This window comes from Wenzhouxiangella limi, assembly GCF_010499265.1.
GTDB lineage: Bacteria > Pseudomonadota > Gammaproteobacteria > Xanthomonadales > Wenzhouxiangellaceae > Wenzhouxiangella > Wenzhouxiangella limi.
Map to the genome: position 1 here is coordinate 166,080 of NZ_JAAGSC010000039.1, position 115,343 is coordinate 281,422.

Consider the following 115,343-nt stretch of genomic DNA (forward strand, 5'->3'; position numbering starts at 1 on the left):
ACCGACCTCCAGGCCGCGGATCGGGCGCTGATCGCGGTTGGCCGCGATCACGGTGGCCCGAAACGCCGACAGGTCATCGTCGAAATTGTCCGGGGAATGGAAGCGATAGAAGCTGGTGGCCGGTGGGACGTGCCACTGGTACTGGGCGATGCCGTACTCGTTGCGCATGCGCTGATAGAGGTCGGCATGGCGCTCGGCCAGCGTCGCCCGATCGCGTTCGGCAAAGGCGGCAACGGCCTGATCGTCAGTGAGCAGGGACTCGATCGCCAGCGACAGCCGCGACAGTTCGCCGGAAAGCAGGTTGCTGAATTCCTGGTTGGCGGTATCGGCCAGCGCTTCGACCTCGAGCGCGAGCAGCCGGTTCGCCTCGCGGATCTGAAAAAAGCTGTTGGTGGCGGCGAGGACGACGATACCGACGGTGACCGCGAGAATGATCTTGAACTTGAGTGATGCCGCTTTCATGGCTCCCTGAACCCTTGCTTGTGAACGCCGTCACGAAGCATACACCGGGCTGCGGCTGTTTTGCCAGATGGCTGATCGAGAAATCAGGCGCGGGGTGTCACAGGGTCACGACCTGGTTCTTGCCCGCCGCCTTGGCCTGGTACAAGGCCTGGTCGGCGCGTTCGAGCAGGCTCTGGCGGGTGTCGCCCGCGCGAAAATCGGTCACGCCGATGCTGACGGTCAGGTGAAGATAGTCCTCCCGATCGTCGACCGGCAGCGAGAAGCGGGTACCCGCCACCGCCTGCCGCAGGTTACCGGCGCGTTTGCCCGCTGCGCGCAGGGAGGCGCCCGGCATCACGGCGACGAACTCCTCGCCGCCGAAGCGGGCGACGAAATCGTCTTCGCGCAGGATGTCCACGCATGCCCCGGCCATGGCCGAAATGACCTGGTCACCAACCAGGTGACCGTGCTGATCGTTGACGACCTTGAAGTTGTCGATATCGAGCATCAGTACCGAAAATGACTTTCGCCGGATGCGGTTACCGTCGATCAGCGAAGTCAGGTATTCATCCATCGCGCGCCGATTGAAGATGCCGGTCAGCGGATCGCGGCGATTTTCGTCGCGGGTCTTTTCGAGTTCGTCGCGCAGCACCTCGACCTGGCCGCTGAGGCTGTTGAGCTGCTGTGATTCGGCCTGCTTTTTCTGCTCGACCATGCTCTTGAGCTGGCGCACTTCCTCGGCCAGCGAGGTCTTGATCTTGCGCAGGTCGTCGAGGGCGATGATGCGCTCGAAGTTGGTGCCCTGGTCGAGAATCTGCTGGTGATAAGCGGCGTTCTCCCGGTTCAGCAAAGCCATGGCGTTCGACAGCAGGGTGATGACCTTGCGCAGCTCGGCTTCGCGCTCGAGCAGGTAGGTGTTCTGGCGCTCGATGAAGGCCTCGAAGCGCTGGGACCGTTTGTTCATCGCCCGCCGCATCTGGTCACCGGTTTCCAGCCCCGGCAACTGCTCGCTGAACTCGGTCACCTGGCTGCGAAAATCCGCGCTTTTGAGTTCGTCGAGTTCCAGCGCGAAGTTCTTCAGCAGCACCAGCAGTGTCTGGATGGCCGACTGGCAGGCGGTTTCGCGATCGCCGAGGGCGGCCAGGCGCTTTTCAAGTTCGGCGGGATCGGGTCTGTCTTCAGGTGAGCGCTTGCTGCGGAAAAACATCATCGATCTCCGGGTCGAGTTATGCGGTTTTGTTAACGAAGATTCTACAGCCGGGCAAAGCCGGTAAAGCCCATGAACGCCAGCGCCATCAGTCCGGCGGTGATCAGGCCGATTGGCGCGCCGCGGAAACTGGCCGGGACATCGGCCAGCTCGATGCGCTCGCGGGCCGCGGCCAGCGCGATCAGCACGCCGCCAAAGCCGAGTGCCGCGCCGAAGCCGTACAGGGCTGACTCCACCAGGCTGTGCTGCTCGCGAAGATTGAGCAGGGCCACCCCGAGCACCGCGCAGTTGCTGGTGATCAGCGGCAGGTAAATGCCCAGCACCCGGTGCAGCAGCGGGGCGGCGTGGCGCATGAACAACTCGGTCAGCTGCACCAGCGCGGCGATGACGACGATGAAGCTGACCGTGGACAGATACATCAGCTCCAGCGGCTCGAGCACCCAGCGGGTGAGCAGGTAGCTGGCCACCGCCGCGAGGGTCAGCACGAAGGCCGTGGCCAGCGCCATGCCGACGGCCGACTCGATCGACGACGACACGCCCAGAAACGGACAAAGCCCGAGGAATTTGACCAGCACGAAATTGTTGACCAGCGCGGCCGAGAAGACGATCAGCAGCAGGTCCATGCACGCGTTCGCCTAGCTGATCTTCATGCCGGGCTCGGCACCGCTGTCGGGCGACAGCAGCCAGGGCCTGCCGCCGTCGTGGCTGGCGGCCAGCACCATGCCCTCCGAGATCCCGAAGCGCATCTTGCGCGGGGCCAGGTTGGCGACCATCACGGTCAGTCGCCCGACCAGGTCGGCCGGGTCGTAGTGGCCGCGGATGCCGGCGAAGACCTGGCGCTTCGGCCCGCCCAGGTCCAGCTCCAGGCGCAGCAGTTTGTCGGCGCCCTCGACGAGTTCGGCGTTGACGATGCGGGCGACGCGCAAATCGACGGCGGCGAAAGCGGGGAAGGCGATTTCCTCGGCCAGCTTAAGCTCGCGCGGTGGCGAAGCGGCTGACGATTCGGCGGCTTCAAGATTTTCCCGGCTGGCCGCGATGACCCGCTCGACCTGTTCATCCTCGACCCGCTTGAGCAACGGCTTGAAGGGTTCGATGCGATGGTCGAGCAGCGGCTGCCCGATGCTGTCGAAGTCCTTGAGCGAGGTCGCAAGAAAGGTCTCGGCGGCTGCCGCCGTGGCCGGAATAACCGGTGCCAGCCAGGTCATCATCACCTTGAACAGGTTGATGCCCTGGGTGCAGACCGCCAGCACCTCTTTCTCGCGCCCGCCCTCTTTGGCCATGACCCAGGGCTTGTGTTCATCGATGTAGCGGTTGGCGTCGTCGGCCAGGCGCATGATCCGGCGCACCGCCATCTGGAAATTGCGCTGCTCGAAGTCGGCCGCGATGGCCTCGTGTTCGTCGACGAAGCGCTGATACAGCGCGGGATCCGGCAGTTCAGCCGCCAGCCGGCCCTGGCCGAACTTGTGGATAAAGCCGGCCGAACGACTGGCGATGTTGACCAGCTTGCCGACCAGGTCGGCGTTGACCCGGGCGCGGAAGTCTTCGAAGTTCAGGTCGATATCGGCCAGGCCGGTGCCGAGCTTGGCGGCAAAGTAATAGCGCAGGTAGTCCGGGTGCAGCTCGTCGAGCCAGGTGCGGGCCTTGATGAAAGTGCCCCTGGATTTCGACATCTTGGCGCCGTTGACGGTGAGAAAACCGTGGGCGTAAACACCGGTCGGGCGACGGATGCCGGCGGCTTCGAGCATGGCCGGCCAGAACAGGCAGTGGAAGTAGATGATGTCCTTGCCGATGAAGTGGTGCATCTCGGTATCGGTGTCGGGCTTGAGCCAGTCCTCTAGATCCAGGCCTTCGCGTTCGCAGATCTCGGAAAAACTGCCCAGGTAGCCGACCGGCGCGTCCAGCCAGACGTAGAAGTACTTGTCGGTCTCGCCGGGGATAAGAAAGCCGAAGTAGGGCGCGTCCCGGGTTACATCCCAGTCGCGCAGGCGATCGCCGAACCACTCCTGGAGCTTGTTGGCGACCTCGTCCTGCAGCGTGCCGGAGCGCACCCAGTCCTTGAGGCTGTCGCGGAACTGATCCAGGGTGACGAAATAGTGGTCGGTCTTTTTCATCACCGGGGTTGCGCCGGAGACCATCGAGCGCGGCTCGACCAGTTCGGTCGGCTCGTAGGTCGCCCCGCAGGACTCGCAGGAGTCGCCGTACTGGTCGGCGGCGCCGCACTTCGGGCAGTGGCCGCGGATGAAGCGGTCGGGCAGAAACATCGCCCGCTCGGGGTCGAAGAACTGCTCGATGGTGCGCGTGGTCACCGCACCGCTGTTGACCAGTCCCTGCCAGACGCGCTCGACCATGACCCGGTTGGGCTCGCTGTGGGTGGACGAGAAGTTGTCGTGCGACAGGCCGAAATCGAGAAAGTCGCGCTCGTGCTCGGCGCGCATCGCCTCGACCAGGTCTTGCGGCGCCAGACCCTGTTTGTCCGCGTGCAGCATGATCGGCGTGCCGTGGGCGTCATCGGCCCAGGCAAACCAGACCTCGTGGCCGCGCGCGCGCTGGAACCGGGCCCAGATGTCGGTCTGGATATATTCGAGCATGTGCCCGAGGTGGATCGAGCCGTTGGCGTAGGGCAGGGCGGCGGTGACAAGGATGCGGCGCTTCGCGGTCATGGGGTCTTCGGTTGAGGTGGATGCGGCGGTTCGAGGCAAAATTATCGCACGGCCCCGCCGGCAGGCGTTGGCGCTTGGTACCATACCGGACCAGATTCGTCCGGTTAGGCCGGCATCGGTTCCAACAGCCCATTTGATAGGAATTTAGCGTCCATGTCCGAAGATCTGCAGTCTCGCCTCAAGCACTTGGTGTCGGCCATTCACGACCCCCACACGGGACAGCCGCTGGGCGATGCCGTTCGCGCGCTGGCCGTGGTCGACGGCAAGGTCGCCGCCGACATCGTGCTGAGTTACCCGGCCGCCGGCTGGGCGGACCGTTTGGCGCGGGTTGTGCACGATACCCTGGAGGCCGACGAGGACGTCGAGGCGGTCAAGGTCGACGTCGGTTTTCAGGTCATGGAACACGCCGTCCAGGAGGGCTTGACCCCGGTGCAGGGCGTGCGCAACGTCCTGGCCGTATCTTCGGGCAAAGGCGGGGTGGGCAAGTCCACCGTCGCCGCCAATCTTGCTTTGGCGCTGCAGGCCGAGGGCGCGCGGGTGGGTATCCTCGATGCCGATATCTACGGTCCCAGCCAGCCGCGCATGCTCGGTCTCGAGGGCGGACCACGCACCACCGACGGGCAGAAGATCATCCCCATGGCGGCGCACGGGCTGCAGGCGATGTCGATCGGCGTGCTGGTCAAGCAGGACCAGGCCATGATCTGGCGTGGCCCCATGGCCATCCAGGCCCTGCAGCAGATGTTTGAGCACAGCCTGTGGGAGGATCTCGACTACCTGATCGTCGACCTGCCGCCGGGCACCGGCGATATCCAGCTGAGTCTGTCGCAGAAGATCCCCGTGGCCGGCGCCATCGCCGTGACCACGCCGCAGGAAGTCGCCGTGGACGACGTGCGCCGCGCGGCGCTGATGTTCTCCAAGGTCAGGATTCCGGTGCTGGGCGTGCTGGAAAACATGAGCACGCATATCTGCTCCAACTGCGGATTCGAGGAGGCGGTGTTCGGCAGCGGCGGTGGCGAGCGGATCGCCGCCGAGCTCGGGCTGCCGATGCTTGGTCAGGTGCCGCTCAATGCCGGGCTCGGGCGTTCGACCGACCAGGGCGCGCCGATTGTTGTTTCGGAGCCTGACCACCCGACCAGCCAGCGCTTTCGCGAGATCGCGCGCCGGACGGCCGCACTTTTGTCGGTGCAGGCGCGCAACACCGCGGTTCGCATGCCCAGCATCAAGATCGTCGAGTAGGGTTTCTAAGCCCGCGGCAGGGTGACGCCGCGCTGACCCATGTACTTGCCGGCGCGATCGGCGTATGAGGTTTCGCACGGCTCGTCGGATTCCAGGAACAGGAACTGGGCCACGCCCTCGTTGGCGTAAATGCGCGCCGGCAGCGGCGTGGTGTTGGAAAATTCCAGGGTGACGTGGCCCTCCCACTCCGGCTCCAGCGGGGTGACGTTGACGATGATGCCGCAGCGCGCGTAGGTGGATTTGCCCAGGCAGATGGTCAGCACGTTGCGCGGAATCCGGAAGTACTCGACCGTGCGCGCCAGCGCGAAAGAGTTGGGCGGGATGATGCAGGTCCCGCCCTTGAAGTCGACGAAGCTGTTCTCGTCAAAGTGCTTGGGATCGACCACGGCCGAGTTGATATTGGTAAAGATCTTGAATTCGTCGGCGCAGCGGCCGTCGTAGCCGTAGCTCGAGGTGCCGTAGGACACCAGCCTGCGTCCTTCGCTGGTGCGAATCTGGCCAGGCTCGAACGGTTCGATCATGCCGTGCTGCTCGGCCATGGTGCGAATCCAGCGGTCGGACTTGATGCTCACGATCTGACTCCGATGGTCCAGGGGGCTCAGGGTTCATTCTAGGCGCTCAGCCCGGCAACGGCGGCTGCTGGATCAGGATGACGCTGGTCGTGAAGCGCTGGTTGCCGCGAGCGACTTCGACTTCCAGTTCATGCCCGGGCGCGAGGCGGGCGATGCGCAGCATCAACTCGCGCGCCGTGGCCACCGCGCTGCCGTCCGCGCTGAGCAGGATATCGCCGCTGCGCAACCCGGACTGCCAGGCCGGCCCGCCGCGGTGGATGCGGGTGATGCGCGCCCCCGGGCGGTTGCGTTGGGCCGGGTCGAAAGCGATGCTGACATCGGTCAGGTCAGCGCCCAGCCAGGCGCGACGGACCTGGCCGTACTCGATGATCTGATCGGCGATTTGATGGGCCAGGGCGGCGGGAATGGCGAATCCGATGCCCTGGGCGCCCAGGTTCTGGCTCAGCGAGGCCGAGTTGATGCCGACCACCTCGCCGGCCGGATTGACCAGCGCGCCGCCGCTGTTGCCGGCATTGATGGCGGCGTCGGTCTGGATAAAGTCTTCCAGCGTGGTCAGATTGAGCTGGTCGCGGCCGGTGGCGCTGACGATGCCCATGGTGACGGTATGGCTCAGACCGAAGGCGTTGCCGATGGCCAGCACCACGTCTCCGGCGCGCAGTCCCGTTGCGGTGGCCAGGTCTGCGGCCGGCAGATCTTCCAGGTCGATCTTCAGCACGGCCAGGTCGGTGGCCGGGTCGGCCCCGATCAGCCGCGCCTCGGCAGTGCGCCCGTCCCACAGCGCCACGACCACGTCGTCAACGCCGGAGATCACGTGCAGGGTGGTCAGGATCAGGCCGTCTTCGCTCAGGATCACCCCGGATCCCAGTCCGCGCCGGGGCCGCGTGACCATGCGGTCGCGGTACAGGCTGCGCAGCAGCGGGTCGCTGGAGGCCAGCCCGAGCGGCTCGGTGACCAGCGTGCGGGTGTAGACGCTGACCACGCTGGGCGCGGTGCGATTGACCGCCTCGGCGTACGAACTCGTGCCGCTGGGCGGGCTGTTGTGCAGCGCCGGCAGCCATTCCGGCCGGAGCCACACCGCCACAAAGGCCACGGCCAGACCGAGGACAACGAACTGCAGGGTAAAGAGGATGAGTTTCGGCAAGGCGGATTCGCGGGTTTCGGGCGCTGCCGGATCGGCGAAAGCTCCGACGCGTGAGAGCCCCTGTTGTCGGGCGGCCAGTATAATTGCTGTCTGTCTTAATTTTTCGCTAAAATAGCGGATTGCCCGCAGCGCCGTCGCGTCACTCTGGATCGGCATTTGTGGCGGGCCCCAACCTTTCCAGACCGGGAGTGATTCATGTCGGAAACCGAACCACTTGCCTCCGTCCAGCCGTCGGCGGATGACCCTTCCCGCCGGCGCCTGCTGCTGGCCTCTACCGGCGTGGTCGGTGCGGTCGGTGTCGGGGCGGCGGCCTGGCCGTTCCTGGCCTCGCTTCGCCCCAGCGAAAAGGCGAAGGTCATCGGCGCACCGGTCGAGGTGTTTATCGGCAACCTCGAACCCGGACAGCTGGCGCGCGTGCAGTGGCGCGGCTCGACGATCGGCATCATGCGCCGCACCGAGCGCATGCTGGCTGATCTGGACAAGCTCGATGATCGTCTGCGTGATCCGGAGTCGAGCAATCTCGATCAGCAGCCCGAGTACGCGCGCAACCAGCATCGCTCGATCCGGCCGGAAATCCTGGTGCTCAACGTTCACTGCACTCACCTGGGCTGCATACCCCAGGCCATTCCCGAAGTCGGCGCGCAGCCGTTCGACGCCAACTGGCTGGGCGGGTTCTTCTGCCCGTGCCACCGTTCGACCTTCGATCTGGCCGGACGCGTTTATGCCGGTGTGCCGGCGTCCAGCAACCTGCTGGTGCCGCCTTACAGTTTCATTGACGATGAAAACGTCATTATTGGCGTGGATCCGGAAGGAGCAGCGTAATCATGTCGAAAGCAGCAGGCCCGATTTCCCGCGGAGTGGACGCCGTTGACGACTGGGTCAACCAGCGCGCCTCGGTCAAGTCGTTCTACCGCCAGCACCTGAGCGAATACTGGGCGCCGAAGAACTTCAACCTGTGGTACTTCTTCGGTTCGCTGTCGCTGCTGGTGCTGGTCAATCAGCTACTGACCGGGATTTTCCTGACCATGCACTACAAGCCCGACGCCGAGCACGCCTTCGCGTCGGTCGAATACATCATGCGCGACGTGGAGTGGGGCTGGCTGATCCGCTACATGCACTCGACCGGGGCGTCGCTGTTTTTTGCCGTGGTCTACCTGCACATGTTCCGGGCGCTGATGTACGGCTCTTATAAAAAGCCGCGCGAACTGGTCTGGATTCTTGGCGTGGCGATCTTTCTGATCCTGATGGCGGAATCCTTCATGGGTTACGTGCTGCCCTGGGGCCAGATGTCGTACTGGGGCGCGCAGGTCATCATCTCGCTGTTCGGCGCCGTGCCTTACGTGGGCGAGGGGCTGGTGGAGTGGATTCGGGGCGACTATTTTGTCGCTGACGCGACCCTGAACCGCTTTTTCGCCCTGCACGTGGTGGCCTTGCCGATGGTGCTGGTGCTGCTGGTCGTGCTGCATCTGGCGGCCCTGCACGAGGTCGGCTCGAACAACCCTGACGGGGTGGACATCAAGGCGAAAAAAGACGCCAAGGGTCGTCCGCTGGACGCGGTTCCGTTCCATCCCTACTACACCGTCAAGGACATCTTTGGCGCCGGCGTATTTCTGATGATCGCCGCGTTCATCGTGTTTTTCTGGCCGGAAGGGGGCGGCAAGTTCCTCAAGCCCGACAACTTCGTCATGGCCAACCCGCTGGTGACCCCGGATCACATACCGCCGGTGTGGTATTTCACGCCGTTCTACGCCATTTTGCAGGCGATACCGGACAAGCTGCTGGGCGTGATCACGATGGGGGTTGCGGTGCTGATCCTGTTCTTCGTGCCGTGGCTGGATCGCAGTCCGGTGCGCTCCCTGCGCTACCGCAGCTGGGTTTCCAGAGTCGCGCTGGGGATCTTTGTCGTGGCCTTCGTGCGACTCGGCATGCTCGGACTTTCGCAGGACTCGAGCACGTTCGAACTGCGACTGTGGACCTTTGTCTACTTCGCCTTTTTCATCCTGATGCCGGTATGGACGAGCTTCGAGAAAACCAAACCCGTACCGGAGCGCGTGACCTCATGAGTGGATTGATCCGCACCCTCGCCGCTGCTGCCCTGCTGGTGGCCACCGGGCCCTCGCTGGCCGCCGGTGGCGGCGACCTGGACAGCGCCGGGACCAACGTGTTCGACCGCGCCTCGCTGCAGCGGGGCGCGGCCCTTTTCGTCAACTATTGCATGGGCTGTCACTCGCTCCAGTACCAGCGCTACCAGCGCCTGGCCGAGGACCTGGATCTGAGCGAGGCAATGGTCGACGAGTTTCTCGTCAAGGGCAACAGCGAACTGACCGACTACATGAAGTCGTCGATGCCTTACGAGGAGTCGGCCGACTGGTTCGGCAAGGCGCCGCCCGACCTGAGCCTCACGGCGCGGTCGCGCGGACCCGACTGGATCTATACCTTCCTGCGCAGCTATTACCTGACCGATACCGGCTGGAACAACACCGTGCTGGAAAACCCCGCCATGCCGCACGTGCTGTGGGACCTGCAGGGTACCCAGCGCGCCCTGACCGAGACGGTGACCGACGAGGACGGCAACAGCCGCACGCGCATTACCTCGCTGGAGCTGGATTCCGGCGGCAGGCTGTCGCCGGCCGAGTATGATCGTACCGTGCGCGACATAACCGCCTTCATGGAGTACGTGGCCGAGCCGGCCATTCTCAAGCGCGAGCGTATCGGCGTTTGGGTGCTGCTGTTTCTTGCGGTGTTTACCTTCCTGGCCTACCTGTTGTACGTTGAGTACTGGAAGGATGTGAAGAAGTGAACCCGGCGCGGCCTGCCCGGGTTCGGAATCAGCCGACAGGAGAACGCTGCCCATGATGGCCCTGTACTCGTCCGAGAATTGCCTCGACTGCCACCGGGTGCGCTTTATCCTGGCGGAGAAGGGCATCAACGTAGAAATCATCCACGTCGAGCAGGATCGAGCCGCCACGGCGGATCTCGCCGAGCTCAATCCCTACAGCGAAACGCCAACGCTGGTCGATCGCGACATGGTGCTCTACGGTACCTGGGTGGTCGCCGAATACCTTGACGAGCGCTATCCGCACCCGCCGCTAATGCCCATTGACCCGGTGTCGCGGTCGCGGCTGCGCCTGGCCATGTACCGGGTCCATCGGGACTGGGTCCAGGCCGGCGAGACCCTGGAAAAATCGAGCGGCGAGAAGAAGATCGCCGCCACTCGCAAGGCCTTGCGCGACGACCTGATCGCCTCCGACCAGTTGTTCGGCCTGACCCCCTTCCTGCTCCACGACGAGCTTTCCCTGGCCGACTGTGCGCTGGTTCCGCTCCTGTGGCGCTTGCCGGCTTATGACATCGACCTGACGCCAAAGCAGATTCCCAACCTGACGAAGTACATGGACCGGATGTTCGGGCGCGATTCCTTTCAGCGCAGCCTGACCGAAGTCGAGCGTGCCCTGCGCGAGGGCGACTGAGGCCATGCTCTCCAGCCGTCCCTACCTGCTGCGCGCGGTCCACGAATGGATCGTCGATTCCGGCCTGACCCCCCACCTGATCGCCGACGCCGAGCACCCGGAACTCGACGTGCCGAACTCCGCCCGCCAGGACGGCCGCGTGGTGCTCAACGTCAGCCCCAGCGCCGTGCGCGATCTGCTTATCGACGGTGAATTGGTCACTTTTGTTGCCCGTTTCGGCGGCGTTTCGCGGGCCGTGACCGTGCCCATGGCCGCCGTGCAGGCAATTTATGCCCGCGAAAACGGCCGCGGCATGATGTTTCCTGACGAGGAGGAAGGCGAGGCCTCCGAAGCCGACCAGGAAGAGGCCCCGATCGACGAGGAAGAAGCGCGCAAACGCCGCCCCGGGCCGAACCTGCGCGTGGTCAAGTAAGCCGAAGCAGCGCTACTCGATCAGGCGGCTGCCGTCGGCCAGTTCGGCCGAAATCCGGACTGCTTTACCCCCTTCGAGAATCACTTCGCCGGACTGGCGCTGACCGCCGTCGGGGCTGAAATCGAACCGATAGCGCCGTCGCCAGCACAGCCGGTCATTGCGGCGCGCCGGCCACATTGCCGATAAGGCGACCGTCTGGTCCAGCAACTGCCATTGCTGACGTTGGCAGAAGCGGCCGGCGGCGTCGCGGGCAAGGTCGCGGGCGCGCACCGCCGTCATCCACCACAGGCATAAAGCCGCCAGCGTCAAAATGGCGGCGAAGGGTGTCTCCAGGCCGCTGTTGCCCACTATGGGTGCACCGGTGGGCTTTTCAGTGATCCAGAAGAATGTAGACCGCGCCGGTGCCGCCGTCTTTGGGCGGCGCGGATGCGAACGCGCAAACGGCCGAGTGGCGGGCCAGCAGGCCGGCGGCAAGGCGCTTAAGCTGCGGTCCGTCGGGGCCAGAGCGCAGCCCCTTGCCGTGGATGATCTTGACGCAGCTCAGGCCTGAACGCCGGGCGTGATCCAGGAAAAGGCGCATCGACTGCGAGGCGGCCGCGACGTTCATCTGGTGCAGGTCGAGCTCGTCCTGGACCCGCCAGTGACCGCGCCGCAGGCGGGTCAGCAGGCGCCGCTGGAGCCCGGGACGCAGGTAGCTGATCTCCTCGCCGGTCTCGACCTGGCTGAAGTCCACCGGCGCGGTGGCCAGTTCATCGATCACGGCGAGTTCATCGCGCCGGCGCTGGGCGGGCACGGGCCGGGGCGCGTCCGGTCGGCTCCGGTCGCGCTCGCTGCGAACTCTTCGGACGCTGCCGATCTCGGCCCGGAACAGCTCGCGTTCGTCGTCGGCAATGGTCATCAAAGCGGCTCCTGCGATGCTGTCGATCAAGCCCGATTCCATTATAGTTGTCGGTTTGGGACAGCTGATTCAAGCATGCATATTCTCATCTCCAATGACGACGGGCTGTATGCGCCCGGCATTCGCCTGTTGTCGGGGCGTCTCGGCGAACTGTGCGACCGGGTGACCGTGGTCGCGCCCGATCGCGACCGCTCCGGCGCGAGCAATTCGCTGACCCTGGATCAGCCGATCCGGGTCGAGCACCAGGACGACGGACGCTACAAGATCTACGGCACGCCCACCGACTGCGTCCACCTGGCCATTACCGGCCTGCTGGAAACCGAGCCCGACATGGTCGTGTCCGGCATCAACGCCGGCGCCAACCTGGGCGATGACGTGCTGTACTCGGGAACGGTGGCCGCCGCGATGGAAGGGCGTTTTTTGGGGCTGCCGGCCATGGCCGTCTCCCTGGTCTACGTGCCCGACGGTCCGCATCACTACAAGACCGCGGCGGAGGCGGCTGCCATCCTGATGCAGCGCCTGCTGTCCGAGCCCCTCCCGGCCGACACCATCCTCAACGTCAACGTCCCGGACCTGCCCTGGGAGGAAATCCGCGGCTTCGAGACCACGCGGCTGGGGCATCGGCATTGTTCCGGCGATGTCATCCCGATCGAGGATCCCAGGGGGCGCCCGTTCTTCTGGGTCGGCCCGCCGGGCAGCGAGGAGGACAATGGCCCCGGTACCGACTTCCACGCCGTGCGCAACGGCTACGTGTCGGTGACCCCGATCCACGTCGATTTGACCCGCTACCAGGCGCTGGAGCAGGTCAGCAACTGGATCGAGAGCCTTAATCGCAGCAATCTGGCCGAGCCGGATCGGACGGGAACCTGACCCTTGGCGGCGGGCGCGCACATGGGGATCGGGATGACGTCGGCCGCCACCCGCCAGCGTCTGGTCCGGCGCCTGGCCGACGAGGGCATCCGCGACCCGCGCGTCCTGGCCGCCATTGGCGAAGTGCCGCGCCACCGTTTCGTCGACGAGGCCTTGTCATCGCGGGCCTACGAAGACTCTGCGCTGCCGATCGGCAGGGGGCAGACCATTTCCCAGCCCTTTGTGGTGGCCCTGATGACCGAGGCCGTCCTCAGCGCGGTCCGTCCGTCGCGGGTGCTGGAGATCGGCACCGGTTCGGGCTATCAGGCGGCCGTGCTGGCGCAGGTGGCAGACCGGGTCTTTACCACCGAGCGCATCGGTGAGCTGCTCCGAACCGCGCGCCAGCGGTTCCACGAACTGGGCCTGCACAATATCCTGACCCGTCATGTTGACGGCCTTGCCGGCTGGCCGGGGCAGGCGCCGTTCGACGCCATCGTGGTCACCGCCGGGGGCGAAATACCGTCTGCTTTGTTTGCTCAGCTGGCCGATGGCGGAGTGCTGGTCGGTCCGGAACAGCACGGCGCCCATCAGGAACTGATCCGCGTGACCCGGTCCGGCGACGACTTCGAGCGCGAACAGCTGGGCGCAGTGACTTTCGTGCCGCTGCGGCAGGGGTTGGAATGAACGCCGCCGCTTTTCCGGGGTGATGCGGTGAGCGCTCGGGTGCTGCTTTCTGGCGTGGCGGTCGTCCTGCTGGCATTGACGGCGTGCGCCCCCATGACGCCGGCACCGGTTGAGCAACGCGACCCCGGGCCGAGCGCCGAGCCCGTGGCTGTACCGACGGTTTACCCGGTCAGACAGGGCGATACGCTGTATTCGATCGCGTTTCGCTACCGCCTGGACTGGCGCGAAGTCGCGCGCTGGAACCGGATCGAGGCGCCTTTCCTGATTCGACCCGGGCAGGAGCTGCGTCTGGTTGCGCCACCGCAGGCGCTGGCCAGCAGTGAAACGCCGTCGGTTCAGGGTTCAACCGAGCCGGCCTCCGAGCCTGTCCAGGCGCCGGCACCCGATCCGTTGCCGGCGCCACGGCCCGAGCCGGCCCCGGCCCCGGAGCCGGTCCCGGAGCCGGTCCCGGAGCCGGCCCCGGAGCCGCAACCCGAACCGGAAGACCGGCCGGCCAGTGCGCCGGCTGCGACGCTGCCGGCCGACGGTACCCGGCGGGTGGCCGGTATTGACTGGCGCTGGCCCACGGCCGGCCCGGTGGCGCGCCCCTTCGACCCGGCCGCCACCCGGCGCGGGATCGGCATTGCCGGGCAGAGCGGTCAGCCGGTCGTGGCGGCGGCCGATGGTCGGGTGGTCTACAGCGGCACCGCCCTGATCGGCTACGGCGAGCTGATCATCATCAAGCACTCCGATACCCTGCTTTCGGCCTACGCCCACAACCGGGTCCGCCTGGTCGACGAGGGCATCCGGGTTCGGGCCGGCCAGCCGATTGCCGAGATGGGCATCAGCGACCGCAACCAGGAACTGCTGCATTTTGAAGTGCGGCGCAACGGTCAGCCGGAAAATCCCCTGAATTTCCTGCCGAAGCGATGATGCGAGCAAGCCGATTTGCCAGATTTTTTCTGGGAAGCTGATGTATCTTTCCGTTTTGTATTGAAAAAAGGCTCTCGATCAGGCATGATTCATACCTGAAGTTTCCATCAAGGGCGATTGGATGGCGGTCCCGAGACCAAGTTTGATCCTGTTGCTTGGCCTGTTGCTGGGTGGATTTGCCGCGCCGGCATCGGCGGCCGAGGTGCACAACCTCAGGGTCTGGTCGAGTCCGGACAGCACCCGGGCGGTGCTGGACCTGGACGAAGCGGTGGATTACCGGATCTTCACCCTCGCTGATCCTGAGCGTCTGGTGGTTGATATCGACAACGTCCAGGCTGCCGGCGAGCTGCCTTTCGATCCGGACGACGGCGGCGTGATCGAGCGGGTCCGGCACGGCGTGCGCAACGGCACCGATCTGCGCGTGGTGTTTGATCTCAAGGGCAAGGCCGAGCCGCAGAGTTTCGTGCTGGATCCGGCGGGTCGCTACGGCCACCGTCTGGTCATCGACCTGAAGCCCGAGGGTGCCACCACGCCCACCGAACGCGTTCGTGAAGCGGCCCGCGCGGCGCGAAACGGCAAGCGCGACATGATCGTTGCCATTGATGCCGGGCACGGCGGCGAGGATCCCGGTGCCATCGGCCCGGGTGGCACCTACGAAAAAAAGATCACCCTGCAAATCGCGCGCGAGCTGGAGCAGCAGATCAACGACTCGCCGGGCATGCGCGCGGTGATGATCCGCACCGGCGATTACTTCGTGCCCTTGCGCGAGCGCTATGACCGCGCTCGCCAGGCCGACGCCGACCTGCTGCTGTCGGTCCATGCCGATGCGTTCCGCGATTTTCGGGTCCGCGGCAGTTCGGTCTACGTGCTGTCGCGCAGCGGGGCGTCCAGCGAGGCGGCGCGGCTGCTGGCCCAGAGCGAGAACGAGGCCGATCTGATCGGCGGCGTCAAGCTCGATCGCGGTGACGACATGCTCTCATCGGTGCTGCTGGATCTGTCCCAGAGTGCGGCCCTGGAATACAGCAATGACGCCGCCGAGCAGATCCTGCAGCAGCTCGGCTCGGTCGGGCGGCGTCACCGCAGGAACGTCGAGCGGGCCAACTTCGTGGTGCTGCGCTCGCCGGACGTGCCCAGCGTGTTGCTGGAAGTGGGTTTCATCAGCAATCCCGACGACGAGAAGAATCTCAATACGGCCGCCCATCGCCAGCGCGTGGCCACCGCCATCGTTGGTGGCGTGCGCAACCATTTCTTGCGCACCGCTCCCCAGGGAACCTGGATCGCGGCCAACCGCAGCGGTCAACAGCACGTGGTCCAGCGCGGCGACACTCTGGGCGTCATCGCGCAGCGCTACCAGGTCAGCATCTCCACGATCCGGGCGGCGAACAACATCAACGGTGACGTCATCCACCCCGGGGCCGTGCTGGTCATTCCCACCGGTTCTTGATCAGCGCTTGAATCCCGTAAACTTGCGGGCATGCCGATTTGCAAGCTGCCCCCCCACCTCGTCAACCAGATCGCGGCCGGCGAGGTCGTTGAACGCCCCGCATCGGTGGTCAAGGAACTGCTGGAAAACAGCCTTGATGCCGGTGCCGGTCGTATCCGGATCGATGTCGACGAAGGCGGTATTCGCCGGATGCGGATCAGCGATGATGGCTGCGGCATCGCCGCCGAGCAACTGGCGCTGGCGCTGGACCCGCACGCAACCAGCAAGATTGCCTCGCTGTCGGATCTCGAAGCGGTGGCCACGCTGGGGTTTCGTGGCGAGGCGCTGGCTTCCATCGCCTCGGTCGCCCGACTGACCCTGGCCTCGCGCACCCCCGAGGCTGCAGAAGGCAGCGAGGTTCGGGCCGAGAATGGGCAACTGTCGTCGCGCCAGCCGCGCGGCATGCCGCCGGGCACCATCGTCGATGTGGAAGACCTGTTTTTCAACACGCCGGCGCGGCGCAAGTTCGTGCGCACCGAGCGCACGGAGTTCGGTCATATCGATGATCTGGTTCGACGGCTGGCGCTGGCGCGTCCGGCGACAGCCTTCGAGCTGGTTCACAACGGCCGCGCGGTTCGCAGGCTGGTCGCCGCGACCGATGAGCGTTCGCGCCAGCGGCGCGTCGGTGATGTCTGCGGACAGGCATTCGTCGACCAGGCGCTCTACCTGGAAAACCGCCACGAGGGCCTGGCCCTGGAGGGCTATATCGCCCGGCCCAGTTTTTCCCGCAGTCAGGCTGATCTGCAGTTCTTCTTCGTCAACGGCCGGCTGGTTCGCGACCGCCTGATTGCGCACGCGGTTCGTCAGGCCTACCAGGACGTGCTCTTTCACGGTCGTCACCCGGCGTTCGTCCTCCATCTGACCATCGATCCGGCGCGCGTGGACGTCAACGTGCACCCGCAAAAAACCGAGGTGCGGTTCCGTGATTCCCGACAGGTGCACGGTTTCCTGTTCTCCACGCTTCACCGCGCGCTGGCCGAGACCCGTCCGACGGCTGACCGGAGCGCGCCGGCGGCCGCGCCCGCCGTGTCCGGAGCGACCTTCCGGCCCGCGCAAGGCGGGCTTGGTCTGGGGGTTGCCGAATCCGTGGCGCGCTACGCCGGGCTGGCCGGCGCCAGCGCTCATGCAGGAACGCAGGACCCGGAAGCGGATACACCGCCGCTGGGCTTTGCCGTGGCCCAGATCCACGGCGTCTTCGTGCTGGCCGAAAATGCCGCAGGGCTGGTGATCGTCGACATGCATGCCGCGCATGAGCGAATCGTCTACGAGCGCCTCAAGCAATCCTGGTCCGAACAGCGGGTCAAGGCGCAGCACCTCCTGGTGCCCGAGCGGGTCATGGTCAGCGAACGCGAGGCGCTGGCCCTGGAAAAGCGCGTCGGCGAGCTGAATCGCCTCGGTTTCGAGCTCGAGCTGGCCGGACCGGATTCGGTGACGATCCGGGCGGTTCCGGCCCTGTTGGCCGGCAGCGACTGCATCCAGCTGGTCCGCGACGTGCTCGCCGACTTGGTCGAGATGGGCCGCAGCGAGCGGGTCGCCGAGTTGATCGACGATCTCCTCTCGACCATGGCCTGCCACGGTTCGGTGCGCGCCAACCGGCGCCTGAATCCCGACGAAATGAACGCCTTGCTGCGCGACATGGAAAGAACCGAACGCAGCGATCAATGCAATCATGGCCGGCCGACCTGGGTGCAGCTCGACATGAAGTCCCTGGACCAGCTGTTCCTGCGTGGCCAGTAACCCGGATCCAGAGGGCGGATTGCCGCCGGCCGTGATCCTCACCGGCCCGACCGCGGCCGGCAAGACGGCCGTGGCCCAGATGCTTTACGACCGTTTTCCCGTTCACTTGATCAGCGTCGACTCGGCCCAGGTATATCGCGGCCTGGATATCGGCTCGGCCAAGCCGGATGCTGCGTTCCTGGAGCGGTATCCGCATGAGCTGATCGACCTGCGCTGTCCGGAGCAGAGCTACTCGGCGGCCGATTTCGCGGCCGACGCCGAAGCGGCCATGCGGCGCGCGGCCGCAACTGGCCGGATACCAGTGCTGGTGGGGGGAACCGTGCTTTACCTGCGCGCGCTGCTCTACGGTCTTGACCCTTTGCCGGCGGCCGATCCGGCGTTGCGCGAGCGCCTGCGCCGGCGCGCGGAGCGTGACGGATGGGTCAGTCTGCACGCTGAGCTGGCTCGGCTTGACCCGGCAACCGCGGCCCGGATCCGCCCGTCTGATCCGCAGCGCCTCCAGCGTGCCATGGAGGTGCTGGAACTGACCGGTCGGGGCCTGGCAGCGCACCATTCGGGCCCGCGCCGGCCGCGCTTTCGCACGCTGCGCCTGGTGCTCACGCCGGCGGACCGGACCGAACTGCACCGGCGCATCGAACGGCGGTTCGCCGCAATGCTGGAGGCGGGGCTGGTTGACGAGGTCCGCGCCCTGCGCCGGCGCGCAGGCCTGCGCGCCGATCATCCCGCCATGCGCGCGGTGGGTTATCGCCAGGTCTGGCAATATCTGGACGGGGCGTTCGATCGATCAGTCCTGATCGCTCGGGCCGGCGCGGCGACGCGCCAGCTGGCCAAGCGCCAGCTCACCGCGCTTCGAAAGTTTTCCGATGCGCTCTGGTATGATCCGAACCGAATCGGGTCCTGTGCGGTCATAGACAGCCAGGTGCGCGATTTCATGCGGGCGTTGGCGGTGGGCCGGAATGTCAGATTCCCGTAAACCCATAACAATCAAAGACATATTCGGAAGGAGACAGGCATGTCCAAGGGACAGTCACTACAGGATCCCTATCTCAACGCGCTGCGGCGCGAGCGTGTACCGGTCGCGATCTATCTGGTCAACGGCATCAAGCTGCAGGGTCAGATCGAATCATTCGATAACTTTGTGGTGCTGCTGAAGAATTCAGTCAGCCAGATGATCTACAAGCACGCCATTTCCACGGTGGTCCCGGCAAGAAACGTGCGCCTGGCGCCGGAAGAGGAGGAATCCGACTCCTGATCCCGACCGACCCGTACCCGTCCCGGTCTGAAGGCGGCCGGACGCTGCTGCTGCATCCGCTGATATCGGCCTCCGACGACGCCGATTCCCGCGAGGAATTCCGCCGTCTGGCCGAGGCGGCCGGCGTGAGCGTGATCGCCGAGGTTCAGGCGCCGCGTGATCGCCCCGATCCGAAGTTCCTGGTCGGCTCCGGCAAGGTCGAAGAGGTTGTCGGGCTGGTCGAAGACAACGACATCGGCCTGGTGCTGGTCAACGGTCGGCTCAGCCCGATTCAGGAGCGCAACCTGGCGCGTGCGCTGCGCTGCAACGTCCTCGACCGCACGACCCTGATCCTGGATATTTTTGCCCAGCGGGCCCGCTCGCACGAAGGCAAGCTGCAGGTCGAGCTGGCCCAGCTCAAGCACCTCTCCACCCGGCTGGTTCGGGGCTGGACGCATCTGGAGCGCCAGCGCGGCGGGATCGGCTTGCGCGGGCCCGGGGAGACCCAGCTCGAAACCGACCGCCGCCTGCTGGCCGATCGCATCCGCCAGCTCACGGCCCGGCTGGGGCGCGTCGAGCAGCGGCGCGCACAAGGCCGCCGGGCGCGCCGCCGCAGCGACATCCCGCTGGTCGCGCTGGTTGGCTATACCAACGCCGGCAAATCGACCCTGTTCAATCGCCTGACCGAATCCGCGGTAATGACGCGCGACCAGCTGTTTGCGACCCTCGACCCCACCGTTCGGCGGATCGAGGCGCTGCCGGGCTCGCCGGTGCTGCTGAGTGATACCGTGGGCTTTATCCGCGATCTGCCGCATGAGCTGATTGCCGCCTTCCGCGCGACCCTCGAGGAGACCCTGGGCGCCAGCCTGGTCGTTCACGTCATCGACGCCTCGGACCCCGATCGGGGCCGCCATCAGGCCGTGGTTCAGGAGGTGCTGGAAGAAATCGGCGCCGGTGAGTTGCCGATGCTCAAGGTCTACAACAAGGTGGATCGCACGGCGCAGTCTGCCGGCGTGGAGCGCAACGTGGCCGGCCAGGTCGAGGCGGTGTGGCTGTCGGCGATGACGGGCGAGGGGCTGGATGCACTGGGCAGCGCCATCGTCGAGCGACTGGGAGAGGGCCGTATCCGGCGGGAAATTCACCTCCCGCCCCAGGGCCAGCGGTTACGCTCTCGTCTGTTCGATCTCGGCGGCGTTTGTTCGGAGCAGGTCGAAGACGACGGCAGTATGCGCCTGCAGGTCGACCTGGCGCGCCGGGATGCCCGAATTCTGTCGCGTCTTGACGGCGTCGATGGCAAACTGGCAGAAGATCTACTGTTAGACTAGCGGGCTGTTTGGTTGAGAAGTCCAGCCTCGCTGAATCCCTTTTTCCCCTTGAAGTAAAGGACACGGAGAACTCAATGCCCTGGAATGAACCCGGACGCGGAAGCGGCGGCGACGATCGCGACCCCTGGAAAGGGGGGAATGGCCAGCAGCCGCCGGATCTGGACGAGGTGTTTGCCAACGTCCAGCGTCGCCTGAAAAAAATCATGGGCAGCGGTGGCGACGGCGGTGGCCGCAAGAGCGGCAGCAGCGGTGGTCCCTCCATGGGCGGCATCGGTCTGCTCGTCGGCCTGCTGATCGTGATCTGGGTGGCGTGGAATTCCATCCACATCATCGACGAGTCCGAGCGCGGGGTCGTGCTGCGCTTCGGCGAATATGTCCGCACGATGCCGCCGGGCCTGAATTTCACCCTGCCCAGCCCGATCGAGAAGGTGCAGACGGTCAACGTCACCAGCGTTCGTTCGCTGGAAAGCGCCAGCCGCATGCTCACCGGGGACGAGAACCTGATTGATCTGGCCTTTGCGGTTCAGTATCGGGTGGTTGATCCGGAGGCGTTCCTGTTCAACGTCCAGGTGCCGGAAGAATCCCTGGGGCACGCCGCCGACAGCGCCATGCGCGAGATCGTCGGCACCAACAACATGGATTTCATTCTCGAAATCGGTCGCGGGCAGATCGCGCTGGATACCCAGGCGTTGCTGATCGAGGTGCTGGAGCGCTATGGCTCGGGCCTGGAGATCACCTCGTTCAACCTGCAGGAAGTGCGGCCACCGACCCAGGTCCGCCAGGCGTTCGACGACGTCGTGCGGGCCCGCGAGGACCAGATCCGCTTCGCCAACGAAGCCCAGGCCTACGCCAACCAGGAAATTCCCGAGGCGCGCGGTCGCGCCGCACGGGTGCTGGAAGAAGCCGAGGCCTATCGCGAATCCATCGTCGCCAAGGCCACGGGTGAATCCGATCGCTTCACCTCGGTGCTCGACCAGTACGCCTTGGCGCCGGAAGTCACGCGCGAGCGCCTGTATCTCGAAACACTGGAGAAAGTGTATGGCCGGTCGGCAAAGATCCTGATGGACGTCGATTCTTCCAACAATATGTTTTATCTGCCGCTGGATACGCTGGGCGGCGGTCGGGCGCGCTCGGCGCCGCCACCGCCGGCGCCGCTGATGTCGCCATCAGAGCAGCAGCGGGTCAGCCAGACCGATCCGCGCGCACGCACCGGCCGGGGAGTACGCTGATATGAAAATCTTTCTGCCCATCATCCTGGTCGTCGCCGTCTTTGTCGGCTTGAACAGCATTTTCGTGGTCTCGGAGACCGAGCACGCGATCAAGTTCCGGCTGGGTGAAGTCGTGCGCTCGGACTACGAGCCCGGGCTGCACTTCAAGATGCCGTTCATCAACAACGTGCGCAAGCTCGAGCGCCGGATCATCACCCTGGACATGCGTCCCGAGCAGATGAACACCGCCGAGCAGAAATTCGTCGAGGTCGACTACTACGTCAAGTGGCGAATTGAAGACCCGCGGGATTACTACGTGGCTACCCAGGGCGACATCATGTTCACCCGCTCGCGCCTGGCCCAGCTGATCCGCAACGACCTGCGCGACGAGTTCGCCCAGCGTTCGTTGAGCGAGGTCGTCTCCGAGCAGCGCCGCGAAATGATGGAACAGCTGCTCAACCGCGCCGACCGTCGCTTCGAGGATTTCGGCATCGATGTCATCGACGTGCGGATCAAAAAGATCGAGCTGACCGAAGAAGTGCTCAACTCGGTGTTCGAGCGCATGCAGACCCAGCGCACCGAGTTCGCCAACGAGCTGCGTTCGCTGGGCCGCGAGCGCGCCGAGCGGATTCGTTCCGACGCCGATCGCCAGGTCCGCGTGCTGCTGGCCGACGCCGAGCGCGACGCCCAGCGCCTGCGCGGTGAGGGCGATGCCCAGGCCATCCAGATCTACGCCGAGGCGTTCGACCGCGATCGCGAGTTCTTCTCCTTCTGGCGCAGCCTGCAGGCCTATGACGCCTCGTTCGGCACCGACAGCGACATCATGCTGATGGATACCCGGTCGGAGTTCTTCCGCTACTTCGACCAGCGCAACGTCGACTGACCGGAGAACGTTCATGAGCCGATCGGTGGTCATCCTCGGCACCCAGTGGGGTGACGAGGGCAAGGGCAAGATCGTCGACCTGCTGGCCCACGAAGCCGACGCCGTGGTGCGTTTCCAGGGCGGCCACAACGCTGGCCATACCCTGGTCATCGACGGGGCGAAGACGGTGCTCCACGTCATTCCTTCCGGCGTGCTCACCGACCGCTCTCGCTGCCTGATCGGCAACGGCGTGGTGGTTTCGCCGCGGGCCCTGCTCGACGAGATCGAGGGGCTGGAGGCGCGCGGAATCCAGGTTCGCAAGAAGCTGGGGATTTCGCCGGCCTGTCCGGTCATCCTGGGTTGCCACGAGGCCCTGGATCACGCCCGCGAAAAGGCCCGCGGCCGGCGCGCGATCGGCACCACCGGGCGCGGCATCGGGCCGGCCTACGAAGACAAGGTGGCCCGCCACGGGCTGCGCCTGGCCGACCTGGCCGACCCGGCCCGGCTGGCCGACAAGCTCGAGGGCATTCTGGATCTGTATAACTTCGTCCTCCAGCAATACTTTCACCAGCCGGCGCTGGACGGCGCGGCCATCGCCGACGAGGCGGCCCGCTTTGGCGCCGAACTCAAGCCGATGTTCGCCGACGTCACCGGGGAACTGCACGACTACCGGCGCAACGGTCAGGCGATCCTGTTCGAAGGCGCCCAGGGCAGCCTGCTCGATATCGATCACGGCACCTATCCGTTCGTGACCTCTTCGAACACCACCGTGGGCGGGGTGATGTGCGGGACGGGGGTGGGGCCGCAGGATATCGATTACGTGCTCGGCATCACCAAGGCCTACACCACCCGGGTCGGCGGCGGGCCGTTTCCGACCGAGCTGGACGACGCCGGCGGCCGCCGCATGGCCGAGCGCGGGGTCGAGTTCGGTGCGACCACCGGCCGCCCGCGCCGCTGCGGCTGGCTCGACGCCGTCGCCCTGCGCCGCATGGTGCGGGTCAACGGCGTCAGCGGGCTTTGCATCACCAAGCTCGACGTGCTCGACAGCTTCAGCGAGGTGCGGATCTGCACCGCCTACGAGGGCGTGGACGGTTTTCCGGTCGGCGCCGAGGAATGGTCCCGGGCGCGTCCGGTCTATCAAACCTTGCCGGGCTGGGAAGGCACCACCCAGGGACTGACCGACCTGGACGGCCTGCCGCGCGGCGCGCGCGCTTACCTGGACCGGATCGAGGAACTGGTCGAGGCGCCGGTGCACATGCTCTCGACCGGGCCCGAGCGCGACGCCAACGTCATACTGCAGCATCCTTTTTCCGCCTGAGCGCGCAAATCGGCCGGGTCGTGCCGGCAAAACCGTTTATTCTTGCTACTTGATTGCCCCCGCCGGGCCGACGGCGCGGTCGGGACACCAAGATGGAAGCGGACACAGGATCATGCTGGACCCACAGTTGCTGAGGAACGATCTCGAGCGCGTCACTTCCGCCCTCGCGCGGCGCGGTTATCACCTCGACATGGAAAGCTACGCGGCGCTGGAGGCGCGGCGCAAGTCCATCCAGGTGCGCACCGAAGAGCTTCAGAACCTGCGCAACGTGCGCTCGAAATCGATCGGGCAGGCCAAGGCGCGCGGGGAGGACATCGAACCACTGCTGGCCGAGGTGGCGCAGATCGGCGAGGACCTGAAACAGGCGCGCCAGGAGCTGGACGGCATCCGCGCCGAGCTCGAGCACATGCGGCTTGATATGCCCAACCTGCCGGCCGAGGACCTGCCGGACGGGGCCGACGAGGACGACAACCGCGAAGTCCGGCGATGGGGCGAACCGGGGCAATTCGACTTCGAACCCAGGGATCACGTCGAACTCGGCAGCCTGCTCGGCGGTATCGACTTTGACGCCGCCGCCCGCCTGGCCGGCAGCCGCTTCGCGGTGCTGGGCGGTGGCGTCGCCCGCCTGCACCGGGCCCTGGCCCAGTTCATGCTCGACCTGCACACCCGCGAGCACGGCTACCGCGAAATGTACGTGCCCTACCTGGTGCTGGAATCGGCCATGCGCGGCACCGGCCAGCTGCCCAAGTTTGGCGAGGACGCGTTCGCCTTTGACGGCGATCCCGAGCGCTACCTGATTCCTACCGCCGAGGTCCCGCTGACCAACCTGGTTGCCGACCAGATCGTCGAGGCCGACCGCCTGCCGCTGAAGCTGGTCGCCCACACGCCCTGTTTCCGGCGCGAGGCCGGCGCGTACGGCAAGGACACCCGCGGCATGATCCGCCAGCACCAGTTCGACAAGGTCGAGATGGTCCAGATCACGACGCCGGCTGATTCGCAGGCCTGCCACGAGGCTCTGACCGGGCATGCCGAGGCAGTCCTTCGGGCGCTGGAGTTGCCGTATCGGGTCATGCTGCTGTGCACCGGTGATACCGGCTTTTCGGCCGCCAGGACCTATGACCTGGAGGTCTGGCTGCCCGGACAGCAGGCCTACCGCGAGATCTCTTCGTGTTCCACCTTCACCGATTTCCAGGCCCGCCGCATGCAGGCGCGCTGGCGCAACCCGGACACCGGCAAGCCGGAACTGGTCCACACCATCAACGGTTCCGGCCTGGCGGTGGGGCGGACCCTGGTCGCGGTGCTCGAAAACGGCCAGCAACGCGATGGCTCGGTGCGCGTGCCCGAGGTGTTGCGGCCGTGGATGGGTGGCCTCGAGACCCTGCAGCCGGAGTCGACGTGATGGCGTTCGGGGCCGCAGCGGCGAGTCGGCCGACGGAGTCCGGACGGTGAGCGCGACACAGGTCATTCACAACTTTTCCGCCGGTCCGGCGGCCTTGCCGCAACCGGTGCGCGAACGGCTGGCCGAGGCCCTGGCCCCGCGTCCGGACGGTCAGCCCTCGGTGGCCGAAATCAGCCATCGCGGCAAGCGCTTTCTGGCCATCGCCGAAGAGCTGGAAGCCAGACTGCGGGGTCTGATGGGCGTCGGCGACGACCACGCCGTCGTGCTGCTGCAGGGCGGGGCCAACCTGCAGTTTGCCTGGCTGCCGATGAACCTGGCCCGGGACCGCACGCCGGCCTATCTGATCAGCGGCTACTGGGGCCAGAAAGCGCTGGCCGAGGCGCGCAGGCTGGGCCCGGCCGAGGTGGTCGGCAGCAGCGCCGACGAGGGGTTCCTGGATCTGCCGGAGATGGGGCATCTGCCGAGCGAGTGCGCCTACCTGCACTACACCGGCAACGAGACCATCCACGGCCTGCAGTTCGCCTCGCCACCGGCGGTGGCGGTGCCGGTGGCCGCGGACCTGTCCTCGGAGTTCCTGTCGCGCCCGTATCCCTATGCCGATCTCGGCCTGGCCTACGCCGGCGCGCAGAAGAATCTGGGCATTGCCGGGCTGACGGTGGTCCTGATCCGGCGCGACCTGCTGGACCGCATTCCCGACGATCTGCCGCGGTTTCTGGACTACCGGACCTGGGTTCAGAGCGATTCGATGTACAACACGCCGGCCACGCTGGCCTGGTACGTCGCCCTGGAAACCCTGCGCTGGATCGAAGAAGAGGGCGGTCTTGCCGGCATGGCCGCCCGCAACCAGGCCAAGGCCGAGGCGCTGTACGCGGCCATCGACGCCAGCGATTTCTACACCAACCCGGTCGCAGCGCACGCCCGGTCGCTGATGAACATCCCGTTCTGGACCGCCGACGAGGCGCTGGTGGCGGCCTTCGTTGGCGAGGCCGAGCAGGCCGGCCTGCCGGGGCTGAAAGGCCATCGGGCGCTCGGAGGACTGCGCGCCAGCCTGTACAATGCGCTGGATATGGACGCAGTTCTTGCCCTGGTCGACTTCATGCGGGATTTCGAGCAACGCCGTGGCTGAAAAAACGCTCAATCTTGAGGCCGTACGCGAGCGCATCGACGCCCTGGATCAGCAGATTCAGGTCCTGATCGCCGAGCGCGCCGGTCTGGCCCAGGACGTGCGCCGGGTCAAGGGCGATCTGGCCGGGCCGGCCGCCTATTACCGACCCGACCGCGAGGCCCAGGTGCTGCGCCGGGTGATCGAGCGCAACGACGGCCCCTTGAGCGATACCGTCATGCTGCGCCTGTTCCGCGAGATCATGTCGGCCTGCCTGGCCCAGCAGGAACCGCTGCGGGTGGCCTATCTCGGACCGGAAGGCACTTTCACCCAGCAGGCCGTCTATCGCCAGTTCGGGCACTCTGTCAACGCCATCGCCCAGCCCAGCATCGAAGACGTGTTTCTGCAGGTCCAGGCGGGCGAAGTCGATTTCGGCGTGGTGCCGGTGGAAAACTCCTCGCAGGGGATCGTCTCGCATACGCTGGACATGTTCCTGCACTCCGAGATCAAGATCACCGCCGAGGTCGAGTTGCGCATCCACCAGCACCTGCTGACTCGTGCTCGCCGACTGGGCGAGATCGAACGCGTCTACGCCCACAGCCAGTCGCTGTCGCAGTGCAAGCACTGGCTGGCCGCGCATTTGCCGGAGGCTGAACTCATCGCTTTGTCGAGCAATGCCGAAGCCGCGCGCCGGGTCCGCACCCAGCCCGACGCGGCCGCCATCGCCGGCCGCCACGCCGCCGAGGTCTACGGGCTGCCGGTGCTGTTTGGCAACATCGAGGACCACGTCGACAACACCACCCGCTTTCTGGTGCTTGGCAGCGAGCTGCTGCCGGCCTCGGGCGAGGACAAGACGACCCTGCTGGTGGCCGGCAGCGACGGGCCGGGCGCGCTGTTCCGGCTGCTCGAGCCGCTGGCCCGGCACGGGGTCAACATGAAGCGCATCGAGTCGCGGCCCTCGCGCCAGGGCCGCTGGGACTACGTCTTCTTCATTGATGTCGAGGGTCACATCGAGGAAGCCGCCGTGGCCGAGGCGCTGGCCGAGCTGCAAAGCGAGGCGCGCATGGTCAAGATTCTCGGCAGCTATCCGCGCGCCGTGCTCGGGCGCATGCCCGAAGCCGAGGGTGCGAGCCCGAGTCCTGGCGCGGCGCCCGCGGCATGAGACGGCGCGATTTTACCGACCTGGCCGTGCCCGGCGTTCGCGGTCTCAGGCCCTACACGCCCGGCAAGCCCATCGCCGAGCTGGAGCGCGAATACGGGGTCAGCGATTCGATCAAGCTGGCCTCCAACGAAAATCCGCTGGGCGCGAGCCCGCGCGCGCTCGAAGCGATCCGCGGCGAGCTCGACGAGGTCTGGCTGTATCCGGACGCCAACGGCTTCGAGCTCAAGCGTGCGCTGGCCGAACGCCATGGCCTGAGCCCGGACTGCATCACCCTGGGCAACGGCTCCAACGACGTGCTGGTGTTCCTGGCCCAGGCCTTCCTGCAGCCGGGGCTGGAGGCGGTGTTTTCGCAGTACTGCTTTGCCGTCTACCCGATTGCCTGCCGCATGGTGGGTGCAAGCGAGCGCGTGGTGCCGGCGCTGCCCTCGGCCGGTCCGATGCCGCTGGGCCACGATCTGCGCGCGCTCTACCAGGCTATCGGCCCGGAAACCCGCATGGTCTTCGTCGCCAACCCCAACAACCCCACCGGCACCTGGCTGGACGGTCGCCGGCTCAAGGACTTCGCCGCCTCGCTGCCGCCGCAGGTGATCTGCGTGATCGACGAAGCCTACGCCGAGTATGCAGACAGCGACGTCCTAGGTGATGCCAGCACCTGGCTGGAGGAGTTGCCCAACCTGGTGGTGACGCGAACCTTCTCCAAGGCCTACGGCCTGGCCGGTCTGCGGGTCGGCTACGCGCTCAGCAATCCGGGCGTGGCCGATCTGCTCAACCGGGTCCGTCCCCCGTTCAACGTCAACTCGCTGGCGCTGGCTGCCGCGCGCGCCGCGCTCGAGGACGTCGAGTTCATCGAGCGCAGCCGCGCGGCGAATGCCGGCGGGATGGAACAGCTGCGCGAGGGCCTGGCGGCGCTCGGACTGGAGGTTCTGCCTTCGGCGGCCAATTTCCTGCTGGTCGACTTCGGTCGCGACGCCGCGCCGGTCAACGAGGCCCTGATGCGCGCCGGCGTGATCGTTCGCCCGGTGGCCAACTACGGCCTGCCCAACCACCTGCGCATCACGATCGGTAGCGCCCGGCAGAACGAGCGCCTGTTGAGCGCGCTGGCCGAGATTCTGCCGGCGCAATGAAGCTGATCGTGCGTCCGTGCGCCCGGCCGCTGACCGGCCGCCGTCAACCGCCCGGCGACAAGTCGATCTCGCACCGGCTGGCGATTCTCGGTGGTCTGGCCGCAGGGCAGAGCACCATTACCGGCTATTTGCAAAGCGCCGACACCCTGGCGACCCTGGCCGCGATCGAGCAGCTGGGTGCGCGGGTGGAGCGCGAGCAAGACGAAATCCGCATCCACGGCGGTCTCGGTCCGATCGAGCGCGCCAGCCTGGATCTGGGCAACTCCGGCACCGGCGTGCGCCTGCTGGCCGGCGCCCTGGCCGGGCGCAGCGAGCTGTTCGGCGCCGAGCTGGTGCTGACGGGGGATGCGTCGCTTTCGAGCCGGCCCATGGCTCGGATCATCGATCCGCTTGACAGCATGGGCGCCGAGATCAGCGCCCGGGACGGCCGGCTGCCGCTGCGCATTCGCCCGCGACCGCTGCGCGCTGTGCGCTACCGTCCGAAGATGGCCAGCGCGCAGGTCAAGTCAGCGGTTTTGCTCGCCGGTCTGGTGGCCGAGGGCGAAACCGTGCTGGTCGAGCCGGGGCCCAGCCGCGATCATACCGAGCGCCTGCTGCCGGCGCTCGGTGTGGATGTGCAGCGCGTGGGCGATGAAATCCGCCTGCGCGGCGGTCAGGCATTGTCCGGCGGCCGATTCCACGTTCCGGGTGATCTCAGTTCGGCCGCCTTCCTGCTGGCGGCCGGCCTGCTCGTGCCCGGTTCCGATATCGAGGTCGACAACGTCGGTCTCAATCCCAGCCGCGACGGGGTGCTGCGCATCTTTGCGGCCATGCAGGGCAGGGTGGATCGAGCGGCGGCATCGACGGTCGGTGACGAGCCGGTCGGACAGCTGCGCGCCCGTGGCTCGACGCTGCGCGGGGTATCGATTCCGCCCGACTGGGTGCCGCTGGCGATCGATGAGTTTCCGATCGTGATGGCTTTGGCGGCGGCGGCGGATGGAACGACCAGGATCAGCGGAGCCGAAGAACTTCGGGTCAAGGAATCCGATCGCCTGGCCGTGATGTGTCGCCAGCTGCTCCGGCTGGGCGTGGACCTTGAAGAAACGCCGGACGGCGCACTCATCCATGGCGGCACCGTTGAGGGCGGTGTGGTCGACTCCTGCGGCGACCACCGGATCGCCATGAGCCTGGCGGTGCTGGGTTTGGTCGCGCGCGGGCCGGTCACCATTTGCAACGCGCAGTGGATCCGGACCAGTTACCCGGGTTTTGCCGACGATCTCGCTGCCCTGGGTGCAGAACTTGAGTGGCAGGAAGAATGATCATGGAGTCTGCGAGCACGGTGCCGGTGCTGACCATCGATGGACCCTCCGGCGCCGGCAAGGGCGCCGTTTCGGCGCGGGTCGCCGGCCATCTGGGCTGGAACGTGCTCGACTCGGGTGCGGTCTACCGCAGCGTGGCGCTGGCCGCGCTGGAAGCAGACGTGGATCTCACGGATGAAGCGGCCCTGGTCGAACTGTGCAGCCAGGTTGACCTGGAGTTCTTCGCGGGCCCTGAGGGCATTGAGGCGAGTCTTGGCGGCCGTCCGCTGGGAGACGCCCTGCGCGCCGAGGCGGTCGGCGAGGCCAGTTCCAGGGTCGCTGCGGTACCGGTAGTGCGCGCCGCGCTGCTGTCGCTGCAGCGCCGGTTCCGGCGCCCGCCGGGTCTGGTCGCGGACGGCCGGGACATGGGGACCGTGGTGTTCCCCGATGCAACGGTCAAGGTTTTTCTGGACGCCAGCGTGGAGGAACGCGCTCGACGCCGTTATCGGCAGTTGAAAGAAAACGGCGAAGATGTTACATTTGACCGGCTATTGAGCGACCTAGAAGCGCGTGATCGACGCGATCGTGAAAGGGCCGTCTCACCGACCGTTGCGGCAGCCGATGCCGTCGTGGTTGATTCGACCGATCTGAGCCTGGTCGAAGTCGTGGAACGGGTGGTCGCGATCGTAGGCGATCGCGTTGCGTTATAGGTCGTCAAAGGCAAACAGGTGGCTGGTCCGGCAAGCCGGGTCAGTCTGGCACACGAGCGGGGCCGCCAGGCCACGCAGATGATGAGACAAAAGCGCAACGGCAAACCGTGCCGCGCAGATCTTGCAGGAACTTTCAAACCCAATGACCGAATCTTTTGCTGAACTCTTTGAACAAAGTCTGACCGAACGGGAGCTTCGTCCCGGCGCCATCGTCATGGGGCGGGTCGTGGAAATCCGCGATGACGCCGTGGTCATCAACGCCGGACTCAAGTCCGAGGGCATCGTACCGATCTACCAGTTCGAGCGCGCCGACGGCGAACTCGAGGTCGAAGTAGGCGACGAAGTCGAGGTGGCGCTGGATACCGTCGAGGACGGATTCGGCGAGACCCGCCTGTCGCGCGAGAAAGCCAAGCGTTCCCGGGTGTGGAACACGCTGGAGAAATCTTTCGAGGCCGAGGAGAACGTCATCGGCCAGATCACCGGGAAGGTCAAGGGCGGTTTTACCGTCAACATCGACAGCATCCGCGCGTTCCTGCCGGGTTCGCTGGTCGACGTGCGCCCGGTGCGCGATCCGGGCTACCTGGAAGGCAAGGATCTGGAGTTCAAGATCATCAAGCTCGACCGTCGCCGCAACAACCTGGTGGTCAGCCGACGCGCGGTCGTCGAGCACGAATACGCCGCCGAGCGCGAGGACCTGATCGAGCGCCTGACCGAAGGTGCCGTCATCAAGGGCGTGGTCAAGAACCTGACCGACTACGGCGCGTTCCTCGATCTGGGTGGCATCGACGGCCTGCTGCACATCACCGACATGGCCTGGAAGCGGGTCCGTCATCCGTCCGAAGTGGTCGAAGTCGGCGACGAACTGGAAGTGCGCGTGCTGCGCTTCGACCGCGAGCGCATGCGCGTCTCGCTGGGTCTCAAGCAGCTCGGCGAAGATCCCTGGGACAACATCGATCGGCGCTACCCGCCGACTTCGCGCCTGTTCGGCAAGGTCACCAACATCACCGATTACGGCTGTTTCGTCGAGATCGAAGACGGTGTCGAAGGTCTGGTGCACGTCTCGGAAATGGACTGGACCAACAAGAACGTCAACCCGGCCAAGGTAGTGCACATCGGCCAGGAAGTCGAGGTCATGGTGCTGGATGTCGACGAAGACCGTCGACGGATTTCGCTGGGCATGAAGCAGGTCGCGCCGAACCCCTGGGAGGCGTTTGCCGCCACCCACAACAAGGGCGACAAGGTCAGCGGCGCGATCAAGTCCATCACCGACTTCGGCATCTTCATCGGCCTGGACGGTGGTATCGATGGGCTGGTCCACCTGTCCGACATCTCCTGGATGGCGCCGGGCGAAGAGTCCATCCGCAATTTCCGCAAGGGCGAGGAGCTGGAAGCCGTGGTGCTCGCGGTTGATCCGGAGCGCGAGCGCATCTCGCTGGGGATCAAGCAACTCGAGCAGGATCCCTTTGCGACTTTCATGGCCGAGCATCCACGCGGTTCGATCGTGACCGGGAAGGTCACGTCGGTGGATCCGCGGGGAGCGGTTGTGGAGCTGGCCGAGGGCGTCGATGGTTACATCAAGGCATCCGACCTTGCCAAGGAACGGGTGGACGACGCAACGAAGATTGTCTCGGAAGGCGACGAGATCGAGGCCAAGTTCGTGGCTCTGGATCGCAAGACTCGCAACCTGACGCTGTCGGTTCGGGCCAAGGACGACGCCGAGCTTGCCGAGGTGATCGATCAGTATCAGGGTCGCTCCGGCAGCGGGACTTCGCTGGGCGATCTGCTCAAGGAACAGCTGGCCGGCAAGGACTGATTCGCCGGCGAGTTGGTGGCAGTGCCCGGGCCCCGGGCACTGCAGCCGGGAAACCGCAGGGAGAGGGCAATGACCAAATCTGAATTGATCGATTTGCTGGTGGCCGAGCAGACCCACCTGAACCAGACCGACGTGGAGCTGGCGGTGCGCTGTATCATCGAGCAGCTGAGCCGGGCACTGGCCGAAGGGGAGCGGATCGAGATTCGCGGATTCGGCAGTTTCTGCCTCCACTACCGTCCTCCGCGGATGGGCCGCAATCCCAAGACGGGTGAAGCCGTGGCCTTACCCGGCAAGCACGTGCCGCACTTCAAACCGGGCAAGGAACTGCGTGAGCGCGTCAATCAGGGCATGAACTGACTCGGACTGATCTATGTATCGCTGGCTGCTTCTTCTGGCTGTTCTTGTCGCCGCGCTTCTCGGGCTGGCCATCGGCGTGCTCAATCCCGATCCCGTGGCGCTGGACCTCGGGCTGGTGCAGCCATCTCTTCCCCTCGGCGGTCTGGTATTGATCGTGTTTGCCGCCGGAACGGTGTGCGGGCTGCTGCTGTTTTGGCTGATGTTCGATCTGCCGGCGCGGGTGCGACGACGGGCAGCTGGTCGCGGCAAGGGGAACGCGACCGGCCTGCCGGTCCAAAATGACTGAACTCGCGCTGCTGTTTCTTCTGCTGCCGCTGGCAGCCTTCAGCGGCTGGATCGTGGGGCAGGGACAAAAGAAGCGAGGCCGACGCCGGAGATCGGTTCTTTCCAGTCAGTACTTCCGTGGCCTCAACTACCTGCTCAACGAGGAATCGGACAAGGCCATCGAGGAATTCCTCAAGCTGGCCGAAGTCAACCGCGATACCGTGGACACGCATCTTGCCCTTGGCACCTTGTTTCGCCGCCGCGGTGAGATGGACAAGGCAATCCGCTATCACAAGCACATCATCTCGCGGCCCAACCTGGACGAGGATCAACGCGAACGCGTGCTGTTCGAGTTGGCCATGGACTACATGCGCGCCGGGCTTCTGGACCGGGCCGAAAGCCTGTTTCTGGAGCTGACCGACAGCGAACAGATGGGAACCCGGGCCCGGCGTAATCTGCTCGACATCTATCAGCAGGAAAAGGACTGGGCGCGGGCCGTGGAACAGGCCCAACGCCTGGACCTGGTCGACGGCGGTTCGGATTCGGGCCTGATCGCCCAGCTGTATTGCGAACTGGCCGAGACCGCTGTGGCCGGCGATGATTCGGAGGCCGCGACCCAGCACCTGCGCCAGGCTCGTCGGTACCAGCCCAACAACGCGCGGGCCCGCCTGATCGAGGCGACAATTGCCGAGCGCGAGGGACAGCAGGCCCTGGCGGCGGAGCGCTACCGCGAGGCCTGCGAGCTCGATCCGGATCTGCTGGTGGGCTGCGCGCAGGCCATGATCGAATGCCATCGCGGCAGCCACGGGATCGAGCAGCTCAAGGACTGGCTTGCGCTCAGATCGCGGAGCGCAGATCTCAACGCGCCCGCGCTGCTGCTGGCGCGCCTGACTGCAGAGACCGATCCGGCGCGCGCGGCCGCATTCCTGCTGGAGACCTTGCAGCGGCGTTCCACCGTCGGCGGGCTGGAGTACCTGATGGAACTGCTGAGTTCCCGTGATCTGGGCCTGGACGAGGTCGGGCCCGACCTGATCCGCGACCTGATGCAGCGCCTGATGCAGGGGCAGCCGGTCTATTGCTGTCAGCAGTGCGGATTCAGCGGCAGCGCTCATCACTGGATGTGCCCGAGCTGCCGCAGCTGGGATTCCACGCGAGTGATCCGCGGCGTTCTGGGAGAGTAATGGCGATCGCTCCGTGGTGGTCGCTGATCATGGCGGGCGCTCTGTCGGCGCTGCTGGCCTGGCCGCTGCGTACCTGGCTGCTGGCGCGCAACATCGTCGATCGTCCGGGCCATCGGCGCAGTCACCACGCGCCCACGCCCCGCGGTGGCGGTCTGGCCATGGCCGCGGCGATGCTGTGCGTTGTTGTTCCTGCCGCCGGACTCGATGGTGACTTTGTGCCGGTACTGATCCTGATCATGGCTTTGGCCTTGCTGGGGTGGGTGGATGATGTGCGTGATCTGCCGGTGCGATGGCGCCTGCTGTATCAGGTCTTGATTGCGCTGTTCATGCTTTGGTTTACCGGCCCGGTGTCAAGCATTACGGTGGGCGATCTGGGCTTGACCCTTCCCTGGCTGTGGTCGGCGCTGGGGGTGGTCGCGGTGGTCTGGCTGATCAACCTGCATAATTTCATGGATGGCTCGGATGGCCTGGCTGCCATGCAGGGTGCGTGGACGGGCCTGGTGCTGGGGATGCTGCTCTACCGTCATGATCTGCACACGCCGGCGCTGGCGGGCTTTGTTCTGTCCGGTGCCTGTCTGGGTTTCCTGTGGTGGAACCGGCCACCGGCGCGGATGTTCATGGGCGACAGCGGGTCGGTGACGCTGGGCGGATTGGTCGGCCTGCTGGCCCTGAGCGGGGCGGCCGAGGGAACGGTCAGTATCTGGGTGAGCCTGATCGTTTGCTCGCTGTTTGTCGTCGACGCGACCGCTACCCTGCTGCGGCGGGTCTTGCGGGGGGGGCGGTGGTATACTCCGCACCGCCAGCACGCCTATCAGCTGCTGATCGCCAGGGGCTGGCGTCACGTTCAAGTGTTGACGCTCTACCTTCTGGTCAACGTGCTGGTGGTCTTGCCGGTTTTGCTGCTGGCCCTTCGTTTTCCGGCCTGGGACATGGCGCTGGCGATTGGCTTGACCGCTGTGCTGGCTGCGGCCTGGGGCGTTGTGCAAGGGGCCACGAAGAAGGAGAATCTCACGCGATGACGGGCAAGGTGGGAAAACGCAAATCGGTTTTCAACCTTCGTGCTCTGGTTGTTGCGCATGACCTGCTGATGATCTCGGCGGCGTGGGTGCTGGCGCGCACGGCGACCGGCTGGCTGGTCGATGCCGGCGGCCCGCCCTGGCAGCAGATCGCGCTTGAGGTCAACCTGATCCTCATCCTGCAGGGTTTTTTGCAGTGGCGCGCCGGGCTTTATCGCGGCGTCTGGCGTTTTGCCAGCCTGCCGGACCTCGGTAACCTGATGCGAGCGGCAGTGTTGGGGGCAGCTTCCGGTGCCCTCGTCTTGCTGGTGCTGTCGGCACCGGTGGAGCTGATGGTCCTCATGGTCTGGGTCTTTCCCGTACTGCTGGCTCTGCTGCTTGGCCTGCCTCGTCTGTTTTACAGAATCTTCAAGGACATGCGCTCGGAAGTGCGTGAACGGCGCGTGACCCGGCGCACCGTCATTCTGGGTGCGGGCCAGTCGGGACGGCTGCTGCTCAAGGAGTTGAAACGCCGCGGCGGATACGATGTGGTCGGGTTTCTCGACGACAGCGCGCGCCTGCGCCAGACCCAGATCGACGGTGTACCGGTACTGGGCAGGATTTCACGCCTGCCGCGGACCGTGCGCGAGGCGATGATCGATCAGGTCGTGATCGCGATTCCTTCGGCGAGCAATCAGCAAATGCAGCGCATCGTGCAGATCTGCGAGCAGGCTGACGTCGATTTCAAGACCCTGCCGACGCTCAAGGAACTGGGCGCGAGCATCACCCGGTTCGATGACCTCAAGCCGGTCGCGATCGACGATCTGCTGGGTCGCGATCCGGTCTCCCTGGACTGGGATGCCATTCGCGCCGGCCTGACCGGCAAGCGCGTCCTGGTGACCGGCGGCGGCGGTTCCATCGGCGCCGAGCTGTGTCGCCAGATCGCCCGGCTGGATCCCGCCGGCCTGGTCGTGCTGGACAACAGCGAATACAACCTATATCGCGTCGACTACCGGCTGCGCAGCGAATTCCGGGACCTGGTGATCGAGTCGGTTCTCGGCGATGTCTGCGATCCGGCCACGATCGACACGGTGATGCAGCGCTCGCGTCCCGAGGTGGTCTTTCATGCTGCGGCCTACAAGCATCTGCCGATGCTCCAGACCCAGGTTCGCGAGGCGTTTCGCAACAACGTGGTCGGCACGCGGCGGGTGGCCGACGCGGCTGATCGCTACGGGGTCGATATTTTTGTCCTCATTTCCACCGACAAGGCGGTCAACCCGGCCAACGTGATGGGCGCGACCAAGCGGGTGGCCGAGCTTTACTGCCAGCAGGTCAACCGCGGTTCGGAGACCCGGTTCATCACCGTTCGTTTCGGCAACGTGCTCAACTCGACGGGTTCCGTCGTCCCGCTGTTCAACGAGCAGATTCGCAACGGCGGACCGGTTACGGTGACCCATCCGGAGATCACGCGCTATTTCATGACCATTGCCGAGGCCGGCCAGCTGATCCTGCAGGCGGGTGTCCTGGGTCGCGGCGGCGAGGTCTTCGTGCTCGATATGGGCGAGCCGGTGCGGATCAGTTACCTGGCCGAGCAGTTGATCCGCCTGGCCGGCAAGGAGCCCGGCCGCGACATCGAGATCGTCTACACCGGGCTGCGCCCCGGAGAAAAGCTGTTTGAAGAGTTGTTCCACGAGCACGAGTCCTACGCCAAGACGGGGCATGAAAAGATCTTCCTGACGCAGGCATCGAACGAGAATCTGGATGGACTGGTGCAGGAAGTTGCCGCCGGCGAGCGCGCCGTGCAGCAATACGATACCGCGCAGTTGCGCAGCATTTTGCTGGAGCTGGTGCCCGAGATCGGACGGGTGCCGCCCCGGTCGGTGAAGGTGGTGCCGCTGACCGGCCGATCGGGGGCGGCCTGATGACCCACCTGCGTCCGGCCCCGACCGTGGCGGCGGGTCGAATCGAATGGATGCAGCACGAATCGCGGATGCTGCAGGGCAACCCGCTGGGTGATCCCGTTGCCCGGCGTCATCCGGTCTACCTGCCGGCCGGTTATGATCGCGACCAGCGCCGCTATCCGGTGCTGGTTTCGCTCGCCGCCTACACCAATGCCGGACCGGGGCAGGTGGGCTGGCGCAACCACGGCGAATCGCTGCCGGAGCGCCTGGACAGGCTGATCGGGACCGGTCGAATGGCGCCGGTGATCGTCTTATTTCCCGATTGTTACACCAGCCTGGGCGGAAATCAGTACGTCAACTCGCCGGCCATCGGCCGCTACGCCGACTATCTGCTCGACGAACTGCTCCCGGCGCTGGATCGGCGCTACCGCACGCTCGCCGAGCCGGCCGCTCGGGCGGTTTTCGGCAAATCCTCCGGCGGGTTCGGTGCCCTACATCTGGTGATGCATCGGCCCGGTCATTTTCGCGCTGCTGCCAGCCACGCCGGCGACTGCGGCTTCGATCGGGTCTATCCACGCGACTTCCCGCTGTGCTGCGATGTCCTGGCGCGGCATGATCGCGACCTGCATGCCTTCGTGCGCGCCTTCTGGCGCAAGCAGCGTCCGGGCAGTGCGGATTTTCATGCCCTGATGACGCTTTGTCTGGCGGCGAGCTATTCTCCGAATCCCGGCCAGGCCATGCATCTTGATTTGCCCTTCGACCTTGAAACCTGCGCCCTGGATGAGTCGGTCTGGGCGCGCTGGCTGGCCTACGATCCGGTCCGCTGCGCGCCCGGTTGTGCCGACCAACTCGCCGGGCTGGCTGGGCTGTGGATTGACGCCGGTCGCCGCGACCAGTATTTCATCCACTACGGTACGCGCGAACTGCACGCCCGCCTAAAGCAGGCCGGGGTCGAACACCATTTCGAGGAGTTCGACGGTACGCATTCAGGCATCGATTGGCGTTACGATCATTCCCTGCCGTGGCTGGTGCAACGGTTGAAAGTTGCCTGAGCCGGCGGCATCATCTATTCAAACTCGCATCTCTCATACAGGTTTCCAGCATGGTTACGATTACACCCGCCGCGCGTGATTATTTTTCCTCGCTTCTGGAGCAGCAGCCGGAAGGCACCAATCTGCGCATCTGCATTCACCGGCCCGGATCGCCCACCGCGGAGGTCGAACTGGCCTACTGTCCTGCCGGCAAGGAAAGCGAGACTGACGAGCCCTTCGACTGCGGTCGGTTCACGCTGTTTATCGAGATCAACAGCCTGCCGGCCCTGCAGGACGCGATGATCGATTTCGAACGCAACGCCATGGGCGGAGAACTCACCATCCGGGCGCCGGGCCTGAAGGGTGAACGTCCGTCCGACGATGCGCCACTGACCGAACGGGTCAACTGGGTGCTGGAAGCGCGCATCAACCCCATGGTCGCCTCCCACGGGGGGCTCGTTTCGCTGGTCGAGATTACCTCGGAGAACGACGTCGTGCTCAAGTTCGGCGGCGGCTGCCAGGGTTGCGGCATGATCGACGTCACCCTTAAAAACGGGGTCGAAACCACGATGAAGCAGGAACTGCCAGAAATCCGCAACGTGGTCGATTCCACCGATCACAGCCAGGGCGAAAACCCCTACTACGCGGCCTGATTCGCCGGCCGGGCGGCTCGGTCCCGTTCAGGGCTCGAGTTCGCCGTCCTGGCGCGAATACCAGGCTGCCAGATCGCGGATGTCCTGATCGCTGAGATCGCGCGCGAAGCCGGCCATGATGGCGTTGTCGCGATCACCGGAGCGGTAGGCGCGCAGGGCATGGACCAGGTAGTCGAAATGCTGACCGCCGATGAGCGGGTAGTCGTCCTGCAGGGCGAGATTGCCGTTTTCGCCGTGACAGCTTTGACAGACCTCGGAAAGTTCCTGGCCGCGGGCAGGGTCGTCCGCCAGTGCGGGGCTGGCGATGATCAAGCCAAGCGCCACCAGGGCAATACCGGGCATGGTCTTCATGAGCGATCCTCCCCGAAGCTGGCGAAGTAGGCGGCCACGTTGCGGATGTCCTCATCGCTAAGAGTATTGGCCTGGGCCTGCATGGTAGCGTGTCGCCGCGATCCCTCGCGATAGGAACGCAACGCCGACTCGATGTAGCCGGCGGTCTGGCCCTTGATGCGCGGGACGAAATAGGTCGGATAGACGTTGGTCTGAAAAGGAATGCCGTGACAGCCGAGACAGGTGAAGGCGATCGTGCGGCCCTCGTCGGGATCCCCTTCCTCGGCATGTGCAACAGCGACCAGCGCGCTTGCCGTCAGAGCTGCGAGTAGCGTTTTTTTGAGCATCTTGGCGTACACAGTCGGAAAGATCGGAAGACGGCGTATTATAGCCAGCCATCCCGACCGGATGCTGACGAAGCGACAGACGCGCTTCGGGCACGAACATCAACGTCGGAAACGGGCGGGTTCCGTAGAATGCAGGACAGACAGGATAACTTTCAGGCAAACACCATGCGCAAGCTCAATTCCACCGATCTGTTCGATATCGACGAGCAGCTGACCGACGAAGAAAGAATGATTCGCGACAGCGTCGCTCGCTTTGTCGATGACAAGGCCCTGCCGCTGATGGCCGAATGTTTCGACGAGGGTCGTTTCCCGGCCGAGCTGGTGCCGGACATAGCCGAGATGGGCCTGCTCGGTTCCAGCCTGGAGGGTTATGGCTGCGCCGGACTGAACGCGGTCAGCTACGGTCTGATCTGCCAGGAACTCGAGCGCGGAGACTCCGGCCTGCGCAGCTTCGTGTCGGTCCAGTCCTCGCTGTGCATGTACCCGATCCATGCCTTCGGTTCTGAAGAGCAGAAGCAGCGCTGGCTGCCCGACATGGCCGCCGGCAAGGTCATCGGCTGTTTCGGTCTGACTGAGCCTCACGGCGGCTCCGATCCCTCCAACATGAAGACCCACGCCCGGCGCGACGGCGACGACTGGGTGCTCAACGGCGCCAAGATGTGGATCACCAACGGTAATCTTGCGCAGATCGCCATCGTCTGGGCGCGCACTGAAGACGGTATCCAGGGCTTCATTGTCGAGACCGACAGCCCCGGTTTCGAGGCGCGCGAGGTCAAGGCCAAGATGTCGTTGCGCGCCTCGGTTACTTCCGAGTTGTATCTGGACAACGTCCGCGTGCCCGAGGGCAATCGCCTTCCCGGGGTGAAAGGGCTGAAAGGTCCGCTGTCCTGTCTCAGCCAGGCGCGCTACGGCATTACCTGGGGCCCGATCGGTTCGGCCATCGCCTGCCTGAGCGAAGCACTGACCTACACCGCTGATCGCGAGCTGTTTGGCCGGCCGCTTGCGGCCAACCAGGCCGTTCAGATCCGCCTGGCCGATATGGCGCTGCGCATTACCCAGGCCCAGCTGATGGCGCTGCGCCTGGGCCGTCTCAAGGACGAGGGCAGGGTTCATCCGACCCAGATCTCGATGGCCAAGTGGAACAACGTGCGCATGGCGCTGGACATCGCCCGGGACTGCCGCGACCTGCTGGGTGGCTCGGGGATCACGCTGGAGTACGTGGCGATCCGCCACATGCTCAACCTCGAGTCGGTGATTACGTATGAAGGCACCGAAACCGTGCACCAGCTGGTGGTAGGGCGGGAGTTGACCGGCTTGAGCGCATTTTAGGGTTTGAGGTTTCGGGTTTCGGCTCAGGCGAAGCCGGAACCCAGAAACCGCGGTTTTGAAGTAACCTGCTTGCATCTGCGTTCATCTGCGGTTCCGATCAAAGCATGACCCAGTCCGCCGCCCGACGTGTCAATCGTGCCGAAGTCGTCGACGAAGCGTTTCTGAGGCACCTGAGCGCGCTTGAGCAGGGGCGTTCGACGGCCAGCGACGGCGGCTCCATTGCGTCTGCCGATCTGCTTGAACTGTTCGACAGCCAGATGGTCTCGCGCCAGCTCGACCTGATGGCGCGGGTCAAGCGCGCCGAGAACAAGGTGTTCTACACCATCGGCTCGAGCGGTCACGAGGGCAATGCGCTGGTTGGAAGGCTGACCCGGCATACCGACCCGGCGTTCCTCCACTACCGTTCCGGGGCTTTCATGGCCGAACGCTACCGCAACCTGCCCGATCGGGATTTCGTCGCCGATACCTGCCTGTCGTTTGCCGCTTCAACCCGGGATCCGGCCTCTGGGGGACGGCACAAGGTCTGGGGGAGTCAGCCGCTCTGGGTGCTGCCGCAGACTTCGACCATCGCCTCGCACCTGCCCAAGGCGGTGGGTACGGCGCTGGCGCTGGCCCGGGGGGCGCGCGACGGCCACGACCTGCCGGTTCCGCCCGACAGTATCGTGGTGTGCAGTTTCGGTGACGCCAGCCTCAATCATGCCGCCGCCCAGGCCGCCTTCAATGCCTGTGCCTGGTCGCGGCATCAGAACTTACCGGTGCCGATTTTGTTCGTGTGCGAGGACAACGGGCTGGGGATCTCGGTGCCCAGCCCCCGCAACTGGGTCCACGACAGCATGGCGCGGCGCCATGGGCTGACCTATCGCCGCGCCAGCGGACTGGACCTGGCCGAAGGCTATCAACCGGTCAGCGAGGCGATCGCTCACTGCCGTGAACGCCGGACCCCGGTTTTCCTGCACCTGGATGTCACCCGTCTGATGGGCCACGCCGGGACCGATTTCGAGATCGACTACCGTTCGCCGGAGGATCTGGCCGCCGCGGAGGCGCGCGATCCGCTGCTGCGCTCGGCCGAGCGGGTAGTGGTCCGGGGCCTGATGCAGCCCGAGCAGATTCGCAGGCGCTACGAGCAGCTGCGGCAGCGATGCCTGGAAGCGGCCGACCGGGCTGATCAAACTCCGCGCCTGGCCAGCTTCGGGGAAGTGGTCGGACCGCTGGCGCCGGTTTCGACCGCGGCCGTGATGCAGGAAGCCCGGCGCAGCCCGGCGGCGGACGCGCGTGCTGAATGTTTCGGCGGCCCGGATCGCTTGCCCGAAGCCCAGGAACCGCGCCACCTGGCCATTCAGATCAATCGGGCGCTGACCGACCTGATGTTGAAGATTCCCGAAGCCCTGGTGTTCGGCGAGGACGTGGCGCGCAAGGGTGGCGTTTACACCGTGACCAGGGGCCTGTGGTCCCGCTTCGGACAGCGTCGAGTCTTCAATACGCTGCTCGACGAAACCACGATTCTGGGTCTGGCCCAGGGCTACGCCATGATGGGCTATCTGCCGATCCCGGAAATCCAGTACCTGGCCTATTTTCACAACGCCTGCGATCAGATTCGCGGCGAGGCCTGCTCGCTGCAGTTCTTTTCCAACGATCAATTCCGCAATCCCATGGTGCTGCGGATCGCCGGTCTGGGCTACCAGCGCGGCTTCGGCGGCCACTTCCACAACGACAACTCCATCGCCGCCCTGCGCGACATCCCGGGTCTGGTCATCGGTTGCCCGGCGCGCGGCGATGATGCGGCAATGATGCTGAGAACCATGGCCGCGATGGCGCGGGTGGACGGCCGCGTGTGCGCGCTGATCGAGCCGATCGCGCTGTACATGACCAAGGATCTGCACGAGCCCGATGATGGCGGCTGGCTGTTTCCCTATCCGGCCCCGGAGCAGTCGCTCGAGCCGTTCAGGCCGCGTGTTTATCACGAGCAGGCCGCGGATCTGCTGATCGTCACCTACGGCAACGGTGTACCCATGGCCCTGCGCTGTGCCGCTCGCATGCGGGCACGGGGCATCTCGGTTCGGGTGCTGGACCTGCGCTGGCTCAAGCCGCTGGATCTGGCGGCGGTAGCGCGTCACGGGAGCGATTGCGCAGCGATCGTGGTGTTCGACGAAGGCCGTCCCGATGGCGGGGTCGGTGAAGCCGTTGTCACCGGCCTGGTTGAGGCCGGCCTGGGCGGCAAGCCCGTCCGGCGGGTGACCGGGCGCGATTGCTATATCCCGCTTGGGGATGCAGCGCGGCTGGTGCTGGCCTCCGAAGAGCAGCTCGATCAGGCTGCGCAGGCGCTCCTGACCAGACCGCGGGAGCTCTGATTCGTGCTGGAACTGGCGGTCCAGAACCTGCTTTCGCCGATCGTCCTGAGTTTCGTGCTCGGCCTGGTCGCTGCCGGCTTGCGCTCTGATCTGAGCGTGCCCGAGGCGGTGGCCAAGGGTCTTTCGATCTACCTGCTGTTTGCCATCGGTTACAAGGGCGGGGTCGAAGTGGCGGCGGCCGGGCTCGACTGGCGCCTGGCCCTGGGCCTGCTCGCCGGCGCGGGGCTTTCGGCCATCCTGCCGCTGATCGCCTACGGTCTGTTGCGCGCGATGAGCCGCCTGTCGAGCGTGGATGCCGCCGCGGTGGCCGGCCACTACGGCTCCATCTCCATCGTCACCTTTGTTGCTGCCGGTGCACTGCTGCAGTCGCGCGGTGTGGCATACGAGGGCTGGCTGGTGGCGGTGGCCGCGACCATGGAGGCGCCGGCCATTCTGACCGCGCTGTGGCTGGCGCAGCGCAATGCCAGCGCGCGCTCGGCCGCGGGCGTGCCGTGGCGCGAAGTCATTCTCAACGGCTCTATCGTTTTGCTGATCGGCGCCTTCCTGATCGGTTGGGCGACCGGGCCGGCCGGCATGGCCGAGGTCGAGGGTTTCCTGGTGGCGCCGTTCAAGGGCGTGCTGTGCCTGTTCCTGCTCGACATGGGGCTGGTGGCCGGGCGCAATCTCGCGCGCAGCCGCAGCGCGCTGACGGTCGGCGTTGTGCTGTTCGGACTACTGATGCCGCTGGTTGGGGCGGTGACCGGACTGGCAACGGCCTGGGCGCTGGGTCTTTCGGTCGGCGGTATGGCGATCCTGGCGACGCTGGCGGCTTCGGCTTCCTACATCGCGGTGCCGGCGGCCATGCGCGTAGCCCTGCCGGAAGCCAACCCGGCGATCTACCTGTCGCTGTCGCTGGGCGTGACTTTTCCGTTCAATCTCGCCGTTGGCATTACCCTGTATCTGGCGGCAGCCACCTGGCTGTCCGGAGGCTGAGCATGCAGACCCATACCGCAACCCGCATCGAAATCATCATCGAAAGTCCCGCCTTGCGGGCACTGACGCGCGAGCTGGACCGGGCGGCGGTCAAGGGTTATACGGTGCTGCCGGTCCTGGGCGGGGAGGGCAGGTCAGGGCCGTGGACGGCTGCGGGGGAGGTCGGGTCGGCTGGCGGCATGGTGGCGGTGCTGACCATGGTGGCGCCGGAGCGCGCCGAAAGCGTCCTGGACTCGGTGTTTGAGGTCGTCAGCCGCCACATCGGCCTGGTGTCGGTCAGCGAGTGCCGGGTGGTTCGCCCCGAACGGGTGTGACCCCGGATCCGGCTTCGGCCAGTTCGTAAGCCGCGGGGTCGAAGCGCCGGCAGTGCCAGCGGAAGGTCGAGGTAAAACGCGGCCACAGGGTGGCGTTGCGGCCGCTTCGGGGGTGCAGATACCAGCTGCCGCAGCCGCCGCGGTTCCAGACCGTGCGCGCCAGCCGCCGCTGCAGGTCCTCATTCCAGTCTCGCTGGGCTTGGTCACGGACTTCGATGCGCGTGCTGCGATGGCGTTGCATGAAGCTGAGCATGTCGATCAGGTAGCGAATCTGGCCCTCGATCATCAGCAGCACCGAGTTGTGGCCCAGGGCGGTGTTCGGGCCGAGCAGGGTGAAGAAGTTGGGGAAGCCGGCCACGGTGCTGCCCTTGTAGGCTTGCGGGCCATCGGCCCAAGCCTCGGCCAGGTCGCGGCCCTGGTGGCCGATGATCAAGCCTGGGGGAACCGGGCTTGTGGCCTGGAACCCGGTACCCAGCACGATCAGGTCGGCCGGGCGACGCTGCCCGCTCCGGTCGATGATCGCGCGGCCTTCGAGGCGCTCGATGGGCTCGGTGACCAGTTCAACGTTGGCTGCGGCGACGGCCGGGTAGTAGTCGTTGGACATCAGCACCCGCTTGCAGCCCATGGCGTAGTCGGGCGTAAGCTGCTCGCGCAGCGCCGGGTCCGAGACCTGGCTTAGCAGATGGCGGCGGGCCTTGCGACGATGGAAAGCGGTCATCCGCGGCCAGCGGGCGAACGCCGGAAGCCGGCTTTCCAGCAGCAGGAACTGGCTGAGCCGCAGCGCCAGCCGGGCCGGCGCAAAGCGCCGGTAGAGGCGCTGTTTCCAGCCCGCGATGGCGCGATCCGGGCGGGGCAGGATCCACTGGGCGCTGCGCTGGTAGATGTCGACCGCACGGGCGTCGCGCTGAAGATGGGGAACGAACTGGATGGCCGAGGCGCCGGTGCCGATGACCGCGACGCGTTGATCTTTCAGATTCAGCCCGTCGGGCCAGCGCTGGGAGTGGATGACCGGACCGTCGAAATCGGCAAGGCCTTCGATATCGGGCCAGGCCGGCCGCGACAGCCCGCCGATGGCCGAGACCAGCATCCGGCCGGCGAACACCCGTCCGTGCTGGTCGTGGACCCGCCAGGCGTGCTCGGATTCCTGCCAGCGGGCCTGCACGACCCGGGTATCGAGGTGGATGCGGGGCGCGATGCCGTGCCGGGTGACGAGATCTTCGAGGTACTGCTGGATTTCGGCGCGAGCGGCGAAGCGGCGCGACCAGTCGGCCTTGGGCGCAAACGACAGCGAGTAGAGATGCGACTGAACGTCGCAGGCGCAGCCCGGGTAGCGGTTGACCCACCAGGTCCCGCCCACGCCGGACTCGGCGTCGAGCACGACAAAGTCGTCGAAGCCCGCACGGCGCAGGCGGATCGCCAGGCCGATGCCGGCAAAGCCGGCGCCGATGATGACCAGGCCGGTCTTGACGACCTGGCTTGCGACCGGATCGGTCAAACAATCCCCAGGCGTCGGCCGACCCGGGTGAAGGCCTCGACCGCCTGCTCGAGCTGCTCGCGGCTGTGGGCGGCCGAGATCTGGGTGCGGATGCGGGCCTGGTCCTTGGGAACGACGGGGTAGAAAAAGCCGATCACGTAGATGCCTTCCTCGAGCAGGGCGTCGGCCATCTTCTGGGCCAGCGGCGCGTCGTAGAGCATCACCGGCACGATCGGGTGATCGCCGGGCTTGATGTCGAATCCGGCCGCGGTCATGGCCTGGCGGAAGAAGCGGGTGTTTTCTTCCAGCCGGTCGCGCAGCGCGGTCGAGGCGGTGAGCATTTCGAACACCTTGATGCTGGCCGCCACCAGCGGCGGGGCGAGCGAGTTGGAAAACAGGTAGGGGCGCGAACGCTGGCGCAGGATGTCGATCACCGGCTGGCTGGCCACGGTAAAGCCGCCCATGCCGCCGCCCAGCGCCTTGCCCAGGGTCGAGGTGAAGATGTCGACCTTGTCGAGCACGCCGTGATACTCGGCCGACCCGCGTCCGGTGGGCCCGAAAAAGCCGGTGGCGTGGCAGTCATCGACCATGACCAGCGCGTTGTAGCGCTTGGCCAGGGCGGTGATTTCGTCCAGTTTGGCGACGTAGCCGTCCATCGAGAACACCCCGTCGGTGGCGATCATGCGGGTGCGCTTGTCCTGCGTGTTCTGCAGGATTTCCTCCAGCGCCGCCATGTCCGAATTCGGGTAGCGATGACGCTCGGCCTTGCACAGCCGGATGCCGTCGATGATGGAGGCGTGGTTGAGCTGGTCGGAGATGATTGCGTCTTCCGGCCCCAGCAGCGGCTCGAACAGGCCGCCGTTGGCGTCGAAGCAGGCCGCGTAGAGGATGGCGTCGTCTTTGCCGAAGAACTCGGCGATGGTGTGCTCCAGGCGCTTGTGCAGGTCCTGGGTGCCGCAGATGAAGCGCACCGAGGCCAGGCCGAAGCCGTACTCGTCCAGCGCCGTGCGGGCCGCGCCGATGATGTCGGGGTGGTCGGCCAGGCCGAGGTAGTTGTTGGCGCAGAAATTGAGCACTTCGCCGGCCTCGGCGGTTTCGATTTCGACGCGCTGCGGGGTCGTGATCGAGCGCTCGCGCTTGTACAGGCCGTCGGCGTCGATGCGGGCGAGTTCCTGCTCGAGACGGGAAAGAAAGGCGGTATCGGTCATGGTGGCTACTTGAAGATCAATTTCAGCACCGCATTGTAGGCCAGCGCGGGGGGCGGGGGTCACGACACGCCTGATGCGGTTCTCGCACGGCCGATGGTACGATGCCAGTCTGATTGAAAACGCTGGAGTAAACCCATGTCGCGATGGATGCTTGTTCTTATTACCTGTGCCTGGCTGGCCTCATCGGCCTGGGCGGACGACTTCGCCATGTCGGCCACCGAAGCCTTCGAGACGGTCAGCGATCCCGACCGGGACGTGCTGTTCATCGACGTACGCGACCCGGTCGAGATCATGTTCATCGGCTGGACCGACAGCGTCGACATCAATATTCCGTTCCTGCTGGTCGACCGCAACGGCTGGAACGCCGACAGCGGCAGCTTTCCGATGCCGCGCAACCCGGATTTCGCCGCCCAGGTCGAGGCGGCGCTGGCCGAGCACGGGCTGGCGCGCGACGCGCTGATCATCACCATGTGCCGCTCGGGCAGCGGCCGTGGCGAGCCCAGCGCGCGCTTCCTGCAGGAGGCCGGGTTTCCCAACGTCCGCTACGTCCGCCACGGTTTCCAGGGTGATCGGATCGAGCAGGGCGAACAGGCCGGCATGCGCCTGAAGAACGGCTGGCGCAACGAAGGCCTGCCCTGGCAGCCGCGCATGAATCCCGACAAGATTCATCGCCCGGGCGCCTGAACGCCCGGGCGGTCGCCCCGTCAGGCGGCCTGAACCTCGCCGGTCCAGTCGCACACCACCTTGCCGCACTCGCCGGCGGCCATCAGCTCGAAGCCGGTTTCGAACTGCTCGATCGGCAGCTGGTGGGTCAGCGCCTTGCGCAGCGGGAAACCGGTCAATACCATCTGGGTCATCTTGTACCAGGTCTCGTACATGCGCCGACCGTAGATGCCGTGGACCTGCAGGCCCTTGAAGATGACCTGATCCCAGTCGACCCCGGCGCCCTTGGGCAATAGCCCGAGCAGGGCGACGCGGCCGCCGTGGTACATGCAGTGCAGCAGGTCGCCGAAAGCCTGCGGATTGCCCGACATCTCCATGCCGACGTCGAAGCCGTCGATATCGAGCTCGCCGAGGATGTCGCGCAGATTTTCGCGCGTGACGTTGATGGTGCGGGTAGCGCCCATGTTGCGCGCCAGCTCCAGCCGATGGTCGTTGACGTCGCTGATGACGATATGGCGAGCGCCCACGTGTCTGGCGATGCCTGCGGCCATGATGCCGATCGGGCCGGCGCCGGTGATCAGCACGTCTTCACCGACCAGGTCGAACTGCAGCGCGCAGTGGGCGGCGTTGCCGAAAGGGTCGAAGAAAGCCGCCAGTTCGGACGGGATCTCGTCCGGGATCGGCCACAGGTTGCTGGCCGGCACGACCACGTACTCGGCAAAGCCGCCGTCGCGATTGACCCCGATGCCTTCGGTGTGCGGGCACAGGTGGGGCTTGCCGGCGCGGCAGTTGCGGCAGACGCCGCAGACCACGTGGCCCTCGGCGGACACGCGCTGGCCTTCGCTGTAGCCGCGCACGCCTTCACCGATGCCGACGATGCGTCCGACGAACTCGTGACCGATGATCAGCGGCGGCTTGATCGTGCGCTGGGCCCATTCGTCCCACTGGTAGATGTGCAGGTCGGTGCCGCAGATGGCGGTCTTCTCAAGCTTGAGCAGGACCTCGTTGGCGCCAGGTGCCGGAATGGGGACTTCGCGCATTTCCAGGCCGGGTGCGGCGCTGGCTTTGACGACGGCTCGCATGCTGGCGGTCATCGAATCTCTCCAGTCAGGAATAGCCGGCCATTATAAATGATCCTCATTTCTGTGGCGCTGCCGCCTTGCCCGGCAGGTCTGACTCACGGGGTCTCGTTGGCGTCGTCGGTCCACGGAAAGTCCTCGGATTCCATCGACTCCTGGTAGTCCTCGATGCGCTCGGCGGCGATGTCGGTACGATAAAAGCGGGCGATGTGGAAGACCGCATCGCCCTCGTTGACCAGCGGCAGGTTCAAGCGACCAATGACAATGCCGCTGAACGGTGCCCGGATTTCCTGCTCGCTTTCGCCGAAAGGGTCGGAGACCACGCCCATGACGGTCTGGTCGCGCGTGACGCGGTCTCCGAGCTGGGCATAGGCACGAAAAATGCCGCTCTGCGAGGCCCGCACCCAGCTGCTTGATCGCGCCATGATGGGTTCCGGCGGCGGCTTGCGTCGGCTCTTGCGCAGCATGCCGAGCAGCCGCATCACCCGAATAATGCCTTCCACGCCGCCGCGGATGCAGAACTCGTCCAGGCGCAGCGCCTCCCCGGCCTCGTAGAGCAGGATGGGCGTTTTGCGTTCGGCCGCGGCCGCGCGCAGCGAGCCGTCGCGGATGGCCGAGTTCAGGATCACCGGCGTGCCGAAGGCCTTGGCCATGGCCAGGGTTTCCTCATCATCCAGGTTGGCTCGAATCTGGGGCAGGTTGCCGCGGTGCACGGCCCCGGTGTGCAGATCGATGCCGTGGGTGGCGCGGCTGACGATCTCGCGCATGAAGACGTGGGCGATTCGTCCGGCCAGCGAACCGGTCTGGGACCCGGGGAAAGAGCGGTTGAGATCGCGCCGATCGGGCAGGTAGCGGCTGGTGTGGATGAAGCCGTGCAGGTTGACGATGGGCACGGCGACCAGCGTTCCGCGCAGACGTTGAAGTTCATCGATGCGCATCAGCCGTCGAATGATCTCAACGCCGTTGAGTTCATCGCCGTGGATGGCGGCGCTGATGAACAGCACCGGCCCGGCGCGTCTGCCGCAGATCACCTGGACGGGCATCGCCGTTTGGGCATGGGTGTAAAGCCGACCCATGTCGAGCTGGATGCTGCGCCTTTCCCCTGGCTGGACGTCGACCTGGCCGATGGTGATCGCGCGGTTAAGCGCCGTGCGTTTTCGAGTCACCGTCGGTCGCGTTGGGGCTTAAGCCAGGTCATGGCGGCTCAAAGCGGGCAGCCGCCGTTGAGGCAATCCTCCACGTGATCGGCGATTTCGCGTCGAATCTGGCGGCTGTCGCCGGTCCAGACGCGGCCGCCGAAAAAGATCATCGGAACCGAGCCGGGCTGCACGCCATGCAGGCCGGCCATGTTGCGCAACAGTTCATGGTGCTCGCGCGTGGTCATGACCTCGAGGTGCAGGATCTCGAGCTCGGGGTTGCTTGCATCCAGGCTGGCCAGAAACGGCTTCTGGGCGCGGCAGTGCGGGCAGGTCTCGGACATGAACACGTGCATGGTCATTGTGTCGAGCGGCTCGGGTTCGTCGGAGGCTGAAGCGCACGACCAGGTAAGAGCGACGAGAATCAAGATCAGGGGAAACTTCTTGCGCAACATACGGGTTTCCTGACGGTCACTGGCTGAAACACCGATTGTGGGGCCGGTTGCCTTGCCGGCCATTGATCCAGGTCAAACCGCTGTTCGGCTCACTCCAGCCAGTCGCGCGCTTCAGGTACGTAGTGGGCGAACCCTTCGATCACGCCGGCGGCGTAGTTGCCGTTCATTCCCCCCGGGCCGCCGCGGGCCAGGTACAGATTATCGATCTGGCCCTGGGCCTGGGCCATGGACAGCGCCTGCTCGCGCACCGACTCGGTGGCGTTGGCCACCAGCACGGCCTGCAGAGCCGAGGTCAGGAAGGGCAGGTCATTGCCGCTGTCGCCGGCGCAGACCGTGGCCCAGTGAGCGAAGCCCCAGGCACCCATCACCATTTCGATCGCGCCGCGCTTGGTGGCCTTGTCCGGCAGGATGTCGATCAGGCCCTGGTCGGTGGTCTCATCCAGGCTGGCGATAATGGCGGCCGGTAATGCGTCGGCGGCAAAAGCGCTCTTCAGGCGGGCGGCGGTCTCCGCCAGCGCCCGGGCCGGGCAGAAATAGCTCAGCTTGTAGGCGGTCTGGCATTCTTCCGGTTGCCGCTGCAGTGCGCCGACCGATTCGGCGTGCGCGCCCGCCCGCTCGCGCACCTGCTCGGTCCAGTTGCGGCGAATCAGTTCGTCCCACTGCGACCACGTCGTCCAGCGTTGGTCGAAGGTCGACCAGATGCGGGTGCCGACATCGCCGATCACCGCGTCGGGCCAGGGCAGGTCGAACTGCGCGACCGCCTGTTCGACCAGGGCCCGGTTTCGGCCGGTGACATAGACCACGCAAATGGCGTGGTGCTCGACCAGGGCCCGCAGCCTCTCGCGAGCACCCGGCGACTCGGCCTGCGGACCGTTCGGAATCAGCGTCCGATCCAGGTCGGAGCACAGCAGGTAGCGCGCCTGTGAATGCGGTTTAAGACGTGTGATGGTCTTGTCCACGAAGCGAGTCCGTTGGGCGGATCAAACCGCCCACTCCGGCAGCACCCCTGGCTGGGTCCCGAACACCCAGCCGAGCAGGGTGTAGGCCGCGGTCAGCACGATCACGATGAAAAACAGATTCAGCAGCATACCGGCCTTGACCATCATCGGGACGGTCAGCAAGCCGCTACCGTAGACAATCGCGTTGGGCGGGGTGGCGACCGGCAGCATGAACGCACACGACGCCGCCAGCGCTGCAGGAATGATGAACAACAGCGGGTTTTCGCCGATACCGACCGCCGCCGCGGCCAGGATCGGGAGGAAAGCCGCGGCGGTCGCCGTATTGCTGGTCATTTCGGTGAGTACCAGAATGACGATCACCGACAGCGCCAGCAGGAGCAGCGTCGGCCAGGCATCGAAACCGACGACGAGCATGCCAATGCTTTCGTCCAGGCCGGTGCGGGTGAAGGCGGCCGCCAGGCTCAGACCGCCGCCGAACAGGATGAGGATCCCCCACGGCAGTTTTTCGATCGATTCCCAGTCCAGAAGGAACTTTCCCTCGCGCAGGCTGGAAGGAATCAGTATCAGCGCGATCCCGGCTGCGATGGCGATCACCGCATCGCTCAGGCCGGGCACCAGGTTCTGCAGCGGCTGACGGAAGATCCAAAGCGCGGCGGTCAGGCCGAACACGACCGCCACGCCGAACTCTTCGCCTCGCATGGGGCCGAGTTTCGCCGCCTCTTGCCGGATCAGGTCGGATCCGCCGGGTAGCTCGGCCAGATCGACGGGGAAAGACAGTCGGGTCAGGACGAAGAAAGCCAGCGGCAAGCCCAGCGCGACCAGCGGCACCCCAACCAGCATCCACTGGCCGAAGCCGATCTCGATGTCGTAGTTGTCGAGAATGAATGCGGCCATCAGCGCGTTGGGCGGTGTGCCGATCAGCGTTCCCATGCCACCGACGTTGCAGGCGTAGGCAATGGCCAGCGCCAGGGCGATGCCGAAATGCCCAAGGGCCCGCTTTTCTTCTGCGCTGGTCTGCGGCAGGCGCTTGCTGAGGTTGATCACCGACATCGCGATCGGCAGCATCATCAGCGCGGTTGCCGTATTGCTGACCCACATGCTCAAAAAAGCCGAGGCCAGCATGAAGCCGAAGATGATGGCGTTGGGACGCGGCCCGACCCGGCCGATGATGGCCAGCGCGATGCGCCGGTGCAGGCCCCAGCGCTGCATCGCCAGGGCGATCATGAACCCCCCCATGAACAGAAAGATCAGCGGGTTGGCGTAGGGCGAGGTGGCCTCATTGATGGTGCCAACCCCCAGAAGCGGGAACAGCGGGACCGGCAGCAGCGCGGTCACCGGGATGGGAATGGCTTCGGTGATCCACCAGACCGCCATCAGGCTGCCGACAGCGGCCGTGGCCCAGGCCGGCTCGCTCATGCCTTCCGGCGCCGGCAGCCCAAGCATGACCAGCAAAACCACCGGCCCGCTCAGCAGACCGATGCGCTGGCGCCTGCCGTAAGACGATGGCAGGTCGCCCGGCTTTTCGACCATTCTCGAACCTCCTTGACCTGCCGGTGGCCGTCGATATTCCTGCAGCTCAGCATATCTCAAGCCGCTTTGGAAAAGGCGTATACTGAGGTTGAAGCCGCACGGGAGCGACTCTATGGGCAACCCCGTCCACAGGAGTCCCGGGTCGGTCAGCAAGTCGCTGGCCAGCTGGCTTTTTTTCTCGGTTTTTCTGTTCATGACCTCGGTGCTGGCGGCCGGCGGGCTTCCGATGCTCGTGCCGGGCCACGATGACCCGGCCGAATCGTCGATCAACGTGCTCGAGCATGCGGAATTCCTGCGGGATCCGTCGGGTCGTCTCGGGGTCGACCAGGTCACTGCCCTGGCCGAGGCCGGCACTGCGTTCGCGCCGCTGGAAAGCGACCATCTGCGCAAGGGTTTCAGTTCCGATGTGTTCTGGCTGAATTTCAGCCTGACCCGGAATGACCCCGAAACCGAACGCCTGTTCCTGGTGGCCTGGCCCCCGTTCATTGACCGTATCGATCTGTTTACCGAGGTGAACGGCGCCTACCGGCGCGTGCAGCAAGCCGGGGATCACGTGCCGGTCGGCGAGCGCGCCATGCCGGTTCCGGAGACCGTGTTTCCGGTTGTCGTTGGCCCCGATCCGGTGTCCTACCTGCTGAGAGTAGAAACGCGCTCGGTGGTCAGTCTTTCGCTCGAGCTCAAGAACGAGGAACGGCTGGTCGGTGAGGGGGTTGCGCGCTGGATTCGCCACGGCGTGTTCCTGGGCATGAGCCTGACGGCGATGCTGCTGGCTGTTCTAGCCGCGATCTGGCTGCGCCAGAGCGTGTTCGTGATCGCCGCGGCCTATCTGTTTTGTTTTTTCGGCTTCCAGTTTCTGGTCAACGGCAATGATCAGCTTTTCCTGTACCCGGATCGGCCGTGGCTGAGCGACAGACTGCTTGGCGCCTTCACCTGTGCGGCCGCGGGGCTGATGGCCTGGTTCGTGACCAGTTACCTGGAATCGGAAACGCATTTCCCGCGCCTGACAAAAGTGTTACAGGGCCTGGCGGTGGTCACGGGAGTTGGTGTGGTCATTTCGCTGTTCGGGGGCTATCACCTGATCGCGCCGGGCGTGCTGGCGCTGATCTTTTTGATCCTCGTCGCCATGCTGGGGCTGTTTGTCGGCATGATCCCGCAGGCCAGGGTGCGGGCGCTGGCGATGCTGGTGATGTTCCTGCCGGCCATGGCTGCGGCGTTTTTTCAGATCCTCCACAGTACCGGCTGGCTGGGCAGCAGCCTCCAGGCCTGTCAGTTGTGGGATATGGCGGCGCTGGCGCAGATGCCGTTTGCGGCCGTTGCCATCCTGATCCGGGTGAGCGAAGCGCAGCAGGGCCTGGCCCGCGCGGCCGGATACCGATTGCTGGTCGAAAATCAGGTCGACCTGGTGGTGAAGGTCGACCCGGACGGCCGTTTCCAGTTCGTCAGCCGGAGCTACTGCGAGACCTTTGGCAAGAGCGCCGAGGAATTGATTGGTTCGAAGTTTGCCCCGCTGGTCCACGAAGAGGATGTCGAGGCCACGCTGAAGGCCTTCCGGGCCACCCTGGCCCCGCCGTTTGTCAGCTACGTCGAGCAGCGTGCCTGGACCGTCAAGGGCTGGCGCTGGCTGGGGTGGTCGGATACTGCGGTGCTGGACGACGCCGGCCGGCCTGAGGCCGTGATCGGCGTTGGCCGCGACGTCACCGACCGGGTCAAGGCCGAAAATGCGCTGAGCCGTTCTCGCCGGCAGCTGGAAATGGCGCTCGACGTGGCCCGGATCGGCTGCTACTCGATCGACACGAAAAGCGGAACGATCACGGCCGATGAGCGCTGCGTGACCCTCCTGGGCCATGACCCGGACAACTTCAGTCTGGACTGGCCGGCCTGGAAAGCCCTGCTGCATCCGGATGATCGGGAGCGGGTCATCCATCTGACCGAAGCGCGCATTCTCGCGCAGGGTGAGGCAATGGAGATGGAATACCGCATCCGCCACCGCGACGGAGGCTGGCGATGGTGGCTGGATCGGGTGACGAGTGCCAATGCCGTCGACGAAAAGCACCGGATGCTCGGGCTGGTTCAGGACATTACTGAGCGCAAGCGGGCCTTGCAACAGCTCGAATTCCTGGTTCGGCACGACGAGTTGACCGGTTTGTTCAATCGGCGTGGAATCGCCCAGATCGCCCGGCACCAGCTGGCCCAGGCCCACCGCGCCGGCTTGCCGTGCTGTTTTGCCATTGCCGATCTCGATCGATTCAAGCGCGTCAATGACACCTGGGGACACGAGGTCGGTGACCGCGTGCTGAAACATGTTGCCGAGTGCCTGCGCACGGCAATTCGGAGCGGCGACTGGGTCGGCCGGTGGGGCGGAGAGGAGTTTTTGCTGGTGCTTCCGCAGACCCCGCTGGAGGAAGCCCGTGAGGCATTGGAGCGGGTTCGCCAGGCCGTGGCTGATGCCGTGCTCGAAGTCGACGGCGCGGAGCTGGCCATGACGATCAGTATCGGCGTTGCCGCGGCCGGACCGGTCGATCTGGCACCGGACTCAGTGATTGTGCGCGCTGACGCCAGTCTGTACGCGGCCAAGCAGGGGGGGCGGAACCAGGTGGTGGCCGACTATCCGGCCAGGCTGGCCGGATCCACGGTGCCGGCGGACTGAAAAGCCGGGCGGGCGAACAGGTAACCCTGGAACAGGTCCACCCCCAGCGCGCGCAGGACATCACGCTCGGCCATGGTTTCGACCCCCTCGGCGATGACCTCGCTGCCCAGATCCCGGCAAAGTCGGATCATATGTTCGACGATCTTGCGCTGTGCCGGGTTCTGGTCGATCGCCCGTATCAGCGCCATGTCCAGCTTGACCAGGTCGGGTATGAACTCCGACAGCAGGTTCAGCCCCGCATAACCCTCTCCGAAATCGTCGATGGCGGTGCGAAAACCGCGCTGCTTGTAGTAGTCGAGGATGTTGCGCAGATGTGCGCGGTCCGGGATGGCGTCGGTCTCGGTGACCTCGAAGATGATCTTGTCGAGCGGAAAGTCGAACTCGGCCGCGGCCTGCAAGGTGCGCTGAATGCAGGTTTCGGCCTGGTAGACGGCATTGGGCATGAAGTTGATGCTGATATTGGTCGCGATGCCAATGCGCGCGGCTTCTTCGATGGCCTTGACCCGACAGGTCTGATCAAACAGGTAGAGGTTATCGTCGGTAACGTGCGAGAACACCTCGCCTGCCGATTCACCGCTGGCGCCGCGAACCAGCGCTTCGTGGGCAAAAATCTCTCCGGTGGACAATTTCACGATGGGCTGGAACGCCATCGACAGGCTGATGGGAAACGGAGGTGCATCGATGCAGCGGGCGCATCCAGCGGCAGCTTTTTTTCTGATCATGGAGGGGAGAATTTAAAAAAATTAACAGTTGGGGGCGGAAGTATACCCATGGGGGTGTTGGCAAGGCCGGTTCGGGCTTGCATTGCCTGTTATGGTGTTTGAGAACGGCTTTGGGGAGGGCATTTTCGAAACGGAATCCGGACATGGCGGAGAGAAGCGGACAGAAAACCATTCGCAGGGTGGCAGCGGTGCTGATTTTGCTGATGGGATTGGCGCTGGTCCAGGATCGGGTGCGCCTGCTGCTCGCTGGGCAGCAAAGCCACGATTGGCCGACCGTTACAGGCGAGGTTGTCGACGCTACGGTGACGGCGCTGGCCGGCACACAGGTCGGGCTCGGCTGGCGCGTCCAGATTTCCTACGACTACGAGGTCGACGACCGCAGCTTCACGGGCAGTCGGCTGCGCTTCAGTCGGCGCCTCGGCGGCAGAACCAGAGATCAGGCTGAACAGGCTGTGGTCAGCTATGTGCCAGGCGGTCCGATCGAGGTCCATTACGACCCCGAGCAACCGGCCCGATCAGTGATCGTGCCCGGCCCGGACCGCCGCGCCTGGTTCGGACTGATCGTCGGTCTCGGTCTGGCCGCGATCGCGGTCACGTTCTGGACCGTACCCACTCGAAGCAATCCATCGTCAAATGCCGGGGGTCGCAAGCGCTGATCGGGGGCTTATCGCCCGGCCAGGTCGTGCTTGCGCAGAATGCCGCGCAGCTGGTCGTAGCTCAGCCCGAGCAGGTCCGCTGCCTTGCCCTGATGGCCTGCGCTCACCGCCAGCGCCCGCTCCGCCAGCGCTTTTTCCTGCTGCTTGAGGTAGGCGCGAAGATCCACGGGGGCCGCGCCCGGATCCGGGATGGCGGCGCCGGCGGACGCCGTTGAACGCCCGCTGACGGGCCGCCAGGGTGAATCAAACGGGTCCAGCGCCAGTTCGGTGACCGGTTCTTCGATTGCCTCGTGCCGATAGACGGCGCGTTCGATCACGTTTTTCAGCTCGCGGATGTTGCCGGGCCAGTCGTGCTCGAGCAGCCGCTCTACCACCGCCGGACTGAAGCCGGCAAACAGTTCCCGCCCCAGTTCGCGCGTGATGCGCATGGCGAAGGCTTCGGCCATGGGCAGGATGTCTTCGCGTCGGGCGCGCAGCGGCGGCAGGGTGATCACGTCGAAGGCCAGCCGATCGAGCAGATCCGAGCGAAAGCGACCGCGTGAGGCCAGCTCCGGCAGATCGATATTGGCCGCACCGATCAGCCGTACGTCCACGCTACGGGTGTGCGAAGAGCCCAGCCGCTCGAACTGCCCGTACTCGATCACGCGCAGGATTTTCTCCTGCACCGCCGGCGTCGTGCTGGCCAGCTCGTCCAGAAACAGGCTGCCGCCGTCGGCGGCCTCGAAGCGGCCGAGGCGGCTTCGGCTGGCGTCGGTGTAGGCGCCGGCTTCGTGTCCGAACAGCTCCGATTCCAGCAGACTGTCGCTGATCGCGGCGCAGTTGAGCTTGATCAGCGGCTGGTCCCAGCGCGGAGAGAGGTAGTGCAGGCGCTCGGCGATCAGCTCCTTGCCGGTGCCGCGTTCGCCGACGACCAGGATCGGCCGGTTCATGGCCGCGGCCTTCGAAACCCGCTCCAGTACTTCCAGGAAGGCGGGCGACTCTCCGATCATGGGCTGCTCGTCGCGCGTCATGGGCCTAAAATACCGCAAATGGGCAAACCCAAGACGACTTACATCTGCCGCGAATGCGGCGCCAGTTTTCCCAAGTGGTCAGGACAGTGCGCCGACTGCGGCGCCTGGAACTCGCTCGAGGAGACGGCCTCGCCATCGGCCGCGCGCACCGGTCCCGGGCAGCGCGGCAATTGGACCGGCACGGCCTCGGCCGAGGTGACCAGCCTGGCCGATGTCCGGCCCGAGGACTCGAGTCAGCGCCTGGGCTCGGGCCTGAGCGAACTCGACCGCGTTCTCGGCGGCGGCCTGGTGCCGGGCTCGGTGGTCCTGCTGGGCGGCGATCCGGGGATCGGAAAGTCGACCCTGCTGCTGCAGGCGCAGGCGGCGCTGGCCTCCGAGCACGGCAGCCTGTACGTCACCGGCGAGGAGTCGGCCGCCCAGGTGGCGATGCGGGCCCGGCGGCTGGACCTGGACCCCTCACGACTCCGCTGTCTGACCGAAACCCGGCTGGAGGTCATCCTGGCCACGGCCGCCAGTCACAAGCCCGCTTTTCTGGTGGTCGACTCTATCCAGACCCTGTGGACAGAGGCCCTTCAGTCTGCGCCCGGCGCGGTGGCCCAGGTGCGCGAATGCGCCGCCCGGCTGGTGCAGTTCGCCAAGCAGACCGGCTGCGCGGTGGTCCTGGTAGGCCACGTCACCAAGGAGGGCGCGCTGGCCGGCCCCAGGGTGCTTGAACACATGGTCGACGCGGTGCTGTATTTCGAGTCGGACTCCGGCAGTCGCTACCGCCTGATCCGGGCGGTCAAAAACCGCTTTGGCGCGGCCAACGAGCTGGGCGTGTTCGCCATGACCGGGCAGGGCCTGAAGCCGATCGCCAATCCGTCGGCGATCTTTCTTTCGGGTGCCGAAACCCCCTCGCCCGGCAGCTGTGTGCTGGTCACCCGCGAGGGCACTCGCCCGCTGATGGTCGAAGTCCAGGCCCTGGTGGCGCCGTCGACCCTGTCCAATCCGCGCCGGGTGGCCGTGGGCATCGATCCGAACCGGCTGGCGCTGCTGCTGGCGGTCATGAATCGCCACGCCGGTATCCAGATCGGCGACCAGGACGTGTTCGTCAACGTCGCCGGAGGCATCCGGGTCAGCGAAACGGCCAGCGACCTGGCCATCGCCCTGGCGTTGAAGTCCTCGCTGCGCGAAAGTCCGTTGCCCAAGGGACTGGTTGCCTTTGGCGAAATTGGCCTGGCCGGCGAACTGCGCCCGGTCTACAACGGCGAGGAGCGCCTGCGCGAGGCAGCCGGTCAGGGCTTTACCGAGGCCCTGGTGCCGGAAGGCAACCTCAAGGGCGTGCGGGCTCGCATCACCGCGCGCGGCTTCAGGACCCTGGCCGAGGCGCTGGCCGCCGTTTGAGGCGTTACACTATTCAGCTGCGATTCAAGCATGGCCCCGCAGGCTGGAATACCAGTCGAACAGGCGGCGTTGCCGCCGAGCCACAGGAGCACGAACAGATGACGCGATCGATTTCCCTGCTGATGATTGGGCTGGTCATGACTTTGGCGGCCTGCGTGACGATCAACGTTTATTTTCCGGAGGCGGCCGCCGAGCAGGCCGCGGATCGCTTCATCCAGGATGTGCTGGGCGAAGACGGGCGGCCGCGGTCGAACGGCGAGCCGGCGACCGGCACTGAGCCCCCTGAAGCGACCGGCTTTCGATTGTCCGATCTGTTCGTGGCCCGCGCCTACGCCCAGAGTCCGAACATCGACATCGATACGCCGCAGGTGCAGACGATCAAGCAGCGCATGGCCGAGCGCCACCGCCAGCACCTGGCCGACTGGTACGAGGCCGGCGCCATCGGCCTGTCCAACAACGGCCTGGTCGAAATCCGCGACCGCAGCGCCATTGGCCTGGGCGAGCGCCGCAATCTGGAGCGGGTCGTGGCCGAGGAAAATGCCGATCGCCGGGCGGTCTATCGGGAGATTGCCGTTGCCAACGGTCATCCGGAATGGGAAGACGAGATTCGCCAGACCTTTGCCCGCCAGTGGATCGCCAATGCCCGCGAGGGCTGGATTTACCAGCAGCCCGACGGCAACTGGACGCGCAAGTAGGCTGCCCGGTCATATCCGTCCCGGTTTTTCTCTGAGCCATGGGTAGAAGACACCGCCGCAAGCTGCCGGCCGAGCCGGTTGTTGCCGAAATCACTGATCTGGGTCACGACGGGCGCGGTGTCGGCCGGATCGAGGAAAAGGCAATCTTCATCCACGGCGCGCTGCCCGGGGAAACCGTTCGGGCTCGCGTCATCGCGCGTAACCGGCGCTACGACGAAGCCCTGTGCACCGAGGTGATCGAGCCGTCGCCGGATCGGGTGGAGCCGGACTGCCCCTGGTTCGAGCAGTGCGGCGGCTGCGCGCTGCAGCATCTGGCCCACGATGCCCAGCTCACGTTCAAGCACAAGCGGCTGGTCGACAATCTGACCCGGATCGGCGAAGTCGAACCCGACGAGTGGCTGTCACCGCTGTCGGCCGAGCCCTGGTTTTATCGCCGGCGCAGTCGCCTGAGCGCTCGCCTGGTGCGGGGCAAGGGCCGGGTGCTGGTCGGTTTTCGGGAAAAGCAGGGGCGTTTCGTGGCCGATGTCGGCTACTGCCGGGTGCTGCACCCGGATTTCAGCCATCGTCTGTCCAGCCTGTCGGCGCTGCTCGGAAGCCTGAGCGTCGCCGACGCGGTACCGCAAATCGAAACCGCCAGCGGTGATGACGGTTCGGCCATCGTGATTCGCCACCTGCGCGAGCTGAGCAGCGAAGACCTGATGCTGCTCAAGCGCTGGTCGGACGAGCAGGGCATCGCCGTTTATCTTCAGCCCAAGGGTCCGGATACCGTCCATCGGCTGTGGCCTGAACAGCATGCCCTGCAGTATCGACTGCCCGCTTTCGACCTGACACTGGATTTCCACCCGCAGCATTTCATCCAGGTCAACGCCCCCCTGAACGCCCTGCTGATCGAACGGGCGCTGGCGCTGCTGGCACCCGGGCCGGAAGAAAGCGTGCTGGACCTGTTTTGCGGCCTGGGCAATTTCACGCTCCCGCTCGCTCGTCGGGCCGGAGCGGTCACCGGCGTCGAAGGCGCCGAGGAACTGATCCAGGCGGCACGGTCCAACGCCCGCGCCAACGGAGTGGACAACGTGGAATTCGATGTCGCCGACCTGGCGGCCGATGTGTCGAGCCGGCCATGGTACCGACGGGGTTTCGATGCTGCACTGATCGATCCCCCTCGCTCGGGCGCTTTGGAGATTTTGCCGGTGGTGGCCGGTTGCGGTGCCCGGCGGCTGGTCTACGTTTCGTGCAACCCGGCCACCCTGGCCCGAGACGCCGGGGAGCTGGTCAGGCGCCACGGGTTTCGCCTGAAAAGCGCCGGCATCGCGGACATGTTCCCGCACACCGCGCACGTGGAATCCATCGCGCTGTTTGAGCGACCATGAACGCCAAGAGCGTGACCGGCCCGCTGATCGTGGGCATCGATGGCCTGGCGCTCGACGCGGTCACGCGCGAGCGCCTGCAGCATCCGGCCGTCGGCGGGGTAATTCTTTTTTCGCGCAACTTTGTCTCGGTCGAACAGGTGCGCGGGCTGGCGGCCGAAATTCGTGCGCTGAAATCGCCGCGTCTGCTTGTGACCGTGGACCAGGAAGGCGGACGGGTCATGCGGTTTCGTTCACCGGAGCTGACCCCGCTGCCGCCGCTTGGCCTGCTCGGGCGCTGGTTTGCCAGCCGACCCGACCGGGCCTGCGATCTGGCCTACCGCCACGGGCGGGTCATGGCGGCCGAGATGCTGGCGCTGGACGTGGATCTGAGCTTTGCCCCGGTGCTGGACCTGGATCGGGGGAGCCGGGTCATCGGTGATCGGGCGCTGGCGGCGGATCCGGGCGCGGTCATTGAACTGGCTCGCTACTATCTCGCCGGCATGAAGGATGCCGGGATGGCCGGCTGCGGCAAGCATTTTCCGGGCCACGGATCGGTCGAGGCCGATTCCCACCACTGCGTGGTCACCGATCCGCGGCCGCGAACGGCGCTTCAGGCCGATCTGCAGCCGTTCGCCGAACTTGCGGATCGAATGACGGCGGTCATGATGGCCCATGTCTGTTATCCGGCGATTGACGAGCGGCCGGCCGGGTTTTCAGCGCGCTGGATTCACGAGGAACTGCGCGCCGGGCTGGGTTTTGAAGGCCTGGTGATTTCGGACGATCTGGACATGCTGGGGGCCGCCCCGGCCGGCGCTCTGGGGCAGCGCCTCGGGCAGGCGTTCGCAGCGGGCTGCGAGCTGGCGCTGGTCTGCAATCCAGCCTCGGTGGCCGAGCTCCTGGACGGCGATCTGGACCTGCCGCCGATCGCCGTCGAGCGTTTGGGCCGTCTGTATGGCCGTGCCATGATGACCATGGAGGAACAGCTGCTGGTGCCGGAGTTCCGCGCCTGGCGTGATTCGCTCAAAGCACTGAATGGACAGGACCAATGACTGAGTATCTCGATCGCCTGGGCGGGCTTATCGGTATCCCGGCCTGGGTCCTGCAGGCCTTTCTGATCATTCTGGCGGCGCTGCTGCTGGAGGTTTTTTATCGCGGATTCATCCATCGTCTGGAGAAGTTCGCCAAAAAAACCCGCCGGCATTGGGACGATGGTGTGGTCTACGCGGGCAAGCGCCCGGTCTCTCTGCTGATCTGGTGGCAGGGCCTGGTGATGGCCGCGCGCGTCATGACGCCGCACACCGAACTGCTGTACTTTTCCAGCGACTTTCTGAACGCGCTGCAGCAACTGGGGCTGGTCGTGGCCGCGACCTGGTTCTTCTTCCGCCTGGCCACCGGCTTCGAGAACGCCTACGTCGCCGAGCGGCAGAAGCGCAACGTGCAGTTCGATATCACCACCGTCAGCGTGCTCGGCCGTATCGTGCGCATCGCCGTGGCGCTGACCGGCGCCCTGACGGTGCTGAGCATTCTCGAGATACCGATTTCGGGCTTCCTGGCCGCCGGCGGGGTCGGCGGGATTGCCGTCGGTCTGGCCGCGCGCGACCTGCTGGCCAATTTCTTCGGCGGTTTCATGGTGTTCATGGACCGCCCCTTCTCGGTGGGCGACTGGGTCCGCTCCCCCGACCAGGAAATCGAGGGCACGGTGGAAAAGATCGGTTGGCGCATGACCACCATCCGCAAGTTCGACAAGCGGCCGATGTACGTTCCCAACGCGACCTTCACCACCATCACCGTGGAAAATCCCTCGCGCATGAGCCATCGCCGGATCTTCGAGCACGTGGGCATTCGCTACGAGGACCAGCACGTCATCGGCGCGGTCATCGACGACATCCGAAGCATGATCGAGAACCATGAGGATCTCGATACCACCCAGACGACCATGGTGCATTTCAACGTCTACGGCCCGCACTCGCTCGACATCATGGTCTACTGCTTCACCCGGACCACGGTATGGACCGAATACCACGCCGTGCGCGAGGATGTGCTGCTCAAAATCGGCGCTATCATCGCCTCGCACGGCGCCGAGATCGCCTTTCCCACGCGCACCATCAAGCTGGAGCAGGCCGAGCAGCTGGCGCGCGAAACAGACCACGGAGAGTCCCCCGGTGAACCGATCTGAACGCTTTCCGGACCGCTGGCCGGCCGGGTCTGATTGCATCCTGACCGCCACGGAAGTGGCCGCGGCGCTGGACCGTCAGGCCCGGCGCCTGGGCCTTTTGCTTGCCGGTCGCGACGCGGTCACCATGATGGTGCTGATGAACGGCGGACTGTATCCGGCTGTGGAGCTGGCCAGACGGCTGGATTTTCCGTTTGCCATCGATCACGTGCACGCCACGCGCTATCGCGGCGCGACGTTCGGGGGCGAACTGAAGTGGGGACGCTGGCCCAGCAAGGTCACCGGATGCATGCTGCTGGTCGATGACATCTTCGACGAAGGCCACACCCTGCAGGCGGTGCGCAAACGCCTGCTGGACGACGGTGCCGACGAGGTCGTCACAGCGGTTCTTGCGCTCAAGGAGCACGATCGGGGGCTGCCGCGCGACTGGGTTGACGACAGTGCAATCGCGGTACCGGATCGCTACGTGTTTGGCTGCGGCATGGACTGGCAGGGTTACTGGCGGCAACTCGACGATATCTGGGCCCTGCCCGAGGACGTTTGCTCATGAATCAGACGCTGGGCATCATCGCCGGCTCCGGGGCGCTGGACCTGTTCGATATCCTCGAGGCGCGTTCGCTGGAAACACCATGGGGGATGCCTTCTGCGCCGCCGGCGCGGGTGTCGCTGGGGCCGGGCGACGCCTGGATGCTGGCGCGCCACGGACGGCCGCATCGGATTCCCCCGCATCGGGTCGATTACCGAGCCAATATCGCGGCCATGGCCGAACTCGGCGTCACCCAGATCGTCGCGCTCAACGCGGTCGGCTCGATCGATCCGGCGCTGCGGCCCGGCGCCCTGGTCGTGCCGGATCAGTTGATCGACTACACCTGGGGCCGGGCGCACAGCTTCAGCGACAGCGCGGAGGAGCGGCTGGAGCATATCGAGTTTGCCGAACCTTTTTCTGCGGCGGTGCGCGAGATGCTGATCACGGCCGCGGCGCGGGCTGACGTGGCGATCCATGACGGCGGGTGCTACGGGGTGACCCAGGGTCCGCGCCTGGAGACCGCAGCCGAAATTCGTCGCCTTGCCGGCGATGGCTGCACCCTGGTCGGTATGACGGCCATGCCCGAAGCTTCGCTGGCGCGCGAGGCCGGGGTGGCTTATGCCAGCCTGTGCGTGGTCGCCAATCCGGCCGCCGGTCTGGCCGAGGTGCCGATTTCGGTGGAGGAAATCCACGCGGTCCTGGCGGCTGCGATGAATCGGGTCGGCGCACTGCTCGGCGCGCTGGGTCACGAATATGGGTCGTAGGCGTGACCGTCTGCCCGTTGATTCTGCTTGGGTTTTTCACGGCGCAGGAGTAAGCTGAACAGCGATCCAGGCGCTTGTTCGTAGTTCATAGTCATGTCGGAAACGATGACACTCTCTGTGCTGCATGCTGGCAGCAAGGACCGGATGGTCATGCGTTCGCTGCTCAACCTGATCAGCGGACGCAGTGACGGCGTGGACTGGCATCTGAGCGACGAGCCCGGCGGTGATATCACCATCATCGACGTGGATAACTCGGCCGGGGAGCAGACCTGGGCGAGCCTGGTCCACGAGACGGGTGCTGTGATTGCAATGACGCGTCGGCAGGCTTTCGACGCGCCCGTGCGGCTGCAAAAGCCGCTGCGCTCGCGCGAGTTCCTGCAATTGCTCGGCCGGGTGGCTGGGCGCGAAGCGGTCCCGCTGGCAGGACCAAAACGTCCGGCCGCCGTCGCCCCGGTGACAGCCGAGGTGACCGAACCGCCTGCGACCCAATCACCGGTCGCCGACGCCGGACGCGCTGAACAGGACCTGGCGTCAGATGCCGACCTGACGCTGGCCGACCACCTGAGATGTCAGACCTGGTCTGCTCCGGTGGCGCTGACAAGCGCGGCTTGGCCGATGCTGCTGATTGACCCGTGTTCCGGAACCTGGTTTTTCGACGGATCCATCAGCGATCTGGATCCCGCCCAGTTTGCACGTCCGATTCCGGCCGCGGCCGGCGTTGCGCTGAGCAATTCTGAACTGGTGGAAAGAATCCAGGGGCATCGCCAGCGCACCTTGAGCGAGCTGAAGTGGTACGCGGGACTGGCGCAGCTTCCCGGCCGTCTGCATCCGGAGTTGCGCGGCGAGCCTGAATTCATGCTGACCCAGGTGCCACCCGAAGCGATGAAAAACGAGCTGCTGCATCAGCTGGCGCGCATTGCGCTGCGCGGGCCGATCGATCTGGAACGCCTGCTGGTCGAATCGGGGCAGCCGGAGGCCAACGTCTCGGCTTTCCTCAACGCCTGCTTTTGCAGCGGCAAACTGCTGATCAATCGAACCGCGCGCGCGGCCAGTTTCTAGTAGCGCAGGCGCGCGACCGCGATCCCGGCCACCCCGCCTACCGCGGCCAGCAGTTCGGCAGAGGGCAATACCTGCCAGTCCTCGCCCAGCTCGATCAGGGCCTGCGCCTTTCCATTGCGGTAGCGAACGATGACCGGGGTTCGGCCGCTGCGGTAGGGGCGCAGGGCGGCGGCCAGGTCGCCGTCCAGCTGCGCGCAGTCTTCGTTGCCGATCTCGATTTCCAGTCGTCGGGCAAAGCGAGCCCGGGCCTCGTCGATGCCCATGATTTCGTCGGCGACCATGCGGTAGCCGCCGCGGAAATCATCCACCTCGACCTTGCCCACCACGACCAGGATGGCGTCGACCACCAGGCGATCGGCAACGAGTCCGAGCAGGCGATCGAAGACCGCGACCTCGATCCGGCCGGTGCCATCGTCAATGGCGACGAAGGCGCCCTTGCCCGGACGCTTGCGTACGGCCATCACCATGCCGGCCAGGGTCATCTCGACCCCGCGCTGGCGTTTGCGCCCGTTGCCGTTGCCGGCGTCGCCGAGCTGTTTCCCGAGTCGGTCCAGGGTCGTCGAGGTAAAGCCAGCCAGTTCTTCGCGCAGCTCATCGAGCGGGTGGCCGGACAGATACAGGCCCAGGGTTTCCCGTTCCGCCTTCAGTCGCTGCAGGTTGGTCCACGGTCGAGCATGTCGGAACGCTGCTGAATGTTTGGCTGTATCGCCATCGGACGGCGCCTGCGTCGTGCCGAACAGGCTGGCCTGGCCGGCGGCCCGGTCGCTCTGGAAACGTTCGGCTGCCGACAGGACATCGGGCAGAGACTGCATCAGCGCTGCCCGGTTGGGCTCGATGCAGTCGCCGGCTCCGGCCCGGATCAGGCTTTCCAGCGTGCGCCGGTTGAGTCGCGCCAGGTCGATTTCGCGGCACAGCTCGGCCAGCGAGGAGAACGGTCCGCGACGCTGGCGGATTCCGACCAGGTTTTCGATTGCGCCGTGGCCAACACCCTTGATGGCACCCAGCCCATAGCGAATGGCGCCGTCTTCGACCCGGAAATGGTACTCGGAGCGGTTGATGTCCGGGGGCAGGATGGCCAGCCCCATGGCCCGACAGTCCTCGATGAGGTTGGCAATCTTGTCGGTCTTGTCGAGGTCGGCCGACAGCACCGCGGCCATGAATTCGGCCGGGTAATGGGCCTTGAGCCAGGCGGTGTGATAGGCGACCAGGGCGTAGGCCACCGAGTGCGACTTGTTGAAGCCGTAGCGGGCGAAGGTTTCCATCAGGTTGAAGATCGCGTCGGCCTGCTCGGCGTCGATATCGTTTTCTCTGGCCCCGGAGACGAAGATTTCGCGCTGACGCTCCATTTCCTCGGGTTTCTTCTTGCCCATGGCGCGCCGCAGCAGGTCGGCGGCGCCCAGACTGTAGCCGGCCAGTTCCTGGGCGATCTGCATCACCTGTTCCTGGTACAGGATGACGCCGTAGGTCGGCTTGAGGATGGGTTCGCTGAGCGGATGCGGGTACTTGACCGGCGCCTTGCCGTGCTTGCGGTTGATGTACTCGTCGACCATGCCGGCATCCAGCGGGCCCGGGCGGTAAAGCGCGACGGCGGCGACGATGTCGTCGAAGGTGTCGGGCCTGAGTTTGCGCAACAGCTCTTTCATGCCGGGGGATTCGAGCTGGAAGACGGCCGTGGTGTGGGCCGCCTGCAGTAGCTGAAAGGCCTGCTTGTCGTCCAGCGGCAGGTCGTCGAAATCCAGCGTGTCCTTGCCTTCGCCGGCGCGGCGTCTGTTGACGGCCTTGAGCGCCCAGTCGATGATGGTGAGATTGCGCAAGCCGAGAAAGTCGAACTTGACCAATCCGACCGACTCGACGTCGTTTTTGTCGAACTGGGTCAGCACCGAGTGACCATCCGGCTCGGTGTAGAGCGGCGTGAAATCGGTTAGCGGACCCGGGGCGATTACCAGGCCGCCGGCGTGCTTGCCGGCATTTCGGGCCAGACCTTCCAGCGAGCGGGCCAGATCAAGTACCGAACGGGTGTCGTCCTCGCGCTCGTAGCGCTGCTGGAGTTCGGGCTCTTCTTCCAGCGCTTTTTCCAGCGTCATCTCCAGCTTGTTGGGTATGAGCTTGGCGATGGAGTCGACAAAGCCGTAGTTGTAGCCCAGTACCCGGCCGCAGTCGCGGACCACCGCCTTGGCCGCCATGGTGCCGTAGGTAATGATCTGGGCGACCTGGTCGCGGCCGTAGGTGCGGGCGACGTAGTCGATGACCCGGTCACGGCCTTCGACGCAAAAGTCGATATCGAAGTCGGGCATTGAGACCCGCTCCGGATTTAGAAACCGCTCAAACAATAGCTCATAACGTATTGGATCTACGTCGGTTATACCCAGGCTCCAGGCCACGACAGAGCCGGCGCCCGAACCGCGCCCCGGCCCGACCGGCACGTCGTTTGTGCGCGCCCAGGCGATGAAGTCGGCCACGATCAGGAAGTAGCCCGAAAAGCCCATGGAAGTGATGACTTCCAGCTCACGCTCGAGTCGCTGCGTATAGTCGGCGCGCTCGCAGTCGGGCGCCAGACCGTGACGTTCCAGTCGCCGGCTCAAGCCTTCGGCCGACTTGTGGCGGACGAAATCGTCCTCGGTCTGGCCTTCCGGGACGGGGAAAGCGGGCAGTACGTATTCGCCCAGAGTCAGTTCGAGATTGCAGCGCATGGCCAGGTGGGCGGTGTTTTCCAGCGCGACCGGCAGGTCGGCAAAGGTTTCGGCCATCTCTTCCGGGCTTTTGAGGTACTGCTGGTCGACGTACTCGCGCGCTCGGCGCTTGTCGTCGAGCAGCCGGCCCTGGTGGATGCAGACGCGGGCTTCGTGGGCGAAATAGTCTTCGGGGTCCAGGAATCGAACGTCGTTGGAGGCCACCACGGGAACAGCGTGTTCGGCCGCCAGTCGCAGAAAGCCGTTTTCGAGTGCCTGCTCGCCGTCCCGGCCAAGCCGTTCCAGCGCAATGCAGGTGCGGCCGGGAAACAGCCGCAGCCAGCCCTGCAGGCGCTGCCCGGCCTGGTTGGCACGCCCGTTTGTCAGCGCCTGCCCAACGCTGGAGCTACGACCCAGCAGGACAATCAGGCCATCACTGTGACCGCGCAGCCAGGGGCCGAGCACGCGCGGCTGACCACCGCGTTCGCGGCCCTCGAGAAAAGACCTCGACAGCAGGCGACACAGGTTGAGATAGCCGGTTCGATCCTGCACCAGCAGGGTGACCACCCCCGCCTGGGGGCCCTCGTCGGCCTCCTGGACGCGGATGTCGGCCCCGACGATGGGCTTGATGCCGCGAGCGACCGCTGCCCGGTAGAACTTCACCAGGGCGAACAGATTGTGCCAGTCGGTGATCGCCACGGCGGGCATGCCCAGCTCCACGGCCCGGTCGAGCAGCTGATGGATTCGAATCAGGCCGTCTTCCAGCGAGTATTCGGTGTGCAGGCGCAGGTGGACGAACGGCGTCTTCGACGGCGGACTGTCGTGGGCTGGGGTCATGAGCGCGGGTCAGCCGAGTCCGACCATGCCCTCGATGACCTCCCGGGCGCGCTGGAAGCGTCGGAGCAGCTCGGCGTGATCGCCCGGCGGGTGGGGCAGGGACTGCAGCCAGCGCGACTGCAGCCCGGCCATTTCTGTCGCCAGGTCGGGCTGGCGCTCGCGCTCGCTCATGCGCCGGGCCAGCCGTTTGACCTGGTAGTCCATGCGCAGCTGCTGGTCAGCTTCCGGGGTATCCAGGCCCGACAGAAATTCCATTTCAACCGCCACCTGGCGGGCGGATTCCAGCCCCTGCCCGGCCAGGGTCCTGAGATGATCGGCGTCGAAATCGGGCCGTGCGATGGCGCTCGCCCGGGCTTGCAGTGCAGCGCTTGTTGCGTCATCGCCCGGCGCGACCGCCGGAATCCGACCGGACAGATCGCCATGTTCGCCCTCGCAGCGTTGCCGCCACAGATCCTGGACCGCCGCGGCGAGCGACCACAGGCGGTCGCGCTCGCGCGCCTGGGCCTGGGTGCGCTGGGCTTCACGGCGCTGCGCCAGTTGGCGCTCGGCTTGCTCGAAGCGCTGGTTCAGACGCTGCGGGCGTCCATCCTGGTGAAGCCACTGCTGCAGCAGGCCGTTGAAGCGACTGGCGGCGGCTGCGAGTTCTTCATCCGGGGCCCTGGCCAGTTCCTCGGCCTGGACGCACAGGGCCTCTAACTCGGCGAGCGCCTGCTGGTCCGCCTGGCGACGCTCGGTTTGTTCACCCTTGAGTTTCTCGAACAGCGGATCGATGGGCTCGCGAAACTTGCGCCAGAGCTGCTGCTCGACCCTGCGTCGGCCGGCGCCGGCGCGCTGCCATTGCTGCTGCAGGGACTTGGCCTTTTCGACAGCGGTTTTCAGGTCTTTCTCGTGCGCGAGCGCGCGCGCTTCGGCGACCAGCCGGCGCTTGTTCGCCTCGACCGTGTCGAACAGTTCGTCCAGACGCTTGGACAGCTGGTCCATCAGCGCTCTCAAGGACGCCGCCGAAGCCCCGCGTGACTTGGGCGGCAGGTCATCCATGCGGCGGATGGCCTGACGGGCCTTGCGCATGAAACCCAGCAAGTCAGCCGGGCTGCTGTCGGCGCTGGCGGCCGCGGCCTGCCCGGCATCGATGAAAGCGTGCAGCGTTTCGAGGTTGTCTTTCTGGACCTGCTCGCGCTTTTCAAAAAAGGGCCGGGCGGCCTCGAACGCTTGTTTGCAGGCGCTCTGGAACCGACGCCATTGCCCGGAAGGGGCGGCGAAGCGGCGCTTGTCGCCAGGCAGGATTTCCAGCGCCTCCAGCCGCTTCCACTCCGACCGGGCTTTCTTGAGCGCAGCGGTGATCGCATCGGGATGTTGTCCGGAACCGGGCAGGCTCTCGACCTGGACAATGAGTTCGTCGCGGAGCTTGTTGTTGGACCAGTGCTGCCAGTCGCGCATTTCTTTCAGCCGGCCTTCCATGCGCTGCAGGCGCCCCCCGGCCGGACCGGGCCGCTGGCGCGGGGGCAGGCGATCGAAATCCCGCCGCAGGCTGCGGATCTGTTCGTGTGCCCGGCCGATTTCGCCGGCCTCCAGTGAAGCGGCAACGCGCTCCAGGCGCGGCTCGAAGTCAGGCGTTTCCCGAGCACCGTTGGCGGCGCTTTTTGCGTCGGTTTCGCTCGCTTGTCGAGCAACGCGCTGCTGGATCTGGGCCTGCAGTTCGCGCAGCAGCGGCAACATGTCCTGCTTGAGCTGTTCGTCGGCGGTGGTCGGGGCGCCGAGCGCGTTCCAGGCCCGATCCCAGTCCGCCAGCATTCTGGCCGGCTCGATTTCGCGCCCGCGTCGAATACCGGTCCGGATATGGTCGGCAGCGGCGGCCAGAGCGGAATCCGGCACCTCTGGCTCGGGCGCCGGCGTTGCCGGGTTGTCGTCGGGTTCCTCCGGCGTGCCTGCCGAGCGTTGCCGGGCCGCCTCGGCAATGCGCAGCGCGCTTTCAAACCGATGCGCCAGCCCCTCGGGGTGGTCGGATATGGCCAGCCAGCGCTGGCGCAGGTCTTCGCTTATTTTTGCAGCCTCGCCGCTGAAGTTGCCGCGCGCCAGTTGTTCGGCCTCGTGGACCAGCCGCTCCGAGGCCGCTTGCCCGGCCTGGATCTGGCCGCTTGCGCTCAGGATACCTTCCAGTGCCTCGACTGCGGCCCGCGCGCGGCGTTTGTTGCGCCCCCGCAGCGCCGCGATGACGCGCTCGAGCGTCGAGGTCTGCTGCAGACGGGGGAGGATCTCGTCGGCCAGGGTATCGTCGGGTTCACTGGCATAGCGGTCGCCGAGGAAGCCCTGGGCATCGATCCGTGCCAGGGCCGCGCGCCGCAGGGCCAGAGAGGGCGCGCTAGCAGCGGTCTTGCGAACCAGCGCGGCGTCTTCGACCCGTTCGAACCATTCCAGGCGCGCGGATTCGAGCGTGGGCTCATCGGACTTGAGAATCGAGCGGGCGAGGAAACGGTCAGCGGCCTGGAGGATGTCCGGATCACTCTCGCGCAGGCGCGCGTCCAGCCAGAAAGGCTCGGTGTCGATCCGTTCCAGGGCCGCCAGCCGGACCTTTGCATCGTCATCGTGCTGGGCGATTTGAGCCAGTTCGGCCTTCAGTTCGGGATCCTGATGCTGTCGGACCGCGGCGGCGCGCGCCTCCGGATCCTTTTGCTGCCAGGGTTTTTTGAGGAATTTCGAGCGCAGGTTCATCCGGTCGTTGACTTGTCCAGCTTCAGGCCTGCATAGAGTAACGCGCCGGCTCCAATCCGACTACCGGCCCGGGTGGTCCGGTCATTCGACGAGTTGCTGGACCATGCGGAAACCCGCGATCCAGGTGCCCGCTGCCGAGCCCAGGTTGGACAGGAAAAACACCACGAACACCCGGGAGACGCGATTGTTGAACCAGCCGGAGAGTCGGACGACGTCGTCGCGCAGGGATTCGAAATCCGCCACCCGGGGCTTGCGCAGCCAGGCCTCGACGGCACCGGTGACCATGCCGGCACCGATGGTGGGGTTGAGCGAGGTCAGCGGCGCGGCAAACAGCGCGGTCAGCACGGTCAAAGGGTGGGCGCGGGCGATCAGCGCGCCCAGTGCCGACAGCGTTCCGTTGATCACCACCCAGGTCAGCACCAGCGAAAGCCCGAGCTCCGGAGAGCGCGAGAAACCGATCCCGAAGCCGGTCAGCACCGCGACCAGGATGATCCAGGGCAGGGCCTTGAGCACGCGCGACGGCGGCGGCATGGCGTCCAGTTCGCGCACCTGGCTTTCCGGATCGGCTTGCGTTTCCAGGGCAGTGGCCGTGCCGGCAAGATGGCCGGCGCCCAGCACCGCCAGCACCCGTCCGCTGGATCGGTCGGCGTTTTCCTGGCGCAGGCGAGCGGCCATGTAGCGATCGCGTTCCGCGATCAGGGCCTCATACAACTCAGGGCTTGTTTCGGAGAACTCGCTGAAGGTCTGGGTCAGCAGATCGCCTTCCTTGAGTTGCTCGATATCCTGCTCGCTGATCTCGTCGCGCGAAAACAGCGACAGGAACAGGCCGTTGATCATCACCCAGCGCTTCCATAAAGAAAGTCGCCGGCTGGCCCGCCGCAGGGTGACGCCGATCTCGCGATCGATCAGCTGGATCGGCACGCCGGCGCGTTCGGCACCGGCGATGGCGGCCTTCATCTCCGCGCCCGGTTCGATCCCGAACTGGTCGGCGATCCGGCGCTGGTAGGCGCCCAGCGCCAGCGACGCCATCATCATCCCGGCCTTGCCCTGACGGAGGATGGAAAACAGGTTGAGGTTGCGCCAGCTTTCACGCTCGGTCAGCGCCTGGTAACGCGACGGGCACAGCTCGATCGCCACGGCATCGTAGTGGCCGCTTTCGATCAGGCGCTCGACCGCTTCGGCGCTGGTGCGCGAGACGTGGGCCGTGCCGAGAAGGGCGTAGTCGACGCCGTCGCGCTGGACGTGTCGGACCGGTTCGTCGCCGAACAGGTCGGAGGGTTGGACGGTCATGGATGCACGAGAGGTTGCCAGGACAGCTTGTCAGTGTAGACGCTTGGGTCCGGAGATTCTTGCTGTCGGGGCTCGCCAATGGCCGCCAGGCGCGACGCCGATTGCGGTGAATGCGACAATGTCGCCTTTCTGCCCCGGCTTTTGGTCCGCCATGTCGAGAATCCCGTCGAAATCCCTCAACGAGTATCCCTGGTACGTTCGCTTTTTTCTCAAACGACAGCGTCGTGTCTACGGGGAAATCCTGGCGCCTTCGCTGCTGTGGGGACGCCTGCCCGGCGCCTTTGTCGGCATGCTGGGACTGCTGGGCATTTTCAACAGCAAACGCTATCCGGTCGACGGCCGTCTGCGGTCTCTGGTCTCCATTCGCATCGCCCAGCTCAACGGCTGTCATTTCTGCGTCGACCTCAACGCCTACAATTTTCTCAAGGCCCGCGGCGACGAGGCCCGGGCGGCGGCCGTGGCTGACTGGCGCGATAGTGCGCTGTTCGATGACGCCGAGCGGGCGGCGCTGGACTGGGCCGAGCAGGTCACCGAGCGATGCGCCGCCATCGACGAAACCGCGCCAGGCAGGCTGCGCGAGCACTTTTCCGACGACGAGATTACCGGACTGACCGCCTGGATCGGTTTTCAGAACATGAGCGCCAAGTTCAACGCCGCGCTGGGCGCTGAACAACACGGATTCTGCGACCTTCGCCAGCAATCGGAAGATCGCTGATTCATTGCAATTTGTGCATTGCACACATACAATGGCGTATGGTGTCATAAGGCCAATCATCAAGGACAGGGCAACCCAGTGAACCGTCATTTTCTCGACCAGATCTTTACCGCCCACCATGTCGCCGTGATTGGCGCCAGCGAACGCGAAGGTTCGCTGGGTTCGATCGTCTTCAGCAACCTGCGCGAGGCCGGTTTCGCCGGCGAGTTGTACCCGGTCAACCCCAACCGGTCGGAAGTGCAGGGCTGCAAGGCCTGGCCGGACGTCGCCTCGATCGGCGAAGACATCGATCTGGCCGTTATTGCCACGCCGGCCGCCACCGTGGCCGATGTACTCAGACAGTGCGGCGAAGAAGGCGTGACCGGTGCGCTGATCCTGTCGGCCGGATTCGCCGAGCTGGGCCCGTCCGGTAAACGCCGTCAGCAGGCCTTGGTCGAGATCGCCCGCGAATACAAGATGCGCCTGATCGGGCCCAACTGCCTGGGCATCATGCGTCCGTCCCAGAAGATCAATGCGACCTTCAGCCGCCACAACGCCGCACCCGGCAACCTGGCGCTGATTTCGCAGTCCGGCGCCATCTGCACGGCCATTCTGGACTGGGCCGAGGGCCAGGGCATCGGCTTTTCGGTTGTGGCTTCGACGGGCAACGCCGCCGACGTCGACTTCGGTGACCTGCTGGATTACCTGGCCATGGATCCCGAGACCCGGAGCATCCTGCTGTACGTCGAAGGGATCCATCATTCCAGGCGCTTCATGAGCGGCTTGCGCTCGGCCGCCCGCATGAAGCCGGTCATCGTGATCAAGTCGGGTCGGCACGAAGCGGGCTCGCGCGCGGCCATGTCCCATACCGGTTCCATCGTCGGCTCTGACGATGTGTTCGATGCCGCGCTGGAGCGCGCCGGCGTGGTTCGGGCCGACTCCATCTACAACCTGTTCTCGGCCGCGCGCATCCTGTCCAGCGGTTACCGCGCCGACGGCAACCGCCTGGCCATCGTGACCAACGCCGGGGGGCCGGCGGTGATGGCGACCGACCGGGCAGTGGAGCTCGACATCGGGATGGCCGAACTGTCTTCCACCACCATGGACACGCTCGGCAAGGCACTGCCGGAACAGTGGTCTCACGGCAACCCGGTCGATCTGCTGGGCGACGCCGATCCGGAACGCTACCGGGCGGCGGTCACCGCCTGCCTGGACGACGATCAGGTCGACGCGCTGCTGGTCATGCTGACCCCGCAGGCCATGACCGACATCGACGGCACGGCGCGCGTGGTAAGCGAGCTGGCTGCAGGCAGCCGCAAGCCGCTGCTGACCTGCTGGATGGGCGATGTCCAGGTGCGATCGGCCAGGGCACACTTTGCCGAGGCGCACGTGCCGCACTTCACCACGCCGGAAGCGGCGGTGGCGGCGTTCGGGTACCTGGCCGCCTACGGGCGCAACCAGCGGCTGTTGATGCAGGTGCCCGGCCCGCTGACCGACCGCTCGCCGCCGGATCTCAAGAGCGCACGCATGATCATCCAGGGCGCGCTGGCCGACGGGCGGTCGACGCTGAGCACCCTGGAGAGCAAGGCCGTGCTTTCGGCATTCCGCATACCGGTCACGGCCAGCGCTCGCGCCGCCTCGCCCAGCGAGGCCCTGGTCGCGGCCGGCAACGTCGGATACCCGGTGGCAATGAAGATCGACTCGCCCGACATCACCCACAAGTCCGACGTCCACGGCGTGCGGCTGAACATCAGCAGTCCCGAGCACGTGCGCAATGCCTACCTGCACATGGTCGAGCAGGCCGAACGCCTGCGGCCGGACGCGCGTATCGACGGGGTCACGATCGAGAAGATGCACGACAGTCCCTACGGCCGTGAACTGCTGGTGGGCGTGCTGCGCGATCCGGTCTTCGGGCCGGTGGTCAGCTTCGGCTCGGGCGGAACCCGGGTGGAAATCCTCAACGATCGGTCGGTGGCGCTGCCGCCGCTCAACCGCGTGATCATTTCCGGCATGATCGAGCGCACCCGCGTGGCCCGCCTGCTGCAGGAATTCCGCAACATGCCGGCGGTCGATCTCAAGGCGCTGGAGAAGGTTCTGCTGCGGGTCTCGGAAATGGTCTGCGAACTGCCGGAGATCCGCGAAATGGACATCAACCCGCTGATTGCCGACGAGCGCGGTCTGATGGCGGTCGACGCCCGCATCTCGGTCGGGCATCCCGACACCGCCATCGGGCGCTACGAGCACATGTCCATCCATCCCTATCCGGCCCACCTCGTGCGTCAGGCCCAGATGCCGGAGGGCGTCAACCTCACTATTCGACCGATTCGTCCCGAAGACGCCGAGATCGAGCGGGAGTTCGTGCGCAATCTTTCGCCGCAGTCACGCTATTTCCGCTTCATGCAGGCGGTCAGCGAACTGACCCAGGCCATGCTGGTGCGCTTCACCCAGATCGACTATGACCGCGAAATGGCGCTGATCGCCGTGCGCGAGGATGACGACGGCAGCGAGACCCAGGTGGCGGTCGCCCGGTATACGGTCAATCCCGACCAGGACAGCTGCGACTTTGCCCTCACGGTGGCCGACGACTGGCAGGGACGCGGCATCGGTTCGCGTCTGATGCGTGAGCTGATGGACGTGGCGCGTTCGCGCGGCCTGAGTCTGATCGAAGGCGAAGTGCTGGCCGACAACCACAACATGATCTCGCTGATGCAGCGACTGGATTTCAGCATCGCCACCGACGCCCAGGAACCGAGCCTGCGCCGGGTGCGCAAGCGTTTGCACTGAGAAACGTCAATAACCGAGGCTGCGGTCGACCGCGTCCAGCGGTGGCTGCCCGGCCGCCACGCGGCGCCAGCTTTCGATGATCAGCCCGGCGGCTTCCTCGTCACCGGTCACGCTGGCGCAGTGGGGTGTAATCTGAATGGCCGGGTGATGCCAGAACGGATGGCCGTCTGGCAGCGGCTCCTGGGCGAACACGTCCAGGATCGCAGCCCCGGGTCGGCCGTGATCAAGCCCGGCGAGCAGGTCGGCCTCGACCAGGTGAGCTCCGCGGCCGACGTTGACCAGCACCGCACCCGCTCGCATGCGCTTGAACAGATCGGCGTTGAGAATGCCGCGGGTCTGGTCGGTCAGCGGCAGCAGGCAGATCAGGTAATCGCTCCATTCGGCCAGCGCGAAAAGGCCCGAGCGCCCCGATTCGACCCTGATCCCGTCCAGCGGCCGCCCGCTGCGGTTGAAAGCGCGTACCGGAACATCCAGCGCCTGAAAGGCCCGGAGCGCCGCGCCCGCCATGTTGCCGGTACCCAGTAACCCGATTCTCGGCGGGTCCGCCGGCGCCCACGGCGACCATTCCTCACGCGCCTGTGCCTGGCGGAAACGCGCCAGGCGACGCCAGTGGCCGAGCACCTGGGCGAGCAGATAGGCGGCCATGTCAGCGGCCAGCCGCTGCCCCGCCAGCCGGCCGACGCGCATGCCCGGCGGCAGGTCGGGGTCGGCCAGTACGTGTTCGGCCCCGGCGCCAAGCGAGGAAACCGCTGCCAGCCCTTTCAGTTGCCGAAGCAGACCGGGCGGTTGCTGCCACAGCACGGCAAAGCGGATGGCGGCCGCTGGCCCGGTCTCGGGCCAGATTCGCACGTCGATCGAAGGGTCCTGACGCCGAATGGCGGCGGCCAGCCCGGCGCTGTCGCGGCCGGGTGTCACCAGCAGAACGGTCATGTCGGAAGAGGCGTCGCGCCTGGTCTCAGCGCGCTTCGGCCTGCTGGTGCTGCCGGTAGCGCTGGTACAGGCGCCGGTGCCGATCGCGCATCAGGTCGTACTCGGCGCCGTCGATCCAGACCCTGCGGATTTTGGTCATGGGCTCCAGCGGGTCACCGGTGGCAGCGAACAGGCTGGCCTGCTTCCCGGGCTCGATCGAACCGATTTGGTCGCCTGCGCCCAGGATCTCGGCCGGCCACAGGGTCACGCTTTTGAGCGCCGCGTCTTTCGGCAGACCGTGGGCTGCCGCGCTGCCGGCATGGAAGGGCAGGTTGCGCGCGTTGGCCACGTCCATGCCGCCGCCACTGTCGCCGATGGCGAACAGCACGCCGGCCTGGTGCAGCCGGTCGGCGGCGACGTAAGCCATGTCATAGGCCTCCCAGCGCCGGACCGGCATGTTGTAGACGCCGCGGAGGATGACCGGGATACCGTCGGCCGCCAGCCGCTCGGCGGCGTACTGGACATCGGCGTTGGCGCTGAGGATGACGCGCTTGAATTGCTGGGCCTCGGCCCAGTCCAGCGCCGTCTCGATGACCGCGATGCCGTTGGCGTGGATCATCAGCGGTACTTCGCCGGCCAGCAGCGGACCCAGCGCTTCGAGCTGGTCGTTGCGGGCCGGACGAGGGGCCTCGCCGCGCGCTGCCGCAGCTTCGGCGGCGTGCCAGTGGCGGGCTTTTTCCAGGGTTTCGTCGATCAGCGCCAGGTCTTCGTTGTCCTCGTCGCCGGCCGCGCCGGACGGAAAGGCCAGGTGCATCGCGGTGGGGGTTTGCAGGACCATTTCTTCCCAGCTCCAGCCGTCCAGGCGCAACATCGCAGAGGTCCCCCGAATCAGGCCGCCGCCAGGCATGATATGGGCATTGAGCACGCCGCCGGCGACCGCCACGGGCAGCAGCGCGGAGTCGTGGTTGACCGAGACTTCGGCCCGCAGCGCGGCGTTAATCGAGCCCATTTCATCGGTGTCGACGCTGCCGGGTACGCTGCTGATTTCGGTCAGGCCGAGCTGGGTCGCCGGGTGAACGAAGCCCGGGTACAGGTGGAGGCCGGCCAGATCGATGACCTCGGCGTCATCCGGGATCGGGAGATCTGCGCCGACCGCCTGGATGCGCTCGTCTTCGATCAGCACGACGCCGTTTTCAATGGCTTCGGCGCTGACCGGGTGCACGGTGGCGCCGACCAGCGCGGTGATGTCTGCCGGGGCCGGGCCGGCCAGCAGCAGGGCGAAGAGAATCAGCAGGGAACGGGCTTCAGTGATCATGGAGGATGCAGTACTCGTCATGGTCCAGTTCGGATGCGCGGTAGCCGGTCAGGTGAGAGGCAAAGCTCATCGTCCGGCGGCGTTTTCCCGGATCGGCATCGCTGTCGGTTTCGCTTTCAGCGTTGCCCTGTTCGTCGTCGGAGGATTCGTCCTCGCTGGCCTGGGCCAGCGCAATCAGCTCCGCGTGTTCGGCGGCGAGAGATTCACGCATGCGCTCATCGGCGGCGCGGTCGAAATAGCGCCGTCCGTCGACCCAGGTCTGTTCGACCCGGCTGTAGACCGACAGCGGATGGCCGTTCCAGAGCACGAAGTCGGCGTCCAGTTCCGGCGCCAGACGACCGGTGCGTGCGCCCACGCCGAGCTGATCGGCCGGGAAGGCGGTGATCAGTTGCAGGGCGGTGTGCTCGTCGAGATCACCGTAGCGCACCGCCTTGGCGGCCTCCAGGTTCATCCTGCGCGCCAGTTCGGGGTTGTCCGAATGCAGCCCGGTCAGCACGCCGGCCTGGTGCATCAGCGCCGGGTTGTAGCCGATGGCGTCGATGGCTTCCTGCTTGAAAGCCCACCAGTCGATGAACACCGAAGCGCCGGCGCCGTGGGCGGCCAGCTGCGGCCCGATCTTGTAGCCTTCGAGCACGTGCTGGAAGGTCCGGATGGTGAAATCGAACTGCTCGGCGATGCGCATCAGCGCCAGCATTTCGTCGGCGCGATAGGCATGGCTGTGGACGTCGCGCTCGCCGTAAATGACTTCGGCGACGGCGGCCAGGCGATGGTCGGGCCGGGGGGGAACCTGGTCGCGACCGGCGCGGCCTTCGGGATGATTTTCGTGGGCGCTGCGGTAATCGGCCGCCTGCTGGAACAATTCCCGAATGATCTGCTCCACGCCCTGGCGGGTTTGCGGATAGCGCGGTGTGTCGTTGTTCCAGTTGCTCTGCTTGGGATTCTCGCCCAGGGCAAACTTGATGCCTGGCCGCGCCGCATCGAATACGAGCTCTTCCGGCGGCGCGCCCCAGCGCATCTTGATCACGGCCATCTGACCGCCGATGGCGTTGGCCGAACCATGCAGCAGGTTGATCGCGGTCACCCCCCCGGCCAGCTGGCGGTATATGTTGATCGATTCGGCATCGATCACGTCGCGGATGCGTACGTCGGCGGTGCTGATGCGCGACGACTCGTTGACCCCGCCGATGATGGCGGCGTGCGAGTGGGCGTCGATGATCCCCGGGGTGACGTGCATCCCGGCGGCATCGATTTCGACCGCGTTGGCCGGTGCGTCAAGCGATTCGCCGATGGCGGCGATGCGGCCGTCGCGAACCAGCAGGTCGACGTTTTCCAGAATGCCCGCACCGGTGGCCGTCCAGACGGTGGCGCCGCGCACGACCACGGCGCCCGGCTGCGGCGGCGGGGCGCTGTTCCAGGCTTCGATATCCGGCGTCCAGTCGGCCAGCGCGGGCAGGGTGACGAAGGCGGCAATCGCCAGGGCAAGGGTCAAACGCTTCATCAGATGGCCTCCTCGTCGTCGGGTCGGGCGCTGCGCTGGCCGCGCACGCTGAATTCACCAAATGGCCCGCTGCCGCTGCCGCGGGCGCGCTCACCGTCGATGTCCAGACGAATGGAGATCGTTCCGCTGCCGCCAAAGCGGCCGCCGTCAATAGTGGCAATCACGCGCTCGCCGCTGACCCGGACCTCGTTCAGGGGGCTGTCGTTACCCATCACGCTCAGCGTGCCCGTCATGCTGGTGGGCGCGCCTTCCAGCGCCAGGGTGGCCTCGACATCCCCCATCCCGCCCAGTCCGAGAACCAGATCCCAGGTGCCCGCCGGATCCACGGCCGGCGGCTCCAGCGAGGCCAGTACGTGCCGCTGGCCGTCCACCCACACCTCGGTAATCGCCGGGTTTTCGGTCAGCAGGTCGCCCTCGACCACGATCAGGTTGGCCATCATCCCGGGCCGAATGCGGCCGGCCCGATCCTCCAGCCCCAGCCAGCGCGCAGGCTCGGTCGTGACCGCTGCCAGCGCCGCGTCGGGGTCAAGTCCGCGCTCAATGGCAACGGCCAGCCGGGCGTAGACCTGCCCGGGCGCGGACAGCCCGTGGCTGGTCACCATCATTGGAATCCCCGCCTCGAGTATTCGGGCCGGGTTTTCCGGCGCCTGGTGCCAGTGCCGCAGCGCTTCCAGCGAGACATCGCGCTCCTGGCCTTGTTCGATATCCGGCGCTTCGGGGAAATTCAGCGGCAGAATGTGGCGCACCGGCCGCTCGGCAAGAGCGTCCAGGCGCTGGTATTCGGCCCCGTGACCGACGATGGCGAGATCGATGTCACCGGGCGGAATGAATTCCAGAATCCGCAGGGTATCGAGCAGATCCTGCGATTCGAACACCATCGGGGTTTCCCCGGCCAGCGCCGGGCGAAGGTCATCCAGGCCTTCCAGCCACTCGGGTCGGGACTGGGCCGGGTTGCGCTGCATGGCCGCCCGGGCCTGCGCCTGCCAGCGCGCATCATCCATCGTCTGACGGACCAGGGCGACGGCACCCATCAGGGAATTCGGAAAAGATCGGCCTTCGGCGCGATCGGCAAAGCTGACGAATTGACCGAACTGGCTGCTCAGGCGATTGACGCCCAGCCCGGCGTCGCCGGTGTTGGTAATGACCCCGTGCCCGCGCAGCAGTCCGATGTCACCGGCCATTAACGCGGTCGTGAATCCTGCCTGGCGGAGCTCGCCGATGCGCTCTTCCGGCCAGTCGCTTGCGGTGATGCGTCGATCCGGCTGCACGAGGGCGTGGCGGCCCGGTGGCACGGCATCGTCCTCAGGTTCGGGGAACTCGATCGGCAGATACGGCTCGATCAGGCCGGGATAGACCACCATTGGGTCCTGGCCGTCTTCGCGCGGAAACTCATGGACCCGGGCATCGGGCGGGACGCTGGCATCGGCGCCGACCGCTTCGATGATGCCGTCGCGGACAATGACGCTCCCGGATTCGATGACCTGTCCCGGGGCGGTGACAATGCGAACGCCGACCAGGGCGTGGACATCAGGCGTGGGCTGGCGCAGCTCCGCGGCGGGCAGGTTGAGCGCTGCGAGCAGCGCGAACAGAAAAAGGGCGATACGCAAGACAATCTCCGGATCACGAACGGAACCAGCGCCGAACCATACCCTCTGTTGGTGAATTTGTCACCCGCTGTTCAGCGCCGGCCGTCATCCAGGTCGGGTTGAGTAAAGAAAAAACCCTGGAAGTACTCCACCCCTGCCTCCTGAAGCCAGGCGAATTCCGCGGCGGTTTCGATGCCGCCGGCAATCAATCGGATACCGAGATCCCGACAGAGGCTTTGGCAGCCGCGCACGATCGCCTGGCGCTGAGCCGACTGCTCAACGGCACCGGTCAGGGCCCGATCGAGTTTGATCTGATCGGGGGCGAATGCCGCCAGCGCGCACAGGTCGGCATGATGACGCCCGACGTTGTCGGCCAGCGTGCGCAGACCGGCCCTTTTCAGGATGCGCCCGATATCGGCCATCTGACTGCGCGTTCCAAGCCGCTCCAGGCCGCCGATCTCCAGCACGATGCGGTCGCTGTCGATTCGGTAGCGGCGGGCCATGTGATGGGTGACCTCGCACACCTGAGCGATGTTGGCGCTGCGGATTTCAGCGCAGTTGAGGTGCAGATCCAGATCGATTTCGTCACGTCCGGCCGCCTCCAGGGCCCGGATGCGGCAAGCCTGGTCGAAGGCGAAGCGGTCTTTCTGGGCGACCCGGCTGATGACGGTGGCGGCGGCTTCGCCGTGCAGGCCACGGACCAGCGCTTCGAAGGCAATGACTTCCAGCTCGCGGGCATCGATAATGGTTTGAAAAGCGAACTGGATATCGCTGCCCACCAGTTCCTGGTACTGGCGAATGTGATCGTGCAGGTCGCCACCGCAAGCCGCTGGATTTTCGACGTGCTGGTTCATGCCGCCCTCCTGGCTTTTTCTGGCCGCTGGTGAAGGCCTCGAGGACGCCATGATAGCGCGAGTCAAAGGCCGTTCAGTCGCGCGGTCCACTGGCTCGCCAGATGCGTCGCTGATAAAGCATCCAGCCGATCAACACCAGCAGGGCGACGGCCAGCAAGGGCTGATGCTCGTCTCCGTAGCGCTGAACGCCGACCATGATCATGACGCAGCCCAGACCACACAGCGAAGAAACGATCACCGGGTGCTCTTTCGTCGCCGGTTTTTTCAAGCGCAGCAAAAACACCAGCGGCGTGCCGGCACAAACCATGAGGCCCGCGGCGATCAGCGCCGGGGTTGCGGGATCCATAAGCTTCATCCCCGCATACAGCACGACGCCGGCCAGAGCAGCGCCGAACAGGCCGGTAAGCCTGCGTTCGAGTCCGGGGCCCGGCAGCGACATCGAGCTTTTAGCGCCGCCGCCAGGAAAAGAAGCGCCGCGCCCAGCGCAGCGCGGTTTCCGGCTGGTTGGCTTTTTTCCAGACGCCGGCGGCGAACTTGTTGCCCTCAGCCCAGGTGGGGTAGACGTGGATCGTCCCCAGGATCTTGTTCAGGCCCAGGCCGTGCTTCATCGCCAGGACGAACTCGGCCAGCATTTCCCCGGCCTGGGCGCCGACGAGGGTGACGCCGAGGATGCGATCCTTGCCGGGTTCGGTCAGGACCTTGACCCAGCCGTAGTCCTCGCTTTCGGCGATTGCCCGGTCCAGATCGTCGAGGCCATAGGTGGTGACTTCCACGTCGATTCCGCGCGCCGCGGCCTCCTGTTCATTAAGCCCGACACGCGCGACTTCAGGGTCTGTGAAAGTCACCCAGGGGATGACCCGGTAATCGGTGCGGAATGACCAGAAGGGCCGGATCAGGGCATTGACCGCCGCGGTCCAGGCCTGGTGTGAGGCCACGTGGGTAAACTGGTAGGGTCCGGCGGCGTCGCCGCAGACATAGATGTTGGGAAAGTTCGTGCTCTGCAGGCCATCGGTCTCGATCCGTCCCTGTTCGGTCACCCGCACACCGATCTGTTCCAGCCCGTATCCTGAAGTCCGGGGTTTTCGGCCCAGGGCCACGAGCAGGTGATCGAAGGCAAAGCGAACTTCACCGCCGTCTTTTTCACAGACCAGCTCCCGGGCGTTTTCCACCCGCAGCGCCCGGTGCCCGGTGGCAACGGTCAGGCCTTCCTCGCGCAGATGGTGGGTGAGCAGGTCGCCGGCGTCGGCATCCTCGCGCGGCAGGAGACGATCGCTCATTTCCACCACGGTCACCTCCGAACCCAGGCGAGCGAAGGCCTGGGCCAGCTCGCAGCCGATCGGACCGCCGCCCAGAACCACCAGGCGCTCGGGCAGTGTCTCCAGATCCCACAGCGTGTCGCTGGTCAGGTAGCCGCTGTCGGCCAGCCCGGGCAGGTCCGGCACCAGCGGTTCGGCACCGGTGGCCAGCACGATGGCCCGGGCGGTCAGGCGGCGGCCATCGACCTCGACTTCCCAAGGCGAAACCAGCCGCGCCTTGGCCTGAATCACGTCCACGCCCATATCCCGGTAGCGCTGAGGAGAATCATGCGGCTCGATCCGCGCGATGACTCGGCGAATCCGCGCCATGACGTCGCCGAAGTCGATCTCCGCGGTCATTTTGCGGATGCCGTAGCGCTGGCTGTCGCGGGCCTCGGCCAGGACGCGGGCGGTTCGAATCAGCGCCTTGGACGGGACGCAGCCGGTATTGAGGCAGTCGCCGCCCATCTGGTTCTTTTCAATCAGGGCGACCCGGGCCTGGACCGTGGCGCCGATGTAGGCTGACACCAGGCCGGCAGCGCCAGCGCCGATGACCACCAGGTTGTAGTCGAATGCGGCCGGTTTGACAAAGCCGCGGTAGACCTTGCGATAACGGAGTACGCGCAGCAGCCAGCGCAGGATCAGCGGCAGCAGTCCAAGCAGCACGAAGGCCCCGATCAGGCCCGGGGAGAGAATGTCGCCGGTGGATTCGATCTGCGCCAGCTGGGTCCCGGCGTTGACGTAGACAATGGTCGCCGGCAGCATTCCGAGCTGGCTGACCCAGTAATAAGTCCAGGTGCGGATGGGCGTCAAGGCCATGACCAGGTTGATGACCCAGAACGGAAACGCCGGCACCAGCCTGAGGGCCAGCAGATAAAAGGCGCCGTCGCGCTCGACGCCCTTGTTGATGGCCTCCAGGCGCCGGCCGAAGCGTTTCTGGATCGAGTCGCGGAACAGGAAGCGGGCGGCCAGAAAGACCAGCGTTGCGCCGATGGTGCTGGCGAACGAGACCGCGACCGTACCCCACAGCACGCCGAACAGCGCGCCGCCGGCGATGGTCAGCACTGCCGCGCCCGGCACCGACAGCGCAGCCATCACGATGTAGACCAGCATGTAGACCGACAGCGTCAGCGCCAGATTCTGCTCGGCAAAGCGGAGCAGGCTGTCGCGCTGGCCGCGCAGCGTATCCAGGTTGAAGTACTGTCCCAGGTCCAGGGCAAAGTACGCCGCGATGGCGGCGATAAAAAGGGCGATCAGAAGCAGGCGCAGGGCCAGTTGCTTGGTCATTTCGCGGCAGACTCGTAACGGCGGGTGAAGAATAGACCGGTCATGGAGAGGCCGGATTGCGCACCATTGTGCATCCCGCCGCGCATCGGCACGCGAGCGTGACGCGGTCGATGCCGGCGAGATCGCGATGCGTCGCGATTTCTGCCAGGCCGCTCCGGGCCATCAGGCCGGCTACGGCCGGGCCCTGATCGTGGCCATGTTCTACGATCAGCCAGCCGCCGGGTTCGAGGGTCTCCCGAGCCTGGGCGATCAGGCGCTGGATGATCGCCAGGCCGTCAGCGCCCGCGCTCAGGGCGCAGGCCGGTTCGTGGCGCAGATCTCCGCGCGCCAGATGCGGATCGCCTGCCGCCACATAGGGTGGATTGCTCACGATGGCATCAAAGCGTTCCCCGGCCACGCTCCCTAGAAGATCGCTTTCGAGGCGGCGGACACGCTCCAGGCCGAGCCGTTGTGCATTGCTTGCACATACCGCCAGCGCGGCTGGTGAAAGATCGACCGCCGTGATCTCCCAGGCCGGCCTTTCGGCGGCCAGCGTGAGGGCGATGCAGCCGGAGCCGGTACCGACATCGATCAGACGACAGGGTCCAAGGGGCAGGCGCTGCAGCGCCAGTTCGATCACAAGCTCGGTTTCCGGTCGGGGAATCAGAACACCAGGGTTTACGAGAAAATCGCGCCCGAAGAATTCGCGCGAGCCCAGAATATAGGCCACCGGTTCACCGGCAAGCCGGCGTTGAACCAGGGTTGCCAGGCGTTCAGCGGCCGCGTGGGGCAGTTCCTCATCGGCGTGGCCGTAGAGCCAGGCACGCGGCCTGTCCAGGCTCTGCGCCATCAGCAGCTCGGCTTCCAGCCGGCTTTCGAGCTGCCGCCCGCAGCAGCTCAGCAGCTCGCCAATCACGGGCATGATGGTCTCTCGAAAGTCATCTGCGCGATGCTAGGCTTGCGCGTTGTTTTGAACGTGATCCAAGACGGTCATCAGCATGCAACCCATCCGACAAGTTCTGAGTGTATGTCTTTTATGCCTTTTCGGCGCAGCCGCACAAGCGACCGCGCAGGAGGCCGAAGTGGCCACGCGATCGCCTGACAATGATGACGATGCCAATCTTGCCGAAGCGCCGCAGGATCGGGTCAACGTGACCGTCACGCGTCTGGATCGCGAGCTTCTGGACGCGCCGGCGGCCGTCAGTCAGGTGGGTGAGGAGGCGCTGCAGACCGCCCGCCAGCAGCTGCAGCTCGACGAGACGCTCAATCGCGTGCCTGGCGTGTTCTTCCAAAACCGCTACAACTTCGCCCAGAACCAGCGCCTGGCCATTCGCGGTTTCGGCGCGCGCTCGCCGTTCGGTATCCGCGGCATTCGCCTGCTGGTCGACGGTTTCCCGGAAACCCTGCCCGACGGCCAGGCCCAGGTCGACGGCATCGACCTGGAGTCGGTCACCGAGGCCGAGGTTCTGCGCGGGCCCAGCTCCGCCCTGCACGGCAACGCCGCGGGCGGCGTGATCAGCCTGCGCACCGAGGACGGCCGCGGTCTTGCCCCCGAGCTCGAACTCCGGACCACCCTTGGCAGCTACGGATTTGAACGCTACGGCATCCGCGCCGGCGGTCAATTCGAGGACTGGAACGCCTACTTAAGCGCCTGGGACCTGAGCTACGACGGCTACCGCGAGCAAAGCCGGACCGACAAGCGCCTGCTCAACGCCCACCTGGGCCGCCAGCTCGATGGCGAGCGCCGTATCGGGCTGGTGCTGACGCTGCTCGATCAGCCGCGCGGCGAGGACCCCTCGGCGCTGACCCGGCAGCAGGCCGAGGAAGATCGCACAGCCGCCGGTGGCCAGGCGGTGCAGGTCGATGCGCGCCAGGTCGTCGAGCAGTACCGGCTCGGCCTGCGCTTTGAAGATGCCGCGTCGCTGCCCGGCGAGCTCAGCGCCTACGCGTTCGTCGCCGGGCGCGACTTCTTCCAGCAGCTGCCGAGCTCGTTTTTCCCCAGCCTGATCGAGTTCGATCGCGATTTCGCCGGCGGCGGCGCGCAGTACACAGACGAGTTGCGTTTCGGTTCCCTGCCGGCCCGCTACACCCTTGGCCTGGACCTGGCCCGCCAGCGCGACGATCGCCGGCGCTTTACTGTCAGCCCCGGCGGCCAGCGGCAGGACCAGACCCAGGACGAGCTGCAGCAGGCCGACAACGCCGGCCTGTTCGGCCAGATCGATCTGGATTTGAGCCGCCGCTGGAGCGCCTTGCTCGGCCTGCGCCACGACCGCATCGAGCTCGATATCGACGACCGCTTCGGCGATGGTTCCGGCAGCGGTCGCCGGAGCTTCGACGAAGCCAGCTGGACGGCGGGCCTGAACTATCGCATGGAGCCGGATCAGCAGCTGTACTTCAACGCCGGCACCGCGTTCGAGACGCCGACGTTCACCGAGATCAAGGACGCGGCCGGGGGCGTGGGCTTCAGCCGCGCGATCGAGCCGCAGCGCGCCCGCAACCTCGAGCTAGGCTTCCGCGGCCGCTGGAGTGAGCGCTTGAGCCTGGACGTGGCGGCGTTCCGTGTGAACACCCGCGACGAGATCATCGTCGTGGCTTCCGAAGACGGGCTGAACCTGTTCGACAATGCCGGACGGACCCGGCGCGACGGCGTCGAGCTGGCCCTGGAGTACGAGCTGGGCGGCGGTCTGACGCTGAACGCGGCCTACACCTGGTCGCGTTTCCGCTTCGAGGAGTTTCGCGATGCCGGCGAGCGCTTCGACGGCAAGCGCATGCCCGGACTGCCCGAACACCTGCTGTTTGCCGAGCTGGCCTGGCGTAGCGGGTCCGGACTGTACGCGATCGTCGATACGTTGGCGGTCAGCGAGGTCTATGCCGACAACGCCAACTCCGAGCGCGTGGCCGGCTATGGCCTGATCAACGCTCGTCTGGGCCGTGCCTTCGATCTGGGTCAGCAGCGGCTGGAAGTCTTCCTGGCGCTGAACAACCTGACCGATCGTCGCTACTTCAGCAACGTCCGGGTCAACGCCGCCCGCGGTGCCTACTACGAGCCGGCGCCGGAAAGAAACGTTTTTGGCGGGGTCCGGCTGGGCTTTTGAATTATCCTGAGGGGGGTCAAAGGCCACAACAAATTAAAGGGAGGATCGGATGAATCCGCATGTTTCCAGATTGCAGGGGGTGATCGCAGTCATCGCATTGATGGCTGGCTTCCCGGCCCTATCGGATGCCACGGCTGCAGGGACCGAGCTGCGTTTTCTGACCGAGGATTTTCCGCCGCTGAGCATGACCGAAGATGACCAGGCCACCGGCCAGGCCGTGGAACTGGTCCGCGCGTTGATGGCCGAGACCGGGACCGGTGGCGACATCGAGGTCATGGCCTGGAGCGAGGCCTACCAGACCGCGCTCGAGGGTGACGATACGGTGCTGTTTTCCACCGTGCTGACGCCTGAGCGCAAGGACCAGTTCCAGTGGGTGGGCCCGACCGCCGAGCTGCACACGGCCCTGTACGCGCTGGCCGGCAGTGATATCGAGATCAACACGCTGGCCCAGGCCCGCGCCGTTGAACGCATCGCCACCGTGACCGATTACTACTCGGACGAGGCCCTGGCCGCGGAGGGCGATTTCGACAATGTGGTTCGCTTCGCTGACGAGGGTGAGGCGGCCCGGGCACTGCTGGACGGACAAGTGGATCTGATGGTGGCCGGCAACACCAGCCTGCCGGCCGTGCTCGAGGCGCTGGGCTCGGACATGTCGGCGGTTCGGCCGGTCTTTGCCCTGTCGACCGACCTGACCTATCTCGCGTTTGCACCGGAAATACCGGAGGAAACGGTCGAGCAATGGCAGGGCGCCCTGGATGCAATGAAGGCCGATGGCCGCTTCGCCGAGATTTACCGGCGATGGCTGCCAGCCGAAGAAGCACCCGGGCGGATGTACCTGGTGACCGAGGAATATCCCCCGATCACGTTCATGCAGGAAGGCCGGCCTGGCGGGTTCGTGACCGACATGGTGCGCCAGATGGCGATGGAGATCGGGATCAGCGACAGCGTCGAGCTGACCTCCTGGAAAAACGCCTACAACCTTGCCCTGCTGCACCCCAACGTGGTGTTGTTCAGCGCCGAGCGCACCGACGCCCGCGAGCCGTTGTTTCACTGGGTCGGGCCGGTGGGTCAAAATTCCGCCATTCTGTACGCCAGAAGCGGTGGTGACATCGAGGTCGACTCGCTGGCCGATGCCCGTGCTGTCGATGCCGTCGCCACCACGACCGACTGGTTCACCGAGCAGTTCCTGCAAGAAGAGGGCTTCGACAACCTGGTCGGCTCACCGGACCCGGGCGACAGCGTGCGGCGTCTGATGGACGGAGAGGCCAACCTGGCGATATTCACCGACATCACGGTCGCTGACATCGTCGAGCGCGCCGGTTACTCGATGGATGATCTTGAGCCGATGCTGGCGGTCAGTCAGACCGATTTCTACATTGCCCTGTCGCGCGATACCGACCCGGCGATGGTTGCGCGATGGCGCGAGGCGCTGGCCGAACTCAAAAAGGACGGACGTTTCGAGCGCATCTATCGCAGCTACGTGCCCGAGGCTGATCTTAGCGGCCTGCTGGACTGAGCGCTGCGCTTGCCCGGGTGGTCAGTCCCTCCGGGCAAATGCCGGCCGACTGGCGAGCTGGCGGTGCCAGCGCTGGAGACTTGTCAGTGTCTCGGGGAGATTGGTCCGGATGCCCCAGGCGGCAAACTCCAGGGTGACCCAGGCGGTGATGTCGGCCAGGCTGAAGCGATCGCCCGCCACGTAATCGGAGTCTGCCAGGCGTCGATCCAGATCTTCCAGGAACCAGCCGTAGCGCTGCACGCCGCGTTCGGCCAGTTCGGGGATCTGGGACACCCGTCTTGGTCCGGTGAGCGCACGGTCGCTCATGGCTTTTGAGCGGTTGCGGAATCCCTCCATGACCGCCAGCAGGCCGTTGGTCTCGATCCAGTGGTTGCGTTCCAGCACCATGGCCCGTTCCAGCGGCGAGCGCCCAAACAGCGCGGGCTCGGGGTGGACTTGCTCCAGATAGTCGCAGATGGCGATCGGCTCGACCAGGCAAGTGCCGTCGTCGAGCACCAGCGCCGGGACCGTCAGCGCCGGGTTGATGGCGGCGAACTCCGGCCGAAGGTGCTCGCCGGCGCGCAGGTCGATGGTCTGGCGCGGGATATCCAGCCCTTTCTCGGCCAGAAAGAGTTGAACTCGGCGCGGGCTGGGCGCGTCTGGGTAGGTGTAGAGCTTCATGTGCCGGGACGGTTTAACATGGGGATCGTTTGAACATACCGAATCGGCAGGTGGATGTCATGAACAACGCGTTTCGATCGAAGTTGCCCGGAACCGATCTGGACTACTACGACGCCCGCGCGGCGGTCAATTCGATCAAGCCGGGCGCCTGGGACGGGCTGCCGTATGTCTCGCGCGTGCTGGCTGAAAACCTGGTTCGCCGCTGTCCCCCTGAACAGCTCAACGCGAGCCTGGAGCAGATCGTGGAGCGGCGCCGCGACCTTGATTTCCCGTGGTTTCCGGCGCGGGTGGTCTGTCATGACATTCTGGGTCAGACCGCGCTGGTCGACCTGGCCGGCCTGCGCGACGCGATCGCCGAAAAAGGCGGTGATCCGGCGGCCGTCAACCCGGTCGTGCCGGTGCAGCTGATCGTCGATCATTCGCTGGCCGTCGAGCACGCCGGCTTCGAGAAAGATGCGTTCGAAAAAAACCGCGCCATCGAGGAGCGGCGCAACGTCGATCGCTTCGATTTCATCAACTGGACGCGCGAGGCCTTCGATAACGTCGACGTCATCCCGCCGGGCAGCGGCATCATGCATCAGATCAACCTGGAGCGCATGTGCACCGTGGTCGAGGTGCGCGACGGCGTGGCCTTTCCCGACACCCTGGTCGGCACCGACTCGCACACCCCGCACGTGTGCGCGCTGGGCGTGATCGCCATCGGCGTGGGCGGCCTGGAGGCCGAAAACGTCATGCTGGGGCGGGCCTCCTACCTGCGCTTGCCCGATATCGTCGGCGTCGAGCTGACCGGCAAACCGCAGCCGGGCATCACCGCCACCGACATCGTGCTGGCCCTGACCGAGTTCCTGCGCGCCGAGCGCGTGGTCGGCGCCTGGCTGGAGTTTTTCGGGGCCGGGGCGCGCACCCTGACCGTGGGCGACCGCGCCACGATCTCCAACATGACCCCGGAGTACGGCGCGACGGCCGCGATGTTCCACATCGACGAGCAGACCATCGACTACCTGACCCTGACCGGTCGTGAAGACGCCCACGTCAAGCTGGTCGAGCACTACGCCAAACACGCCGGGCTGTGGGCCGACGACATCATTGGCGCCGACTACGAGCGCGTCCTGCGCTTCGATCTGTCGACCATCACCCGCAACATCGCCGGCCCGTCGAGTCCGCACAAGCGGGTGGCAACCTCCGACCTGGCCACCAGCGGCATCTCCGGGCCCTACGAGATTCCGGCAGACGGCTCCATGCCCGACGGCGCGGTGATCATCGCCGCGATCACCTCGTGCACCAACACCTCCAACCCGCGCAACGTCATCGCCGCCGGCCTGCTGGCAAAGAAAGCCAACGAGCTGGGGCTGACCCGTAAGCCGTGGGTGAAGTCATCGTTCGCGCCGGGCTCGATCGCCGTGCGCCTGTACCTGGAAGAGGCCGGACTGCTCGAGGAACTGGAAAAGCTCGGTTTCGGCATTGTTGCGTTTGCCTGCACCACCTGCAACGGCATGAGCGGCGCGCTGGACCCGAAGATTCAGCAGGAGATCATCGAGCGCGACGTGCATTCGGTGGCCGTGCTGTCGGGCAACCGCAATTTCGACGGCCGCATTCACCCCTACGCCAAGCAGGCCTTCCTGGCCTCGCCGGCGCTGGTCGTGGCCTACGCGATTGCCGGGTCGGTGCGCTTCGATATCGAAAAAGACGTGCTAGGCGAGGATGCCCAAGGCAACCCGGTCACGCTCAAGGATCTCTGGCCCAGCGACGAGGAAATCGACGCCATCGTCGCCGAAAGCGTCAAGCCGGAGCATTTCCGTCGGGTCTACGAGCCGATGTTCGGTGAGAAATTCAAGCGCATCAAGCGCGTCGACCCGCTTTACGAATGGCGCCCGACGAGTACCTATATCCGCCGCCCGCCGTACTGGGAAGGCGCGCTGGCCGCCGAACCGTCGCTTACCGGCATGCGGCCGCTGGCCGTGCTCGGCGACAACATCACCACCGACCACCTCTCGCCGTCCAACGCCATCATGGCCGACAGCGCCGCGGGCGAGTACCTGGCCAAAATGGGCCTGCCCGAGGCCGACTTCAATTCCTACGCCACCCACCGCGGCGACCACCTGACCGCCCAGCGCGCGACCTTTGCCAATCCCCGGCTGATCAACGCCATGGCCGTGGTCGACGGCGAGGTCAAGCAGGGCTCGCTGACCCGGCTGGAGCCTGAAGGGCAGGTCATGCGCATGTGGGATGCCATCGAGATCTACATGGAGCGCAAACAACCCTTGATCATCATCGCCGGCAAGGACTACGGCCAGGGATCCTCGCGCGACTGGGCGGCCAAGGGCGTGCGCCTGGCCGGGGTCGAGGCGATTGTCGCCGAAGGCTTCGAGCGCATCCACCGCACCAACCTGATCGGCATGGGCGTGCTGCCGCTGGAGTTCAGCGACGGCCACGATCGCAAGACCCTGAAGATCGACGGCAGCGAGACCTTCGACGTACAGGGCGAGCCGAGCCCGGGCGCAATGCTGACGCTGCTGATCCACCGCACCGACGGCAGCAGCGTGGAAGTGCCGGTCAAGTGCCGGCTCGACACCGCCGAAGAGCTGTCGGTTTACACCGCCGGCGGCGTGCTGCAGCGCTTTGCCCAGGATTTCCTGGAGCAGTCAGCGGCGGCCTGATGAGCGCCATGAAGTATCGACCGCAGCTGCGAATTCCCGCCACCTACATGCGCGGTGGCACCAGCAAGGGCGTGTTCTTCCGCCTGGAAGACCTGCCGGAATTCGCCCGCAGGCCCGGCCCGGCGCGCGATGCCCTGCTGCTGCGGGTAATCGGTTCGCCGGACCCCTACGGCAAACACACCGACGGCATGGGCGGAGCGACCTCGAGCACGTCCAAGACCGTGATCCTGTCGAAGTCCGACAAGCCCGATCACGACGTCGACTACCTGTTCGGCCAGGTCTCCATCGATCAGCCGTTTATCGACTGGTCGGGCAACTGCGGCAACCTGACCGCCGCGGTCGGTTCATTCGCCATCGCCAATGGACTGGTAAGCGAGGAACGCATCCCGGACAACGGCGTCTGCCAGGTGCGGATCTGGCAGGCCAATATCGGCAAAACCATCATCGCCCACGTACCGATCAGCAACGGGCAAGTGCAGGAAACCGGCGATTTCGAGCTCGATGGCGTGACTTTTCCGGCCGCCGAGGTCCGGATCGACTTTCTCTCCCCGACCGGCGACGAACCGGTCCTGCCGACCGGCCGGGTGGTCGATACGTTCGAGGCACCCGGTTTCGGCGAGGTGCAGGCCAGCTTCATCAGCGCCGGTATCCCGACGATTTTCGTCGACGCTGCCGATATCGGTTTTATGGGCACGGAACTGCAGCCGGCGATCAATGACAATCCGGAATTGCTGGCCCGGCTGGAGATTCTGCGCGCCCACGGCGCGGTGGCCATGGGTCTGATCGAGCACGTCGACCAGGCCGCCCAGCGCCAGCACACGCCCAAGCTGGCCTGGGTCGCGCCACCGGCCGACTACGTCGCCTCCAGCGGCAGGTCGGTCGATGCCGATCAGATCGATCTGAACGTGCGCGCCATGTCCATGGGCAAGCTCCACCACGCCATGATGGGTACGGCCGCCGTGGGTATCGCGGCCGCCGCAGCGATCCCCGGCACGCTAGCCAATCGGGCCGCCGGGGGAGGGCGGCGCGACCGGGTCTGCTTCGGTCATCCTTCCGGCACGTTGACCGTCGGCGCCAGGGCCGGCGAGGAGAATGGCGAATGGACCATCGAGCGGGTGAGCATGAGCCGCAGCGCGCGGGTGCTGATGGAAGGCTGGGTTCGGGTGCCGGAGCAGGCATGAAAAGGCCTGACGCCATCGTCAATCACTCTCGCTTTCGCAACAGCTGATGGCGGGCGGCTGGGCCAGGGACGGCGCGGTACAGGACCAGATCGACAGCACCGTCGATGAGGCGGTGCAGCGCGCCCGCGCCCATCTGCCCGAGGGTCCAAGCCGGCTCGAGTGCGAAGAATGCGGAGATTCGATCCCGGAGGCGCGGCGTCGAGCCCTGCCGGGGGTAAAGCTGTGCGTCGCCTGCCAGGAAGAGATGGATTCGCGCCGGGCTAACAGCGGCGGCTTCAACCGGCGCGGGTGCAAGGACAGTCAACTGCGTTGAAGAACGCGGTTCGCGCCGTTGAGAGCGCCACGCCGCCTTGAATAGGGTCGGTCAAAGATCGCGAATGTGCATGATGGCACGAACTCCTTTATGTAATGTAAAGCTTTTTGGGCAGCTTGGCAGGCACAACCACAAAACCCAGTTCGCCGGGCGGTGTTGCTACGATGAAAACTGTACTCAGCGAAATACCGCAGGGAAATGTCGGATATTTTGGGGCGTAAGGTATTGGTGGCCAGGGGCGGAATCGAACCACCGACACGCGGATTTTTAATCCGTGAAAATGCTGTTTCGTTATATCTAGGGCAGTCTGCCCGAAAGACTAAGACGCTTGAAAAACAATGAAAAAAATGGCTTGTAGCGTCTAGGGCCGTCTATTGACAACCGCCGCGAAGTAGTCGCATAGTAGTCGCACGCGCTGTACGGATGCCCGACGGTGACTACTCCGAAACGGAAAAGCAGCAACCTAACAACCCGAACAGTTGACGCCCTGAAGCCCCGACAAGCCGCCAGCGAATCGCTGGGCTATGGTGCTGGGGCGCTGGAAGCACAGGGCAAAAAAGACGGGGCGCGCTATTTCTTCCGCTACGGCAAACCACAACGCCGGGTGCCGCTGCCTGACTATAACGACGAAGGCGAACCGGTGAGCCTGGCCGAAGCCCGGACGAAGGCCCGCGCCTTGTCCGCCCGGTTTCTTGAGTTGCAAGCCGAAGGGCGCGATTTGCTCGAAACCCTGCAAACCGAAAAACTGGCCGCTGAAAAGGCAAGGGAAGCCGAGCGCCTGGCCGCTGAACAGGCCGAGCAAGCGGAACCAGAAAAGCCGGTAACGCTTTCCGCCCTTATGGCCGAATATGCCGACTGGTTAGAAGAACGCGGGAAAATTGACTTTCGAGACGTTCGCAACATCACGAAGAACCATATAGACGGGGCATTTCCTGAACTAGCTGGCAAGCCCGCCGCCGATATCAAGCTAGAAGATGTGCTGTTTATTCTTCAGCGCTTGCTGAAGGCGAAGAAACGCCGAACCGCAAGCAAGGCCCGCGCTTATATCCGGGCCGCTTATGCCGCCGCCATTAGTGCCCGCATGGATGCCGCCGGGGGTGAATTGCGCCGCTTCGGTATCGAAACGAACCCCGCCGCCGGTGTGGCCGCCATTGAAGATTCAACCCGCCCGCGTGAGCGCGCTCTGAGCCTTGCTGAACTTCGCGCCCTGTGGCAACGAATCAACCGCCCCGAAGAACACGCCGGGCCAGCGCTGCGCTTTTATCTGTTGACGGGTGGCCAGCGTTTCGCGCAAATCCGCCGCGCAACCCGTGCCGATATCCGCGAAGGTGAGCTAGTGCTGTGGGACGGAAAGGGCCGGCGAACGAAACCCCGCCGCCATGCGGTGCCCCTGTTGCCTGAAGCGCTGGAAGCCGCCGAAGCGATGACAACCCCGCGCCTAGGTGAGTATCTGCTGAGCCTGACGCATGGCGAAACCCCGGCCGATGGCGGGGCGGTGCGCCGGGCAGTTGCCGAACTAGCCGGCCGTATGGTGGAAGCGGGCGAAGCCGCCGAACCTTTCACGCTAAGCGATTTGCGCCGAACCATTGAAACCCGGCTAGCCGCTGAAGGTGTACCGCTTGAAGCCAGGGCGCACTTACAGTCCCACGGGCTAGGGGGGCTTCAGGCCCGGCACTATGACAAACATAGTTATTCCGCCGAGAAACTGGCCGCCCTAAAAAAGCTGCGGGCACTGATGACGGAACCGCCGGCAACGGTGGCGAGCCTAGACGAAGCACGGAAGGCGAAGCAATGAAGCGCCTTCATATCTCATTCAATGGCCAAAGAACCACGGTGGCGGTGGATAAAACCTTATCCGCCTTGCTGGCTATCAAGCTGGGGCACGAACCGGAAACGCCGGAAGCATGGCGAGTCGTGCGGGAATGGCTACAGGTACGATTACCTTCGAAGGTGGGCAACACTGGCGGCCGGCTGAAGCGGGCCAGCGCCGGGGCGCGTTCGCTGATGGTGGAAGCAATCGCGGATAACCGATTATCCGCTGCCTTCGATGAATGGCAAATCAAGCGGGCGAACCTTCGCGCCTGAACTTCCGCCTTTACTGTTTTGCGCGGGATCACTGGGAACAACGGGAACAAGCCAGCATTCACAGGGCTTCCGGCTGTTCCCACTGCCGGGCGGAAACCGGGAACAACGGGAACACGCCGGCTATTCGGGCTGGCAATTCGTAACATGCTGTGTTACATTTAGCGCGTGATTCGCTCATTTCGTCACAAGGGTTTACGCCAGTTATTCGAAACCGGGCGAAGCCCGAAGGTAGCGCCGGACATGCAAGCCCGCTGCCTGCGACTGCTGGACGTGCTGAACGGGGCCGCCGCCCCTGATGATATGAACCTGCCGGGCTTCCATTTTCACAAGTTGCATGGCAAGCCGGAACGCTACTCAGTCCGGTTAACAGGCAACTGGAGGCTAACATTCGGCTGGAGCGATGGCGACGCCCTGGACTTGAACCTGGAGGATTACCACTGATGAACGCGCAAAGAATGCCAACCCATCCGGGGGCCGTGCTGCGGGAGGATATCTTGCCGGCCATGGGGCTTTCAGTAACCGAACTGGCCCGCCGCCTGCATATGTCACGGCAAAGCCTGCATAGAATCCTGGCCGAAGAACAGCCGGTAACGGCCGCTACTGCTTTGAAGCTGGCCCGGCTGATGGATACCAGTGCCGAACTCTGGTTGAACATGCAACGCAATCGCGATCTATGGGAGCAGCGCCGTAAGCTTGCCGCTGAGCTTGAAAGCATCGAGCCGGTAGCGGCCTGATTTTTTCAAAACGGCCGCCCCGGGTACTGCCAAAACTGCCAAAAGCCCCCCGCCCGTTAGGTTCTCCGCCGCCGGTGTGCGGTGGGGGCGCTAGTATGCTTTGCCCTTTCAGGGTGCGGCCGCACAGATTCCGAAGCTGAAAGGATCGCCGCGCTAGAAGCTGAGGTTGCCGAACTTAGGGTGAAAACCGAAGAACCAGATGCTGCTGGGGATTTGCATGCTTTAGGGGAAGCCGCCGACACTTTGAGCCAGATAGCCGAAAAGCAAGTAGAGTTTAATCGACTTGAAATTGCTCGTAATCATGTTGAAGCTTTAGATACGGCCGTAAACATGTTTTTCGTTGACATGTTCCGCCGACCTGACGAATTACTAGAATTGGTTGAAGGCACAGGAAACAACTGGAACGGCCCATATATTGATCGTGTGGCGCTAACTGACCCATGGGGGAACCCCTTTCAGTATGTGAACGCGGGACAGCGTGCCGAATGGTTCGATATCTATTCTTTCGGCCCACCTGGCACGCAAGCGCCGGAGTCCGAACACATAGGTAACTGGAGTCAATAAAAAGGTCAGGGGGTGAACCCTGCCGGAGTTGTTCCTTTGTCCGGGCCCTGGCGAGCCGGCCGCCGCCTTGATTGTGGCAACCGGCGAAACGCTGAAATGCGAGCCGGGCGAAGAACTGAAATTTTTTGAGCGCCGGCTGCAAAATTTGGAATGGCGTTAATACTTGATAGGTACTGAAGTGTCCGCGATAACGGGGTAGAACCCCGGTGGGGCGGTGAACCCTTGCGTGTACTGCGGGGAAAACTCTAACGATGAGTTTTGCCAGTCCCTAAAAAGAGCGGAAAACTGCAAAGTAGTCGCACAGTAGTCGCAAAACACGAAATAGGACAGAGTCGGCCGGGATGCAAATCTGGCCTAAAACCGCTGTAAAGCCTGTGATTATTGCATTTCGGGATGGTGGCCAGGGGCGGAATCGAACCACCGACACGCGGATTTTCAATCCGCTGCTCTACCAACTGAGCTACCTGGCCATGCTGTCGCTTGTGCCGCGGGACCGGTTTCGGAGGGAGTCTCAGGCTGACCCGATCCAGCGAAGCGCGCATTTTATCACTTCCTCGGAGTTTTGGGTACCGCTTCAAACCTGGAATCTGGTGACAGCGCGGTTTGGCTCATTCAGCGCGGGTTGAGATTGAGTGGAGTAAGCTGGGAGGCCAATTGTTGCCTGCGGGAGCACATGATGCGCACTATGCTTTGCCTGATCGTTTTTGTGGGCCTGAGCGCCTGCGCCACGTCGACGCCGCCGGAAGTCCGCAGCGGCGAAATCTACCAGCGCCACGCCGGCGAGGAGCCGGTCAGCAGCGTTCGCTACTCGTCCATTCGCAGCTGGCGACCGGTGGGCGATCGCTCGGTGCTGATCGAGTTCAGCCGAAACCAGCACTATCTGTTCGAACTCAGCCCGGCCTGCCAGACCGAGATCCGTTTCGTCCAGTCGATTCGCCTGCTCACCGCGCTACCGCGACGTGTCGATCGCTTCGACCGCATCCAGGTCGGCGATTCGGTGTGCCGGATCGAGGAGATCCGCGAGGTCGATTTCGAGGCCGTGCAGGCTGATCTGAAGGCCCTGCGCCAGGAAGCCGAACCGGCGCGCGAGGACGTGGACTCAGACCGCATCCACCAGGACGACTATTCCGGCGGCACGTAGCCGTCGGCGCGGTCGTAATCGCCGTCGAACAGGAACGCCTCGGCCTGTTCGATCAGGTACTTGCGGTGGTCGGGGTCGATCGGACTCAGGCGCTTTTCGTTGATCAGCATGGTCTGGTGGGCCAGCCATTTCTGCCAGGCCTCCTTGCAGATATTGGCCTGGATGCGCTGGCCGAGTTCGCCGGGCAGGGGCGGGCGCGGCAGGGCTTCTCCCTCGCGGTTCAGATACTGGCAGTGAACGGTCTCGGTCATGCTATGGGCTCAATCCTTGGTCGTTTGCGGAATTGTATCAGCGAGCCATTCCACGACCCGGCGGATCGGCCGCGGCAGCCCGGCCTGCAGCGCCTCATCGGGGTGAAACCACTGGCTCTGCTCGTCTGCGACCAGATCAGCCGTGGCCTCGGACATGGCGCGGCTGAAGCGCATGTGCAGGCTGAAATGGGTGAATTCGTGGTCGATCGGCGGCGGCACGGCAGCGTCGCTGATTTCGTGTGAATCGTCGCCCTCAGGCAGACACCACAAACCACCCCAGATGCCGCTGGGCGGGCGGCGCTGGAGCAGGACCCGGTATTGATCGTCCTGGATGATCAACCAGGTCGAACTGCGTCGAGGTCGTTCCCGCCTGGGCTTCTTGCCGGGCAATTGCTCGACGCGACCTTCGAGGCGACCTCGGCAGTCGCCCTGGACCGGGCACAGCATGCACGCCGGACGCCGCGGTGTGCACACGGTCGCGCCCAGGTCCATGATCGCCTGGGTGTAGTCGGCGGCGCGGTCGGGCGGGGTGCGCTTTTCGGCCTCGCGCCAGAGCTGTTTCAGCACCGCGGCCTGTCCGGGCCAGCCGTCGATAGCGGCATGCCGGGCCAGGACGCGCTTGACGTTGCCGTCGAGGATGGGCGCGCGTACATCCAGCGCCTGGGCGATGATGGCGTTGGCGGTGGATTCCCCGATGCCCGGTAAATCGTGCAGCCCCGCCGCGGTCCGGGGCAGATCGCCGCCGTGTTCTGCCAGGCAGATTTTGGCCGTCCGATGAAGATTGCGGGCGCGGGCGTAATAGCCCAGCCCAGACCACAGGGCGAGCACGTCGTCCAGCGAGGCCGCGGCCAGCGCGGGCAGGTTCGGAAAGCGCTGCATGAAGCGCTCGAAATACCCGATCACCGTGCCGACCTGGGTCTGCTGCAGCATGATTTCCGAGACCCAGACCCGGTACAGGCTGCGCTCGCGCTGCCAGGGCAGGTCGTGACGACCGTGGTCTGCCCCCCACGCCAGCAGGCGTTGCGCAAAATCGCTGGACGGGGCAGGGGTGGTGCCCGTCACTAGCCGGCTTCGGCGGCCTGTTCCTGGACCGGCAGGATGGCGTGGACGAAGGTGCCGGCATCGAACGGGCGCAGGTCGGCCGCCGTTTCGCCGACGCCGATGAAGCGGATCGGGATGCCGAGTTCGTGGGCGATGGCAAACAGCACCCCGCCCCGGGCGGTGCCGTCGAGCTTGGTCACCGTAATCCCGGTCAGCTCCACCGCCTCGTTGAACTGGCGCGCCTGGGCCAGCGCGTTCTGGCCGGTGCCGGCGTCGACCACCAGCATGGTCTCGTGCGGGGCTTCCGGGTCGATCTTCTTGATCACGCGCCGGACCTTGGACAGCTCTTCCATCAGGTGGCCCTGGGTGTGCAGGCGCCCGGCGGTGTCGGCGATCAGTACGTCGATCTCGCGCGCCTTGGCCGAATGCAGGGCATCGTAGATCACCGCGGCGGTGTCGGCGCCGGACTGCTGGGCGACGACCGGCACGCCGTTGCGCTCGCCCCAGGCCTTGAGCTGCTCGACCGCGGCGGCGCGAAAGGTGTCCCCGGCGGCCAGCATCACCGACAGGCCTTCGTCCATGTAGCGCCGGGCCAGCTTGCCGATGGTGGTCGTCTTGCCAACGCCGTTGACGCCCACGGTAAGAATGACGAAGGGTTTTTTCGACGGATCGACGGCCAGGAACTGCTCGGCCGGTTCGATCAGGTCGTACAGCTCGGCCTGCACGGCGGGCAAAACCTGGGCCGGCTCGGAGACCACGCCCCTGGCGATGCCGTCGCGCAGGCGATCGATGATCCGGGTGGTCGCGCCAATGCCCATGTCGGAGGTCAACAGCGTGGTCTCGATTTCCTCGATCAGGGCCTCGTCTATGCGGCTGGCCCCGGCAATCAGGCCGAACAGGCTGCCGAGGCTGGAGCGGGTACGCGCCAGCCGTGCCTCCAGCGGATCGACGCCGGATTTTTCAACCGGCCGCACCGGCGTTTTTTCAACGCCTTGACCTGATTTCTTGCGACGAAAGATCGAGAACATAAGCCGGTATGCTAGCACCATGACCGGAAAAATACGCATCATCGCCGGGCAGTGGCGCGGGCGCAAAATCAGCGTCGCAGACCGCCCCGGGCTGCGTCCGACCGGCGATCGTGCGCGCGAGACGCTGTTTAACTGGATCGGGCCACGCATTGTCGGTGCGCGCGTGCTGGATCTGTTCGCCGGCAGCGGCGCGCTGGGGCTGGAGGCGGCCTCGCGCGGTGCCTCGCGGGTCGTCCTGGTCGAGCGCGATGCGGCAGCGGTCAGGGCCTTGCGCGAGGGCGCCCTGACCTGGCCGGGGGCCGAGGCAGTCAACCTTGTCGAGGCCGATGCGCCGACCTGGCTGATGGAGCAACGCGATGTTTTCGACCTGGTCCTGGTCGATCCACCGTTCGAGTCAGCCCTGCTGAGCGTAGCGCTGGCTGTCCTTTCCGACCGTCCGGACTGTCTGTCCGAGAACGCGCTGGTCTATGTGGAATCTTCACCCGATCAGCTCCCCGCCTGCTGGCCCAACGCGCTAGACGTGTTTCGGCAAAAGCGCCTGGGCCAGGCGGTGCTGACACTCCTGAAGCGGACGCTATAATCCCGGGCTCGTCTCACCGAATTTTCAGACCATGACCGATTCCGCGATCGATTATCGAATCGCCGTTTATCCGGGAACTTTCGATCCTCTGACCAATGGCCATACCGATCTGGTCGCCAGGGCCTCGCGCATGTTCTCGCTGGTGGTGGTCGCGATCGCCGAAAGTCCGCACAAGCAGCCGGCATTCGAACTGCAGCAGCGTATTGATCTGTCGCAACACGTGCTGGCGGAGGCGGGGGTCAAAAACGTCGAAGTCGTCGGTTTCGACTGCCTGCTGGCCGATTTCGTGGCCGAGCGCGGGGCGGGTGTGATCCTGCGCGGCCTGCGCGCGGTCTCGGACTTCGAGTACGAATTCCAGCTGGCCTCGATGAACCGCCATCTGGCCATCAACGTGGAGACCATGTTTTTGACCCCGGACGAAGAGCACAGCTTCATCTCGTCAACGCTGGTCAAGGAAATCGCTCGTCTGAACGGCGATGTGCGCAAGTTCGTGCATCCGCGCGTCGCCGAGGCGCTGCGCGTTCGCTACCAGCGCTAGTCGAATCCACCGGGCCGTGGCGGCCCGAAAGGGGACCAGATGTACAAGCACCGCACACCCGTTTTCGGATCCGTTCTTTTGCTGCTCTTGCTGCTGCTGCCGGCGCTGGCGATTGCGGCCGCACCAGGCCGCGTGGCGGTCTCCAGCGCGCATGAACTGGCGACCGAAGCCGGCATGGAAATTCTCGAACAGGGCGGAAACGCCTTCGATGCCGCCGTGGCGGTGTCAGCCGCGCTGGCGGTGGTCGAACCGGCTTCTTCCGGTATCGGCGGCGGGGGCTTCTGGCTGCTGCACCGGGCCGAGGATGATTATTCGATCATGGTCGACGGTCGCGAAACGGCGCCGGCGGCGGCCAGCCGGGATATGTACCTGGACGAGGACGGCGGCGTGGATCGCGATTCGGCCATCAACGGGCCGCTGGCTGCCGGCATTCCCGGCGCGCCGGCAGCCTGGGTCCACCTGGCTGAACGCTACGGGACGCTGCCGCTGGCCGAGCTGCTGGGGCCGGCCATTCGACTCGCAGAGGAAGGCTTTCCGGTCGACTACAAGTATCAGGCCCTGCTCAATTTTCGCGCCCACGTCATGCTGCGTTTCCCGGAAACCGCCGAGATCTTCATGCCCGGTGGCCAGGTACCGGAAACCGGCGTGCTGATTCGTCAGCCCGATCTGGCCGAGACCCTGAAGGCGGTGGCCGAAGAAGGCTTTGACGGGTTTTACCGCGGATCCGTGGCCGAGAATCTGGTGGCGGGATCCAACGCCGCCGGCGGGATCTGGTCGCTGGACGATCTGGCCGGCTATCAGGTGGCCGAACGCGAAGTGATCCGCACCGACTACCGTGGCTACGAACTGATCTCGGCACCGCCGCCGTCATCCGGCGGGGTCGCCATCGCCCAGATCCTGAACATGATCGAGCCGTTCGACCTGGCGGGACTCGATCGCGTCGCGCGCATTCATCTGCTCTCGGAGGCCATGCGCCGGGCCTATCGCGACCGCGCGCTCTACCTGGGCGATCCGGATTTTGTCGACATGCCGCTCGAAATGCTGCTCAGCCCTTTTTATGCCGCGGGTTTGCGGGCCGGGATTCGCATGGACCGGGCCACGCCGTCGGCGGCGCTGGCGGCGGACCCCTCGCTGCTGCCTGAAAGCGACAACACCACCCATTTCTCATTGATCGACGCCGAGGGCAACATGGTCTCGGCCACGCTGACGATCAATCTGCCGTACGGGGCGGCGTTTGCGCCGCCCGGCACCGGTGTGTTGCTCAACAACGAGATGGACGATTTCTCTGCTGCACCGGGCGCGCCGAACGAGTATGGACTGATTGGTTTCGACGCCAACGCCATCGAGCCCGGCAAGCGCATGCTGTCATCGATGAGTCCGACCATCGTCAAATCGGGCGACCGCGTGGCCGTGCTTGGTACCCCGGGCGGCTCGCGCATCATCACCATGGTGCTTTTGGGTATTCTCGATTTCATTGACGGCAACGGGCCCGCCTCATGGGTCGCGCTGCCGCGCTTTCATCACCAGTACCAGCCCGACGAGATCTCGCTGGAGCGCAACCTTCTCGGCGAAGAAGAAATCGCGGAACTGGAAGCGCTGGGTCACGATGTATCGGTGCGGGCCCGACCCTGGGGCAACATGCACGGCGTGATGTGGGACCGAGAACGAAACAGCGTCGAGGCGGCGCACGACCCGCGCTGGGAGTCCGGCGGGGCGGAAGTTCGCGAGCTGCAATAGCAAAACGGGCCGGCGTGCTGCCGGCCCGTTTCGATCGCTGAGCTGCGGTTTTCTAGACCCGCTCGAAGATCCCGGCCGCACCCATGCCGGTGCCAATGCACATCGTCACCATGCCGTAGCGCTGTTGGCGGCGCTGCAGACCGTGGACCAGCTTGGCGGCCAGAATGGCCCCGGTGGCGCCCAGCGGATGCCCAAGCGCAATGGCGCCGCCCAGCGGATTGACCTTGTCGGGATCGAGTTCCACGGTCCGCATGACCGCCAGCGACTGGGCGGCGAAGGCTTCGTTGAGTTCGATCCAGTCCAGATCATCCTTCGAAACGCCGGTCTGCTTGAGCACCTTCGGGATCGCTTCGATCGGGCCAATGCCCATGATTTCCGCGGGCACCCCGGCGACCGAGAAACCGCGAAAGACCGCCAGCGGCTTGAGGTTGAGTTCCTTGACCACGCGTTCGGATACCAGCACCAGCGCCCCGGCCCCGTCCGACATCTGCGAGCTGGTCGCAGCGGTGACCGAGCCCTTGGCGTCGAACACGGTTCTGAGCTTGCCCAGGGCTTCCGGGCTGGTATCACGTCGCGGCCCTTCGTCGGTGTCGATCACCGTCTCGATTTCGCGGACCTGGCCTGTTTTGGGATCGGGTACGCGGCTGGTGACGGTGTAGGGCCTGATTTCGGTGAACTCGCCGCCGTCGATGGCCGCAATGGCCTTTTGATGCGAGCGATAGGCGAACTCGTCCTGATCGGCCCGGCTGACGTCCCATTTCTGCGCGACTTTCTCTGCCGTGATGCCCATGCCGTAGGCAATCGCGACGTTTTCGTTGTCGTCGAACACCTTCGGGTTCATGGCCACTTTGTGGCCCATCATCGGGACCATGGTCATGGTCTCGGTGCCGGCCGCGATCATGACGTCGGCCTCCCCCAGGCGAATGCGGTCTGCGGCCATGGCGATGGTCTGCAGGCCCGATGAGCAGAAGCGGTTGACGGTCACGCCCGGGACGCTGTCGGGCAGGCCGGCCAGCAGGGCGCCGATTCGGGCCACGTTCATGCCCTGCTCGGCCTCGGGCATGGCGCAGCCGACGATTACGTCCTCGACCCGCCCCGGATCCAGGCCAGGCACTTCGGCCAGCGCGTGTTTCAGGGCGTGGGCGAGCAGGTCGTCGGGACGAACGTTGCGAAAACCGCCCTTGAACGCCCGGGCAACCGGGGTACGGACGGCGGAAACGATATAGGCGTCACTCATGAATAGGAGTCCTTGGATAACTTTGACATTTGGTCTTTTGGGGTTCAGGGTTCAGGGTTCAGGGTTCAGGAAAGGCTCTGATCGACCTGAACCCTGAACCCTGTGACCTGAACCCTCGCTCAGTTCCTCAACGGTTTTCCCGTCTTCAACATATGTCCAACCCGCTCCTGCGTTTTCGGCATGGCGCACAACTCCAGGAAGTGTTCGCGCTCGAGGTGGTGCAGCCAGCGCTCGTCGACCGGCGTGCCGCGATCGATTTCGCCGCCGCACAGGGCGGTGGCGATGCGCGAGCCGATTTCGAAGTCGTGATCGGAGATGAAGTGGCCTTCAAGCATGTTGACCAGCAACATCTTCATGGTGGCGATGCCGACATCGCCGGCGGCCGGGATCGTGCGATCGGGTAGCGGCGGGCGATAGCCGGCTGATGTCAGCGAACGGATCACGCCGTGGGCGGCGTGCAGCAGTTCGTGCTCGTGCAGGACGATCAGATCCTCCGGGCGCAGGTAGCCCATGTCCTTCGCTTCCATGGCCGATCCGGCCACCTGTCCCATGGCGACCTGTTTGTAGCGTTTTTCCATCAGCGGCCAGGTGTCACCGGCGGCCGTGTCGGCATTGGCCTGCAGCGCCAGCGTGGCCAGGCCGCCCCCGGCAGGCAACAGTCCGACGCCGGCTTCGACCAGGCCCATGTAGCTTTCAAGGTGCGCGACCCGGCGGCTGGCGTGCATGGCCAGCTCCAGGCCACCGCCCAGGGCCAGGCCGCGCACCGCCGCCACCGACGGAATGCCGGCGTAGCGCATGCGCAGGTTGGCTTCCTGGAAGCCCTTGACCAGGGCGCGAACGCTGTCGTAATCGCCGCGCTGGATGGCGTCAGCGGCGGCCTTGAGGTTGGCGCCGGCGGAGAAGGGGCCTTGCGGCTGCCAGATGACCAGCCCTTCGAATCCGGCCTCCGCCTTGTCAAGCGCCTCGTTGAGACCCTCGACCACGCCGGTGTCGATCACGCCCATCTTGCTTTTGAGGCTGGCGATCAGCACGTCATCGTGCAGCGTCCAAAGACGAATGGACTCGGTTTCATGCACGGTCTGGCCGGTATGCGAAGCCTCGCCGATCAGGCGCACGGGCTGGTACTGGCGCTGATAGACCGGCAGGTCCGGACGCGGGCTCACTTCGCCTTCGGCCGCAGACCAGGATCCGCCGGGGCCGTGGGCGCCGTCGACCTCGCTGACCCACTTCGGCAGATGCGCCTTGACCCCGGTCTTGTCGGCGTCGATGTCGGCCTGGATCAGGTCCGCGACCCGTTTCCAGCCGGCGGCCTGCCACTGCTCGAACGGTCCGAAGTTCCAGCCGTAGCCCCAGCGCATGGCCAGATCGATTTCACGCGCAGACTCGGCGATTTCGGCCAGGTGGTAAGCGCAGTAGTGGAAGAGGTCGCGGTGGATGGCCCACAGGAACTCGGTTTCCGGGTATTCACACTTGGCCAACTCGGCCAGCTTCTCGCCGGGATCCTTGATGGCAAGAATCGCTTTGACTTCGTCGCGCAGGCTGTAGTCCGTGGCCCGGTAGTCACCCGTTTCCGGATCGAATACCTTGATTTCCTTACCCTCCTTGCGGAATACACCGGCGCCGGCCTTCTGCCCCAGCGCGCCGGCCTCGATCAGCTTGCCCAGCCAGTCGGGCGCCTTGAACAGATCGTGCCAGGGATCGTCGGTAAGCTTGGCGTCCATGGTGCGGATGACGTTGGCCATGGTATCCAGCCCGACCACGTCGGCCAGGCGGAAGGTGGCGCTCTTGGGGCGGCCGATGGCCGGACCGGTCAGGGCGTCCACGGTGTCGAAGCCCAGTCCCATGCGCTGGGCGTGGTGCATCGTCGACCACATGGTGAACACGCCAACCCGGTTGGCGATGAAGTTGGCGGTGTCGCGGCAGCGCACCACGCCCTTGCCGAGGTTGCGGGTCAGGAAATCCTCGAGCAGGTCGAGAACCTTGCCGTCCGTGCCGGGATGCGGGATCAGCTCCACCAGGTGCATGTAGCGCGGCGGGTTGAAGAAATGCACGCCGCAGAAGCGATCCTTGAGGGCATCGGGCACCACGTCGGCCAGTTCGGTGATCGACAGGCCCGAGGTGTTGGTGACGAAGAAGGCGTCGGCGTGAATGTGCGGACCGATCTTCTCGTACAGGGACTTCTTGATGTCCATGCGCTCGACGATGGCTTCGATGATGAAGTCGCAGTGCTCAAGCTGGGCCAGGTCGTCGTCGAAGTTGCGCGGGGTGATGAAGGCGGCCAGGTCCTTGCTCGCCAGCGGGGCGGGTTTGAGCTTGAGCAGGTTGGCAACCGCGCCGGCGGCGATCTTTGAACGCGGCTTGTCGTCGGAGGGCAGGTCGTACAGGTCGACCGGGATGCCGGCGGCGGTCAGGTGAGCGGCGATCTGGGCGCCCATCACACCGGCGCCGAGCACCGCGGCCCGGCGCACCAGTAGTTTGTGATCAGTCATCAGTTTTCCTTGCAGGGTTAATGATTTACCATGTATTGATAAGAATTCGGTTTAACCAGCGGCGGCCAGTCTCGGCGCCTCGGTCTGAGTAATGTCCAGTTGCTCGGGAGTGAACTCGTCGACTGCGATCACCCGCGCGCTGAGTTCCTGGGCCCGGATCAGGTCGGCCGCCTGGTCTTCGGTGATGACCCCGGCCTTGACTGCCTTGGCGGTCACGGCATGCACGTTCGAGGGATTGGGAACCACCTTGAGCGCGTTGCGCAGGGCGTGTTCGGCCGGTTCGGCCTTGAGGACCGCGTCGAAAGCCTTGAGCACGATGCCGGTGCCGTCTTCTTCGGTCGATACATAGGCGCCGTGGATCAGGCGATCGCGGGTCGCGCTTTTTTCCAGCAGCTGGCGGGCGATCTTGCGCCCGGTGCGGTCGTCGGCCGGCACGTTGCGGCGGCCCAGCGGGAAGTTGATCAGGCGCAGCACCGGACCCAGCGCCGGGATCGGGAAGTTGCGGTAGACGCCGTACAGCGCTTCTTCGACCTTGTTCAGGCTGTCCTGAACGGCAAAGTCCAGCACCGCGAGGTCTTCTTCCGGCCGACCGTCGTCTTCGAACCGGCGCAGCGTCGCCGAAGCCAGGTACAGGTTGGCCAGGGCGTCGGCAAAGCGACCGGAGAGCTTTTCGGCGAACTTGAACTTGCCGCCCAGGATCAGCAGGCACAGGTCGGCGGTGAAGGTAAACGCCGCGCTCAGGCGATTGATCTGGCGATAGTAGCGCGCGGTGGGTCCGGTTACCGGGCTGCGGCTGATCCGGGCGCCGGTCAGGGCCAGCACCGGTGCGCGCACGGCGTTCGAGATCAGAAAGCCGACGTGGGCCCACAGCGCCTTGTCGAAGCCCGCCAGATCGTTGTCCGTCGCGGCCGTCATTTCCTTGAGCAGGTAGGGGTGGCAGCGGATCGCACCCTGGCCGAACACGATCATGGACCGGGTCAGGATGTTTGCGCCCTCGACGGTGATCGAGACCGGCAGGGCCTGGTAGTTCATCGACAGGTAGTTGCCGGGACCCTCGACCACGGCCTTGCCGCCGTGGACGTCCATGGCGTCGTTGATGACCCGGCGATTGGCTTCGGTGTGGTAGGCCTTGAGAATGGCCGACAGGACAACCGGCTTGTCGCCACGATCCAGAGCGCTCATCGTCAGCTTGTGGGCAGCCTCCATGCGGTAGGCTTCCGCGCCGATCCGGGCCAGCGGCTCCTCGATGCCCTCGAAATGTCCGATGGGCTGCTTGAACTGGTAGCGGATGCGCGCGTAGGCGCCGGTCAGCATGCTGGCGGCCTTGCCGCCGGCCACGCCCTGGGCCGGCAGCGAGATCGCCCGTCCGGCGGCCAGGCAGTGCATCAGCATGCGCCAGCCCTGACCGATGCGCTCGCGCCCGCCGATCAACCAGTCCATGGGGATGAACACGTCCTTGCCGCGGGTCGGGCCGTTCATGAACAGGCTGCCGCCGGGCAGGTGGCGGCTGCCGATTTCGACTCCCGGGGTGTTGGTCGGGATCAGCGCGCAGCTGATGCCAAGGTGTTCCTTGCCGCCCAGCAAGCCGTCGGGGTCGCGCGTCTTGAAGGCCAGGCCGAGCACCGTGGCGACCGGCGCCAGGGTGATGTAACGCTTGTCCCAGCTGACCGACAGGCCTAGCACTTCTTCGCCGTTGATGGTCTTTTTGCAAACCACACCCTCATCGGGCATCGAGGCGGCGTCGGAGCCGGCCTGCGGGGAGGTCAGGGCAAAGCAGGGGATTTCCTCGCCGCGCGAAAGGCGCGGCAGGTAGTGGTCTTTCTGCTCGTCGGTGCCGAAATGCATCAGCAGTTCGCCGGGGCCCAGCGAGTTGGGAACCATGACGCTGACGGCGGCGGTCAGGCTGCGCGTGGAGATCTTGGTGACCACCGCCGCGTTGCCCTGGGCGCTGAAATCCAGGCCGCCGTATTCTTTCGGGATGATCATGCTCAAAAAGCGCTTTTCGCGGATGAACTGCCAGGCCTCCGGCGGCAGGTCCTTGAGTTCGCGGTTGATCTGCCAGTCGTCGAGCATCGCGCACAGCTCCTCGACCGGACCATCGACGAACGCCTGCTCTTCCTCGCTCAGGCGCGGCGGTGGCATGTCGAACAGCTTCTTCCAGTCGGGTCGACCGGAAAACAGCTCGGCGTCCCACCACACCGTGCCGGCGTCCAGGGCTTCCTTCTCGGTGGCCGACATGGCCGGCAGCACGGTCTTGAACCAGGAAAACAGTGGCGCGGAGATCAGCGCCCGCCGCAGGGGATGGACCGCCAGGGTTGCAAAAACAATGGTCGAGACCGCGAGCAGGGCCGTCACCGGCCAGGCCACGGCCACGACCGATGTGCCAGCGAGGCCGAGCGCAGACAGCGCTGCTGCGCTCCACGCCGGGGCACGTAAATAGGCCAGTGCCAGCAGGCCGATGATCAGGGCAGAAAGAAAGCTGAAGGTCATGATGAAGTCTCCAGGGTGCTTCGGGCACCGGTTTGAACGGTGGAATCGTGGGAGGCAGCGCGTTGTCCGCTGCCGCGCAGTCCGGCGGCCGCGAATCGAACCAGGTCTGATGCAATCGACCGGGTATCGGCCAGGCTGCTTTCGGCCATGGTGTAGGTCAGGGCGCCGACGGTGAAGTCCAGCTGCCTGCGCAGTAATTCAGGATCGCGTCCGGGCAGGGTCTGGGCAATGGCGTCGGCGAAGCGGCGCATGACGAAGGCGTATTCACTGCTGATGGCCGCGTGCAAATCCTCGTCGCGATCGGCGAACGCGCGCATCAGCAACTGCATGAATCGATGACCGTCGGCGTCCGAGCCGCGCGAGAACGCCAGGGCCGGATACACGAACGCGTCGAGCACGTCTTCAAGCCGCGCCCCATCGGCCTTCGCGAGGGCTTCTTCCAGGCGCGCCAGTCGAGCCTGGTTGAGCGCATCGAGCCGGCGCCGGAACACCGCCAGCAGCAGCGCCTGCTTGGAGCCGAAGTGGTAGTGGACGGCAGCCAGGTTGACCCCGGCAGCCTGGGTGATCTGGCGCAGGCTGGCCGGATGGAAACCCTGCTCGGCGAACAGGGCTTCGGCGGCGTCCAGGATGCGGTCGCAGGTCGTTGGCTCAGTCAAGTTCAAACGTTCGATTTAAACGCATGTTTGAATCTTAGCATGGAGAGTCAACGGGCGTGAAGAAGGCCTTGCCGGCGTGGTGCGCCTGTCAGACCTCGCACTCGGCCTGATCGACCGACCTGCGCACCCGAACCCGGCCCGGGTTGGAGACCACGATGGCGCGGGCCTCGGCCTGGCCGCGGATATCGCAGACGCGAATCGTCAGGTTGGTGCCAAACGCACCGCCCATGGGCTGGAACCGGACCCGGTTGCGGCCGGCCGAGTGCAGCAGCAGGCGGTCTTCGGGTTCAACCACCCGAAGAATGTGCTCGGGACTGTCCGGCTGACGATCATTGTCGCGGTCGATGAAGATGATCCAGCCGCGATCCCAGCGATTGTCGCCGCTGCAGGCGAGCCGATCCTGGCTGGGGCAGGCTACGACGTTGGCGCGCCGGGTCACGGCCGAATGCCGGGCATACTGGATGTGACTCATCATCAGATTGGTTTTGGCCGCCACCCGGTTTTCGGCCACGAAATCGGCCATGGCCGGGACGCCGACGGTCACCAGAATACCCGCCACGGCCAGGACCACCATCAGTTCGAGCAGGGTGATGCCGCGCTTAGTTTTATGCATGTCGCTGTCTCCAGATTCTGAAGGTTCAGCGACATTCTGGAATTTACGCGTCCGGGCGGAAATCGGCAGAGCGCGCCGCGGCAGATCGGTGCCTGCCGCGGCGACTTGTAGGAAATTTCAGGTCAGGCTTGTGGGTCCAGGGCTTTCTCGATGCGCTCGACGGCCGCTTTCAGCGTGTCCAGGCCACAGGCAAACGACAGTCGCAGGTGGCCGGGTGCGCCGAAGGCGGTGCCGGGCACCGAGGCAACCCCGGCGTGTTCGAGCAGATGCTCGGCCAGGCCAAGGTCGTCGTCCAGGCCGAGCGTCCTGATCGCGCCGCTGAAATCGGCAAACAGGTAGAACGCACCCTTGCCGGGTGAGCAGGACACGCCGGGAAGGGCGTCCAGCGCGGGCTGCAGCCAGTCATGACGTTCGCGAAAGGCAACGCACATCTCGGCCACGCAGCTCTGGTCGCCGGCCAGTGCCGCGACCGCGGCGGCCTGGCTGATGGAGCAGGGGTTGGAGGTGCTCTGACCCTGGACCTTGCGCATTTCCTTGATCACGGCAGCCGGCCCGGCGGCGTAGCCGATCCGCCAGCCGGTCATGGCGTAGCCCTTGGACACCCCGTTGATGACGACCAGTCGATCCTTGAGCGCCGGCACGACCTCGGCAATGCTGGCAAACGGTTCGTCGGCCCACCAGATGTGTTCGTAGATGTCGTCGGAGCAGATCAGGATGCGTGGATGCTCGAGCAGTACCTCGCCCAGCTCGGCCAGCTGCTGTAGGCTGTAGGCCTGGCCGGTCGGATTGCTGGGAGAGTTGAGCATCAGCATGCGGGTCTGATCGGTGATCGAGGCGGCCAGCTGGGTCGGGCTGATCAGGTAGTTGCTGTCCGGCGTGGTCTTGAGGATGACCGGTTGACCGTCGGCCAGGCGCACCATGTCGGGGTAGGAAACCCAGTAGGGCGCGGGCACGATGACTTCGTTGCCGGGGTCGATGGTGGCCTGCAGCAGGTTGTAGATGGCCTGCTTGGCGCCGTTGGAAACGAGGATCTGCGAGGCCTCGTAGGCCAAGTTATTGTCGCGCGCCAGTTTGTCGATGATGGCCTGCTTCAGCGCCGGGATGCCGTCGACGGCCGTGTACCGGGTCTGACCTTCGTTGATGGCCTCGATGGCGGCGGCGCGGATGTGCTCAGGGGTGTCGAAATCCGGTTCGCCCATGCTCAGCGAGATGATGTCCCGGCCCTTGGCGCGCAACTCGGCGGCTTTCATGCTCATGGCGATGGTGGCCGAGGGCTTGACCTGGGCAACGCGCTTCGACAGTTGAATGGTCACTGATCTTCTCCGTGTATGCGTGTCGGAATTGTCGACCAGTATACTTGTATGCGTGTTTTCTCTCCCCCTGACTGCCCAATGAGCCGCCGATTCCGCATGGCCTCCGGCTACGAGCCGGCGGGCGATCAGCCCGAGGCCATCCGCCAGCTGGCCGAAGGACTTTCTGCCGGTCACGCCCACCAGACCTTGCTCGGGGTGACCGGTTCCGGCAAGACCTTCACCATGGCCAACCTGATCGAGCGCGTGCAGCGCCCGGCGCTGGTGATGGCCCCGAACAAGACCCTGGCCGCGCAGCTGTACGGCGAGTTCAAGGCGTTTTTTCCCGACAACGCCGTCGAGTACTTCGTGTCCTACTACGACTACTACCAGCCCGAGGCCTACGTGCCTTCGACCGACACCTTCATCGAGAAGGACGCCTCGATCAACGAGCACATCGAGCAGATGCGCCTGTCGGCGACCAAGGCGCTGCTGCAGCGCCGCGACACCCTGATCGTGGCAACGGTCTCGGCGATTTACGGTCTGGGTGATCCCAGCGCGTTTCTCAAGATGACGCTGCCGCTGGCGGTGGGCGAGCGCATGAGCCAGCGCGAGATCCTGCGCCGGCTGGCCGAGATGCAGTACGCCCGCAACGATTTCGAACTCCGGCGCGGCACCTACCGCGTGCGCGGCGAGGTGATCGATATTTTCCCCGGCGATTCCGAGATCGAGGCGGTGCGGGTGGAGTTGTTCGACGACGAAATCGAGCGGGTCAGCTACTTCGACCCCCTGACCGGTGAGATCCGCGACAAGCGCGACGAGCTGACCATATTCCCCAAGACCCACTACGTGACCCCGCGCCAGGTGGTGCTCGACGCGGTCGAGGCGATCAAGGCCGAGCTGGCCGAGCGCCTGCCGCAGCTGGAAAACGCCGGCAAGCTGCTGGAAGCCCAGCGCATCAAGCAGCGCACCCAGTTCGACATCGAGATGATGCTCGAGCTGGGCTACTGCCAGGGCATCGAGAACTACTCGCGGCACCTGACCGGCCGCCAGCCCGGCGAGGCGCCGCCGACGCTGTTCGACTACCTGCCGCGCGACGCCATCCTGATCGCCGACGAGTCGCACGTCACCATTCCGCAGATCGGCGGCATGTACCGCGGCGACCGGGCCCGGAAGGAAACCCTGGTCGAGTTCGGCTTTCGTCTGCCCTCGGCGCTGGACAACCGGCCGCTGCAGTTCGAGGAGTTCGAGCAGCGCGCGCCCCAGATGATCCTGGTCTCGGCCACGCCCCGGGCCTGGGAACTGGAGCGCTCGCCGGTGATCGCCGAACAGGTGGTGCGGCCGACCGGCCTGGTGGATCCGGAAGTGATCGTGCGCCCCGTGGCCAGCCAGGTCGACGACCTGCTCTCCGAGATTCACGACCGGGTCGGGCGGGGTGATCGCGTCCTGGTCACCACGCTCACCAAGCGCATGGCCGAGAACCTGACCGAATACCTGGCCGAGCACGACGTGCGCGTGCGCTACCTGCACTCCGATATCGACACGGTCGAGCGCGTGGAGATCATCCGCGACCTGCGCCTGGGTGCATTCGACGTCCTGGTCGGCATCAACCTGCTGCGCGAGGGTCTGGATTTGCCGGAAGTTTCGCTGGTCGCGATCCTGGATGCCGACAAGGAAGGGTTCCTGCGCTCGGAAGGCTCACTGATCCAGACCATCGGGCGGGCCGCGCGCAACGTCAACGGCCGCGCGATTCTCTACGCCGACCACATTACCAACTCCATGCGCCGGGCGATTGACGAAACCGACCGGCGACGGGCGAAGCAGGTCGCCCACAACGAAGCCCACGGCATCACGCCGAAAACCATCGTCAAGAACATCGCCGACATCATGGCCGACGCCCACCAGGCCCCGGGCAAGAAAAAGCCGGCCCGTAAGGCAGCGGAAAAACGCGCCGAATACGGGCCCGAGGTGGTTTCGCCCGAGCAGGCCGCCCGGGAGATCGCGC

The 115,343-nt window shown here is 65.4% G+C and carries 103 protein-coding genes and 2 tRNA genes (2 of these 105 cut by a window edge); 63 read left to right on the forward strand and 42 right to left on the reverse strand.

Annotated elements, in window-relative coordinates; all coding sequences use genetic code 11:
• The 4 genes from G3I74_RS06510 to metG form a co-directional block, all read right to left on the reverse strand.
• Positions 1-462: the beginning of a methyl-accepting chemotaxis protein gene (locus G3I74_RS06510; protein ID WP_164210763.1), read on the reverse strand. The gene continues 1,350 nt to the left of window position 1, outside the view; only the first 462 of its 1,812 coding nucleotides appear in the window; the start codon lies at positions 460-462; its stop codon lies off the left edge, out of view.
• Positions 463-559: 97 nt separating this feature from the next.
• The gene (locus G3I74_RS06515; RefSeq protein WP_164210764.1) at positions 560-1,648 is read right to left on the reverse strand and encodes a GGDEF domain-containing protein; all 1,089 of its coding nucleotides are present in this window, start codon (positions 1,646-1,648) and stop codon (positions 560-562) included.
• Positions 1,649-1,692: 44 nt separating this feature from the next.
• Positions 1,693-2,271: an electron transport complex subunit RsxA gene (gene rsxA, locus G3I74_RS06520; protein WP_164210765.1), complete on the reverse strand. Its 579-nt coding sequence runs from the start codon at positions 2,269-2,271 to the stop codon at positions 1,693-1,695.
• Between the two features lie 12 nt (positions 2,272-2,283).
• Positions 2,284-4,308, reverse strand: coding sequence for a methionine--tRNA ligase (gene metG, locus G3I74_RS06525; RefSeq protein ID WP_164210766.1), 2,025 nt, complete (start codon positions 4,306-4,308; stop codon positions 2,284-2,286).
• Between the two features lie 153 nt (positions 4,309-4,461).
• Between metG and apbC the strand changes: the two genes are divergently transcribed.
• Positions 4,462-5,544 carry an iron-sulfur cluster carrier protein ApbC gene (gene apbC / locus G3I74_RS06530; protein WP_164210767.1) on the forward strand — a complete coding sequence of 361 codons (1,083 nt, stop codon included), beginning with the start codon at positions 4,462-4,464 and terminating at the stop codon, positions 5,542-5,544.
• A 5-nt stretch (positions 5,545-5,549) separates the two neighbouring features.
• Here apbC and dcd read toward each other — a convergent pair whose 3' ends face one another.
• Together dcd and G3I74_RS06540 are read right to left on the reverse strand one after the other, a co-directional pair.
• Positions 5,550-6,116 carry a dCTP deaminase gene (gene dcd, locus G3I74_RS06535; RefSeq protein WP_164210768.1) on the reverse strand — a complete coding sequence of 189 codons (567 nt, stop codon included), beginning with the start codon at positions 6,114-6,116 and terminating at the stop codon, positions 5,550-5,552.
• 46 nt (positions 6,117-6,162) lie between these two features.
• Positions 6,163-7,257, reverse strand: coding sequence for a S1C family serine protease (locus G3I74_RS06540; protein WP_164210769.1), 1,095 nt, complete (start codon positions 7,255-7,257; stop codon positions 6,163-6,165).
• Between the two features lie 195 nt (positions 7,258-7,452).
• Here G3I74_RS06540 and petA point away from each other — a divergent pair, with 195 nt between their 5' ends.
• The 5 genes from petA to G3I74_RS06565 are packed head-to-tail and all read left to right on the forward strand — an operon-like array spanning position 7,453 to position 11,136.
• Positions 7,453-8,079, forward strand: a complete 627-nt coding sequence (gene petA, locus G3I74_RS06545) for a ubiquinol-cytochrome c reductase iron-sulfur subunit (protein ID WP_164210770.1) — start codon at positions 7,453-7,455, stop codon at positions 8,077-8,079.
• 2 nt (positions 8,080-8,081) lie between these two features.
• On the forward strand, positions 8,082-9,320 hold the full coding sequence (locus tag G3I74_RS06550) for a cytochrome b N-terminal domain-containing protein (RefSeq protein ID WP_164210771.1): 1,239 nt from the start codon (positions 8,082-8,084) through the stop codon (positions 9,318-9,320).
• Positions 9,317-10,057, forward strand: a complete 741-nt coding sequence (locus G3I74_RS06555; protein WP_164210772.1) for a cytochrome c1 — start codon at positions 9,317-9,319, stop codon at positions 10,055-10,057. Before G3I74_RS06550 ends, G3I74_RS06555 begins: the two co-directional genes overlap by 4 nt.
• A gap of 55 nt (positions 10,058-10,112) precedes the next feature.
• Positions 10,113-10,724, forward strand: a complete 612-nt coding sequence (locus G3I74_RS06560; RefSeq protein WP_164210892.1) for a glutathione S-transferase N-terminal domain-containing protein — start codon at positions 10,113-10,115, stop codon at positions 10,722-10,724.
• Positions 10,725-10,728: 4 nt separating this feature from the next.
• Entirely contained in the window at positions 10,729-11,136 is a 408-nt protein-coding gene (locus G3I74_RS06565; protein WP_164210773.1) for a ClpXP protease specificity-enhancing factor, read from the forward strand.
• 12 nt (positions 11,137-11,148) lie between these two features.
• On the opposite strand, the gene G3I74_RS06570 is transcribed toward G3I74_RS06565, so the two are convergent.
• Together G3I74_RS06570 and G3I74_RS06575 are read right to left on the reverse strand one after the other, a co-directional pair.
• Entirely contained in the window at positions 11,149-11,484 is a 336-nt protein-coding gene (locus tag G3I74_RS06570) for a DUF3301 domain-containing protein (RefSeq protein ID WP_164210774.1), read from the reverse strand.
• Positions 11,485-11,506: 22 nt separating this feature from the next.
• A complete protein-coding gene (locus G3I74_RS06575) occupies positions 11,507-12,034 on the reverse strand; it encodes a Smr/MutS family protein (protein WP_203594590.1) in 528 nt (175 codons plus the stop codon).
• A gap of 75 nt (positions 12,035-12,109) precedes the next feature.
• Between G3I74_RS06575 and surE the strand changes: the two genes are divergently transcribed.
• From surE to G3I74_RS06700, 25 genes are all read left to right on the forward strand, one after another.
• Positions 12,110-12,904, forward strand: a complete 795-nt coding sequence (gene surE / locus G3I74_RS06580) for a 5'/3'-nucleotidase SurE (RefSeq protein WP_164210776.1) — start codon at positions 12,110-12,112, stop codon at positions 12,902-12,904.
• A 33-nt stretch (positions 12,905-12,937) separates the two neighbouring features.
• Positions 12,938-13,567, forward strand: a complete 630-nt coding sequence (locus G3I74_RS06585) for a protein-L-isoaspartate(D-aspartate) O-methyltransferase (protein ID WP_203594591.1) — start codon at positions 12,938-12,940, stop codon at positions 13,565-13,567.
• Positions 13,568-13,606: 39 nt separating this feature from the next.
• Complete coding sequence (locus G3I74_RS06590; RefSeq protein ID WP_203594592.1) at positions 13,607-14,479, forward strand: peptidoglycan DD-metalloendopeptidase family protein; 873 nt, start codon at positions 13,607-13,609, stop codon at positions 14,477-14,479.
• A gap of 121 nt (positions 14,480-14,600) precedes the next feature.
• Positions 14,601-15,923, forward strand: a complete 1,323-nt coding sequence (locus G3I74_RS06595) for an N-acetylmuramoyl-L-alanine amidase (protein ID WP_164210778.1) — start codon at positions 14,601-14,603, stop codon at positions 15,921-15,923.
• A 30-nt stretch (positions 15,924-15,953) separates the two neighbouring features.
• A complete protein-coding gene (gene mutL, locus G3I74_RS06600; protein ID WP_164210779.1) occupies positions 15,954-17,699 on the forward strand; it encodes a DNA mismatch repair endonuclease MutL in 1,746 nt (581 codons plus the stop codon).
• Positions 17,689-18,672: a tRNA (adenosine(37)-N6)-dimethylallyltransferase MiaA gene (gene miaA, locus G3I74_RS06605; protein WP_164210780.1), complete on the forward strand. Its 984-nt coding sequence runs from the start codon at positions 17,689-17,691 to the stop codon at positions 18,670-18,672. Before mutL ends, miaA begins: the two co-directional genes overlap by 11 nt.
• 39 nt (positions 18,673-18,711) lie before the next feature.
• Positions 18,712-18,951: an RNA chaperone Hfq gene (hfq, locus tag G3I74_RS06610; protein ID WP_164210781.1), complete on the forward strand. Its 240-nt coding sequence runs from the start codon at positions 18,712-18,714 to the stop codon at positions 18,949-18,951.
• Positions 18,951-20,255, forward strand: coding sequence for a ribosome rescue GTPase HflX (hflX, locus tag G3I74_RS06615; protein ID WP_338063077.1), 1,305 nt, complete (start codon positions 18,951-18,953; stop codon positions 20,253-20,255). The genes hfq and hflX overlap by 1 nt, the downstream gene beginning before the upstream one ends.
• Positions 20,256-20,329: 74 nt before the next feature.
• A complete protein-coding gene (gene hflK, locus G3I74_RS06620) occupies positions 20,330-21,484 on the forward strand; it encodes an FtsH protease activity modulator HflK (RefSeq protein WP_164210782.1) in 1,155 nt (384 codons plus the stop codon).
• A 1-nt stretch (position 21,485) separates the two neighbouring features.
• Entirely contained in the window at positions 21,486-22,346 is an 861-nt protein-coding gene (gene hflC / locus G3I74_RS06625) for a protease modulator HflC (protein WP_164210783.1), read from the forward strand.
• A gap of 13 nt (positions 22,347-22,359) precedes the next feature.
• Positions 22,360-23,643, forward strand: a complete 1,284-nt coding sequence (locus tag G3I74_RS06630) for an adenylosuccinate synthase (RefSeq protein ID WP_164210784.1) — start codon at positions 22,360-22,362, stop codon at positions 23,641-23,643.
• Between the two features lie 112 nt (positions 23,644-23,755).
• Positions 23,756-25,042, forward strand: a complete 1,287-nt coding sequence (serS, locus tag G3I74_RS06635; RefSeq protein ID WP_164210785.1) for a serine--tRNA ligase — start codon at positions 23,756-23,758, stop codon at positions 25,040-25,042.
• A 46-nt stretch (positions 25,043-25,088) separates the two neighbouring features.
• On the forward strand, positions 25,089-26,168 hold the full coding sequence (gene serC / locus G3I74_RS06640) for a 3-phosphoserine/phosphohydroxythreonine transaminase (RefSeq protein ID WP_338063071.1): 1,080 nt from the start codon (positions 25,089-25,091) through the stop codon (positions 26,166-26,168).
• Positions 26,161-27,306: a prephenate dehydratase gene (gene pheA / locus G3I74_RS06645; RefSeq protein ID WP_338063072.1), complete on the forward strand. Its 1,146-nt coding sequence runs from the start codon at positions 26,161-26,163 to the stop codon at positions 27,304-27,306. The genes serC and pheA overlap by 8 nt, the downstream gene beginning before the upstream one ends.
• A complete protein-coding gene (gene hisC / locus G3I74_RS06650; protein ID WP_164210788.1) occupies positions 27,303-28,430 on the forward strand; it encodes a histidinol-phosphate transaminase in 1,128 nt (375 codons plus the stop codon). The genes pheA and hisC overlap by 4 nt, the downstream gene beginning before the upstream one ends.
• A complete protein-coding gene (gene aroA, locus G3I74_RS06655; protein ID WP_164210789.1) occupies positions 28,427-29,728 on the forward strand; it encodes a 3-phosphoshikimate 1-carboxyvinyltransferase in 1,302 nt (433 codons plus the stop codon). The genes hisC and aroA overlap by 4 nt, the downstream gene beginning before the upstream one ends.
• 2 nt (positions 29,729-29,730) lie before the next feature.
• Complete coding sequence (gene cmk / locus G3I74_RS06660; RefSeq protein WP_164210790.1) at positions 29,731-30,417, forward strand: (d)CMP kinase; 687 nt, start codon at positions 29,731-29,733, stop codon at positions 30,415-30,417.
• Between the two features lie 121 nt (positions 30,418-30,538).
• Positions 30,539-32,230, forward strand: coding sequence for a 30S ribosomal protein S1 (gene rpsA / locus G3I74_RS06665; RefSeq protein WP_338063073.1), 1,692 nt, complete (start codon positions 30,539-30,541; stop codon positions 32,228-32,230).
• Between the two features lie 69 nt (positions 32,231-32,299).
• Entirely contained in the window at positions 32,300-32,587 is a 288-nt protein-coding gene (locus G3I74_RS06670; protein ID WP_164210792.1) for an integration host factor subunit beta, read from the forward strand.
• 13 nt (positions 32,588-32,600) lie between these two features.
• On the forward strand, positions 32,601-32,873 hold the full coding sequence (locus tag G3I74_RS06675; protein ID WP_164210793.1) for a LapA family protein: 273 nt from the start codon (positions 32,601-32,603) through the stop codon (positions 32,871-32,873).
• Positions 32,866-34,032, forward strand: a complete 1,167-nt coding sequence (gene lapB / locus G3I74_RS06680) for a lipopolysaccharide assembly protein LapB (RefSeq protein ID WP_164210794.1) — start codon at positions 32,866-32,868, stop codon at positions 34,030-34,032. The genes G3I74_RS06675 and lapB overlap by 8 nt, the downstream gene beginning before the upstream one ends.
• Positions 34,032-35,051, forward strand: coding sequence for a glycosyltransferase family 4 protein (locus G3I74_RS06685; RefSeq protein ID WP_164210795.1), 1,020 nt, complete (start codon positions 34,032-34,034; stop codon positions 35,049-35,051). Before lapB ends, G3I74_RS06685 begins: the two co-directional genes overlap by 1 nt.
• A complete protein-coding gene (locus G3I74_RS06690; protein WP_164210796.1) occupies positions 35,048-36,949 on the forward strand; it encodes a polysaccharide biosynthesis protein in 1,902 nt (633 codons plus the stop codon). The genes G3I74_RS06685 and G3I74_RS06690 overlap by 4 nt, the downstream gene beginning before the upstream one ends.
• Positions 36,949-37,980 (forward strand): alpha/beta hydrolase, encoded by a 1,032-nt coding sequence (locus tag G3I74_RS06695; RefSeq protein WP_164210797.1) that lies wholly within the window; start codon positions 36,949-36,951, stop codon positions 37,978-37,980. The genes G3I74_RS06690 and G3I74_RS06695 overlap by 1 nt, the downstream gene beginning before the upstream one ends.
• A 50-nt stretch (positions 37,981-38,030) precedes the next feature.
• On the forward strand, positions 38,031-38,612 hold the full coding sequence (locus G3I74_RS06700) for a NifU family protein (RefSeq protein ID WP_164210798.1): 582 nt from the start codon (positions 38,031-38,033) through the stop codon (positions 38,610-38,612).
• A 27-nt stretch (positions 38,613-38,639) separates the two neighbouring features.
• Here the strand turns inward: G3I74_RS06700 and G3I74_RS06705 are convergent, their stop codons facing one another.
• Positions 38,640-38,963, reverse strand: coding sequence for a c-type cytochrome (locus tag G3I74_RS06705; protein ID WP_164210799.1), 324 nt, complete (start codon positions 38,961-38,963; stop codon positions 38,640-38,642).
• Positions 38,960-39,289: a c-type cytochrome gene (locus G3I74_RS06710; RefSeq protein ID WP_164210800.1), complete on the reverse strand. Its 330-nt coding sequence runs from the start codon at positions 39,287-39,289 to the stop codon at positions 38,960-38,962. Before G3I74_RS06710 ends, G3I74_RS06705 begins: the two co-directional genes overlap by 4 nt.
• 165 nt (positions 39,290-39,454) lie before the next feature.
• Here G3I74_RS06710 and G3I74_RS06715 point away from each other — a divergent pair, with 165 nt between their 5' ends.
• The 4 genes from G3I74_RS06715 to G3I74_RS06730 all read left to right on the forward strand — a co-directional run bounded on the left by G3I74_RS06715 (position 39,455) and on the right by G3I74_RS06730 (position 44,252).
• The gene (locus tag G3I74_RS06715) at positions 39,455-40,618 is read left to right on the forward strand and encodes an acyl-CoA dehydrogenase family protein (RefSeq protein ID WP_164210801.1); all 1,164 of its coding nucleotides are present in this window, start codon (positions 39,455-39,457) and stop codon (positions 40,616-40,618) included.
• A gap of 104 nt (positions 40,619-40,722) precedes the next feature.
• Positions 40,723-42,966 (forward strand): transketolase C-terminal domain-containing protein, encoded by a 2,244-nt coding sequence (locus tag G3I74_RS06720; protein ID WP_164210802.1) that lies wholly within the window; start codon positions 40,723-40,725, stop codon positions 42,964-42,966.
• 3 nt (positions 42,967-42,969) lie between these two features.
• The gene (locus G3I74_RS06725; RefSeq protein ID WP_164210803.1) at positions 42,970-43,938 is read left to right on the forward strand and encodes a sodium-dependent bicarbonate transport family permease; all 969 of its coding nucleotides are present in this window, start codon (positions 42,970-42,972) and stop codon (positions 43,936-43,938) included.
• A gap of 2 nt (positions 43,939-43,940) precedes the next feature.
• Positions 43,941-44,252, forward strand: a complete 312-nt coding sequence (locus G3I74_RS06730; protein WP_164210804.1) for a P-II family nitrogen regulator — start codon at positions 43,941-43,943, stop codon at positions 44,250-44,252.
• On the opposite strand, the gene G3I74_RS06735 is transcribed toward G3I74_RS06730, so the two are convergent.
• Positions 44,215-45,747: a flavin-containing monooxygenase gene (locus G3I74_RS06735; protein ID WP_164210805.1), complete on the reverse strand. Its 1,533-nt coding sequence runs from the start codon at positions 45,745-45,747 to the stop codon at positions 44,215-44,217. The genes G3I74_RS06730 and G3I74_RS06735 overlap by 38 nt on opposite strands.
• Positions 45,744-46,934 carry a glycine C-acetyltransferase gene (gene kbl, locus G3I74_RS06740; RefSeq protein ID WP_164210806.1) on the reverse strand — a complete coding sequence of 397 codons (1,191 nt, stop codon included), beginning with the start codon at positions 46,932-46,934 and terminating at the stop codon, positions 45,744-45,746. The genes G3I74_RS06735 and kbl overlap by 4 nt, the downstream gene beginning before the upstream one ends.
• A 135-nt stretch (positions 46,935-47,069) precedes the next feature.
• Between kbl and G3I74_RS06745 the strand changes: the two genes are divergently transcribed.
• Positions 47,070-47,618: a rhodanese-like domain-containing protein gene (locus G3I74_RS06745; protein ID WP_164210807.1), complete on the forward strand. Its 549-nt coding sequence runs from the start codon at positions 47,070-47,072 to the stop codon at positions 47,616-47,618.
• Between the two features lie 20 nt (positions 47,619-47,638).
• On the opposite strand, the gene tdh is transcribed toward G3I74_RS06745, so the two are convergent.
• From tdh to G3I74_RS06770, 5 genes are all read right to left on the reverse strand, one after another.
• Positions 47,639-48,691 carry an L-threonine 3-dehydrogenase gene (gene tdh, locus G3I74_RS06750; RefSeq protein ID WP_239056673.1) on the reverse strand — a complete coding sequence of 351 codons (1,053 nt, stop codon included), beginning with the start codon at positions 48,689-48,691 and terminating at the stop codon, positions 47,639-47,641.
• Positions 48,692-48,774: 83 nt separating this feature from the next.
• Complete coding sequence (locus G3I74_RS06755; protein ID WP_338063074.1) at positions 48,775-49,842, reverse strand: succinylglutamate desuccinylase/aspartoacylase family protein; 1,068 nt, start codon at positions 49,840-49,842, stop codon at positions 48,775-48,777.
• A 38-nt stretch (positions 49,843-49,880) separates the two neighbouring features.
• Positions 49,881-50,267 (reverse strand): glutaredoxin family protein, encoded by a 387-nt coding sequence (locus G3I74_RS06760; protein WP_164210808.1) that lies wholly within the window; start codon positions 50,265-50,267, stop codon positions 49,881-49,883.
• An 89-nt stretch (positions 50,268-50,356) separates the two neighbouring features.
• Positions 50,357-51,226, reverse strand: coding sequence for an HAD-IIB family hydrolase (locus G3I74_RS06765; protein ID WP_338063075.1), 870 nt, complete (start codon positions 51,224-51,226; stop codon positions 50,357-50,359).
• 21 nt (positions 51,227-51,247) lie between these two features.
• Positions 51,248-52,756: an SLC13 family permease gene (locus tag G3I74_RS06770; protein WP_164210809.1), complete on the reverse strand. Its 1,509-nt coding sequence runs from the start codon at positions 52,754-52,756 to the stop codon at positions 51,248-51,250.
• Between the two features lie 112 nt (positions 52,757-52,868).
• Between G3I74_RS06770 and G3I74_RS06775 the strand changes: the two genes are divergently transcribed.
• Positions 52,869-55,403 (forward strand): diguanylate cyclase, encoded by a 2,535-nt coding sequence (locus G3I74_RS06775; RefSeq protein WP_164210810.1) that lies wholly within the window; start codon positions 52,869-52,871, stop codon positions 55,401-55,403.
• On the opposite strand, the gene G3I74_RS06780 is transcribed toward G3I74_RS06775, so the two are convergent.
• Positions 55,361-56,125, reverse strand: coding sequence for an EAL domain-containing protein (locus tag G3I74_RS06780; RefSeq protein ID WP_164210811.1), 765 nt, complete (start codon positions 56,123-56,125; stop codon positions 55,361-55,363). The two genes, G3I74_RS06775 and G3I74_RS06780, sit on opposite strands and share 43 nt — an antisense overlap.
• Before the next feature lie 143 nt (positions 56,126-56,268).
• Here G3I74_RS06780 and G3I74_RS06785 point away from each other — a divergent pair, with 143 nt between their 5' ends.
• Positions 56,269-56,781 (forward strand): DUF3592 domain-containing protein, encoded by a 513-nt coding sequence (locus G3I74_RS06785; RefSeq protein ID WP_164210812.1) that lies wholly within the window; start codon positions 56,269-56,271, stop codon positions 56,779-56,781.
• Positions 56,782-56,789: 8 nt separating this feature from the next.
• On the opposite strand, the gene pspF is transcribed toward G3I74_RS06785, so the two are convergent.
• Entirely contained in the window at positions 56,790-57,791 is a 1,002-nt protein-coding gene (gene pspF / locus G3I74_RS06790; RefSeq protein WP_164210813.1) for a phage shock protein operon transcriptional activator, read from the reverse strand.
• Positions 57,792-57,809: 18 nt separating this feature from the next.
• Here pspF and radA point away from each other — a divergent pair, with 18 nt between their 5' ends.
• The 8 genes from radA (at position 57,810) to G3I74_RS06830 (ending at position 65,737) form a co-directional block, all read left to right on the forward strand.
• Entirely contained in the window at positions 57,810-59,174 is a 1,365-nt protein-coding gene (gene radA / locus G3I74_RS06795; RefSeq protein ID WP_164210814.1) for a DNA repair protein RadA, read from the forward strand.
• Between the two features lie 98 nt (positions 59,175-59,272).
• Positions 59,273-59,869, forward strand: coding sequence for a YdbL family probable chaperone protein (locus G3I74_RS06800; protein WP_164210815.1), 597 nt, complete (start codon positions 59,273-59,275; stop codon positions 59,867-59,869).
• Between the two features lie 38 nt (positions 59,870-59,907).
• The gene (rlmD, locus tag G3I74_RS06805) at positions 59,908-61,236 is read left to right on the forward strand and encodes a 23S rRNA (uracil(1939)-C(5))-methyltransferase RlmD (protein ID WP_164210816.1); all 1,329 of its coding nucleotides are present in this window, start codon (positions 59,908-59,910) and stop codon (positions 61,234-61,236) included.
• Positions 61,233-62,264, forward strand: coding sequence for a beta-N-acetylhexosaminidase (nagZ, locus tag G3I74_RS06810; RefSeq protein WP_164210817.1), 1,032 nt, complete (start codon positions 61,233-61,235; stop codon positions 62,262-62,264). Before rlmD ends, nagZ begins: the two co-directional genes overlap by 4 nt.
• A complete protein-coding gene (locus tag G3I74_RS06815; protein WP_164210818.1) occupies positions 62,261-63,391 on the forward strand; it encodes a mechanosensitive ion channel family protein in 1,131 nt (376 codons plus the stop codon). Before nagZ ends, G3I74_RS06815 begins: the two co-directional genes overlap by 4 nt.
• Entirely contained in the window at positions 63,378-63,938 is a 561-nt protein-coding gene (locus G3I74_RS06820; protein ID WP_203594593.1) for a phosphoribosyltransferase family protein, read from the forward strand. The genes G3I74_RS06815 and G3I74_RS06820 overlap by 14 nt, the downstream gene beginning before the upstream one ends.
• Positions 63,935-64,678, forward strand: a complete 744-nt coding sequence (locus tag G3I74_RS06825; RefSeq protein WP_164210820.1) for an S-methyl-5'-thioinosine phosphorylase — start codon at positions 63,935-63,937, stop codon at positions 64,676-64,678. The genes G3I74_RS06820 and G3I74_RS06825 overlap by 4 nt, the downstream gene beginning before the upstream one ends.
• A 93-nt stretch (positions 64,679-64,771) precedes the next feature.
• Complete coding sequence (locus G3I74_RS06830) at positions 64,772-65,737, forward strand: hypothetical protein (protein ID WP_203594594.1); 966 nt, start codon at positions 64,772-64,774, stop codon at positions 65,735-65,737.
• On the opposite strand, the gene dnaE is transcribed toward G3I74_RS06830, so the two are convergent.
• The 3 genes from dnaE to G3I74_RS06845 all read right to left on the reverse strand — a co-directional run bounded on the left by dnaE (position 65,734) and on the right by G3I74_RS06845 (position 73,242).
• Complete coding sequence (gene dnaE, locus G3I74_RS06835) at positions 65,734-69,243, reverse strand: DNA polymerase III subunit alpha (protein ID WP_164210822.1); 3,510 nt, start codon at positions 69,241-69,243, stop codon at positions 65,734-65,736. The genes G3I74_RS06830 and dnaE overlap by 4 nt on opposite strands.
• Positions 69,244-69,252: 9 nt before the next feature.
• On the reverse strand, positions 69,253-71,952 hold the full coding sequence (locus G3I74_RS06840) for a DUF349 domain-containing protein (RefSeq protein ID WP_164210823.1): 2,700 nt from the start codon (positions 71,950-71,952) through the stop codon (positions 69,253-69,255).
• An 81-nt stretch (positions 71,953-72,033) separates the two neighbouring features.
• Positions 72,034-73,242: a TraB/GumN family protein gene (locus tag G3I74_RS06845; protein ID WP_164210824.1), complete on the reverse strand. Its 1,209-nt coding sequence runs from the start codon at positions 73,240-73,242 to the stop codon at positions 72,034-72,036.
• A gap of 151 nt (positions 73,243-73,393) precedes the next feature.
• Between G3I74_RS06845 and G3I74_RS06850 the strand changes: the two genes are divergently transcribed.
• Together G3I74_RS06850 and G3I74_RS06855 are read left to right on the forward strand one after the other, a co-directional pair.
• Positions 73,394-73,957, forward strand: a complete 564-nt coding sequence (locus G3I74_RS06850; RefSeq protein ID WP_164210825.1) for a carboxymuconolactone decarboxylase family protein — start codon at positions 73,394-73,396, stop codon at positions 73,955-73,957.
• A 78-nt stretch (positions 73,958-74,035) separates the two neighbouring features.
• Positions 74,036-76,720 carry a GNAT family N-acetyltransferase gene (locus tag G3I74_RS06855; RefSeq protein ID WP_164210826.1) on the forward strand — a complete coding sequence of 895 codons (2,685 nt, stop codon included), beginning with the start codon at positions 74,036-74,038 and terminating at the stop codon, positions 76,718-76,720.
• A 6-nt stretch (positions 76,721-76,726) separates the two neighbouring features.
• On the opposite strand, the gene G3I74_RS06860 is transcribed toward G3I74_RS06855, so the two are convergent.
• The 8 genes from G3I74_RS06860 to prmC all read right to left on the reverse strand — a co-directional run bounded on the left by G3I74_RS06860 (position 76,727) and on the right by prmC (position 86,365).
• On the reverse strand, positions 76,727-77,650 hold the full coding sequence (locus G3I74_RS06860; protein ID WP_164210827.1) for a 2-hydroxyacid dehydrogenase: 924 nt from the start codon (positions 77,648-77,650) through the stop codon (positions 76,727-76,729).
• A gap of 25 nt (positions 77,651-77,675) precedes the next feature.
• Positions 77,676-78,944, reverse strand: coding sequence for an amidohydrolase family protein (locus G3I74_RS06865; RefSeq protein WP_164210828.1), 1,269 nt, complete (start codon positions 78,942-78,944; stop codon positions 77,676-77,678).
• Complete coding sequence (locus tag G3I74_RS16095; protein WP_164210829.1) at positions 78,934-80,442, reverse strand: amidohydrolase family protein; 1,509 nt, start codon at positions 80,440-80,442, stop codon at positions 78,934-78,936. The genes G3I74_RS06865 and G3I74_RS16095 overlap by 11 nt, the downstream gene beginning before the upstream one ends.
• Entirely contained in the window at positions 80,442-82,049 is a 1,608-nt protein-coding gene (locus G3I74_RS06875) for an amidohydrolase family protein (RefSeq protein WP_164210830.1), read from the reverse strand. The genes G3I74_RS16095 and G3I74_RS06875 overlap by 1 nt, the downstream gene beginning before the upstream one ends.
• Positions 82,050-82,120: 71 nt before the next feature.
• Positions 82,121-82,882, reverse strand: coding sequence for an EAL domain-containing protein (locus tag G3I74_RS06880; protein ID WP_164210831.1), 762 nt, complete (start codon positions 82,880-82,882; stop codon positions 82,121-82,123).
• A 73-nt stretch (positions 82,883-82,955) separates the two neighbouring features.
• Positions 82,956-83,321, reverse strand: a complete 366-nt coding sequence (locus G3I74_RS06885; RefSeq protein WP_164210832.1) for a hypothetical protein — start codon at positions 83,319-83,321, stop codon at positions 82,956-82,958.
• A gap of 7 nt (positions 83,322-83,328) precedes the next feature.
• Positions 83,329-85,464, reverse strand: coding sequence for an FAD-dependent oxidoreductase (locus G3I74_RS06890; RefSeq protein WP_164210833.1), 2,136 nt, complete (start codon positions 85,462-85,464; stop codon positions 83,329-83,331).
• Positions 85,465-85,504: 40 nt separating this feature from the next.
• Positions 85,505-86,365: a peptide chain release factor N(5)-glutamine methyltransferase gene (gene prmC / locus G3I74_RS06895; protein ID WP_164210834.1), complete on the reverse strand. Its 861-nt coding sequence runs from the start codon at positions 86,363-86,365 to the stop codon at positions 85,505-85,507.
• A 160-nt stretch (positions 86,366-86,525) separates the two neighbouring features.
• Here prmC and G3I74_RS06900 point away from each other — a divergent pair, with 160 nt between their 5' ends.
• Positions 86,526-88,538, forward strand: a complete 2,013-nt coding sequence (locus G3I74_RS06900) for a TonB-dependent receptor domain-containing protein (RefSeq protein ID WP_164210835.1) — start codon at positions 86,526-86,528, stop codon at positions 88,536-88,538.
• A gap of 100 nt (positions 88,539-88,638) precedes the next feature.
• Entirely contained in the window at positions 88,639-90,054 is a 1,416-nt protein-coding gene (locus tag G3I74_RS06905; RefSeq protein WP_203594596.1) for a substrate-binding periplasmic protein, read from the forward strand.
• A gap of 21 nt (positions 90,055-90,075) precedes the next feature.
• Here the strand turns inward: G3I74_RS06905 and G3I74_RS06910 are convergent, their stop codons facing one another.
• Complete coding sequence (locus G3I74_RS06910; protein WP_164210837.1) at positions 90,076-90,714, reverse strand: glutathione S-transferase family protein; 639 nt, start codon at positions 90,712-90,714, stop codon at positions 90,076-90,078.
• A gap of 59 nt (positions 90,715-90,773) precedes the next feature.
• Here G3I74_RS06910 and acnD point away from each other — a divergent pair, with 59 nt between their 5' ends.
• From acnD to G3I74_RS06925, 3 genes are read left to right on the forward strand one after another with little or no spacing between them, the layout of a single operon-like run.
• Positions 90,774-93,371, forward strand: coding sequence for a Fe/S-dependent 2-methylisocitrate dehydratase AcnD (acnD, locus tag G3I74_RS06915; RefSeq protein ID WP_164210898.1), 2,598 nt, complete (start codon positions 90,774-90,776; stop codon positions 93,369-93,371).
• Between the two features lie 8 nt (positions 93,372-93,379).
• Positions 93,380-94,552, forward strand: a complete 1,173-nt coding sequence (prpF, locus tag G3I74_RS06920) for a 2-methylaconitate cis-trans isomerase PrpF (protein WP_164210899.1) — start codon at positions 93,380-93,382, stop codon at positions 94,550-94,552.
• A gap of 46 nt (positions 94,553-94,598) precedes the next feature.
• Positions 94,599-94,865 carry a DksA/TraR family C4-type zinc finger protein gene (locus tag G3I74_RS06925; protein ID WP_164210838.1) on the forward strand — a complete coding sequence of 89 codons (267 nt, stop codon included), beginning with the start codon at positions 94,599-94,601 and terminating at the stop codon, positions 94,863-94,865.
• Between the two features lie 226 nt (positions 94,866-95,091).
• On the opposite strand, the gene G3I74_RS06930 is transcribed toward G3I74_RS06925, so the two are convergent.
• Positions 95,092-95,155 (reverse strand) — tRNA-Phe (locus G3I74_RS06930).
• Positions 95,156-95,298: 143 nt separating this feature from the next.
• On the opposite strand from G3I74_RS06930, the gene G3I74_RS06935 reads away from it, so the two are divergent.
• From G3I74_RS06935 to G3I74_RS15905, 5 genes are all read left to right on the forward strand, one after another.
• Positions 95,299-96,660, forward strand: a complete 1,362-nt coding sequence (locus G3I74_RS06935; RefSeq protein ID WP_164210839.1) for a site-specific integrase — start codon at positions 95,299-95,301, stop codon at positions 96,658-96,660.
• Positions 96,657-96,950, forward strand: coding sequence for a hypothetical protein (locus tag G3I74_RS06940; RefSeq protein ID WP_164210840.1), 294 nt, complete (start codon positions 96,657-96,659; stop codon positions 96,948-96,950). The genes G3I74_RS06935 and G3I74_RS06940 overlap by 4 nt, the downstream gene beginning before the upstream one ends.
• A gap of 165 nt (positions 96,951-97,115) precedes the next feature.
• Positions 97,116-97,391, forward strand: coding sequence for a type II toxin-antitoxin system RelE/ParE family toxin (locus G3I74_RS06945; protein ID WP_164210841.1), 276 nt, complete (start codon positions 97,116-97,118; stop codon positions 97,389-97,391).
• Positions 97,391-97,684 carry a HigA family addiction module antitoxin gene (locus tag G3I74_RS06950; protein ID WP_164210842.1) on the forward strand — a complete coding sequence of 98 codons (294 nt, stop codon included), beginning with the start codon at positions 97,391-97,393 and terminating at the stop codon, positions 97,682-97,684. Before G3I74_RS06945 ends, G3I74_RS06950 begins: the two co-directional genes overlap by 1 nt.
• Positions 97,685-97,864: 180 nt before the next feature.
• The gene (locus G3I74_RS15905) at positions 97,865-98,248 is read left to right on the forward strand and encodes a type II secretion system protein GspG (RefSeq protein WP_164210843.1); all 384 of its coding nucleotides are present in this window, start codon (positions 97,865-97,867) and stop codon (positions 98,246-98,248) included.
• Positions 98,249-98,642: 394 nt separating this feature from the next.
• Here G3I74_RS15905 and G3I74_RS06960 read toward each other — a convergent pair.
• Positions 98,643-98,718 (reverse strand) — tRNA-Phe (locus G3I74_RS06960).
• Positions 98,719-98,924: 206 nt separating this feature from the next.
• Between G3I74_RS06960 and G3I74_RS06965 the strand changes: the two genes are divergently transcribed.
• A complete protein-coding gene (locus tag G3I74_RS06965) occupies positions 98,925-99,389 on the forward strand; it encodes a DUF6491 family protein (protein WP_164210844.1) in 465 nt (154 codons plus the stop codon).
• Here the strand turns inward: G3I74_RS06965 and G3I74_RS06970 are convergent.
• From G3I74_RS06970 to ftsY, 3 genes are read right to left on the reverse strand one after another with little or no spacing between them, the layout of a single operon-like run.
• Positions 99,371-99,640, reverse strand: a complete 270-nt coding sequence (locus G3I74_RS06970; RefSeq protein WP_164210845.1) for an oxidative damage protection protein — start codon at positions 99,638-99,640, stop codon at positions 99,371-99,373. The genes G3I74_RS06965 and G3I74_RS06970 overlap by 19 nt on opposite strands.
• A gap of 9 nt (positions 99,641-99,649) precedes the next feature.
• Positions 99,650-100,702, reverse strand: a complete 1,053-nt coding sequence (gene mutY, locus G3I74_RS06975) for an A/G-specific adenine glycosylase (protein ID WP_164210846.1) — start codon at positions 100,700-100,702, stop codon at positions 99,650-99,652.
• Positions 100,702-101,709: a signal recognition particle-docking protein FtsY gene (gene ftsY / locus G3I74_RS06980; protein WP_164210847.1), complete on the reverse strand. Its 1,008-nt coding sequence runs from the start codon at positions 101,707-101,709 to the stop codon at positions 100,702-100,704. The genes mutY and ftsY overlap by 1 nt, the downstream gene beginning before the upstream one ends.
• A gap of 19 nt (positions 101,710-101,728) precedes the next feature.
• On the opposite strand from ftsY, the gene rsmD reads away from it, so the two are divergent.
• Genes rsmD through ggt form a run of 3 tightly spaced genes read left to right on the forward strand, consistent with a single transcriptional unit; the run spans position 101,729 to position 104,564 of the window.
• Positions 101,729-102,289, forward strand: coding sequence for a 16S rRNA (guanine(966)-N(2))-methyltransferase RsmD (rsmD, locus tag G3I74_RS06985; protein ID WP_164210848.1), 561 nt, complete (start codon positions 101,729-101,731; stop codon positions 102,287-102,289).
• 31 nt (positions 102,290-102,320) lie between these two features.
• A complete protein-coding gene (coaD, locus tag G3I74_RS06990) occupies positions 102,321-102,827 on the forward strand; it encodes a pantetheine-phosphate adenylyltransferase (RefSeq protein ID WP_164210849.1) in 507 nt (168 codons plus the stop codon).
• A 39-nt stretch (positions 102,828-102,866) separates the two neighbouring features.
• Positions 102,867-104,564 (forward strand): gamma-glutamyltransferase, encoded by a 1,698-nt coding sequence (ggt, locus tag G3I74_RS06995; RefSeq protein ID WP_164210850.1) that lies wholly within the window; start codon positions 102,867-102,869, stop codon positions 104,562-104,564.
• 52 nt (positions 104,565-104,616) lie between these two features.
• Here the strand turns inward: ggt and G3I74_RS07000 are convergent, their stop codons facing one another.
• The 6 genes from G3I74_RS07000 to G3I74_RS07025 form a co-directional block, all read right to left on the reverse strand.
• Positions 104,617-105,801, reverse strand: coding sequence for an acetyl-CoA C-acyltransferase (locus G3I74_RS07000; RefSeq protein WP_164210851.1), 1,185 nt, complete (start codon positions 105,799-105,801; stop codon positions 104,617-104,619).
• Positions 105,802-105,920: 119 nt separating this feature from the next.
• Positions 105,921-108,290 (reverse strand): 3-hydroxyacyl-CoA dehydrogenase/enoyl-CoA hydratase family protein, encoded by a 2,370-nt coding sequence (locus G3I74_RS07005; RefSeq protein WP_164210852.1) that lies wholly within the window; start codon positions 108,288-108,290, stop codon positions 105,921-105,923.
• 51 nt (positions 108,291-108,341) lie between these two features.
• Positions 108,342-110,780: an acyl-CoA dehydrogenase gene (locus G3I74_RS07010; RefSeq protein WP_164210853.1), complete on the reverse strand. Its 2,439-nt coding sequence runs from the start codon at positions 110,778-110,780 to the stop codon at positions 108,342-108,344.
• Positions 110,777-111,436, reverse strand: coding sequence for a TetR/AcrR family transcriptional regulator (locus G3I74_RS07015; protein ID WP_164210854.1), 660 nt, complete (start codon positions 111,434-111,436; stop codon positions 110,777-110,779). Before G3I74_RS07015 ends, G3I74_RS07010 begins: the two co-directional genes overlap by 4 nt.
• 88 nt (positions 111,437-111,524) lie before the next feature.
• Positions 111,525-112,049, reverse strand: a complete 525-nt coding sequence (locus tag G3I74_RS07020) for a GspH/FimT family pseudopilin (RefSeq protein WP_164210900.1) — start codon at positions 112,047-112,049, stop codon at positions 111,525-111,527.
• A 122-nt stretch (positions 112,050-112,171) separates the two neighbouring features.
• Positions 112,172-113,362 carry an aminotransferase class I/II-fold pyridoxal phosphate-dependent enzyme gene (locus G3I74_RS07025; RefSeq protein ID WP_164210855.1) on the reverse strand — a complete coding sequence of 397 codons (1,191 nt, stop codon included), beginning with the start codon at positions 113,360-113,362 and terminating at the stop codon, positions 112,172-112,174.
• A 78-nt stretch (positions 113,363-113,440) separates the two neighbouring features.
• Here G3I74_RS07025 and uvrB point away from each other — a divergent pair, with 78 nt between their 5' ends.
• On the forward strand, positions 113,441-115,343 hold the 5' portion of the coding sequence (uvrB, locus tag G3I74_RS07030) for an excinuclease ABC subunit UvrB (RefSeq protein ID WP_164210856.1). It continues 113 nt past the right edge of the window; the window shows 1,903 of its 2,016 coding nt (coding positions 1-1,903); the start codon lies at positions 113,441-113,443; the stop codon falls past the right edge of the window.

Coding starts and splice junctions, on each gene's coding strand:
- G3I74_RS06515 (WP_164210764.1), bottom strand. CDS start 1,648: ATGTTTTTCCGCAGCAAGCGCTCACCTGAAGACAGACCCGATCCCGCC.
- rsxA (WP_164210765.1), bottom strand. CDS start 2,271: ATGGACCTGCTGCTGATCGTCTTCTCGGCCGCGCTGGTCAACAATTTC.
- metG (WP_164210766.1), bottom strand. CDS start 4,308: ATGACCGCGAAGCGCCGCATCCTTGTCACCGCCGCCCTGCCCTACGCC.
- apbC (WP_164210767.1), top strand. CDS start 4,462: ATGTCCGAAGATCTGCAGTCTCGCCTCAAGCACTTGGTGTCGGCCATT.
- petA (WP_164210770.1), top strand. CDS start 7,453: ATGTCGGAAACCGAACCACTTGCCTCCGTCCAGCCGTCGGCGGATGAC.
- G3I74_RS06550 (WP_164210771.1), top strand. CDS start 8,082: ATGTCGAAAGCAGCAGGCCCGATTTCCCGCGGAGTGGACGCCGTTGAC.
- G3I74_RS06555 (WP_164210772.1), top strand. CDS start 9,317: ATGAGTGGATTGATCCGCACCCTCGCCGCTGCTGCCCTGCTGGTGGCC.
- G3I74_RS06560 (WP_164210892.1), top strand. CDS start 10,113: ATGGCCCTGTACTCGTCCGAGAATTGCCTCGACTGCCACCGGGTGCGC.
- G3I74_RS06565 (WP_164210773.1), top strand. CDS start 10,729: ATGCTCTCCAGCCGTCCCTACCTGCTGCGCGCGGTCCACGAATGGATC.
- G3I74_RS06575 (WP_203594590.1), bottom strand. CDS start 12,034: ATGACCATTGCCGACGACGAACGCGAGCTGTTCCGGGCCGAGATCGGC.
- surE (WP_164210776.1), top strand. CDS start 12,110: ATGCATATTCTCATCTCCAATGACGACGGGCTGTATGCGCCCGGCATT.
- G3I74_RS06585 (WP_203594591.1), top strand. CDS start 12,938: ATGACGTCGGCCGCCACCCGCCAGCGTCTGGTCCGGCGCCTGGCCGAC.
- G3I74_RS06595 (WP_164210778.1), top strand. CDS start 14,601: ATGGCGGTCCCGAGACCAAGTTTGATCCTGTTGCTTGGCCTGTTGCTG.
- mutL (WP_164210779.1), top strand. CDS start 15,954: ATGCCGATTTGCAAGCTGCCCCCCCACCTCGTCAACCAGATCGCGGCC.
- hfq (WP_164210781.1), top strand. CDS start 18,712: ATGTCCAAGGGACAGTCACTACAGGATCCCTATCTCAACGCGCTGCGG.
- hflK (WP_164210782.1), top strand. CDS start 20,330: ATGCCCTGGAATGAACCCGGACGCGGAAGCGGCGGCGACGATCGCGAC.
- hflC (WP_164210783.1), top strand. CDS start 21,486: ATGAAAATCTTTCTGCCCATCATCCTGGTCGTCGCCGTCTTTGTCGGC.
- G3I74_RS06630 (WP_164210784.1), top strand. CDS start 22,360: ATGAGCCGATCGGTGGTCATCCTCGGCACCCAGTGGGGTGACGAGGGC.
- serS (WP_164210785.1), top strand. CDS start 23,756: ATGCTGGACCCACAGTTGCTGAGGAACGATCTCGAGCGCGTCACTTCC.
- hisC (WP_164210788.1), top strand. CDS start 27,303: ATGAGACGGCGCGATTTTACCGACCTGGCCGTGCCCGGCGTTCGCGGT.
- aroA (WP_164210789.1), top strand. CDS start 28,427: ATGAAGCTGATCGTGCGTCCGTGCGCCCGGCCGCTGACCGGCCGCCGT.
- cmk (WP_164210790.1), top strand. CDS start 29,731: ATGGAGTCTGCGAGCACGGTGCCGGTGCTGACCATCGATGGACCCTCC.
- G3I74_RS06670 (WP_164210792.1), top strand. CDS start 32,300: ATGACCAAATCTGAATTGATCGATTTGCTGGTGGCCGAGCAGACCCAC.
- G3I74_RS06675 (WP_164210793.1), top strand. CDS start 32,601: ATGTATCGCTGGCTGCTTCTTCTGGCTGTTCTTGTCGCCGCGCTTCTC.
- lapB (WP_164210794.1), top strand. CDS start 32,866: ATGACTGAACTCGCGCTGCTGTTTCTTCTGCTGCCGCTGGCAGCCTTC.
- G3I74_RS06685 (WP_164210795.1), top strand. CDS start 34,032: ATGGCGATCGCTCCGTGGTGGTCGCTGATCATGGCGGGCGCTCTGTCG.
- G3I74_RS06690 (WP_164210796.1), top strand. CDS start 35,048: ATGACGGGCAAGGTGGGAAAACGCAAATCGGTTTTCAACCTTCGTGCT.
- G3I74_RS06695 (WP_164210797.1), top strand. CDS start 36,949: ATGACCCACCTGCGTCCGGCCCCGACCGTGGCGGCGGGTCGAATCGAA.
- G3I74_RS06700 (WP_164210798.1), top strand. CDS start 38,031: ATGGTTACGATTACACCCGCCGCGCGTGATTATTTTTCCTCGCTTCTG.
- G3I74_RS06705 (WP_164210799.1), bottom strand. CDS start 38,963: ATGAAGACCATGCCCGGTATTGCCCTGGTGGCGCTTGGCTTGATCATC.
- G3I74_RS06710 (WP_164210800.1), bottom strand. CDS start 39,289: ATGCTCAAAAAAACGCTACTCGCAGCTCTGACGGCAAGCGCGCTGGTC.
- G3I74_RS06715 (WP_164210801.1), top strand. CDS start 39,455: ATGCGCAAGCTCAATTCCACCGATCTGTTCGATATCGACGAGCAGCTG.
- G3I74_RS06720 (WP_164210802.1), top strand. CDS start 40,723: ATGACCCAGTCCGCCGCCCGACGTGTCAATCGTGCCGAAGTCGTCGAC.
- G3I74_RS06730 (WP_164210804.1), top strand. CDS start 43,941: ATGCAGACCCATACCGCAACCCGCATCGAAATCATCATCGAAAGTCCC.
- kbl (WP_164210806.1), bottom strand. CDS start 46,934: ATGACCGATACCGCCTTTCTTTCCCGTCTCGAGCAGGAACTCGCCCGC.
- G3I74_RS06745 (WP_164210807.1), top strand. CDS start 47,070: ATGTCGCGATGGATGCTTGTTCTTATTACCTGTGCCTGGCTGGCCTCA.
- tdh (WP_239056673.1), bottom strand. CDS start 48,691: ATGACCGCCAGCATGCGAGCCGTCGTCAAAGCCAGCGCCGCACCCGGC.
- G3I74_RS06760 (WP_164210808.1), bottom strand. CDS start 50,267: ATGTTGCGCAAGAAGTTTCCCCTGATCTTGATTCTCGTCGCTCTTACC.
- G3I74_RS06770 (WP_164210809.1), bottom strand. CDS start 52,756: ATGGTCGAAAAGCCGGGCGACCTGCCATCGTCTTACGGCAGGCGCCAG.
- G3I74_RS06775 (WP_164210810.1), top strand. CDS start 52,869: ATGGGCAACCCCGTCCACAGGAGTCCCGGGTCGGTCAGCAAGTCGCTG.
- G3I74_RS06780 (WP_164210811.1), bottom strand. CDS start 56,125: ATGATCAGAAAAAAAGCTGCCGCTGGATGCGCCCGCTGCATCGATGCA.
- G3I74_RS06785 (WP_164210812.1), top strand. CDS start 56,269: ATGGCGGAGAGAAGCGGACAGAAAACCATTCGCAGGGTGGCAGCGGTG.
- pspF (WP_164210813.1), bottom strand. CDS start 57,791: ATGACGCGCGACGAGCAGCCCATGATCGGAGAGTCGCCCGCCTTCCTG.
- radA (WP_164210814.1), top strand. CDS start 57,810: ATGGGCAAACCCAAGACGACTTACATCTGCCGCGAATGCGGCGCCAGT.
- G3I74_RS06800 (WP_164210815.1), top strand. CDS start 59,273: ATGACGCGATCGATTTCCCTGCTGATGATTGGGCTGGTCATGACTTTG.
- rlmD (WP_164210816.1), top strand. CDS start 59,908: ATGGGTAGAAGACACCGCCGCAAGCTGCCGGCCGAGCCGGTTGTTGCC.
- nagZ (WP_164210817.1), top strand. CDS start 61,233: ATGAACGCCAAGAGCGTGACCGGCCCGCTGATCGTGGGCATCGATGGC.
- G3I74_RS06815 (WP_164210818.1), top strand. CDS start 62,261: ATGACTGAGTATCTCGATCGCCTGGGCGGGCTTATCGGTATCCCGGCC.
- G3I74_RS06825 (WP_164210820.1), top strand. CDS start 63,935: ATGAATCAGACGCTGGGCATCATCGCCGGCTCCGGGGCGCTGGACCTG.
- G3I74_RS06830 (WP_203594594.1), top strand. CDS start 64,772: ATGTCGGAAACGATGACACTCTCTGTGCTGCATGCTGGCAGCAAGGAC.
- dnaE (WP_164210822.1), bottom strand. CDS start 69,243: ATGACCCCAGCCCACGACAGTCCGCCGTCGAAGACGCCGTTCGTCCAC.
- G3I74_RS06840 (WP_164210823.1), bottom strand. CDS start 71,952: ATGAACCTGCGCTCGAAATTCCTCAAAAAACCCTGGCAGCAAAAGGAT.
- G3I74_RS06845 (WP_164210824.1), bottom strand. CDS start 73,242: ATGACCGTCCAACCCTCCGACCTGTTCGGCGACGAACCGGTCCGACAC.
- G3I74_RS06850 (WP_164210825.1), top strand. CDS start 73,394: ATGTCGAGAATCCCGTCGAAATCCCTCAACGAGTATCCCTGGTACGTT.
- G3I74_RS06860 (WP_164210827.1), bottom strand. CDS start 77,650: ATGACCGTTCTGCTGGTGACACCCGGCCGCGACAGCGCCGGGCTGGCC.
- G3I74_RS06865 (WP_164210828.1), bottom strand. CDS start 78,944: ATGATCACTGAAGCCCGTTCCCTGCTGATTCTCTTCGCCCTGCTGCTG.
- G3I74_RS16095 (WP_164210829.1), bottom strand. CDS start 80,442: ATGAAGCGTTTGACCCTTGCCCTGGCGATTGCCGCCTTCGTCACCCTG.
- G3I74_RS06880 (WP_164210831.1), bottom strand. CDS start 82,882: ATGAACCAGCACGTCGAAAATCCAGCGGCTTGCGGTGGCGACCTGCAC.
- G3I74_RS06885 (WP_164210832.1), bottom strand. CDS start 83,321: ATGTCGCTGCCGGGCCCCGGACTCGAACGCAGGCTTACCGGCCTGTTC.
- G3I74_RS06890 (WP_164210833.1), bottom strand. CDS start 85,464: ATGACCAAGCAACTGGCCCTGCGCCTGCTTCTGATCGCCCTTTTTATC.
- prmC (WP_164210834.1), bottom strand. CDS start 86,365: ATGCCCGTGATTGGCGAGCTGCTGAGCTGCTGCGGGCGGCAGCTCGAA.
- G3I74_RS06905 (WP_203594596.1), top strand. CDS start 88,639: ATGGCTGGCTTCCCGGCCCTATCGGATGCCACGGCTGCAGGGACCGAG.
- G3I74_RS06910 (WP_164210837.1), bottom strand. CDS start 90,714: ATGAAGCTCTACACCTACCCAGACGCGCCCAGCCCGCGCCGAGTTCAA.
- acnD (WP_164210898.1), top strand. CDS start 90,774: ATGAACAACGCGTTTCGATCGAAGTTGCCCGGAACCGATCTGGACTAC.
- prpF (WP_164210899.1), top strand. CDS start 93,380: ATGAAGTATCGACCGCAGCTGCGAATTCCCGCCACCTACATGCGCGGT.
- G3I74_RS06925 (WP_164210838.1), top strand. CDS start 94,599: ATGGCGGGCGGCTGGGCCAGGGACGGCGCGGTACAGGACCAGATCGAC.
- G3I74_RS06940 (WP_164210840.1), top strand. CDS start 96,657: ATGAAGCGCCTTCATATCTCATTCAATGGCCAAAGAACCACGGTGGCG.
- G3I74_RS06950 (WP_164210842.1), top strand. CDS start 97,391: ATGAACGCGCAAAGAATGCCAACCCATCCGGGGGCCGTGCTGCGGGAG.
- G3I74_RS06965 (WP_164210844.1), top strand. CDS start 98,925: ATGCGCACTATGCTTTGCCTGATCGTTTTTGTGGGCCTGAGCGCCTGC.
- G3I74_RS06970 (WP_164210845.1), bottom strand. CDS start 99,640: ATGACCGAGACCGTTCACTGCCAGTATCTGAACCGCGAGGGAGAAGCC.
- ftsY (WP_164210847.1), bottom strand. CDS start 101,709: ATGTTCTCGATCTTTCGTCGCAAGAAATCAGGTCAAGGCGTTGAAAAA.
- rsmD (WP_164210848.1), top strand. CDS start 101,729: ATGACCGGAAAAATACGCATCATCGCCGGGCAGTGGCGCGGGCGCAAA.
- coaD (WP_164210849.1), top strand. CDS start 102,321: ATGACCGATTCCGCGATCGATTATCGAATCGCCGTTTATCCGGGAACT.
- ggt (WP_164210850.1), top strand. CDS start 102,867: ATGTACAAGCACCGCACACCCGTTTTCGGATCCGTTCTTTTGCTGCTC.
- G3I74_RS07000 (WP_164210851.1), bottom strand. CDS start 105,801: ATGAGTGACGCCTATATCGTTTCCGCCGTCCGTACCCCGGTTGCCCGG.
- G3I74_RS07005 (WP_164210852.1), bottom strand. CDS start 108,290: ATGACTGATCACAAACTACTGGTGCGCCGGGCCGCGGTGCTCGGCGCC.
- G3I74_RS07010 (WP_164210853.1), bottom strand. CDS start 110,780: ATGACCTTCAGCTTTCTTTCTGCCCTGATCATCGGCCTGCTGGCACTG.
- G3I74_RS07020 (WP_164210900.1), bottom strand. CDS start 112,049: ATGCATAAAACTAAGCGCGGCATCACCCTGCTCGAACTGATGGTGGTC.